The sequence below is a fragment of the Spirosoma jeollabukense genome, from assembly GCF_054777855.1.
In genome coordinates this window covers 1-115,343 of the sequence record NZ_BAAHAD010000002.1, presented here as the reverse complement: position 1 = coordinate 115,343, position 115,343 = coordinate 1, and the positions used below count along the sequence as shown (strand labels likewise).

The following is a 115,343-nucleotide window of genomic DNA, read 5'->3' as shown; positions in this document are numbered from 1 at the left end:
TTAACGATTTGCAGCAATTTATTGATACACAGTCCGATAAACGGGGAAGTACCCCTGCCACCGTAGGCTTGAATGATCCTGTGCTGCTGGGCCAGATCGAGAAACTATCGCAATTGGAACTCCAGCGTGACCAGTTGATGCAGACTACATCGGCAGAGAATCCACTTCTGCAAACCGTTGATAGTCAGATCAGGGCTACGAAAAACAATATCAGTCAGAATATTCGTACCATGAAGGCTATGCTGACGAGTTCGCAACAGCAATACCAGGCTAAGGGCCAGAAACTCGACGATGTTATTCGTACCATTCCAAAACAGGAGCGGGAATTAACGGATATCAAACGCCAGCAGGCTATCAAGAATGAGCTGTATACGTATCTGCTTCAGAAACGGGAAGAAATGGCGGTTACGTTTGCCGCAGCCATTGCCGATAGCCGTACTATTGAAGTAGCCAAGAGCAGCGCAGGTCCGGTCAAACCAGTGGCAATCGTCATTTATGCACTGTTTGGCTTGGTAGGATTACTGATACCGACAGCCGCAATCGCCGGGCGAAGTGCCCTCAACACACGGGTTTTGCTACGAAACGATGTCGAAGACAACACACAGGTCCCTATCCTGGGTGAGATAATGAACAAGCGGCAACGGGATGTACTGGTCGTAGCTCCTCATAATCAGTCGGTACTGGCCGAACAGATTCGAAGCATTCGAACCAATCTTCACCTTGGCAAAGGAGAGGACACCGAAAGTCAGGTGCTGCTGTTTACGTCCAGTATCAGTGGGGAAGGGAAATCGTTCATTTCGCTGAATCTGGGTGCGAGTTTGGCGCTGCTTCGGCAACCAACGGTTATCCTGGAAATGGACATGCGCATGCCCAAACTGCATCCCTTGTTCAACATCAACAACACCGTTGGTCTTAGTACGTATCTGAACGGCGAAGCAACCCTGGATGATGTTCTTCAGCCCATACCGGGGCATCCAAATTACTTTATTATTCCGAGTGGACCTCTTCCTCCAGACCCTTCGGAGTTGTTGAGTAGCCCCATGTTGAAGCAGATGCTCAACTTGTTACGCGAGCGGTTTTCATATGTTATTCTCGATGCCCCCCCAATTGGTATCGTCACAGATGCCCAGGTCGTAGCGCCCTACGCTGATACGACACTGTTTGTTGTTCGTCATGGTGTAACGCCTAAGCACAGCCTCAAAACACTGGATGTGCTTCACCGTGAGCAGCGCTTTAAGAACATGCGTATTATTCTTAATGCGGTGAACGACAGTGAGTCGTACCATTCAAACCACCGATATAAAAATAGCTACTCATACAGATAACGTAGCCAAGAACTCCTGTTTTTACCTCACCCTACATGGGGTAAGTCATCCTTATTGTCTATAAACATTGACTGTTATGGAGGCATCTACCAACGAAAAAACGGTTCAACTATATCTGAACCAGGACGTTCAGGTAAGACCCTATACAATGAGATTACTGATTGCTGGCCTGAAAAAGCGTGCATTTGATCTTACAATTGCCAGTTTAGTGACAGCCTTTATTCTCATTTGGCTTATACCTCTACTTACCCTATTGATCAAATTAAGTTCTCCAGGCCCTGCCCTGTACATTCAGATGCGGACCGGACGCAAAGGGCGGATCTTTCCGTGCCTGAAATTCCGGACCATGACCTATGAAACGAATGTGCCGTTTCGGCAGGCTACTCCAAATGATCGGCGCGTAACCCGAATCGGGAAATTCCTGCGCAAGACTAACTTGGATGAGATGCCGCAGTTTCTGAACGTACTGGCGGGCCATATGAGCGTGGTGGGACCACGACCCCACCCCTTACCACTGGATGCGGAACACTGGAACACAATGCCGGGCTACAAGGAGCGCTACGTTGTTCGACCCGGCATTACGGGTCTGGCTCAGGCACGGGGTGCTCGGGGCGAAACCGCCGAGATTCATAAAATGAAGACTCGGGTTCGTTATGACCACCTATATATCCGCCGTCAATCGACACGACTGGATGCAACGATTTGCTGGTGGACGATTACGGCAGCCGTTCGAGGGAATAAAAATGCCTATTAAGCTCAAAAACGTCCTGCAGGACTTGATTTTCCAATATCCACAAACGTTATAAAATAGACAGTACCAATGACCAAAGTACTAGAAGTTAACCTCTTCGATGCCGGGCTGGATTCGGCTGTGCAAGGGATTCTCTTGCGATGCGACCCTATATGGCCCCGCGAAAATAAATGCATCAGTGCAACCGGTGCGCATGGGTTAGTTACCGCCTTCAAGGAACCCGAGTTTAAATCGGTGCTGGATTCATTTTACTGGAACCTCCCCGATGGGATGCCCGGCGTGTGGATTGGAAAACTGAAAGGCGCCAAACGTATGACGCGCTGTTACGGTCCCGACTTTTTCAGGGAGGTGCTGCGGGAATCGGCTCAGTCGTCCATTAAACACTTTTTTTGTGGCGGGCAGGACGGCGTCGCTGATGAACTCAAAGCGGCCGTTGGCCGGAAGTTCGGTAACTACCAGGTTGTCGGTACGTTCTGCCCCCCCTTTCGGGAGATGGCCGATGACGAATTCCAGTCGCTGGCAAACCGGATCATGGACGCCGGCACGAACATTGTCTGGATTGGCCTGAGCACGCCCAAGCAGGAGCGGTTTGCCCGACGCCTGGCGCAGTATGTGGATGTGAACTTCATCGTAACCGTTGGCGCGGCTTTCGATTTCCACACCGATCGCGTCAGGCAGGCACCCAGCTGGATGCAAAAACTCTCCCTGGAATGGCTCTTTCGGCTGATGGCCGAGCCAAAACGACTCTACAGACGCTATCTGGAAGTCGTTCCCCTATTCATTTTTCTCAACCTGAAAGAAATCTTCTCATCTCTTAAATAATCAAGTATTTATGAAAAAAGCGCTCGTCTGTGGTGGTGGTGGCTTCATTGGTGGCCATCTTATTAACCGACTCAAATCGGAAGGATACTGGGTTCGTGGAGTCGACATCAAAGAGAATGAATACGATAACAACAATGCCGACGAGTTCATCATTGGCGATCTGAGAGATCCCGTCATTGCCGACGAAGTTGTGACGGCCGACCTTGACGAAATCTATCAATTGGCCGCCGACATGGGCGGGGCCGGTTTCGTCTTTACCGGTACAAACGATGCGGCCATCATGCACAATTCGATTCTCTGCAATCTGAACGTACTGGAAGCGGCCAAAAATAAAGGTGTCCGGAAAATATTCTATTCGTCGTCAGCCTGCATGTATCCGGAGTACAATCAGATGGACCCCAATAACCCAAAATGTTCGGAAGAGTCGGCCTATCCGGCGGCACCCGATAGTGAATATGGGTGGGAAAAGCTGTTTTCGGAGCGCCTGTTTTTAGCCTACCAGAAGAACCACGGCATGGAAGTACGTATCGCCCGGTTCCACAACATCTTCGGTCCGCAGGGTACCTGGGATGGCGGACGCGAAAAAGCACCGGCTGCGGTCTGCCGCAAAGTAGCCATGGCTGAAGATGGCGGCTCGATCGAGATCTGGGGCGATGGCCAGCAAACCCGCTCGTTTCTGATTGTGGATGAGTGCGTGGAAGGTATCCGGCGGTTGATGAACTCTGATTTTTCGGGCCCTGTCAACCTGGGTTCGGAAGAGATGATTTCGCTGAATGACTTCGCGAAAATGGTCATCGACATCTCGGGTAAAGATCTGACTATCAATAACATTCCGGGACCATTGGGTGTGCGGGGCCGCAACTCCGACAACCACCTGATTCAGCAGAAATTAGGCTGGGCGCCTTCAACACCCCTTCGCAAAGGTGTTGAGAAAACCTACGACTGGATTTCGGAGCAGATTCAAAAGAAAGTGCCCGCACTAGTCGAAGCCTGATGGAACGAATTACCGCATCACTTGCTGACCTTGAGTGTGAACTTACGGCTCACGCTCAAGGCACCAAGCAGGTATTTCTCCGATATGGTGATACGTCTACCGACTTAACTCAAGTGGCTTACGGCTCCTTTTCCCAAACGGACTACTGCGAACTGCATATGCATCCAACGATGGAAGAGTGCTTCTTTTTTTTGAAGGGAACGGGCTTGTATATAGTTGGCAATCAGAAAATTGCGTTGCAGCAGGGAGTTTTTATCAGGATTCCGGCGGGTATTCTGCATCGGCTCGAAGCGACCAGTGATGTGCCCCTGGAGTATGTTTATTTTGGGGTGGCTACCAAGTAGGTAAGATCGAACGGGTATAACGAAAAATATGGTAAGTGACCAGGTAACCAGTGCTGTAGAAACAGAACCAGAAACAGCTAAAACGCTGTCGAGAGCTACGTTAAAGCGCTTTGCAATTAACGTAGTATCTCTCTTTAGCGTCAACGTGGCGAATATGTTGCTGCCTCTGCTCACGGTGCCCTACGTGGTGCGCATTATCGGGCCGGAGCGTCTGGGGCTGCTTAACTTTTCGCAGGCTTACGTCGCTTATTTCACGCTCCTGATCAACTACGGATTCGAAATGTCTGCCGTTCGAACCATAGCCGCCAACCGGAACGACAAAGCGCTGGTTAATCGGACGTTCAGCGAAGTGATTGCGGGAAAAACCCTGCTCTGGGTACTGTCAACCCTTGTTTTCGCGGGTATTACCTGGTTTACACCTGATTTTCGATCACATATTGTGCTGCACACCTGCACCTACATCACCTGCATCGGTGTGGTGCTGTTCCCGATCTGGATCTACCAGGCGATGGAAGATCTGGGACGGGTTGCGATGTTCAATCTTGGGGTGAAAATTCTGTTTACGCTGTCCGTTTTTCTGCTGATCCGGCAGCCCGACGATTACATCTACCAGAATCTATCGATCAGTGTGGCGCAGGTGGTAGTTAGCGTCGTTGCCTTGTACGTAGCGCTACGTCGATTTGATCTGACATTTACGTGGCCATCGATCGCCCAGTTGATTACCCGATTTCGGGAGGACAGTACGCTGTTCTTCTCGTCGGTCATGATTACGCTCTACGCAGGTTCGACCGTTTTTCTGTTGGGCTTGTTGGGCAATGCCTATGACGTAGGGATTTTTTCGGCCGGTTCGCGGCTGGAAGGCATCGCTCGCTCGTTTGTTTCGCTAGGCCTGAATCAGGCTTTCTTTCCGATTGTCGCGAGTGCCTTTGGTAGTGGTCGGGAAGACGGATTGCGCGTGGTTCGAACAACTTTTTTTCCGCTGGTCGCTTTCATGACCGTCGTGTCACTGGTCTTGTGGGTCATCGCTCCTGTATTTATCACTCTTTTTTACGGCGATAAATTCCATGATGCGATCCTGGTTTTACGCATTGTGTCCCTGTTGCCCATTTTGATCGGTGTCAGCAATCTGCTGGGTTTGCACACCATGCTGAATCTGCGGATGGACAAAGCATTTTTTCGAATTACAGCTATTGGCTCCGTCGTGGGGCTGGTGCTGAACTCCCTGCTGATTCAGAAAATGGGATTTATTGGAGCCGCTTATGCGTGGGTAGCCGCCGAAGCCTATATCGCGCTGTCGATGTATGTCTACCTACGTAGTAAAGGGGTTCAGGTTGTTCAACTGGCGTACATGCGCGAAGCCATTAGCTTCAGCAAGAACCGGTTAACAATCTTATTTAAACAGAAATAAGATTATGGAAACTGTAGCTGCCGTGGTTGTGACTTACAACCGGCTCGCCGACTTGAAGAAATGCCTCGTTAGCCTTCGTGAACAAACACGACCGCTCGATGCCATCATCGTCATAAATAATGGCAGCACCGATGGCACTGGCGAATGGCTGGCCGAGCAAACTGGTCTTCGGGTCGTTACCCAGCCCAACTTAGGCGGAGCAGGTGGCTTTGCAACCGGTATCGACACGGCCTATCAGGCAGGATTCGACTGGTTATGGTGCATGGATGACGACTGTCTGGCCGCTCCTGATGCGCTCGAAGCGCTAATGACGTCACCTAACATTGGGCCTTGCATTAAAAACTGCGTATCGGTCAGCAATAAGGATCATAGCGAACTGGCATTCTATGTCGATCGTCCGAATCGGAGCTACCGAAAAGTGGCGGATATGGCACCCTACGATCTGGTTTACGGCGTCGCTTTCTTTTTCAACGGTACGCTGGTAAGTGCGGAGGTGGTCAAAAACGTTGGTCTACCCGATAAGAAATTGTTTATCTGGGGCGACGAAGTGGAGTACATGACCCGCGTTCAGAAAATGGGTTATCCGGTGGTTACGGTGCCGAACTCCATCTTCTATCACCCGCCGTCCTTCGACCGGAACGGTATTCCCTGGCCCGGTGCCTGGAAGCAGTATTATGCCGTACGGAATCAGCGACGCGTGTTTCAGAACATCCACGGCGACAGTTACGGGTTCATGGTATTCATGAAGTGGTCGGTACGGGCCACGCTGGGGCAGATTGGCGGTACCCATGCCAATCGACTGTACAATTTTCTGCTTTATGGCGAAGCGGCTCTGGACAGTGTGTTCAATAATTTCCGTAAGCAACCGGGGGGTATTCTGACCGTAAAGCTGTATCGACTTTTGAATAAATAAATCGGCGTACCGATTTAGACGAATTAACTATGCGCGTTTTGATTGTTTCATCGACCACGCAAACCTCAAAAACAGGGGTAACGGCGCACTACAACCGGCTGCTGAACCAACTTAATGGTCGGGTCGAATCGGTGCAGCTCATTACGCCGGCCGATACCCCTTTTCTGCCAAAAAAAATCATTGGCTTGTTACGTAAACTAGCGGCTTTATTTGGTCAGAATGGCCGCGTGCTCTGGTTTGAGCTGGAAAACTTCGTGAGCATCTGGGTATCTGTGCGGGCTAAAGGCGCCGATGCCTTCGATCTCGTGCACGCACAGGATGCTACGGCCGGAGCCGGGGCTTCGCTGGGTTTGGCCAAGCGGGTTCCCGTCGTGATGACCTGCCATTTCAACGATGATCCGCTCACCGAATATAAACTGGGCTTTCAGCTAAGTGACTGGACGCATAAGCGCCTGGCCAGCTGGTATCGCTACGTGTTCAACCACAACGATTCGTTCATTACCGTATCGGATTATATAAAACGCACGTCAGCTTTCCTTCGGCCACAGGGGGCTGTCTGCGAAGTCATTCACAATGGGGTTGTCTTCCCGCCCGAACAACCCCGGCAGGAAAGCGACGACTTCACGCTCATTAGTGTGGGAACACTTGAGGAACGGAAAAATCAACGGCTGCTCATTGAGGTCGCCGATGAACTTCGATCACGGGGCCTAACCAGGTTCAGGGTCTGGCTATTGGGCGAAGGCCCCAAGCGTCAGGAATGGGAACAGCTCGTGCAGGAAAAGAACCTACAGAGCTTTGTTCAGTTCCTGGGCTATCAGACAAACGTACCGGATTACCTTCAACAGGCTTCTTTATACGTACACACGGCCCTGAATGAATCCTGGGGCTATAGCATTACGGAGGCTATTGCATCCGGAACGCCGGTGCTTGCTCTGGCCACGGGTGGTATCCCCGAACAATTTAACCGAACGGGTCCAGGATTGCTTCCGGTGTCGATCACCGCTGCCGAACTGGCGGATGTCATTCTTACCTACCAGGACCCCCGAACCCGGGCGGTTTTGGCCGAAGATCAGTTGGCCTTCGCACGTAACCGGTTTAATCTGGATGTCATGATCGACAAACATTTGGCCTTCTATAAGGAGACCATAACAGGGCGCCAATCACTACGTAACACACTCAACCCAGTCGTCGAACTATGAACCTACTATGGCTCGCTGCCGTCCCGCATCCCTTAAAGTCAGGTGGTGGTCATCCCGTACCCTGGGTAACGTCTTTGGCCCATAAACTGGTGGAAAAGGGAGATGCAAACATTACGATACTAAGCTATAACCCCTACGTTGCCCAGGACGAAGAGGTTGTCCATAAAGGCATTAAGTATGTATTCATTAAGGTGCCCGAAGACAAGCGGGATGTCCTCTGGGCTTTTTCCGGACGTATCAAACGGGTTCAGAACTACCTGAAAGACGTAGGAAACGAGTACGATCTCATGCACATCCACGGGGCAGAACAGCAGTACCATGTGATTGGCGCTAACGTAAAAATCCCCAAAGTGCTGTCGGCGCAGGGATTCACCCGGGAGTATTACAAACACCTGCCCAAGCGGCCCGAATACCGGCACCTGGCCTGGCTGGTGGCGGGCTATTATGAGAAACGGTTCATGCCCACCGTGAAGCATTTTATCTGCCGGACTCACTGGGATAAATCGGTAGTACGTACTATGCAGCCCCGTGCTGTGATTCACCATAACTGGGAATTGCTACGGCCGGAGTTTTATACGGCCATTCAGCCGTCGACGGATAGGGAGCCAAACGCTGTTTTGTTTGTGGGGGGCGACAATTACATCAAGGGTATTAGCGAAGCCCTTCAGACAGTCGATCTGCTGCGAAAGAAAATGCCTATTCGACTGATTGTCACGGGGTCGGGCAGTAAGCAATCGCTGCTCAAGCTGGTCGATAAACTGTCATTGCACAACATCAAACCCGACGACATTGAGCATCGGGGTATGCTGTCGGCCGCCCAACTGTGGGATACGTATCACGAAGCCTTTTGCCTGCTCCACCCTTCCTACATCGATAACAGCCCGAATAGCGTTTGCGAAGCTCAGCTGGCTGGATTGCCCGTTGTGGCGTCGGATGTAGGGGGCGTTTCATCGCTGGTCAAGTCCTACGAAACAGGCCTGTTAACTTCGTTGAAAGTAGCTGACATCGCTGAGGCAGTGGAGCAACTGTGGCAGAACACATCACTACGTACTACACTGGCCAGACAAGCACGGGAAATTTCGCTCGAACGGTTTGACCAGCAGCAGATTGTCGGCATAACGGAATCCATTTATCAGGAAGTTTTGGCTAATCCCTGAGAAACTGCATGAAAAACCGCCCCTAAATCCCCTAAAGGGGACTTTATCCAAGCGTATGCAAAGTCCCCTTTAGGGGATTTAGGGGCGGTTTCAGATTGAGCAAAACTTTTTTAGCCAACCCCTGATCACCACTACGTCACTTAAGGAACGTAACACGAAACGAACACTATGATCTGGATCTATCGAATCGCTCTGTATGCCCTCCTGTTTGGAGTTAGCGCCATCGCCTACGGGGGCAATGCGGGTAGTCCGTTCATTGAAAAAGCCGTGAACGGATTGACGCTGGTTGGTATACTGGCCCTGGTCGGGTTCTATTTCAGCTATCCGGTCCTGTACAAAATTGCGGCCTGGCTGCTGTTTCTTGGCGTCATCCTGTTGCTATTGGAGTCAAAGTACGAATACAACCAGTACGTCTACTCCTACTTTGTTATCAAACGTTTTGCCTTCTGTGGGTTGGCGTTGCTGGCTTATTACGTTGTCGAGCGGGCCGAACCCCTGAAATTTAGTTACGTCGTCTACATCATTTTCGGGCTTTACCTCATCAACCAGATTTTGCTAGGTCAGCTTTTCAGTTACGCCCTGACCGCCGAAACCCGAACAACTGCGGCACCCGATGCCCTGTATTTAGTGATTCCGTTTGTGTACTATCTGGTAAACTACCTGAAAGAACACGCCATTTCGGACCTGCTCAAATCGCTGTTCACGTTTGCCTTTATTGTTTTCCTGCTGCATCGCTCGGTTATGTCGGCGGCCGTCGTAGCGGCTGCGGTGGTCATTGGCCTGACGGCGATTGGGAAGCTGGCATCGGCCAATTTGCCCCTTGGCCGTACCCTCATCATGCTGGTGGTTCTGGTCATCGTCGCTATGCCGCTGGCCGGGTCGTTGCCGGGGAAGAAAATGGAAGCTTTTGCGGAAAGTATCGGTGGCATTTTCGATCCCAAGGAAGATGAAACCGGGAGCTGGCGTATTGAGCAGTCAGAATTTTATTTGAGTCAAATTCCGGAGCGGCCGTTGTTTGGCTGGCGGTATGCGGGTTATGACCGGGGTGAGATAATGGGGAACGATGAATTTCCTGATAAGGGCACCTTCATCCACTCCCAGTACGTCGATATGCTCTACAATTATGGCGCTGTTGGTCTGGGTATCAACTTGTTGCTCATCATCGGCACACTCATCACCATCTACCGGCGGAATCGCCAGTTCTCGACCGAGCATGCCGTCCTGTTCAGCTTCATCATCTGCGGAATCGTCTATGGCGTGTCGTATCAACTGCCGCTGTATTACTGGACCGTTGTCGGTATTGGTATGTTCTATGGCCTGAAGCGGCCAGCCGTCGATTTGACGGAGGACGACCCGGATATAGAAACGATAGAGTATTCAGAATCAAAACCATTGGTACTGGTTAAAAATCAGGAAATCGTATGATTAGTATTGTCATTCCCGTTCATAACCGCCTTGGATTTACGCGTCAATGCCTGGCCTGTTTATCAGCACAGACGTATCGTGATTTTCAGGTTATTGTGGTTGATGACGGCTCGACGGACGGAACCAGCGAGATGATTCATCAGGAGTTTCCTGACGTAGTCGTGTTGCGGGGCGACGGGAATTTGTGGTGGGCCGAAGCAACAAACTGGGGGATTCGGTATGCGCAGCAGCACCAGGATAAACGCCAGGCAAATTTTGTGTTGACGCTCAATGACGATACGTACGTAAAGCCTGACTACCTGCAATCGCTGCTGGATACGTATCAGACCCACAAACCCTGCCTGGTCGGGTCGGTTAGTGTGGATAGTGAACAGCCCAACAAACTCGAATATGCGGGTACCACCTTCGATCTGTACGTAGCAAAAGGCAAGCATCTGGCCGAGAATTACAACTGTGATTATCGGGAGCTGATCCGTCAAACCTCGTTCATTGAATCGGACTCCCTGCCGGGTCGGGGTACTTTGATTCCTATGCCTGTTTTTGATAAGATCGGCCTGTTCGATTCCAAGAATTATATTCACTACATGGCCGACATCGAGTTGTCGGTTCGCGCTCGGAAAGCCGGGTATCGACTGATTGTCAGCGCGAAAAGTCCGGTTTCCGAATTTGTCAGTGCGACCAACTCGCTGGTTACGCACAGCGCCAGTTGGAAAGAGTTCTGGAATGGATTTACGTCGTTCAAATCGCCGACCAACCTGAAGATCCGCTACCAGTTTGCGATCACCCATTCCCGGACAAAGATCATTTATTTCCTATTCGACATATCGCGCATTTGTGCGGGCTTCGTACGGCGCAAACTACGACCCGTAAAACCCATCTAGCCATGAGAAACGTATTGTTATCGGCGTATGCCTGCCTGCCAAATGCGGGGTCGGAAGAGGGAAATGGCTGGAATTACGCCACGTTGCTCAGCGAAAATGGCTATCAGATCCATTGCCTGACCAAGCACCAGTGGCAAGCTGCGATTGATCCTGTTTTGGCGAATGGCTTCTTCCCAAACCTGACGGTTCACTACGTTCCCATGCCCGACTGGGCGGATAAATTCTGCGCGAAAGGGTTGATAGGCATGTACTTCCATTATTTATACTGGCAATGGAAGGCCTACAAACTTGGTCGAAAACTGGATAAAATGCACGACTTCGATCTGGTGCATCACGTTACGTATGGCAGCATTCAGTTGGGCAGTTTTCTGTACAAGCTGAAAAAGCCGTTCATCTTCGGGCCAGTCGGTGGCGGGCAGCGGGCACCTCAGGCGTTGAAGCGGTATTTCGGTCAGTACTGGTCGCGGGAATGGATGCGGGATTGGGTGAGTATCCTGCTTCAGTATGCTAATCCCGGCTTTTACCGGACACTTAAAACCGCCAGTCGGGTGATTGTTACCAACGACGATACGTATCAGCTGGCCAGAACTCAACGCGCCAACAAGCCAATCGAGCGAATGCTGGATGCGGGTCTGAGTGCCTCGTTTTTGCCATCTGAACCCATCGAGCGGCAGGCCAATCCTGGCATGAACTTACTTTGGGTGGGTCGCCTGATGCCCCGCAAGGCGCTGGAACTGACCATTCAGGCATTTAGTAAAGTCAATCCAGCCCTACCTATTACGCTGACCATTGTGGGGGGGAAAGGCGAAATGGCTGACCAAGTGCCGGGCTACATAAGTCGTTACGGCGTTCAGGATCGGGTCAAGTGGGCTGGGCATGTGTCGTATGATGAGGTGAAAGAATTTTACCGACAGTCGGACGTCTTCGTTTTCACGAGCCTGCGCGACTCCTGCCCCATGCAGCTACTGGAAGCGATGGCGTATTCGTTGCCCGTCGTAACGCTCGAATTACACGGTCAGGCGGAGCTGGTCAATCCCGAAACGGGGCTAAAAGTTACGGTAACGGATGAAGAACAGGTGACCGCCGAGTTAGCCAAAGCCATTGAGTGGATGTATGCCCATCCCGACCAGCGATTGGCTATGGGACGGGCCGCTTATACGTTTGCGCAATCGCAGGTATGGGATGCTAAAATCAGAACCTTCGTTGACGATCTATATCCCGCCGTGATGGCGCAGAAAGCACCTGCCGAAAGAGCCGACGTAATTCCAGCGAATCCCCTGAACAGACACCGGTCTTAGTGTGACAGCCTTAACAGGAATTTTAGTTAAAATAGATTTACTATATACTAGTTAAAAAATAACGATAGCACTATTAACCAATAAAGCGATGAAAAAAGTGCTGAAAACAATCAAGGAAAGTGCTAAGGAAGTTTACCTAGACGCTACGCAGCTTTATTACAACGTAGCGGGCAACGACGTTGAATGCAATATCTGTCATTATAAAGCCAACAAACTGAGTGATGACCCCTGGCATTTAAACTGTATCTGTCCGAAGTGTTATTCTACCGTGCGGCATAGATTGCTGTTAGCTTCACTTTCGTTATTAGATGAATTCGATTTAAAAAAAATAATTAAGGACAAAAAGGTTTTACATTTTGCCCCTGAAAAATTCCTCGAAAAAATAATACGAAAAAATGCCGGTTCCTACCAGACGGCCGACTTTTTTACGGATGGTTATTCATACAAGAATATTGATTATAATATCGATATTTCTGATATGAAAGCCATTGCTGATGAGTCATTTGATTGTGTCATTGCCTGCGATGTGCTGGAACACGTACCCAACCATCGGGCGGGTATTGATGAGGTATTTCGGGTGCTTAAGCCCGGCGGCTACTGCATTTTCACGGTGCCGCAAAAAGATCATTTAAAACACACTATCGAAGATTTATCGATTACAAGTCCGAAGGAACGGGAGCGGGTATTTGGTCAGTACGATCATCTGCGAATATACGGTGATGATTTCGTCGATATGCTAACCAATAGTGGCTTTGACGTTACGTCTATCAACGAGAAAAATTTTGATAAAGAAACGGCAGAACGGTTTGTTCTATTTCCACCCGTTTTATCAAATAAACCTATGGCTACTAATTTCAGAAAGGTGTTTTTCGGTCGAAAAAAACCACCACTTTCTGGTCCATTGGCAACGGCTAATTCCATAGGCGTAATGCAGCAAACTAATTCCTGAAAATTCATTTATAGCGTTCATCTTTTGTGATGTTCCGGACCTGCCATTTGGTCTGATCCAGCTATCATTTATCGGATATTGATCATGATATTATTAGAGCAACTTTCTCGGTTAGGTATTGGAACCAGTCGGGCTGGTTCGCTGGGAAGCCGCTTGTCGACAGACCAATTCGGTGATATTATCCGGCTTGCCGCCGACAACTGTATCAACCTGATTGACACGGCCGATACGTATGGTTCGGGTGATTCAGAACGGCTTATCAATAAGTGTATCGCCAATAATCGGTCGTCGTTTTTTGTGATGACCAAGGCAGGCATTCCCATGTTTCATACGCCCGAATGGTTATCGCCACTCAATCAGATCGGTAAAAAGATAAAAATTAAAGCCGGTGTCAAAAAGAATTATACCGCTAATTATCTGCTTAACAGCATCCGGCAAAGCAACAAACGCCTTGGCGTAGAATCTGCCAACGCCTTTATGCTGCATGAACCCGTCTGGGATGAACTGGTTGGCACCAACGCCTGGGAAGGACTGGAGCTGATCAGGCAGGCAGGGCTGGCCGACTACACGGGCGTTTCAACGAACGACTATCGCGTAGTGGAAGAAGGTATCCGTAGTGGACAGGTTCAGTTGGTGCAAACGGCCGTTTCCTGGCAGGATAACAGTGCCAACGCCATTATCGACCTGTGTCGGGCGCATCAGATTCCGGTCGTGGCGAACCAGGTGCTACGTCCTTATAAATCGTTGGTAGACCGTTTTGCGGCCACCGCATTGGAACGTAGTAAGATGGATGGCTTGGAAAGTATGTCGCTGATTCAGTTTCTGATTGCGGCCGTATTAACGGAGAAAAAAGTAGATGCTGTTTTGTTTGGCACCAGCGATCTGGCGCATTTAAAGCACAACATCGCTTCGCTGGACTACACAAAGGTCTTACCGCGCTATTTGCCCACCCTTAACCAACTTCTCGCATGATCCGCACAAAAAACGACATCCAGAACGGGCAGGTCCTCCAGGCCGACATTTGCCTGATCGGCGGTGGTCCGGCGGCTATTTCGATAGCGCTACAGTTGTCGAAACTGCCGATAAATGTGGTTATGCTAACGGGTGGTGGATGGTCGGAAACAAGTGCCAATCAGGATCTGCACCGGGGTGTCGTTTCACCGACCAAGCCACATGAACCGCTGGAAGAAAATCGTCGTCGGCAGTTTGGGGGAGCCTCAGCCGTGTGGGGTGGACGGTGTATTCCATTTGAACCGATTGATTTCAACCCGCGTACCTGGGTGCCGGATAGTGGCTGGCCTTTTAGCTACGAAACACTGTTGCCTTATTATCGTCAGGCCGCTCAACTGTGTCAGATCGGCGATTTTTCGTTTAGTGCGCACGATACGTTTCCCACGGCGAAACAGGAAATTATCAACGGACTGGATACGGAGGCTATCGTATCGTATCCGCTGGAGCGCTGGAGTCCGCCCATCAATTTTGCGAAAGCCTACAAGACTGAGTTAGAACGTAGTGAACGTGTTCAGGTGTTACTGGATGCGCACGTACTGGCTTTGCAGATGCAGGAGTCCAGCGAACGCATTTCGCATGTGGACGTGACTATGGGTGGCGTTAGTTTCACGGTGAAGGCCGGTTCGTTTGTGCTGGCAACGGGTGGAATCGAGAATCCACGCTTGCTGCTGGCATCGGCAAATCACTATTTCCCAACGGGCATCGGCAATCAGCACGATAACGTAGGGCGATATTACATGGCGCATCTGGACGGCACGTACGCCGAACTCAACCCCAAAAATCGGGAGGAACTACTGGTCGATTTTGAACGGGATGCGGGCGTGTATTGCCGTCGGCGGTGGTGGATTCCAGAAGCTACCCAGACGTCCCGGAAATTGCTGAACACGATCTTTTTTCTGTATCATCCCAACACCACCAACGGGCATCGGGACGTACTGTTTTCATCGCGCTACGTTGTCAAATCATTGCTGTCGATTGTTAGCCAGAAATCGGTGGGCAAAGCCTTGCGTAAGTGGCAGGAATTGTCACCTTCCATCAGGGACCATGCAGGCATAATTGCCCGGGATGGACTGACCCAGATTCCGGATTTGATTCAACTGGGGCTCAAGCGCATGGCCAAACGGCGGTTGCCATTTATTCTGCCAGCGAAAAATACGACGTATTGGGGCTTGTATTTTCAGGCGGAGCAACGCCCAAACCGAGCGAGTCGGGTGTCTTTGTCATCGTCGGCCAGGGATGCATTTGGTATGCCACGGGCTGAGGTAAGTATTGCATTTACAGAAGCTGATGTAGAATCGGTTGTTGACGCTCATAATTTGTTCGTTGACAACTTCAGAAAAAAGAACCTGGGGGAAGTACGGTATTCGGAGCAGGGATTACGTGAGTATCTGACCAAACAGATAAAAACGTTTAATTCAGCCGCCCACCACATCGGTACAACCCGCATGTCGGACGATCCTCAAACGGGAGTTGTGGATGGCAATTCGAAAGTGTACGGACTGGATAATCTCTACGTAGCGGGTTCTTCGGTGTTCCCGACGGGTGGACATGCCAACCCAACCCTGACCCTTGTGGCGCAGGCGCTACGGCTGGCCGATCATCTGCGTGAGCCATTTACGCCCAGCAAAAAGTTCGCTGGCACCCCGGAATACAGGAACGGTGTCATTCAAATAACAGATTAGAAAATACCCATTTTTCGCGTAAGCGATTGTTAAAATAAACTGCGTATGGCTCTGATAAACCGTTGGTTAAATGAAGCTCGTGATAGTCTGAAAAAACAGTCGACGATCCTGGCGAAACCATTTGGCCTTGACTTGCTGACCAAGGCGCAGACGGAAGACTACCTGCGCCCGTACCAGCTGGCTTCGAGCCCGGTGCATCATATTACGCTACCCAAAGTTGCCGACGTGACGGAACGTAGCAAGTTGATATTCAATCAAACGGAAGTGGCCACTGGTCATACCCACGTTTGGCGGCTTGATAATCTCCGTCCCGACGCTACGCAATTACGGTCGGGGGGCCTGAAGCTTGGCCGTAAAGTGCTCGATACCGATTTCGGCACAAACGCTTTGTTTAAAGATCTGCTGAACCGAAAGCAACGGCCTGCTTATGAAACGACAACGCTAATTGCGCCCTGGAGTCATTATTGGGGCCGTTATTATGACTACCTGTTTTTTGTTGCGGCCAAACTATGCCGTATCAAAGACACGCTGCCTGACTCTGTCTTTGCCGAAGCAACAGTAGCGTATCCGCTGCTGCACACAACCTTCGAGCGTGAGTTGCTGGCCATACTGGGTATCAGACAGGAGAATTTAATTGATAGCCGAACCCATACGGTTCGCTTCTCCACAGCCATACTGGGCGACAACAACAGCTGGTTTTATCCAAATCCGGCTGATGTGTTGTCGCTTAGACGCTACGTGTGTTCCGTTATGCCTGAGCCAACGGGTCCGGGCAGGCGTATATACATCCGGCGTTCCGGCCGACGCCGTGTGCTGAATGAGGATGCATTAGTGGCTTTATTGATGACGTATGGCTTCGATATTATCGAGGATCAACCAAGAAGCATCGCTGAGCAAGTCGCGCTCTATGCCGGTGCGTCGTTCATCATCGGGCCACACGGGGCTTCGTTTGCCAATATACTCTGGTGCAGGCCGGGCACGCATCTGCTCGAGCTGTTCGCCGATAACTACGTACCAGAGTATTTCCGGTACCTGGCTGAGTTGCTGGGACTACGTTATTCAGGCTATTGTGCAGGTCTGGTTGGAGGGAGTCGGCATAGTCATGTCGATGACGATATCACTGTCTCGATCGATCAGATCGAACGGGGTCTAAATGACTTATTCAGGTATGAAGTCGCCTAGTCGAAAACTCGTGTAGATGATAGACTGCCTGTAAAATACGATTAACAACAAATTCTCGATGACTATGAAAAATTACAAGCAACTTTTATTCGCCCTGCTCGTGCTATTGAGCAGTACGGTAGTTTTCACGGCCTGTAAACACGACAGCGACACGGATACCAGCAATCCGCAGCCACAGGCCAAAACCACGATCACGGGCATTGACCCGGCCAGCGCACCCGTCGGCAGTACCATTACGGTCAGCGGTACCAATTTCAGTACAGACCCCGCCAGCAATACGATCACCATAGGGGGCGTTCAGGCAACCATTGTGTCGGCTACCTCGACAAGCTTAGTGGTGGTGGTACCTGCCGGAGCGGCAAGTGGCCCTGTTTCGGTATCGGCGGGTGGCCAAACCGCGCAGAGTCCGGCTACGTTTACGGTCTCTATTCCAGCCCTCAAACCTGTGAAAGAGATATCCGGAACGCTCTACGCCAATTTAACCTGGAGAAAAGATACCATTTACCTGTTGCGGGGCCTGGTCTATATCCCGGCCGATTATACACTGACGATCCAGCCCGGAACGGTTATCAAAGGCGCGGGACCGGATCGGGACCCGAATGGCAAAAATCAGTCTGGAACGCTCATCGTGGAGCGACGGGGCAAATTAATTGCTCAGGGAACAGCTACTCAACCGATTGTCTTTACGTCGGCCAAAGCCGCCGGGCAGCGCGGCTATGGCGATTGGGGCGGAATTGTGCTGGTTGGGAAAGCGGCTCTGAACCGGCCGGGCGAAACGCTCCTTGCCGGTGGGGTGCGCGGCACCGTCGAAACCTACAACGAATTCGATGACAATTCGGGTATCCTTCAATACGTTAGGATTGAATTTGCGGGAACATCGCAACCCACCATAGCCAATGACAGGCTGAATGGCCTGACTCTTTACGGCGTTGGCTACGGCACTACCATTGACCATGTTCAGGTTTCGTACAGTAGCGGGGATGCCTTTGGTTGGTTCGGCGGAACGGTGAACGCCAAAAATCTCGTTGCCTACCGCAGTTTCGATGACAACTGGAGTTCCGACTGGGGCTACTCCGGTAAGGTACAGTTTGGCGTCGCACTACGTGACCCGGCGGTTGGATCGCCAGCGGGATCAAACGGGTTTGAGTCGCAGAATTTCGATCCGGGCGAGAACACGGGGGCACCATTAACCCGACAAAATGGGTTGCCGCAAACGGCCCCAATCTTTGCCAACATAAGTGACTTTGCCTTTAACAGCACACCGACTACAGGCCTTTATCAGTCCGGGATATTTTTACGCCGAAATACAGCGACAAGCATCTACAATTCAGTAATTTACGGATATCCGGAAGGCGTTCGTCTGGATGGAACCGCTACGGGTACGCTGGCAAACATAACTAGCAACGCCCTTGATTTGAAAGGTGTTCTGCTGGCAAACGTGCTGACACCAGTTGTAGGTGGTGGTGCGATCACCAATGCACAGGCGACGACGTATTTTACCACAACCGCCCAGTCAAATCAGGTTATCCAGTCATCGGATCTGGCGTCTTTGTTATTGAACGGATCGACGTTCAATCTCTCCGCCCCAAACTTTCTGCCACAGTCGGGTTCACCGCTGCTAACGGGTGCTGTCTCTGGTGGAAAATTAGCGGATTCGTTTTTCACTGCGGTACCGTATCGGGGTGCTTTTGGCACAGATAACTGGCTGTCGGGCTGGACCAGCTTTACACCTCAAACGACCGATTACGATCGATAGATTGGTAGACCAGCGTTGGGATATACAGGGTTTACGGACCACATCCTAACGCTGGATCATACACTTTGCGGCCTGAAAGGCCATTGTATTTACGCGATTCGGTTAGTTAATTTCTAATCAGGCTATCCTGTAAAATATGCTGTTTTACGGGAAAATAATTATAGGGAAATGTCTCTGCTGGCATTTAAACGGGTGTATTTAGTTTGTGATTAACGTATTTGAGTAACTACCGATGCGTTGGCTAAATCGACAGGCAACACCATACAATCGTATAATTCCCAGGGTGGCGACTGCCAGCTTATATTTATAGTCATGTCAAGCGGGTAAGAAACGCCTTACCGTAGCTAGTTACCTTCTCAAAAATCGTTCTGACGTACTATCCGATGGGTATGAGAACGTAGCACCAGTATGATTATCTACTGTGATCAACGTTTGGTGAATGAGGCATTTGTACACCTAATCAACTACAGTTTTGACAACGGAATTGATCGACACAAAGACACTTCAGGGCCAGCTTAGACTAAACCTGTTAAGCCTCTACCATCAGGCCCATGCCGGACACATCGGTTGTTCGCTTAGCTGTATCGACCTGATGCTGGCAACGCTCATTCTGCGTAAACGGGAACAGGATACCTTCCTGCTCTCCAAAGGCCATGCGGCTGCCGCCCTCTATACCTGCCTGAATCACCTGGGCGACATTCCGGACGACGAACTGGCCACGTACTACCAAAATGGCACCACCCTCCCCGCCCACCCGGCGCCAAATCATCATAAAGGCATTCCATTTGCTACCGGATCGCTGGGGCACGGACTACCTATCAGTACGGGTATGGCGCAGGCGGGCAAATTACTGGGTGACGACTCCCGCGTATTTGTGCTCATGTCGGATGGGGAAACCAACGAAGGCACCACCTGGGAAGCGGCTCATTACGCCGTGCAGAAGGGGCTGGATAATTTGATTGTTTTGATCGACAAAAACGGATTACAGGGTTTCAACACAACCGCCAACGTATTGGGCGATACGGCCAGTCCTGATACCTGGTCTGCTATAGGTTTTGATATTGCCGAAGCCGATGGCCATAACGTAGCGGAATTAGTGGAGCAGATAGACCGGCTGACGGCCATACCGAATGGAAAACCTAAAATACTGATTGCTAAAACAGAAAAGGGCAAAGGGGTTTCGTACATGGAAAATCGGCTCGAGTGGCACTATTTACCCATGACACCCGACCAATATGAACAGGCGCGCGCCGATGTCCAGGCGCGTTATTTTACTACGTCGGTGGCCTAGACCCAATTACAAGGTCAACGTATTGACCGGTTTTCTCCCAGCCCTTATTTGGGACTTGTTTCACTTAATCTACACCTATTTTGCCAGCCGCTTCTATAACTCAACTGAATGGTCCGATTGTGGTTTTTGGGGCCAGCGGCTTCATTGGCGCCAACCTGGTTGAGCAACTCTTCCGCCTACGCCAGGATGTCTACGCCCTCACCCACGACGCTACCAAAGCCTGGCGACTCAAGCTGCTAGACCTGCCCCCTGAGAATGTCCTTCACTGCGACATCCTCTCCCCCACCTCCGTCCAGGATGTATTCGCCAGGATCAAGCCCAAGACCATCTTCAACCTGGCCGCCTACGGCGCCTACAGCAAGCAGAAAAACGTCAGCCTCACCTACGAGACCAACGTCCTGGGCACGGTCAACATCCTCGAAACCTGCACTCCCGACATGGTCTACATCCATGCCGGCAGCAGCTCCGAGTATGGCTTCAACTGCACCGCCCCCAAAGAAACTGACCCCGTCGAACCCAACAGCCACTACGCTGTCTCGAAGGTGTCAGGGGCCTATACCCTCGAGTACTACGCCCGGGTGCACCAGCTCAATACACTCAACCTGCGGCTCTACTCCATCTACGGGGGCTGGGAAGAACCCGACCGGCTCATTCCCCGCCTGGTCGAAGAGACCCGCAAAGGTCAATTGCCCCCCCTGGTTTCGCCCGACATCAGCCGCGACTTTGTCTACGTCGATGACTGCGTGGAGGCCTTTGTCAAAGCCGCCCTGCGGGTCAACGCCACCATTCGGGGCCGTTCTTATAACATCGCCACGGGGCGCAAGACGACCATGCGTGAGCTGGTGGAGGTCGCCCGCCAAACCTTCGGCCTGCAACAGGAACCCGTCTGGGGCAGCATGTCCAATCGGAACTGGGACCTCTCCGACTGGTATGGCGATGCCAGGGCCGCCCAGGCCGATCTGGGCTGGCAAGCCACTACCTCCCTCTCGGATGGCCTACGCCAAACCGCTGACTGGCAGATCAGTCACCAGTACGAAAGTCGGGTCATTCCCGCCTTCCAGACCCCAACGCTCAATCCGGTTATCTCCCCCATCATCGCCTGTTACAAGGACGCCCAGGCCATCCCCCACATGTATGAGCGGCTGGTCAACACCTTCAACCAGTTGAAGGTCCGCTATGAGATCATCTTTGTCAATGACAACTCACCCGATAACACCGAGGAGGTGCTCAATGCAATCTGCGCCAACGATCCCAATGTGATTGCCATTAAGCATTCCCGCAACTTCGGCTCCCAGGCGGCTTTTTTGAGTGGGATGGAGATTGCCACGGGGGATGCGGTGGTGCTCATGGATGGGGATCTGCAGGACCCCCCCGAAGTGATTCCGGACTTCTACGCCAAGTGGCAGCAGGGCTTCGAGGTGGTCTATGGGGTGCGGGTACAGCGGGAGATGGCCCCCCACGTGCACTTCTTCTACAAGCAGTTCTACCGGCTCTTCAAGCGGACGGCCTACATCGACATCCCGGTCGATGCAGGGGACTTCTCACTGATCGACCGCAAGGTGGTGCGGGAGCTGGTGAACCTGCCCGAGACCGAGCAGTTCCTGCGGGGGCTGCGGGCCTGGGTGGGCTTCAAACAGACGGGGGTAGACTACGTGCGGCCGGAACGGCTGTTTGGGGTGTCGACCAACAACTGGACCAAGAACATCTGGTGGGCCAAGAAGGCCATTTTCTCGTTTAGTTTTGCGCCCCTGGAGTTGATGACCTACGCGGGTTTTGTCCTGACGGGTTTGTCGATGCTGGGCATCGGCTGGCAGATTCTCTCGCGGCTGTTGAACTTGGATCCCCACACGCCGTATGGCTTGTCGACGGTGATCGTGCTGGTGATGTTCTTTGGGGGCATCAACCTGCTGGGCATTTCGTTTCTGGGTGAGTACATCAGCAAGATCTTCGAGGAGACGAAAAAGCGGCCCAAGTTCATTCGTACAAAGGTTCAAAAGGGAGAACGTACGTATCGTACTGCCGCTGAGATCAATGTACTGATCGAGCAGCGAAAAGCAAAATAAACCATACGGGCTCAACACCCTATGAATTTTATAACCGGTAACAGGCTATGCGAAAAGAATTTTCAAGCGCGATCGAGCGCATTGGGCGACAGGATGACAAGGTCGTATTCCTTACCGGCGATCTGGGCTATAACGCCTTAGAGAACGTAGTAGATGCCCTGGGGCCTCGTTTCATCAATGCGGGCGTTGCCGAACAGAATATGGTGGGTATGGCGGCTGGTTTGGCCTATCGTGGCTACAAAGTGTTCTGTTACAGCATTGCCCCTTTTGTGGTATACCGGTGTCTGGAGCAGTTCCGCAATGACGTCTGTCTGCATAAGATGCCGGTTTTTCTGGTGGGTAACGGGGGCGGCTATGGCTACGGCATCATGGGCAGCAGCCACCATGCCATCGAAGACCTGGCCTGTCTAAGCAGCCTGCAGAACGTGAATACATACATCCCGGCTTTTGCCGATGAGGTGGACCCGATGCTCGATCAGATCATAACCGAAGGGCGACCAGCCTACCTACGATTGGGGGCGGGGACGCAAACGCCCGATGGCGCAAGCACCTATGGTACGTTTAAGCATATCGTTCGTCATCCAACTTCGCGGGGCACCGTCGTGGCCCTTGGCCCCGTTGTGGCCAACGTACTGAAGGCTCTGGAAGACGAATCTTTAGCTGGTCAGTTCGATGTCTACACGGTCACCAACCTGCCGCTCGATTTACCAGCCGATCTGGCACACCGCTGGGCGGGCAAGCCGTTGCTGGTGGTGGAAGAACATGTATCGGTTGGCGGGCTGGCCCAGCAGCTATCGGTAAAGTTGCTGACCGAAGGGGCCGCGCCGAGCCATTTCGTCAGTCTGACGGCCCAGGGCTATCCCAACGGTCTGTACGGTGATCAGCAATACCATCAGCAATTGTCGGGCCTCGATCCAGCCAATATTGCTCGGCACCTGACGACATTTACTCGGTAGACGTCATCAGGTAAGGCTCTCCCTTTCTTGTCAAGAAATGATCACTAAATAGATGATTATCAGAGCAATTCTAGTCGAAATGCTTCAGTAAACGGACTCAGATAACCTGGGCCATCTCACGTCATGAAACAACTACATATGGGCTCAGTATCAAAACTTGTTTATTCAGCAGCCTTAATTTATCTGTTGTTGCCGTTTCTTTTATTTACGCTGTTTTGGCTCAGATTACCCTATTCACTACTGCTGGGTGCCATTTTAAGCTACTGCCTGGTTGTATCGTTTCAGCGGTTTACACGCTCGTCGCTCCGGATTGAGCTACAGGCCATCCAGAAGAAACAACTCTGGATAAGTGCCGCTATTCTGGCCGTTTGGCTGGTGTTTTCCGGCATTGGTGGTTTTTCCTATCAGAATTCCGACTTTGAAGTGCGGAATGCTATTTTTCGGGATTTGATTGAGCAACCATGGCCCGTTGTGTACAACGCGGATATTTACCCGTCAACCCATCACATAGCCAATGAGCATTTATTGCTTGTTTATTACTTTGGCTACTGGTTACCTGCCGCCCTGATTGGTAAGCTGCTGGGCTGGACAGTTGGGAATATCTTTCTGTATCTCTGGTCGTTTCTTGGCTTGCTGCTAACGTTCGCGCTGCTGTGTCAATATGTCAAAAAAGTCTCCTACAAAATTGCGCTGCTGCTTGTCTTCTGGAGCGGGCTTGACATTGTTGGGTCACTAATTGCCCTTTATGCCGGTAGCTCGGTGCCAGAGTTGGGCATTATTGCCCATATCGAACGATGGGCAAATTCAATCAACGTACCCGCCCAGTTTTCGTCCAACACGACCCTGCTTTACTGGGTCTTCAATCAGACCATTCCGATCTGGTTAACAATCTTACTGTTGATCAACAACACCGGCAAAAAAGCGATGTTCTTTGTCATCGCTCTTTCGCTCTTTCAAGCTCCGCTCGGAACCATTGGCCTGGTGCCTTTTGTATTATTCCAATTGATCCGCCGACTAGCTGAAGTTGGCTTTAAATCCCTGGTAGACGAGTATTTAAGTATCCCCAATACGGTAGGCGCGCTGGTGGTGGTTGGGGTCACAGGTTTGTATTTCACCATGAACCAGGCCGGTTCGCTCAGGAGTATTGTTTCCTACGATCCGCTCAACTACGCCACTTTTTTTCTGCTGGAAGCGGGCATTCTGGGTTTGTGGCTTTATTCGCAGCAACGTAGCGATCTTTTGTTACTGAGTATTTGTGTGCTTCTCGTTGTTCCATTCGTTAAAATAGGCCTGAATAGTGACTTCTCGATGCGGGCTTCCATCCCTGCGTTGTTTATTCTGATGGCGCTCACGCTCAAGTTTCTCTTCGATAACACACACAGCTTAGCCAGCAAATTACCCATAGCCGTATTTTTGTTGATTGGCAGCGTTACGCCTGCGTTAGAAATGGCCCGATCGCTGTTCTTTACAAGCAGTCATGTGGTGTATACGCTCAATAACCGCTTTAAGTTTAGTGATAGTCCGCTAGTTCCATCATCGGTTAAGGGCAAGATAAAAGATCGCACATTTTTGTATGACCAGATTAAGACGCTGAATAAGTATAACAAAGGGATACTTATTGATCAGTTTGTGGGTAGGGTTGGTAATCAGCCTTTCTGCCGCTATCTCCTGAATACCAATAGCGACGCGTTTGAACAGCCAGCGAGGCAACCGGCCATGCCAGTGGTACGGGCAGAAAAGGCTCCCTGAAATAGACTTACGAACACTGGCTTATACGATAATAAACACACAGCCAATTTTCTTACCCGCGGTTAGACTAATTCCCTGGCCAGTTTTTCATGTCCCGACGAAAGTAGCTCGCCTGATTTTAGCGCAGACGCTATCTGAAATTACTCATGCTCATTAAATGATCAGTACTTATACTTACTAAAAAATAAGGCACCTACCTTTTAATAAATTAATTTTGATATGTGCGTGTTATTTTATGTAACGATATTGATTTACATTTGTATAATTATTATTATTTTTATTAAAATTATGCATGTTTAGCGATACGTAAATGGAAATTTGTTAATAAGGGTTTATATTTCGAATGATCAGTATATAGCCTGGTGGATTATACCTGATTATCGACGTAACTCATTTATAACTCATCCATTGTACGTAGCCTAATGAAATCTATTTATCTAGCAACGGTAAAGCGAATTTGGTATGTCCCTACTATTTTTTTACTGATCCTTTCTATTCTGTCAACCAGCTTTGGACAAACAACGTACTACGTTGCTAATGTGGGGAATGACAGTAACGATGGCCGCTCAATGAGCGCCCCTTTTCAATCAATAGCGAAAATCAATAGTCTGTCATTACAGCCCGGAGATCAGGTATTGTTCCGGCGGAGTGATACCTTTAGAGGCAATCTGCAACTCCGGCAGTCGGGCTCACCGAATAACCCCATCGTAATTGACGCGTACGGTTCCGGGAACAAACCGTCTCTGGCGGGGTCCGTGCCGGTCAGCAACTGGACAAATCTGGGTAATAATATCTGGCAGGCCGACTGCCCTTCCTGTGGGGATCGGGTAACGGGGCTGTATCGTGACAATTCGGCTCTGCCCCTGGGTCGGTATCCGAATCCTGACGCATCCAATAAAGGGTATCTCACCGTGCAATCACACGCGGGTAAATCCCAGCTCACCAGCCAGCAATCGCTGTCGACCAACTGGACGGGTGGAGAAGCCGTATTCCGACCCGTTCAATGGATACTGAACCGCGCTGCCATTACGGGCCAGAACGGAAATACCCTGTCGCTAGACGGTTCGGGTACCTACGACCTAAGTGACAACTGGGGGTATTTTATCCAGAACCACCCGGCTACCCTCGATCAGGCAGGGGAATGGTATTACAACCCAGCCACCAAAAAGATCCAGGTGTATGACACCCAGTCGAGCCCTAACGGTCATACCATTACGGCCACCGTTTTCAGTGAAGCGGTAAATTTATCGAATGTGTCGAACGTGACCATCCGTAATGTACAGATCACGCAGGCAGTAGCGTGCGACCTGCTGATTACGAACGGATCTAATCTGGTTATCACCAATAGCGACATCACGCAATCGGGCGAGGACGGTATCCTATTGAAAGGAAGCGGTAGTCAGGTGTTATTCGAGAATAACCTTATTGAGGACATCAATAACAACGGTGTTGACATTTCGCCCTACCAGAACGTTACGTTCAGGGGAAATACCATTCGGCGCATTGGTCTTTTTGCAGGCCGGGGTAAAAGCGGTGACGGAACGTACGTCGGGTTTCAGTCGGCCACTACCGCCAACACCCTGATTGAAAACAATGTGCTGGATAACATCGGGTACAATGCGCTCAATTTCTCGAACAGCACGACCGTTCAGCGGAATCAGATCAGCAACTTCTGTCTGACCAAAAGTGATGGAAGCGGTTTGTATATCTGGAATGGCAACCAACAGGCTATGTCAGATATTCGGCTGCTGTCGAACGTAGTATATAATGGCGTAGGGTCTCCGGAGGGAACGCCGGGTGGCGCTTATTCCGGCGCTAACGGCATTTACCTCGACGATTGCACTACGAATATCGAGGTCACAGGTAATTCGGTCTATAACTGTCGGGGGCTGGGTTTCTACCTGCATGGCTCGTCCAACATTAAAATGACGGGTAATACGTCGTACAACAATGGTGAAGGGCAGTTTGCAATCACCAGTGCCGGCGGTTGCCAGCCACGTAATAACCTGGTCCAGGCGAATATTTTTGTCAGCCGTCTGGCAACCCAGTTCAATGTAAAATATGAGTCGAGCCAGAATGATTTAGCCAGCTTTGGTCAGTTTGATAACAATGTGTATGCGCGCCCTTTTGAAGATGTCTATACAATCAGAGCGGTTTACAATAGCACGACTGGGGCGGACATTTCGCTCTCGGACTGGCAAAACCGGTATGGAAAAGATCCCTCAACACGCAACAGTCCCGTCACCTATTCATCTGGCAACCCGGATGATTACCTCAAATTCACGGCGAATCCAACGGCAAACGCGATCCAGGTTTCGCTCGATGGTATCTATCGGGATGCCCGTAATAACGTAGTAACGGGCCAGATAACCATTCCTGCCTTTTCATCGATCATCCTGTTTAAAGATATTACCGCCCAGACGCCGTTGCGTAATGCCGACAATCCGGCCAACGCCGTAGCCGGGCTAGATTACAGCTACTACGAGAGCTACTGGACCAGCCTGCCTAATTTCAATACGTTAACGCCGGTCAAGACGGGCGTCAGCAGCACCCCAACGATTGCGGTGCGTAACCGTGACGATAGCTTCGGCCTTCGCTTTAGCGGCTATGTCAACGTGCCAACCGATGGGGTATACACCTTCTACACCAACTCCGACGACGGTAGCAAACTCCTGATCGGTACGACCGAAGTGGTGAACAATGATGGGGGGCATGCTACCCAGGAGCGGTCGGGTACGATTGGCCTGAAAGCGGGGTTGCACGCGCTGAGTGTGCTTTATTTTGAGGGGGGTGGCGATCAGACTCTATCGGTGAGTTACAGTGGTCCGGGTATAAACAAGCAGGAGATTCCGGCCTCATCCCTATGGCGGGTGGCCACCAATCAGGCTCCTCAGCCACCTGTGGTGGCGCTACGGGATGCCGACAACCCAGCCAACGCCGTAGCCGGGCTGGACTATGGCTACTATGAAGGTAACTGGAGTAATCTGCCTGACTTCAATACGCTAACTTCTGTTAAAACAGGAATTAGTAGTACACCCGCGCTGGGGCTACGTAACCGTGACAATAACTACGGGATTCGCTTTGTCGGCTACGTCAGTGTACCTACCGATGGGGTATACACCTTCTACAGTAGCTCGGATGATGGCACTAAGCTACTCATTGGCTCTACCGAAGTGGTGAACAATGACGGCGGACATGGCGATCAGGAACGGTCAGGAACAATTGGGCTAAAAGCTGGCCTGCATGCGCTGAGCGTGCTTTATTTACAAATTGATGGTGGTCAGGCGTTGAAAGTGAGCTATAGTGGTCCGGGGGCAAACAAGAAGGAGATTCCGGCCTCATCCCTGTGGCGCGTGGCTACCAGTCAAGCTCCTCAGCCACCTGCCGTGACGCTACGTGATGCGGACAACCCAGCCAACGCTGTAACGGGCCTGGATTACAGTTACTACGAAAGCTACTGGACCAGCCTGCCTAATTTCAATACGCTAACCCCAGTCAAGACGGGCGTCAGCAGCACCCCAACAATTGCGGTGCGTAACCGGGAGGATAGCTTCGGCCTTCGCTTTAGCGGCTATGTCAGCGTGCCAACCGATGGGGTATATACCTTCTACACTTCTTCCGATGATGGGACCAAGCTACTCATTGGCTCTACCGAAGTGGTGAACAATGATGGAGTTCATGGTGATCAGGAACGATCAGGAACAATTGGCTTGAAAGCAGGGTTACATGCGCTGACAATCGTCTACTTCAATGGGGGTGGCGGTCAGGCATTGACGGTAAATTACAGTGGCCCTGGCCTGTCAAAACAAGTTATTCCAGCTTCGGCATTTTGGCGCGTGGCTACTAGCCAGCCTACCCCAGCCCCCCCAACCCTAGTTCCCCCTTCCGTTGCATCCAATAGTGGGACAGGGTTACGAGCAGAATACTTCAATAATAATACGCTGACAGCGCCCTATACACTAACCCGCACGGACGCTACGGTAGATTTTTTCTGGGGCGACGGCACACCAGCGGCTGGAGTTATTAATACCGATAACTTTTCTGCCCGGTGGACGGGCCAGGTGGAAGCACCTGTAACTGGTACGTACATTTTTAGTACTGACACCGATGATGGAGTGCGCCTTTGGGTAAACAGAAAGCTTCTTATCAATGACTGGAATGGCCACCCGTCAGTATTGAATAACGGTACGGCAATAGACCTGGTTGCAGGGCAGCGGTATGATATTCAGATGGACTATTTCGATTATACAGGTGGGGCTACTGCCCGGCTGGGGTGGGCTTATCCTGGTCAATCGCTGACTATAATTCCAAAGGAACGATTATATCCTACAACGATATCCCTGGCCAGCGCACGAGTAGCCGCTACCGAAGAGAAGGGCATTGAGGTGTCGTATATGCAGGCCTATCCTGTACCAGCCAGGGAAAGTATATGGGTTCGCTACAACGCAGCGGCTGCCGGAGAAGCCACGCTACAGTTGATCAATGCGGCAGCGCAGCCGGTACACCAAACGATCCATCAGATTATCCCCGGCGAAAATATCATCAAAGTAATGGTGGATCAATTGGGCCGTGGAACGTATGTATTAATACTAACCCAGGGTTCCAAGCGCTTAAGTCGGAAAGTTATCCTTACGGATTAATTGGCTACCCATAGAATTTTTTCTTTGTTACACTAGATCGAATCCTGTTCGGGTCTGGTGTAACAAAGAAAAACACCCTAATCAACTCATGACCAGCGCGTTGGCTATCAGATTGATTAGGGCGAATTTGTTAGGAAGTGACCGATACGGGAATCGAACCCGTGTTACCGCCGTGAAAGGGCGATGTCCTAACCGCTAGACGAATCGGCCGTCTTGTTAAAAAGACCCAACCTTTTGGCTTATTGCCGCTGTGTTGGCGAAACGTGGTGCAAAGGTAAGGCTATGTTTTAATAATGCAACACTGCCCGTCAAAATTTTTCCAAAAAAAGGGTTCCTGAGCGATTTACTGCTATTTTTGAGGAAGTTAGCATTTCCATTTTTTCATCACATTCATGAAACACCTCTTGCTGCTGGCGGGCCTACTGGTCGCGTCATTGTCAGTGCATGCGCAAACACCCACTCCTGCCTCAGGCATCGCCCAATCACCCGATCAATTTCTGGGCTACAAGATCGGCGAACGCTTTACTCCTCACTACCGGGTACTGGCCTATGTTGAACAGGTAGCCCGCCAACTTCCCAACCGTGTTAAGCTCCTCCCCTATGGCACTACATATGAAGGCCGCCAATTGATGGTGGTGGCTGTTGGCTCGGAAGCCAATATGACCCGGCTGGAAGAAATTCGGACCAATAATTTGAAACGTATTGGCTTGCTGGATGGAACACCAACGGCTACTCCCCAGCCCCCCATAGCCTGGCTTAGCTACAACATTCATGGGAATGAGGCCGTTAGCTCCGAAGCTTTTATGGAGGTGTTGTATCGGTTATTGAACACTACGGATGCCGTGTCTCAGAAAATCATGAATTCAACCGTGGTGATCCTCGATCCCGGCCTGAATCCCGACGGCCACGACCGCTACGTGAACTGGTACAATCAAATGCTGGGCCGGGCGGCCAATCCCACGCCTGCGGCCCGCGAACACAACGAACCCTGGCCGGGCGGGCGCTATACGCATTACCTTTTCGATCCAAACCGCGACTGGGCTTGGCAAACGCAGGAAGTTACACAGCAGCGCATGGCGCTCTACCAGCAATGGATGCCACAACTGCATGGCGACTTTCACGAAATGGGCGTCGAAAGCCCCTATTATTTTGCGCCATCGGCCAAACCATATCACGAAGACATCACGCCTTTCCAGCGGAAATTTCAGCAAACGATCGGCGAGTATTGCAGCCGCTACTTCGACCGCAATGGCTGGCTCTACTACACGCGCGAACGTTTCGATTTGTTCTATCCCAGTTATGGCGATACGTATCCTACGTACAACGGCGCGATCGGCATGACCTATGAGCAGGGCGGCAGCGGCCGGGCTGGGCTGGCTATCGAAAAAAACGACGGGGACACCCTCACACTCCGGCAACGGATTGATCACCATTACACGGCCAGCATCGCGACACTGGAATCGGTAGCCGATCGACCCGCCGAAGTTGTTAAAGAATTTGGTCAGTTTTTCGACAAGTCCAGAAATACACCCATTGGTATCTACAAGAGCTACGTCATCAAATCGAATGGCGACGCTGGCCGACTGAAAGCGTTGCAGCAATTGCTGGAACGCAACAAAATTACGTTTGGCTATGCCGGTAAGGCCAGCACAGCACCAGCCTTCAACTACACCAGCCAGAAGAACGATAAGAGTGTAGCCATTGATGCGGACGATATCGTGATCAGTGCTTATCAGCCAAAATCAACGCTGTTAAAAATCCTGTTCGAGCAGAATTCCGCGCTGGAAGATTCGGCCACGTACGACATCACGGCCTGGTCATTACCTTATGCGTTTGGGTTGCAGACCTATGGTTTGACGACGCGAATTAACCCGTCTAGCACCGCTACGGCAACGACGCCCAAATCAACGACGGCGAATTCGTCCAAAGCCTATGCTTACCTTATTCGCTGGCAGTCGATGCCAGCCGTTCAGACACTGGCGGGCCTGCTAAAGCAAAAAGTTAGGGTACGAGCCGCAGAAAAACCGTTTGAACTGGAAGGAAAAACGTATCCATCGGGCACACTTATCGTAGCTCGAACCGGCAATGAGCGTTTTGGGGATCGACTTGGTGCGGTTGTCCTGGCAGAAGCGAATCGAACCGGTGCCGACGTAACGCCGGTGCAAACGGGATTCGTGACCAAAGGCTCTGATTTTGGTTCCGATTTTGTATCGGGCCTAAAAGCGCCCCGTGTAGGCGTGGTTATCGGTGACGGCACCCCGCCCCCATCGGCGGGCGAGGTCTGGCATTTTTTCGACCAGGAACTCAATTACCCCGCTACGTTGCTCGACATTAATTCGCTGAGTAATGTCGACTGGAGCAAATTTGACGTGTTGATTCTCCCGACAAACTATAGCTATGGCCGTTTCCTGAACGAAAAAGTATTGACGGGCATCAAAGAGTGGATTCGGGCGGGGGGGAAACTCATTGCCATGGAACGCGCTACGTCCTTTCTGGCGGGGAAAGATGGCTTTGACTTGAAGGAAAAAGAAGTCAAGCCCAAAGACAAAGGGAAAGGCAATTCAGCCGATTCACTCAAACTGTATGTCGATCGTGAGCGGACAGCCATTTCGGATGATATACCGGGCAGCATTTACCGTGTCAATATGGATACGTCGCACCCGCTGGGTTTTGGTCTCACAAATGGCTATTATTCGCTGGTGCAAAACGCCTATAATTTCGATTTCCTGAAGGATGGCTGGAATGTGGGCTACCTGAAAACGGACAATTATGTAGCTGGTTTTTCGGGAAGGAATGCCAAGGAAAAATTGAAAAATACGCTATTGATGGGCGTGCAAACGTTAGGACGGGGAAGCATTGTGTACCTGGCCGATGATCCTCTCTTCCGGGGTTTCTGGTACAATGGCAAGCTTTTGTTTGGCAATGCCGTATTTATGGTTGGGAATTAATTTTTGTTATTCCTTTTGGTGTCAGAATGACAAAAACAAAAAAGCCGCAATGGGTATTCGTTGCGGCTTTTTTGTGTCCTGGCGGGGTAAATCAGCAGTCTGATTCCCTTTGTTTATTAATCATCCCTAAACGTATTTATTCGGTGCGCTCATTACCGATTCTTCTTATCGGCTTGCTATTCGTGAGTAGTTCTTCGCTGCTGGCCCAGAAGAAAAATGAATCCTATCAGCTTCATATCAGCCACGCTACATCCCAGATCGTGATCGACGGAGCCGTTGACGAACCCGCCTGGCAGGATGCGGAAGTGGCGTCAGATTTCTGGATGGTGTTACCGATGGACACCAGTCGCGCCCACGTCCGCACCGACGTTCGGATGGCGTATGATGACCACAATGTTTACCTGAGCGCCGTTTGCTATCATGGCAACGTAGCAGGGCCTTATATTGTCGAATCGCTCCGTCGCGACTGGGCGTTTGGCAAAAATGACAATTTCATTTTTTTCATGGATACCTTCGACGACCAGACCAATGGCTTTACCTTTGGCACCAACGCGGCCGGGGCACAGTGGGATGGGTTGCTCTACGAAGGTGGCAAAGCCAACCTGAGTTGGGACAATAAATGGACGTCATCGGTGCGCAATTATCCCGATCGCTACGTGCTCGAACTGGCGATTCCGTTCAAAACGATACGGTATAAGCGAGGCATCACCCGCTGGGGAATCAACTTTAGTCGGCAAGACCTGAAAACCACCGAAAAATCATCCTGGACACCCATTCAGCGGCAGTTCCCAACGGCGTCGCTGGCCTTAACGGGGGTGTTGGTCTGGGATCAGCCACCACCACAGCCCGGTCCAAACATCTCGCTTATTCCTTATGCCCTGACCGGATTGACCCGTGACTACCAGAACAACGTACCAACCCAGGACCGCTTTAATGCCGGACTCGATGCAAAAGTGGCTGTTACGTCGTCCCTAAATCTTGATCTGACAGTCAACCCCGATTTTTCGCAAGTCGATGTCGATCAGCAGGTTACCAACCTCGATCGTTACGAATTGTTCTTCCCTGAAAAGCGGCAGTTTTTTCTGGAGAACGGCGACCAGTTTACCAACTTTGGCTACGCTACGATTCGCCCATTTTTCAGCCGACGGATTGGTCTCGGGGGCGTACCCATCCGGTTTGGCGCGCGACTGAGTGGTAAACTCAACAAAGACTGGCGGATAGGTGTGATGGATATGCAAACCGGGCGCGTTGACGCTACGGGACTTCCGGCCCAGAACTTTGCCGTTATGGCCTTGCAACGGCGCGTGTCGGCCCGCTCCAATATTGGCTTTATGTTTGTCAATAAAGAATCGCTTTCCTACGAATCTGTCGCCGACAAAACGCTGTATTCGCGCTATAACCGCAATCTGGGGCTGGAATATAATCTGGCCTCAGCCAACAATCTCTGGTCAGGAAAGGCCCTGTATGTGAAATCATTCAGCCCGGACCAGCCGGGAGACGATGCGGTTTATGCCGCCAATTTGCAGTATTTCAGCCGTAAGTGGCTGATCAGCGGGCAAGTTGAGTCCGTAGGCAAAAATTACACAGCTGAAGCGGGCTACGTTCCGCGCCGGGGATACGAACGCGGAACGGCCTCCATTGGGTACACATTTTTACCGACAGGGAGCAGTGTCTTAAATCATGGACCAACCCTGACGTCCACTTACTTTTTCGACCCAGCCTGGCGGCAAAGCGATAACGAAAGTGTGTTAACCTACGCCGTTACGTTCCGCAGCCGAAGCGTCTTTACGGCCTGGGTCGCCACCGACTACGTTCGTCTCCTGCAACCCTTCGATCCGACCAATACGGGCCGTGAGACACTCGCGACGGGTACAGAACACAACTGGACGGCCTGGGGAACCGACTTCGACTCTAAACCACAAAGTATATTCACGTATGGTTTCTCGTCGCGTTATGGTGGCTATTACGCCAACGGAACACGCCTGAACCTGACGGCCGATCTGGGTTTCCGGTTTCAGCCCTACGTTAGCCTGGCCGCCAGCGCAAGCTACAACGACATTCGACTGCCCCAACCCTGGGGTCAGACCACGTTCTGGCTAGTGGGTCCGCGCTTCGACCTGACACTTACGAACAAGCTGTATCTGACTACGTTTGTGCAGTACAACGAACAGCAAAAAAACATGAACGTGAACGCGCGCATCCAATGGCGTTATAAGCCCGCATCAGATTTTTTTCTAGTATATACCGACAATTACTTACCCAATTCGGCGCAGATTGGGCAGGACGTACCGGGCTTCTTTTCGGTTAAAAACCGAGCGCTGGTCCTGAAATGGACGTATTGGTGGAATCTCTGAGCCAGCGCGTTTAAACAAACTGTGTTTGTGTCTGTTAATTGTGAAATCCGTTCAACGCAGGGCGGCTCAATGACTACACTAAAACCAGTCAACGTCTATGAAATCTCTGTTCCGTTTTTTCCCAACAGCCTTTGTGGCTTTGTTTTTAACGCTGTTCATGACCAGTTGTGCAGCAATTGGTGATATTTTTAAGGCAGGTGCCTACACGGGCATTATTGGCGTCATTGTTGTCATTGGCGTCATCATCTGGGTGGTATCAAAATTGTTTGGTGGGGGCGGTAGCAGAAACTCCTGATATATAGAGTAGGGTAAACATTACGAAGTCGATCTCTCATCAGAGGTCGACTTTTTTTATGCCTTAGAAGAGATTAATGACTTTTTAATTACGGCCGGTAAACCACTACTTTTGTTTGCTATACCTACGTACCGTACTTGATGAATAAATTTTACTTGCTCCTCTTTTTAGTACCCCTCTGGAGTCAGGCTCAGGACTCCCTGACAACCAGGCCTACTCAAAACGTACCGACCAGTGCGGCTGATACCATTAGCCAGCAACGTAGCGTTCCTAAAACTTACCTGAGAAAAGACGTCTGGCGTATTGACTTTCTAGGACCGGGCTTCCTCAACGAACATCGGCTAGGGAAGCAAACAACGCTGGTTTCTCAATTCCGACTGGTGGGTTCATTTCGTTCTGAGGATAAATACGAGAGAAATGGCTATAGCTATACCGTCAAAAAAGCACTCGCATTCAGTATTAATCCAGAGTTATCAGTAGCCTTGCGCCGTTTTTACAATTTAGCTAAGCGGAAAGAGACAGGTAAATCTATCAGGTATAACTCGGGTAGTTATTTTGCCTTGAAAACTAACTTTGTCGGACCAGCCCTTTTTAACAACTCCAGCATTGATATTCAGGGTTTAGGCGCCAGCGCTTTTTGGGGTGTTCAACACACAGCGCCCAAGCACTTTTATGTGAATCTGGAATTGGGAATCGGTGTAGCTCAGTATTATGAGAACACGGTATCACCAACCGGTAATTTCATGTTGGGCTATACATTCTAAAAACGATGGCTCCTCAACGTAGTGATACGTTGAGGAGCCATCAATATAAATTTAAATCTGTGATTAAGCGACCAGTTCAAGCAGTCCATCGCGCTGAAGGACAGCCCGTTGGCGTTCGACTAAATCGTCGGAAGCTTTCATGAGCGGCAACCGGACTTCGGATGAAATCAGACCAAGGATCTCCAGAATACTTTTAACGCCTACAGGGTTACCTTCTTCATATAATAATGGATCGATACGTAGGAAGTGGCCAAGTTCGGTACGGGCGAACGCAAAATCACCTTTCAACGCAGCGTCGATGAGACCGCTGAATTTAGCGGGGAACGCGTTGGCAATCACGGACATAACACCCACACCGCCGATGCTGATAATGGGGACGCCCTGCACGTCATCGCCGGAGATCAGCAGAAAATCATCGGGTTTGTCGCGGGCAATTTCCATGCATTGCTCAATGACGCAGGAGGCTTCCTTAACACCGATGATATTTGGGTGTTGCGCTAATTCGCAAATCGTCTCGGCAGACATATTGATACCTGTCCGGAAGGGAATGTTATAGAGAATAACCGGCACCGGACTCGCATCAGCCACGCGCGTAAAATGCTCAATGACACCCCGCTTCCCAGGTTTATTGTAATAGGGACAAACCGACAGAATAGCATCGACGCCCTCAAAATCAATCGACTTCATCCCCGACACGACATCGGCCGTTACGTTACCGCCAACGCCAAAAACGATAGGCAAATTCTTCGGGTTATTTTCCTTGAGGTATTGCAGCAACTGGGCTTTTTCCTGTTTAGTCACGGTAGGCGATTCGCCGGTTGTGCCCTGCAGGACGATGTAGCGCACACCTCCATCGGATATGTGCTGAACGATGCGGCCGAAGCCGTCGAAGTCAATAGATTGGTCGGCATTGAAGGGCGTCACAATGGCGACACCTACACCGTGGAATTTAGTATCCATTAGCGGAAACAGGAATGTATTACCGCAAAGTTACGGGAATTTCGCCGGGAGTTATGTGTTTCATTTCTCTGTGGAAAAGTCTTTTGGCGAAAAACCTTGTAAGGTTAACAGGTCAAAAAGCTCATCATGAATTCGTGCTACGTATAAGCCAGCTCTTTCAGCTTCTTTAATGACATTGTCTGACGCATCAACAAAGGCCAAAATGCCGTACAATTTCTTACCTTTTTGCTCGGGAAAAAATCTGTAAAGCGATTCAGAATTCTCAACATTTGGTCAATATCCCGGTGTTTCAAATGGCTTTTCACTTCCACTACAACTACTGTATTAATATCTCCATTGGCGATTCCCAGCACATCAATCTCAATGGTATCACTACCTCGCCGGGTTTTATATCGAGTGGTAACTGTCGTCATACCGAAACGTTCCCGCAATACTTTCTCCATTGAAGGAAACGCCATGCCTTCAGTAAACGAGCCAAATTTATTCCCCAGGTCACCGATGAGCTTAGCATTGCGTTCAGTGATCTCGGCAGTTCGGGCAAGTATTTTTTTTATGTCATCAAAACTGGTTTCCTGTTCCATTTCCGGTGGTCTGTAAGTAGACTAATATAGTAAATTCGGTTCCTTTTCCTATTCACCCAGCATGGCTAGAAATTCGTCCTCACTAATCATGGGTACGTTCAGCTTTTGGGCTTTGTCAACTTTTGAAGGACCGGCGTTTTCGCCTACGATCAGGTAATTCAGTTTTTTAGATATCCCACTTAAAACGCGTCCGCCATGGGCAGCAATTCGATTTTCGAGTTCTTCGCGGCTAAAATTGACAAACGTGCCCGTATACAGAAATGTCTTTCCGGCGAGCGAGTCACCTTCCTGTTCCACCACTTTTTTCTCACCAACAAGTTGCAAACCAGTTGCCCGAAGTTGCTCGACAAAATCGCGGTTATCAGGATCAGCGAACCAGGCAATTACACTTTCGGCTATACGGGGTCCCGTGTCGGGTACGGCCAGCAACGCTTCCGGACTGGCATTCATAATGGCGTCCATCGATCCGAAATAATCGACGAGCTTTTCGGCGGTCGTATTCCCAACGTAGCGAATCCCTAACGCGAACAATACGTTGGCAAATGGCTGTGCCTTCGAGCGTTCAATCGCCGTCAGAATATTGTCGACGGTCTTCTCACGGAAGCTGACGATACGTTTCTTGCCTGACTCTTCATCGAGAAAGATTTTCTCGATACCCAATAAATCACTCGATGTGAGCTTATAAAGATCAGCGGGTGTTTGAACCAAGCCGCGATCAATGAGAAGTTCGATTTTACCTTCGCCCAGGCTTTCGATGTTCATGGCCCGGCGCTGAATAAAATGCTCAAACCGCGCCTGCCGCTGCGGTGGGCAGCCCTGCTCATTCGGGCAATAGAAATTCGCTTCTCCCTCCTTGCGAATGAGTGGCGTTCCGCAGGCCGGGCAGACCGTTGGATAACTAATTGGCTGGCTTTTCTCCGTGCGCCGGGTCAGGTCTACACCCGTAATTTTCGGAATAATTTCACCTCCCTTCTCTACGAACACCGTATCATGCATCATGACGCCCAGGCGCTCGATCTCATTGGCATTATGGAGCGATGCCCGCTTCACGATGGTTCCGGCCAGCAGTACGGGCGTCAGCAAGGCAACGGGTGTTACGGCTCCGGTCCGGCCAACCTGGTACCTGATCCCATTCAGCGTTGTACTGGCCGCCTGAGCTTTGTATTTAAACGCAATAGCCCAGCGCGGACTCTTGGCCGTATAGCCCAACTCGCGTTGCTGATCATACCGGTTGACTTTAATAACAATGCCATCGGTGCCCAGCGGCAAGTCGAATCGTTTGGTTTCCCACTCGCTGATGTACATCATTACGTCCCGAATAGTGGCACACTTGCGCCAGGTCTGCGACACGTTGAAGCCCCAGTTTTTCATGGCCACCAAACTTTCTTCGTGGGTCTGAAATACGTCGGGTTCCGACAGAAACGAATAGAGATAACAATCGAGCCGTCGTTTGGCCACGGCGGCCGAATCCTGCTGTTTGAACGTGCCCGAAGCCGCGTTCCGGGGATTCGCCAGTAACGGTTCGCCAATGTCCTCACGCTCTTTATTGATCCGTTCGAACTCCGCCAATGGCAAAAACCCTTCCCCCCGAACTTCGAAAAGGGCAGGGAGCGTGGGGCGTAGAGCGTGGGGCAAGGAGCTTGGGGCAGGGGGTACGGAGGGATTTCCGAAGTCAATAGATGTTTGCCCCATCCGTTGCTCCTCACTCCTTGCCCCATGCCCCTCGCTCGAAATACGTAGTGGTACCGTGCGTATTGTGCGAATATTGTGCGTTATGTCATCCCCCCGAACGCCATCGCCACGGGTGGCGCCCTGCACCAGCACTCCATTTTCGTAGGTCATACTGAGGGCCACACCATCGAATTTGAGTTCGCAGATATATTCGTAAGGTTCCTCGCGCAACCCTTTTCGGACGCGATTATCAAACTCAACAAGGTCTTCCTCTGAATACGTGTTTCCTAACGATAGCATAGGGAAGCGATGGTAGACAGTCGAAAATTCCTTGCTGATGGTTCCACCAACGCGCGCCGTCGGGGTATCGGGCAATCGAAATTCAGGGTATTGTTTTTCGAGATCGGCAAGTTCGGCCAGTAGCTGATCAAATGTGAAGTCATCTACCTCCGAAATGCTGTTCTGGTAATATTGATGCGTATAATAATTCAGGCGCTGGGTCAGTTCGGCAATACGTTCCTGGGGTGTCATAGGTAAGTTTCAGCGGGCGGTTAACAAAAACACATACAAAAGGTATCATATCTAACAATAATACCAGGTACTTAAAATAAAAATCAGCCTATTGGTTAACGGTCAATATTGGGTTTGTTTCCTCGATCAAACAAAAAAATGTTAGTTTTACAGGATAAAAAAGTAAGTAATTAACGCCAACTAACGGACAAGCCTTTCTTTTTCAATTAATTACTTGTCCAACAATTCAACTCTGTCATGATTCGACCCCTTATCGCTCCTTCTCTACTTGCAGCCAACTTCGCCAACCTGCAACATGATCTGGAGATGATCAACGATAGTGAGGCCGATTACCTTCATTTTGACGTGATGGACGGCGTTTTTGTTCCAAATATTTCCTTTGGGTTTCCTGTTCTGGATGTTGCCCGAAAACGTTGCAAAAAGCCGCTCGATGTCCATCTGATGATCACCGATCCGGACCGCTACGTCGACGCTTTTGCCGAAGGAGGAGCCGGCACGATTCACGTTCATTACGAAGCCTGTACGCACCTTCATCGAACGCTTACCCACATTCGGGAAATGGGCTGCCGGGCGGGTGTAGCGCTCAACCCACATACACCCGTTGATGGGCTTGAAGACGTACTGGAGCAGCTGGACGTTGTGCTGATCATGTCGGTCAACCCTGGTTTTGGCGGGCAATCGTTCATTCCTCATACCCTCCGGAAAGTGGCGAAATTAAAACAATTACTGACGGATAATCGCGCGTCTACCCTAATTGAAATTGATGGGGGGATTAGTATAAAAAATGCGTCGGCACTACTCAGTGCCGGTGCCGATATCCTGGTGGCAGGCAGTTCAGTTTTTGCGGCGCAGGACCCACTGGAAGCCATCCGTCAGTTGAAAAATAGCCACCAGCCGATGGTAGCCTAATGCAATTCGTAGCTTGTCAAATTGAATTAGTAGGAATCAATTCATGAAGAAATCATACCTGGCTGTTTTATTCAGCGCGCTTGTGCTACTTGGCGCACTTGTGCTACTGAAAGCCTGTCGCAATACTTCCCAAAATCAAAGTGAAACCTCGGCTCCTACCGATACTGACACTACCGTGGCTGGCGCCATTCCAGCACCCGACTGGGCTAAGTTTGCCACTATTTATGAAGTAAACACCCGCCAGTTTTCCGCTCAGGGTACGTTCAAGGCGGTTGAAGCACAGTTACCCCGCCTGAAAGAAATGGGGGTTGACATTGTCTGGCTGATGCCCATCTACCCCATCAGTCAGAAAAACAAAAAAGGCGAATTGGGAAGCCCCTACGCCGTTGCCGATTATAAAGCCGTAAATCCTGCCTATGGCACTCCTGCTGACTTTAAGACACTGGTTACCCGAGCCCACGCGCTGGGTTTGCGCGTGATTCTGGACTGGGTACCTAACCACACCGGCTGGGATCATGTGTGGGTCAAAGAACACCCTGACTGGTACACGAAAATTAAGGGGCACATGACCACGCCCGTCGATCCTACCACTGGCAAGCCCACCGATTGGACCGACGTTGTTGATCTTGACTACAACAATCCGGACATGCGGCAGGGTATGATTGAGGCCATGCAATACTGGCTGAAAGAATATGATATTGATGGATATCGCTGCGATGTAGCGGGGTTCGTTCCAAACGATTTCTGGGCCGAGTTGCGTCCTCAATTGGATAAGATCAAGACGGTTTTTATGCTGGCCGAATGGGAAGACGAGCCCAACCAATTTAAAAGCTGCTTCAACATGAACTATGGCTGGAGTATGCACACCATGCTGAAAGCGATAGCCAAAGGCGCCCGCACAGCCGATAAAATTGACTCGTTGCGTCAGGCCAATCAGAAGCGTTTCCCAGCCTGGTACTATCAAATGATGTTTACCCAGAATCATGATGAAAACACCAACAACGGTACGTTGGCTGAATCCTTCGGACCGGGAGCCGATGCTTTTGTGGTGCTGAGCAGTACGCTGGAAGGTATGCCCTTAGTCTACAATGGCATGGAGTCGAACCTGAACAAACGGCTGGCGTTTTTCGAGAAAGATACCATCTCCTGGGGCAATTATGCCAAAAGTGATTTTTTCGAAGCCTTATTGACACTTAAACATCGCAACCGTGCGCTCTGGAACGGACTGGCGGGCGGTAAGGCGATAAAAATACCGACCGACCATGACGATAAAGTATATGCCTTCTATCGGCAGCGCGACAGCGATCGGGTAGCCGTCATGGTAAACCTGAGTGGAGAGCCTCAAACGATTCGCCTGGAAGGAAACGGCTTTGTCGGTACGTATACCGATGTGTTTAGCCACCAATCGATGGAATTAAAGTCTGCAATGACTGTGACGCTCAAACCATGGGAGTACCGCGTGCTAACGAATTAATTTTTTCCTTAAATTACCTGACACAAAAGACGTTTATATAATACGCTGCCGACGTTCTAAAAACTGAACAAGTCGTTTGCACGTAAGGATAAATGACGGTTCTTATGTAAACTGTTAATCCCATAAACCGCTCCCCGTTTCATCGTTTATGCGAGTTTGGAGAATCTTGGCAATCATGTTGGTTGTAGTGGTCAGTTTTTCAACTGGTCAGGCACAAACCATACAGTGGGCCAGTCGTGTCGTTGGTGCATCATCGGAGAAAAAAGGAGACACCTACGGAGAGCAGTACAAAGCGTCTCAGGCATTAGGGCGTCCCAGCAAAGTGCCCGAACTGGGTGAAAGTCCCTGCGCCTGGGCACCCCAGTCTCCGGATGGCGCTGCCGATGAATGGATTCAGGTTGGCTTTGCCAAACCCATGCATGCCCGGCAGATCGTAGTAGCCGAAAATGTAAATCCGGGCGCCGTGGTGCGTATCATTGCTATTGACGAAAAAGGCGCGGAGCATCCGGTCTTTCAAACGCCTGGCATTCAGGATAGAGTAGACCCCTTACTGAGAGTTTTCCCCAAAGAGGCCGATTTTCTATGCCAGCAACTCAAGGTTATTATAAACGGGGCTGCTATAAAGGGGATCAACCAGATTGATGCGATCGGAATTTCAGAAGATACCAAGCCTGTTTCGGTAGGCATCAACGTATCAAAGGACACGCCCAAAGATATCCAGAAAGAAAATCTTGGCAAAACGGTCAACTCGTCGGGTCAGGAAGTGGCGCCGGTCATTGCGCCCGATGGGAAGACACTCTTCTTTACTCGTAATTTTAACAAAGCGAACATGGGTGCTGCCGACCGGCAGGATGTATGGTATTCAACACTTGGACCCAGTGCTGGGGGCACTACGCCTGGTTGGAATGAAGCAGTTAACATAGGCTCGCCCATCAACAACGGGGGCGACAACGCCATTAGCAGCATGGCTACCGATGGTCGAACAGCCTACCTCATCAACGTATATCGACCCGATGGTGGGCTTTCTTTCGGTATTTCCAAATCCATCCGAACCAAAACGGGCTGGTCGCAACCGGTAGAATGCAAGATTGCCAACAACTATAACCTGCACGAAAAAAATCAGCTGGAGTTCTGCGTGTCACCCGACGGGCGGTCCATCATTCTGGCGGTGCAACGTAAAGACTCCCGGGGTAATCGCGACCTGTATATATCGCACCAAAAGCCCGACAATACGTGGTCAGAGCCCGTCTCGTTAGGCAACGTCATCAATACGGCTGACTTTGAGAGCTCTCCCTTTTTAGCCGCTGATAGCCGCACACTCTACTTTACCTCAGCTGGCCATCCAGGTTACGGCAATGGGGATATTTTTGTCAGCCGTCGGCTCGACGATTCCTGGAATAACTGGAGCGAACCCGAAAATCTGGGGCCATCCATCAATACGAATGAATGGGACGGCTATTTCACCATTCCGGCCTCCGGCGAGTACGCGTACCTGAGTTCCCGAGCTGGCTCGCTTGGTGAAGACGACATTTTCCGACTCAAGCTATTCCCGGCCATCAAGCCCGATCCGGTAGCCATTGTAGCCGGGCAGGTACTTGATGCAAAGACCCAGAAACCTGTAGCCGCAACGGTAGTATCGAAGCTATTTGGCGATTCCAAAGAGGTTGCGACGGTAGATTACAGTCCGGAAATGGGTGAATATAAACTGATTTTACCGACGCAGAAGGTTTATACCATGACGGCCAGTAAGGAGGGCTATTTCCCTACGACCGAAACCCTGGACCTTAGCAAAGACAAACGATTCCGGGACATTCGGCGGAATCTGTATCTGGTCAAAATTGAGAGCGGTCAGAAAATTACCATGCGGGAAGTGCTGTTTCAGCAAAGCCAGTTTGCGCTACAACCAAGCGCCAATGAGGAGTTGGACCGGGTTGTTGGGATGCTGGAAAAATACCCATCCATGGACTTGCTGGTTGAAGGCCATACCGACAATCAGGGGGATTGGGAGCCGAACATGAAACTGGCCCAGGACCGTGTTCGAGTCGTCAAAGACTATCTGATCGGTAAAGGAATTGATGAGAAACGTATCCAAACCAAGGCGTGGGGACCCAGCAAACCCGTTGCCAGTAACGAAACCGAAGAGAAGCGTAAACTGAACCGGCGGGTCGAATTCACGATCCTAAAACTATGAGAACCCGGATTTTGCGCGTAGTTTTGAGCCAATGTCTGCCCCTTTATCCCGTAATACGCTGTTTTTGCTGAGTGCCTTACTGGTGCTTGCTCTCGGCCTCCGACTGTATCGTGTTGGCACCTATGCCATTTATTTCGACGAAAAATCGACGCTGCTGGTCAGCCAGAGCGTTTGTCTGGAAGGATTCAACCAGCGAGATGTTTTCGACAAGAAGTACTTCACGCCCGCTGAGTTCTGGAAGCCCAAAACCATTGAGGATTTCATTCAGGCCGACATTCGGGGTGACATCGGAAACAGTCCCTCCTATTACGCTGTCCTGTGGCTTTGGCTAAAGGTATTTGGCCTAAGTGATACGTCCCTTCGAATGCCGTCGGTCATTTTTAGCATCCTGATTGTCTGGATGTTATTTACCTTTGTCCGACGACATTTCCGGTCCGGGACCCGTTCGGTTCTCTCATCTACGCTTACCGATTCTTCTGTCGATGCCCTGGCCTTAACAAGTGCTGCCATTGCCACTATCGAGCCAATTTTTGTGGCATACAGCCACATTGCGCGCAACTATTCCATGACGATCTTTCTGACGTTACTGGCCACGCACTTGTTTTTATTGATTCTGGAACGGGTTCGTTCGCAATCGTCTCTAGCTGGCTCAACATCATCAAAATCGGTCTCACTGCCACTCCTCTACGTCGCGTATGGAGCTGTCTTTGTGGTAGCTGTTTTATCACATTATCTGGCCATTACGGTCTATATGTGTCATGGGCTATATGCCCTGATCTACCTACGTAACAGTCGGGCGTGGGTCACGCTGGCCATAACGGGTGCAATTAGCCTGGGGCTGGTTTCGTTGTGGTTCTTTTTCGGGGGCGGCTCCTACACGTTTTTCACCCTCGAACATCAAAAGAATTTTTATCGGAACATTGCCCTGACGAATCCGATGGGCAGTCCGTTTGGCATTATTCTGCCCGCTACGGTGCCCAATATTGCCGTGCGGGGTATACCTATTTTTGCTGATTTATTCCTGATCACCAATGGTCTGGGTGCTGCATTGGCCGGGATTCGAAATTCGGTCCCGGCGCTGGGACTGGGCGTTGTAGCTACGTTTGTCATACACCGCTATCTAAACGTAGCAAAACCTCCCACCTGGGTCTATGCCGCCGTGCCGCTGGTCCTGTTGGCTGGCCTACCGATTTATAGCGTAACGCCTTTGCGGTTACTGGTCCTGTCGATCGCTATACCCTTTATTTATCTCATTTACCGATACGTAGTGGACCGCACCAACGCCGATCAGAAACGGGTAGTTGTCATCCTGTTGCTCCTGGCTGTTCTTCCGACGCTATTTCTGTTATTTATGGCCTTGCGGTCGGGTCATACATTTGGCATTACCCAGCGTTATTCGGCGTTTTCGTTTCCATACGTCTGCATTCTGGTTGCGATGGGTTTGCTTCAACTGCCAAGCCTGCACAGATGGTTCAGCTTACCCATTGCGGCTGTGCTTTTACTTCAGGCCTGGCACATTATCCAGCTTCTGGGAGCCATTTACGCCGATAAAGCGCCCAAATACACGTATTTCGAAAAACCACGTATCGCCAACCCGTACTGGTCTGCTGCCCAGCAGCTTAAGCAGCTTTACGCACCCGGTGACACGATTCTGTACCCGAATAAAAAGCGAATTATTTACTCGGAGAAAATCGATAAAACCTATTCCAACGTAACGCTGTTGGATGCTCAGCTAGTCAACGTGTATCTGCCAAAAGATGCCCAATACATCCAACGCGTTGACCCCAACGAGCCCGACCGGATTGTGCTGGTGAAAGGGAATTCAGACAAAAAAATTACTATTTTTGATTTTAAAGGCAACACCTATCGTTACGGCGATTAGCGCCCACCAACACCATGACATCAACCATCGACACTAGCGATCTGAAAATCCTACAGGGTACGCTACGCCTTAAACTCCTGAGTTTGTACAACAAAGCTCATGCCGGGCACATCGGTTGTTCGCTGAGTTGCATAGATTTGATGATTGCTGCTCTTATCTCGCGCAAACGGGAACAGGACACCTTCCTGCTCTCCAAAGGCCATGCGGCTGCCGCGCTCTACACCTGTCTGAATCACCTGGGCGACATTCCGGACGACGAACTGGCCACGTACTACCACAATGGCACCACCCTCCCCGCCCACCCGGCGCCAAATCATCATAAAGGCATTCCGTTCGCTACCGGATCGCTGGGTCATGGTCTGCCTATCAGTACGGGTATGGCCCAGGCGGGCAAACTACTGGGCGACGACTCCCGCGTATTTGTGCTCATGTCGGATGGCGAAACCAATGAAGGCACTACCTGGGAAGCGGCTCATTACGCTGTTCAGAATGGACTGGATAATTTAATTGTTTTGATCGACAAAAACGGATTACAGGGGTTCAACACAACCGCCAACGTGCTGGGGGATACGGCCGATGTGAATACCTGGAAAGCCATGGGTTTCGAGACGGTTGAAGTCGACGGTCATAACATTGACGACTTGCTGGCCACCATTGATCAATTGACGACCTCCAACTCGGGTAAACCTAAAGTAATCATTGCCCACACGGTGAAAGGAAAGGGCGTTTCATATATGGAAAATCGGCTCGAATGGCACTACTTACCCATGACACCCGACCAGTATGAACAAGCTTGTGCCGATGTCAACGAACGTTATTTGCAGCCTCATGAGGCTCAGGTATAGACGTTTACCTATTGCCGTTGGCTATAAAACGAGCTATCGGTAGGGCATATCCGTCCTTTTCCCGTAATATTGTGGCCTGAATAAATCAGTCCGCATTCAATTTGCTACCTTCTGATATTACCCGACTCAACGGTCCCATAGTCGTTTTTGGGGCCAGCGGCTTCATTGGCGCCAACCTGGTTGAGCAACTCTTCCGCCTACGCCAGGATGTCTACGCCCTCACCCACGACGCCACCAAAGCCTGGCGACTCAAGCTGCTAGACCTACCCCCTGAGAATGTCCTTCACTGCGACATCCTCTCCCCCACCTCCGTCCAGGATGTATTCGCCAGGATCAAGCCCAAGACCATTTTCAATCTGGCCGCCTACGGCGCTTATAGCAAACAAAACAACGTCAGCCTCACCTACGAGACCAACGTCCTGGGCACGGTCAACATCCTCGAAACCTGCACCCCCGACATGGTCTACATCCATGCCGGCAGCAGCTCCGAGTATGGCTTCAACTGCACCGCCCCCAAAGAAACCGACCCCGTCGAACCCAACAGCCACTACGCCGTCTCCAAAGTGTCGGGGGCCTATACCCTCGAGTACTACGCCCGGGTGCACCAGCTCAACACGCTCAACCTTAGACTCTACTCTATCTACGGGGGCTGGGAAGAACCCGACCGGCTCATCCCCCGACTGGTCGAAGAGACTCGTAAAGCACAATTGCCCCCCCTGGTCTCCCCCGACATCAGCCGCGACTTTGTCTACGTCGATGACTGCGTGGAGGCCTTTGTCAAAGCCGCCCTGCGGGTCAACGCCACCATTCGGGGGCGATCCTATAACATTGCCACGGGCCAGAAAACGACCATGCGTGAACTGGTGGAGGTCGCCCGCCAAACCTTCGGCCTGCAACAGGAACCCGTCTGGGGCAGCATGAGTAACCGGAACTGGGACCTCGCCGACTGGTATGGCGATGCCAGGGCCGCCCAGGCCGATCTGGGCTGGCAAGCCACTACCTCCCTCTCGGATGGCTTACGCCAAACGGCCGACTGGCAGATTCGTCACCACTACGAGAGCCGGGTCATTCCCGCCTTCCAGACCCCAACGCTCAATCCCGTCATTTCGCCCATCATCGCCTGTTACAAGGACGCCCAGGCCATCCCCCACATGTATGAGCGGCTGGTCAACACCTTCAACCAGCTGAAGGTCCGCTATGAGATCATCTTTGTCAATGACAACTCACCCGATAATACGGAAGACGTGCTGAACGAAATCTGTGCCAAAGACCCCAATGTGATTGCCATTAAGCATTCCCGCAACTTCGGCTCCCAGGCCGCCTTTCTGAGTGGGATGGAGATTGCCACGGGGGATGCGGTGGTGCTCATGGATGGGGATCTGCAGGACCCCCCCGAAGTGATTCCGGACTTCTACGCCAAGTGGCAGCAGGGCTTCGAGGTGGTCTATGGGGTGCGGGTGCAGCGGGAGATGGCCCCCCACGTGCACTTCTTCTACAAGCAGTTCTACCGGCTCTTCAAGCGGACGGCCTACATCGACATCCCGGTCGATGCAGGGGACTTCTCACTGATCGACCGCAAGGTGGTGCGGGAGCTGGTGAACCTGCCCGAGACCGAGCAGTTCCTGCGGGGGCTGCGGGCCTGGGTGGGCTTCAAACAGACGGGGGTGGACTACGTGCGGCCCGAGCGGCTGTTCGGGGTGTCGACCAACAACTGGACCAAGAACATCTGGTGGGCCAAGAAGGCCATTTTCTCGTTTAGTTTTGCGCCCCTGGAGCTGATGACCTACGCGGGTTTTGTCCTGACGGGTTTGTCGATGCTGGGCATCGGCTGGCAGATTCTCTCGCGGCTGTTGAACCTGGATCCCCACACGCCGTATGGGTTGTCGACGGTGATCGTGCTGGTGATGTTCTTTGGGGGCATCAACCTGCTGGGCATCTCGTTTCTGGGTGAGTACATCAGCAAGATCTTCGAGGAAACCAAAAAACGTCCGAAATTTATCCGAACGATGGTCCGCAAAGGCCAGCGGGTTTATAAAACAGCTGCCGAAATCAATACGTTGATCGAGCAGCGACGGAGTAAATGAACTAATGCGGACTTCGGTCCATTTCATCAGCAAAAAACGGACGTCAGTCTGTATACGCTATGCGCAAAGAATTTTCAGCCGCTATCGAAAAAATCGCGCGGGAAGACGATAAAGTAGTTTTCATTACGGGTGACCTGGGCTATGCCGCCCTCGAAAACGTAGTGGAAGCAATAGGGCCCCGCTTCATCAATGCGGGCGTTGCCGAACAGAACATGGTGGGGATGGCGGCTGGTATGGCCTATCGTGGCTACAAGGTGTTCTGTTACAGCATCGCTCCTTTTGTGGTGTACCGGTGTCTGGAGCAGTTCCGCAATGACGTCTGTCTGCATAAGATGCCGGTTTTTCTGGTGGGTAACGGGGGGGGTTATGGCTACGGCATCATGGGCAGCAGCCACCATGCCATCGAAGACCTGGCCTGCCTGAGTAGCCTTCAGAATGTGAACACCTACATTCCGGCTTTTGCCGACGAAGTAGCGCCCATGCTGGAACAGATTGTAGCGGAAGGTCGGCCAACGTACCTGCGACTGGGCGCGGGGCCCAACACGCCCGACGGTGCCCAAACGCAGGGTTCGTTCAGGCATATTGTGCGCAGCCCAGCCCCAATCGGTACGGTTGTGGCCCTGGGTCCTGTGGCGGCCAACGTCCTGACGGCCCTTCAGGATGAGCTACTTACAAATCAATTCGACGTTTTCACCGCAACGAATTTACCACTCGATTTGCCTTCCGATCTGGCGCACCGGTGGGCGGGAAAACCGTTGCTGGTGGTGGAAGAGCACGTATCGGTGGGTGGGCTGGCCCAGCAGCTATCGGTAAAGTTGCTGACCGAAGGGGCCGCGCCGAGCCATTTCGTCAGTCTGACGGCCCAGGGTTATCCGAACGGTCTGTACGGTGATCAGAAATACCACCAGCAGCTATCCGGGCTTGATCCGGCTAATATTGCCCGGCAATTAGCCTCGTTTACAAACTAGTTTTTTTGTCCATTGCCAGTTTTATACGACATACAACCAACTCGCCAGACTCGCCACGGGCTGGTCGGTCTTTCGATAGCAGGCATCCTGTTACTGATTCCAATCATCGTGTTCTGGTCGGTCTGGTCAACATATGCGGTGGACGTACCGAAATGGGACGATCAGGCGCTTAAAGCTTTTTTGTTTTATCTCGATTCCGAAACGACGATTTCTGGTAAACTGTACCAGTTTTTCAAGCAGCATAACGAACACCGCATCGTTTATGACCGCTTAATAACGTGGCTGGATTTCAGCTTGTTCGGTAAACTCAATTACCGTCATCTGATGATTGTCGGGAACCTGAGTCTAGTGGGCTTACTCGCTATTTTCGGGTTGGTATTTGGCCGCACACTGTCAGCCCAGTCAAAAAATTTATCAAATCAACCCTCATTCAGCCTTACCGACTGCCTGATTTATTTACCGCCCGTTGCATTCCTGTTGCTGAATCTGTCGCAGTGGGAAAATATGTTCTGGGGGATGGCGGCTCTGCAAAATTTCACGGTTGTGCTGTGGATCGTTGGGGCCATTTATGCGCTCTGTTTTACGCAAAACCTCCCCCTTGCGCTGCTGCTGGCCATTGCTGCTACGTTGACCAGTGGAAATGGCATCCTCATCTGGCCCATTGGTTTTGCCATTCTGTTTCATCAACGTATGCTGAACATTCGCGCTGGCTGGCGTTCGTTGCTAATCTGGGGCATAGCCGCGGTTGGCACAATTACGTTGTATTTTGTTGGCTACGAAAAACCGGCCGGGAACCCGCCCGTTCGAGGGACGGTGTTTGACTTACTGAAAGGGTGGTTCGCCTTCAATGGGGCAGCGGCTGAAGCATTTCCGGTAGGACCTGTCTTTGTCAGGTGTGTGCTGGTTGGCGGCATAGGCACACTGCTTATTCTGGGAATCTGGGGTTTTATTTTGAAGAAATGGTTGAGCCATAAAAAGCTTTCGCCATTCGATTATTTTTTTGTTGGTGTAACGGCCTTTTTGCTGGGTACGGCGGCCATTGTAGCTTGGTCGCGGGTGGGATTCGGCCTTAATACGCTTATTACCAGCCGTTATAAAGCGTATTCGCTCGTTCTGCTGGCTATTTTCTACAGTGCAGCTGTTGTTTACACACAAGCTTCCTTCCGAAAGTGGGTACTGCGTATCGGACTGCTGTTCAGCATTATTCTGATGGCAGGCTCGTACCGAGCTTATCAGGACGAAACGATCTGGTGGCGGCAATGGCTACTGACGAATCAATTTAACTGGTCATATGGAAAAAATCAGCCAGTCCTGGCTCTTGATCCTATAACCACTCATTACATCACGAACTCTCCGGCTTTTTATGACCGGGTGCTGCCGGATTTATACAGGCTGCCAACCGGACCGCTTAAACCACTTTCGTCGATGGAAAAGACCAACCATGCGTTCATGTTAATCGACACGGCAGCCATTAATCCAGTTGGGCCCGACGCCGGTACTTATATCTTATTACGTTCAGTCAAGCGGCTGTATTTATACCAGACCTCGCCCTACGTCAATCCTTCTCTGAAGGCCAGCCTGGGCCTTGCCAACTTGTTTGTCAACGGGTTCTCAAGCTCCATTGCCGAAGTGGAGCTGGAACCGGGAACGTATCAGATTGAGCGCTTACTCGTAAAACCTGACGGAGCGATTGAACGTTACCCAACCGCCCAATCGCTCACGGCGACCCCACAGGCCCGTCGGGATATTGAGAAAAACTGGTAACTTTCGCTATGGCCTTGTCTGCACCATCTATCCTGCATCGCCCTAAACAAATAGCTACGTGGGATCGTTTTTTGCCGCTGTTACTTATAGCATTGCCCATTGTTCTGGTAAGTTGGGCCGTGCTGATGTATGCCCTGAATTTGCCTTTCTGGGATGATTTTCAGGTACAGGATCATCTACTGCTCTTAAAAAACAGTCCGGGTAGCCAAAAGCTGATCCATTTGTTCGACCAGCATTGGGAGCACCGTATCGTATGGATGCGCCTGGTTTTTGCTTTTTATGCCCTGGTCAATGGCTCATTGAATTACTACTGGCTGTCAGTCATTGGTATTATTGGCTTGTTGATAGCGCTTGGTATTCTCTTTGCTATATTCCGACAACTCTCGCTTCCGCTACTCTATTTCGTTCCCGTTCCGTTTTTGCTGTTCACGCTACAGTCGTACGAGAGCATGATCTGGGCAATGGCCTCTGTTCAGAATTTCTGGTTTCTGGCCTTTGCGCTGCTTGTATTTTATTGGCTGGCTCAAAATACTACCCGTATACGACTATTGGCTTTAGGCATGGGCACACTGGTCACGTTTTCGGGCGGGAATGGCCCACTAGTTATGGTTGCAGGTTTGCTGGTGCTGACCTATCAGCGTCAGTGGCGTTTTGTTGGCTACTGGGCTCTCGCAACAGTAGTCTGCATTACTGGATATTTCTATTCGTATCAGCGTATATCTTTTTTCCCCTCACCATTCAAGTACCCAATCACTGACTGGATCAAAGCTTTTTTTGTTTTTCTGGGCTCTCTAGCAAATCCATGGCCTAACGCGGGCACAGGCTTAATGAGTTATGAAAGCACCTTGTGGGTCACAACGGCAATGGGTGTATTAGTGACTATAGTGACCGGGCGTTTTGTCTTTTCATTATTTCGATCTTTTAAGAAAGAGCAAGTTGACATATCCAGTAGTTTCTTCCTTGGCTGTATCCTGTTCATCGGGGCAACCGTTGCCATTACCGTCTATTCGCGTGTCGGTTTTGGTGGACCAGGTTATTTATTACATGGCCGCTACAAAGTCTACTCGGCACTGGCTTTATGCATTGTTTATTTGATCAGTCTGTATACCTGGCCAAACAGAAAATCTCTACCTCAATACGGAGTAAGCATTAGTATACTGTGTATCAGTCTAAGTCTGCTCTCCGATTACCTTTGTCTCGAAGGTATGATCAACCAGCATCGGCGAGTTGTTGCTGAATATGTTAACTATCTGGCAAACACACCGGCAGACCGCCAACAGGCCGCCAGAGAAGTTTTTGTCTCAACCAATCCAAGTTTCCTCAGCAACCAGATCAATCAGCTAACTGACAAGTCCTGGTGGACAGCCCCTACAACGACCAGTATCGACAAAATCGATGATCAGCCATTCATGTATACTATCGTTAAATCTGACGCAGCTAACCCTACCCTTCGGCAACCCGATGATGGATCGTACATTTTCTTCAAAAGCGTAACGCACACCTATCTTTTTGCCGCCCAACCTTTACGGCCCACATCACCAATACTGACCGGATTTTCTGATTATTTTATGGCTAATGGATTCCAGGCGCAGGCTTTAAAAGAAAAATTAGAACACGGGCGCTATCGAATTGGCATACTTACTCATCAGAATAACCGGATTCACCTTGCCATGACTGATCGATACGTTACTTTTACATCTTTATAAACAGAGTATATTCTTTGCTCTATCAGGATTTTCGTCAGAGGCCGTGGCACCTTTTCACCTGTTGTCAGGCGCTTAGGTACGTTTCCGAAAAAAATCTGATACTCTATTCTGACTACCTGTTAGTCGTAGGAATCTCACAAGCGTCGCATGCAACCTGTTCCGAAAGAAACCATACGAGAAATCCAGAAAGATAAAAATCACATCATCCAGTTGGATGGGGTCCGATTCCTTGCCGTCGCTTTGGTTTTATTTGATCACTGGACAGTCACCCACATCGAATTGCCGGTGGGCGCGTTGGGTGCGTTAGGGGTTACGATCTTCTTCGTGCTAAGCGGTTTTCTGATCACGCGTATTCTTCTTTCCAGCAAAGACAAACTCAGCAATCAACCCAACGGTGGTCTGTCGAAGTACTTAAAAACGTTCTACATCCGCCGAACCATCCGGATTTTCCCGGTTTATTATCTGACCCTGTTCATCCTGGCGCTTGTTAACGAACCGCCCGTTCGGCAAAAGTTCGCCTGGCTGGCGCTGTATGGCACGAACATCTACATTGCCATTTACCATACCTGGATGGGCACTGTCGACCATCTGTGGTCCCTGGCCGTTGAAGAGCAGGTCTATCTTATTCTGCCGCTTTTGTTCTTTTTCGTACCCCGCCGGTATGTGCCCCTAACGGGTCTCTGCATGATTATTGGCAGCGTCGGCCTCCGGTACATATTATATCATGCCCATATGCCCTGGTTTACCGGGTATGTGTCGACGCCTACCTGTCTGGATGCATTCGGGTTGGGCACCCTAATGGCCTATGGCTGGTTATATCAGCGCGACCTCTTTGTGCGGGTTTTTCAATCGTCAATCTGGGTTTGGTTCTTTTTACTAGTGTTTATTCTCCTGGGTGTTCTAAACAACTGGATTGCGCTTGACTCGCCCCGAGGCTATCATAATATCGTCTCGGACGTATGGGAACGGCTGGCAGCTTCTGTGTTTGGCTTTTTTCTGATCGGTCGGGCGGTGCTGGGTTTTGGCGGTGCCATGAAATGGATACTCGAAAATCCCGTTAGCCAGTATCTGGGACGTATTAGCTATGGTCTATATTTATACCATAACTTCGTGTTTAATGTATACCACACCCAGCAAACGCATTTCACCGTGCGGGCCTGGCGTCGGATTTCAGACGTTTTACCTTTTCTCAATAGCTCCTATTTTTTTCAATTTTCGTTCTACCTTTCCCTGACTATCCTGGTAGCCACAGTTTCCTGGTTTTTGATTGAAAAGCCAATTAATTCACTGAAAGACCGCTATTCATACTGATCGAGCCACAGCTGGCGGCCTCTTATACAAATAGAATCTGGCATTCCGCTTAATAATGTCCTATTCAGCGGGGACGGTTAGCCACTAACAATTTCCTATATTTGTGGTATTAATAGGAACCAACAATTCGGATTGGCTCTATTATCTGGTCCAACTTAGTTTAACCTGTTGACTGACGAATAACTGACGTACCGTTAACTCCTAAAGTACACTGAATGAGCCTCCTGCTGTCAATTGTAATGCCGGCTTACAACGAAGAAGAAGTAATTGAGACTGTTGTAAAGCAATGGACCGATTTGTTGACCCGTCAGTTTCCCGCCGAAAATACCCGCCTGATTGTCGTAAATGATGGTTCTCGCGACAAAACTGGTGATATACTAGATCAAATTAAAGACCGCTATCCCAAATTAATGGTGGTGCATCAGCCCAACGGTGGGCATGGTAACGCCGTCGTAAATGGCTACCGGCAAGCGGTCGCGCTGGACTCTGAATACGTATTCCAGACGGATAGCGACGACCAGTTCATTTCTGATGATTTTGGGAAACTCTGGGCCAAACGTAACGAATCGCCGTTTATCCTGGGCTACCGCGAAGAACGATATGATGCCCCTGCCCGGCTGGTTATTACACGGATATTGCGGTTGAGCATTGCCTTCATCTACGGAACGTATATCATGGATAGCAATATTCCGTTCCGGCTTATCCGCGGCACTTTCCTTCGGAAACTGCTGGCACAATTGCCAACGCCAACGCCATTTGCACCCAATATTTTCCTGGCTGTTATGTCGAAAAAGGCGGGATTCAACACGTTCGATATTCCTATTACGCACAAAGAACGGGTTACGGGTACGGTCTCAATCCTAAAATGGAAACTGCTGAAAGTATGTATCCAGAGCTTTAAAGAGCTGGCCCAGTTCCGTTTTGAACTTAGCGACAAAGTCAAAGCGCTTAAAAAGCCAGACCCCGTGATCGCATAAATTGGTATCGGGGGTAGGCTATACTACGTATGATATATCGTTTCTCATCGCTACAGTAGAGATCAACTAGTCTACGCCATATAGCTAATTCAACGTAACTCATGAATTATAAATATGTCATTATTGGCTCCGGGCCAACGGGGCTTGGCGCGGCTTATCGCCTGAAGGAGTTAGGGATTACTGACTTCATCGTTTTAGAGAAAGAAAACCGCATTGGGGGCCTGTCCAAGAGCTTTGTCGACGAGAAAGGATTTACCTGGGACGTAGGCGGTCACGTGCAGTTTTCTCACTATAAATACTTCGATGAGCTGATGCTTAAAGCGTTGGGCGCTGATGGCTGGCTCACGCATCAGCGCGAATCGTGGGTCTGGATCGAAAATCGATTCGTGCCCTATCCGTTTCAGAACAACATTAAATACCTGACGCCCGAAACGATGTGGAAATGCCTCGAAGGCATTATTCATAACTACAAATTTCCTACCAATCAGAAGCCCGCTAACTTCCGCGAGTGGATTCTGGCAACGTTCGGTCCGGGTCTGGCCGAAACGTTCATGTTCCCCTACAACTTCAAAGTGTGGGCCTACCCACCAGAAGACATGAATGCCGTTTGGGTAGGCGAACGCGTAGCCGTCACTGATTTGCAACGGGTTACAAAAAATATAATCTTCGATCAGGACGACTTTTCCTGGGGCCCCAACAGTACGTTCCAGTTTCCTAAGAAGGGAGGCACGGGTGGTATCTGGGAATCGGTTGGCGATCTGGTCGGCCGTGAAAAGGTAAAACTTAACGCGACCGTTGAGAAAGTGATTGGTCCGGAGAAGAAAATCATTCTGGCCGACGGCGAAGAAATTCACTATGAATACCTGATGAATACCATGCCACTCGATTTGTTTACGCAGCGGGTGGAAGGGCTTGATTCGGAAACCGTCCAGTTGGCGCAGGGTCTGAAACACTCATCCACCAACGTAGTGGGGGTTGGGTTGAAAGGCAAACCAAAAGAAAGCCTGGAAACGATGTGCTGGATGTATTTCCCGGAATACAACAGCCCTTATTATCGCGTGACGGTGTTCTCTAACTACAGCCCCAACAACGTACCGGATATCAGCCAGAACTGGTCGCTCATGACCGAAACAAGCGAGTCGCTGGCCAAGCCAGTTAACCGCGAAACGCTGATTGATGACACTATTCGTGCTTTGATCGAAGATAAACTGATTGAATCGGCCGACGATGTGATTTCAACCTTTCACATGGCTTTCGACTATGGCTATCCAACCCCATCGGTTGAACGCGATGGCATTCTGAAAGCCGTACTGCCCAAACTGGAGCCCTTTGGCATCTATTCGCGGGGTCGGTTTGGCGCCTGGAAATACGAAGTGAGTAACCAGGATCACTCGCTCATGCAAGGGGTTGAATGGGCTAACCGCGTAGCGGCCAATATTCCCGAAGTAACGATGCCTTTCCCAGAAACCGCCAATGCGATGTGGGGGAAATAAGTATGCCAGTTAATAGTCGATACTCATCCGTTGATAGCCGTCAGTGAAATACTAATGACTATCAACGGATGAGTATCGACTATTAACTATTTTTAAACTATGAACAAGCGTCTCTGGATTGGTGTCGGTGCTGTAATGCTGCTGATTGGTGGCTGGTTCGGCTATCGACAAGTGTTTCCCACCGTTCGTACTGTCGGGTCACTCATACCACCAGGTGCCCTGTTGGTCTTGGCAAGCGACCGGCTTCAGGACACAGTTTCGGCACGCGCACTGCGCAATGAAATGTCGTTACGACAGATTCCGGTCTTCGATGAAGCCCGCCAGCGCGTCGATCGGTTTCTTTACGCAACGGCCGATTCGGCTACGGTTTTGAAGTTTGTTAAAAGCCGTACTATCCGGTACTCGCTCCATTCCATTTCCAAAACAACGCTTGATTTCATCTTTTACATCCCGATTAGCGATGCCGATCAACCGTTTCTGAATTTAGTAACCAAGCCCGATCCGCGCCAGTATCGAGTATTAAACCACACGTTTTCGGGCGAAAAAATTCTGGATCTGGTTACGCGCACGAATGATCCTGTCGGTTCATTTATTCTTACCGATGGGTTTCTGATTGGCAGCGTATCGGGTATTCTCATTGAAAATGTTGCCAAACGGATGCACCAGTCACTGAAACTGGCCCAGGCGGAGCCCAATTTTCGGGTTAATTCAGATAATCTGGCGGCTGTTTCCGTTCGGCCCGACGTTCTTCAATCACTATTCAGCAACGTAGGGTCACTGGTTCGGCTTTTCCTACCCGAGGAACTAAATCTGCAATTTCGGCAATCGGCCTCCCCTTCTCATATCATTGGCTACGCCGTTGACCAGATCGGTGGTCGGCGCGACGTAGCAGCCTTGTTTGCCGGACAAGCCCCCCGGCGAATTCAACATGCCTACCTGATTCCGCAAACAACGGCCACTCTCTACCACATTGGCGTCAGCGATGCCCGGCGTTTTGGTCGCTCGCTCAGTCAATTGCTGGGATCGGCTTCCAGCGATTTCCTACGCGATCGCTTTGACCAGATTAAGCCCGTAACGAGGGCTCTCTATCAGTCATTGGGCACCGACATTATGCTTTGCCGTATGGAATCTCCCACTGGTGACCTGCGGCAAGTAATGATCATTACAGCCCAAAACGGCAAGCAGCTTGCCAATCTCTACCAGCAAGTGGCCTACAAAGCAGGTGCTAAAGCACCAGGTGCTCCAAAGTCATTCCTGGGCCATAAACTGTTGTTACTAAACGTATCAGAATTACCCGCGTCACTATTCAGTAGTCTTTTCTCGGGCTTTTCGCAAAGCTGGATCACGCAGCATGGCACGTCGTTACTCGTCGCAAACAGTGAAGAAACCATGCAGGATTACCTGCAACAAATACAACGAGGAGCCATTTGGACCGCCGATCAACGGCAAGCCGAATTACTGAATATGACGTTACGGCCCGCTAATTTCACAGCCTTCGTCCGCCTGAATCGGGCTCATACCGCCGTACCTACTACCTGGCCGCTAGCCTGGCAAAACCTGCTCGATAAAGTTGATCCCGCTACCGGCAGCGCAGCCCTGACGAACTTAGAAAATATGGCGTATCAGGCCAGTTACGGCAATGAGAATATCCAGTCAACGGTTGTCTTGGGACGTACTACCCGTAGGGCCAGCCAGGCAGTACTCAACAAATTACTACTGCAAAAGAAAACGGTTTTCAATGCACCACTGATCTCAGCCCCTATCGTAACCGGAAGCCTTAGCGATAGCTTATCCCAGTTTTATGCGCAGAGCAATGCGGGTGAGTTTGTACTGGTGACACCTGAAGGCGATAAAATCGTCCAAAGCAGAACGGATGGGCCGATTCGCAGCAATGCATTGGGGGTTGATTTTCTCAACAATGGTCGGTTGCAATACCTGTTTATGACCGACCGGACGCTCTACATTGCTGATCCGGCACGTAGCAAAAAAAGAGTTAACCTCCAATCAATCCCGTTACCGAAAGGGCTCGATGTAACGTATCTGGCTCGCCCACACGGTAGCCAGCAACGGAATCTGGTAGCCTTGTTCGCTCATGAGGATGGACACATTTATGCGCTGGATCGTCAACGACGAATGTTTATTCAGTTGATGATGGCTCCTCGAAAAGGGCCATTGCAATTACCCTTTCAGGTTATAACGACGCCAACAGGCATGGACGTCCTGGCCATACAGGCGGATGGCACACTGAATCACTGGCACGAAAACGGCAGGCAGTATCCGCATTTTCCCGCCCGAATCGAACGTACCAATGAAGAAGAACCCGAGGTTCATTTCACCGGTACAGCCTTGCTACCGCCCGGTCAGACAACCATCCAAACTATTACCGAGGAAGGCCAGTTGATCGTCTTAAACAGCAACGGACTGATTGCCAAACGGACGCAGTTATATCGACCTGTCCGCAGGGCTTCGTTCCGATTGTTTCCCGATGAAGACCAGACAAACTGGCTGATTCTTCGTGCAAGCGACACGGAATTAACCGTACTTGATCAGCAGGGGCAACGCCGTTTTGACGTACGGGCACTTCAATCGGGACGTAATAACATTCGCTACCACCGGCTCGGCGCGGGTGTTGAATTAATCAGCGTGAAATCAGGCGGCTACACTACGCTATACGATATGAACGGACGGATTATTGGTGACCGGCCCATTCCAAGCGATTTTCCGGTAGCCCTGCAATTCGACGAGCGTTCAAATGAGGTTTATATTCTGAGTGGAGCCAAACAAGCCGTACAATTATTTAGCATCCGATTAAGATAGCACGGAGCGTGGGGCATGGAGCAATCTCTTATCCCCATGCTCCACACCCCACGCCACATGCGTATATTTCGATATATACTTTTACTGGTTGCCCTGGTGCTTTGGGGAGCTGGTTTGTCCAGCACCGTATCCCACTGGCTCTATAAAACTGGTTTGATCGTCGATGATTACCGGTTTGGTGATTTATATCGGCTTTCGGCGTTGCCTCAGTTTAAGCAGAAGCAACCTAGTTGTCCGCCCTCCAATCGGTCGAGCGACACAGCATCAACCCATCTTTATCTTATTGGCGACAGTTTCTCGGAACCACAACGCCTGAGCAGATCTGATTTTCGGGTGAGTCATTTTCAGCGCGTTGCCTGGGAGCATCCGCAACGTATACAACTTGATCCTAACAAACGCAACGTATTGCTGATTGAATCAGTGGAGCGACATTTCCGGGAACATTTCGCGATTCCAGTCAATGAATTAATCGTTGAGAACGATACCAGTCAGACACCGATTCAGCCACCCTCGTTGAGTCAGCAATGGAACACAGAATTTCATCGTAAAGATGTAGATGAGCGGCTGGAATCAGCGCTATTCAGCCACGACTGGGCTTTCTGGATCAAGGAGTTCAAAGCCGCACTGACGCTAAACTGGTTCGATCGGGCCTACACGAGCGTCAGCCTTTCGAAGGACAAAAAAAATGTGTTTCTGCATTCCGATACTGACACGAGTAAAGTTCTGAACTCGTCGTTCTCAGTATTGACTGACCGCGAGGTGAATGCGCTGGTCGACAGTGTCAATGCAACCGCTGAGCGATACCAGAAGCTGGGATTTGATGACGTGTATCTATCCCTTATTCCGAACAAAGCCAGCATCCTGGAACCAAGTCGGGGCGACTACAACCACCTGATCGAGCGAATTCAGAATAACCCCCGCTTGAAGGTTCCAGTGGTTGATGCGTATGGCCCTTTCCAGAAAAACGCTACGTCGGTGTATTTAAAAAGCGATACCCACTGGAGTTGCAATGGGCGCGCCATATGGCTCACTCAGGTACAACAGACGTTGGGTATTTAACACTAAATACCTTTGCAACTAAAGTCAGGAATTTACGTCTATCTAAACCGATAGGTAAGGCAGATAAGGCTCTAATTTGCCCGTGTCCCGAAACGCCGAAACCTGGTTAAGCTGGCTGTTATAGGCGTTGTACTTGAGCTCGACGTAGAAATCGCGAAGATTGTACAGCAGAAAAATGTTCTCGTCTTCGTATCGATTGGCGAGGATATCGCCCGCGAAATAAAGAGTATCAAGTTGCTGGTCGGCGGGGAGCTGGGTAAAATCGGCGGGCTGCATGGACGTTTGGGGATGACAGGCGAAATAAGCAAAAGTCGGGCGACTCACCAAATGAGTCGCCCGACTTTATATACTACACTAAAACACTAGTAGAATACAACTAAAACAGTATACAGCTAAATCATTACAATACAGCTCATTTCTACAAGCTAATTTTATTTAACTGCTCATAGTATTTTTCAGAATAACTTCTTTGTATAGGCTACTCAATACCCAGAAAAGGTAAATTCACGTATTCAGTTGTTGAAGCGCAAACTTCTACAAACTGTACCATGTGATAGAAGTAGAATGCGTTTATTAGCAGCATCCATTATAATTGCATTTCACTGCCTCTTAAGTACATCCATGAACTACGACCGTATTTACCAATATCGCTTTCAGCAAGTTTCCCATGAGAAAAAGAAAGTTATATGGTCTATTATTGCCCATTACTTCTATGACCTACTTGATAAGCCTAAGCGGATTCTTGACTCAGCGGGCGGTATGTGTGAGTTTATTAATGCAGTACCTAGTGAAGAACGATGGACGGTTGATATAGTTGATGCCATCCGAAAATTTGCTGCACCCGAAGTTAACCTTATAATTGGTGATGTGTTGACAGTAGAGTTACCTAAAAACTACTTCGATGCGGTATTTATTTCTAATTTTCTTGAACATCTCCGTAGCCAGGAAGAAGTTGCCTTCTTTCTTGAGCGCATGTATGGTTGCTTAAAACCAGGAGGGAAAATCGGTATCATTGGCCCCAATTTCAAATATTGCTATCGTGAATATTTTGACTTTGCAGACCATACCGTTGTTTTATCGGAACTGGGTGTTGCCGAACACCTGTATGGCGCTGGCTTCACAATTGAGAAGTCTTATTCCCGTTTTTTACCCTTATCCTTCCGGGGAGGTTTACCCATTCACCCAACGCTGGTAAAGTTATACATGTACATACCATTTGTGTGGAAAATTTTAGGCAAACAATTTTTGTTCATTGCCCGAAAACCGTCCTCTGATCAGTAGCGACTTAGTTATTTATGGGCACAATTTGCGGGCTAAATGCCTATTGCCAGCCACTTAGTCCACAAATCATACACCATTTTCACTAAAAACCATCAAGCCTAACTCTGTAGCTAAATCGCTCGATCAGCCTTCAACTATAAATTCTTTAACTGATCTTCAGTTCTTTGCCCGATTTAGCTGCGGCATAAATAGCCTCTACGATTTTGATGTCGCGTAGCCCTTCTTCGCCCGGCGCCATCATTGGTTTTTTGTTCATAATAGCCAATGCATCGTCGTCCATTTGCAGGGTCTGCTGCATGGGCACTTCATATGGATGCTCGATTTTTCCACCGCCACTCCAAATCCCTTTTTGACCGTTGTAGGCTGAGTACGGTTCCATACGCAGGCTCCCTTTCGATCCTGTTACGTCCAGAAAATTCATATTCATACCATAGCTGGTCTGAACGGCGGCCCGCGCTCCACTCGGAAAGATGAGCTGCGCCATGGACGTTTCATCAAGGCCGTTTTTATAAACATCGGGACGGCTTGTATATTGCTGCGCCGTAACCGCAATCGGCTCCTCACCCGTTGCCAGCCGGGCTCCCTGCAATACGTAGACACCCATGTCATACATGACGCCCCCGCCCATTTCTTTCTTCTGCTTCCAGTGATTAGTACGTGCGTCGTAATAGCCAGCAGAACAGCTCACCATCAGTATTTTGCCAATTTTCCCGTCGCGTAATCCTTTGACATATTCCTGGGTATTAGGCTCATGATGCAGTCGATAGCCAACCGCCAGCGACACCTTGTTTTTAGCACAGGCGTCAATCATGTTCTGGCACTCTTTTGCCGTAACGGCCATTGGTTTTTCAACCCAAACGTGCTTACCCATTTTAGCCGCCCGCACTACGTATTCTTCATGCATGGAAGGTGGCAGCACTACGTATATAACGTCGATATCGGGGTTATTGGCAATCTGATCGAACGTCTGGTAGGAGTAAATGTTCTTGTCGGGGATATTGTACTGCTTTTTCCACTTCTCCGCCTTTTCCGGCGTGCCCGTTACGATTCCGGCGAGATAACAATTCTTCGTTTTTTGCAGCGCGGGGGCTAGCAGATCAGTACTGTAATAACCCAGCCCAACAAGGGCAACCCCGAGTTTATCTTTAGCAGGCCGGGTGGCAGACCAGAGGGTGCTGGGCGAGATCGTTGTAGCTAACCCAGCGAGCGCAGTCGTATGCAGGAAGGTTCTGCGGGATGTCATGATTTAGGATTTAAGGTTTCAGGTACTCAAACTACGAACTTCAAACGGTAACTCAAAAACTTCGCTGTCGAACTGGCTTACTAAGCTTTTTTGTTATCAGTAGGCGTTCTAACTAAGGAACACCCTATTTTTGCCCCATGTCTAAGAACGTCAACATCGGTTTAGTTCAGATGAGTTGCTCGGCGGATGTCGAAGCCAATATTCAGAAAGCCATCAGCGGTATTCGTGAAGCGGCCCAAAAAGGGGCTCAAATTGTCTGTTTGCAGGAATTATTTACATCACTGTATTTCTGTGACGTTGAGGATCACCATAATTTCAGTCTGGCAGAAGCGATACCTGGCCCAACAACCAACCGCTTGGGCGACCTGGCAGGTGAGTTGGGCGTGGTCATTGTTGCGTCGCTGTTCGAGAAACGGGCACAAGGGCTATATCATAACACAACGGCGGTTCTTGACGCCGACGGAACGTATCTGGGGAAGTATCGGAAGATGCACATTCCCGACGATCCTGGCTATTACGAAAAGTTTTATTTTACACCTGGCGATCTGGGCTACAAAGTTTTCGATACAAAATTTGCCCGCATAGGCGTACTCATCTGCTGGGATCAGTGGTATCCCGAAGCGGCCCGCATTACGTCACTGATGGGTGCCGAAATCCTGTTTTACCCGACAGCCATCGGTTGGGATACTAACGAACCCGACCCAAAACAGAATGAGGAGCAATATAATGCCTGGCAAACGATCCAACGGAGTCATGCCATTGCCAATGGTGTTCACGTAGTGGCCGTAAACCGGGTAGGTCGTGAAGCCGATCAGCAATTCTGGGGTGGTTCGTTCGTCAGCAATCCGTTCGGTTCGTTGCTTTACCTGGCTCCACATGACCAGGAACTGGTTCACGTCCAGCCGGTTGACCTGGCTGCGTCAGAAAAATACCGGACTACCTGGCCGTATTTCCGCGACCGGCGAATTGATTCCTACCAGCCTATTACAAAGCGGTATATCGACGAATAATGGCGGTTACTTTCCATTTCTCTCTCTATCTGTAAGCTGTTTATGAAACTAATGGCCGTGCTGCTGTGGGCAGTTTGGCTGGTGCAGGCTATTGGTTTTCATACGCTACGTTACCCGATCCTATAAGCGTCGAACGTAGAGTGGCCGACAGTTGCGTTTGGGCAGAAAGTCGGCCACTCCGCGTTCGATGTTTATACACAACACCCAAAAAGCATACTATACCATCGACATAGAGGGTGGTTTCTCAGTACCCGAGCCAAAAATTTATCTCTGCGGGCCAGGCCAAATCTCTATGTCAACCAAGATCGGACAAAATTTTCCGAGGAGGGTTCACGACCATCCACACCACATCATAGGCTGTAATAGTCGCCTTTCAGTAGTGTTGCCAGATGCCGTCGCTGATATGCATTTGTTAGGTAAATTAATTATGATTCATGTCAAACCACTATCCTGTCAGAGGTACCCGTTCCGACCGTTAATTAAATTTGGCGTGTCAACTAGCGTTTGATTTTGATATATTTGACAATTATACCAAAGCCTATGTACCCTATTTATACATCGGTCATCATTCCCTGCTATAACGAGCAACAAGTTGTCGAGGAATCTTATCTGCGATTAACGAAGGTGATGCAGGCTAATTTCCACCGTTATGAGCTGGTCTTTATCAATGATGGCAGTAAGGATAATACGTTACCCATTCTCAGCGAGTTAGCAAAGAAAGATGCCAATCTGAAAATATTGTCGTTCTCCCGTAACTTCGGTCACCAGCCGGCCGTTTCAGCTGGCCTCGCACAATGTTCAGGTGAATTAGCCATTATTATTGATGCCGATTTACAAGATCCCCCTGAGCTGATCCCGGCTATGGTGGCGCTCCAGATTAAAGAAGCCTGTAATGTCGTGTACGCTGTTCGTCAGAGCCGGCAGGGCGAAACAGTGTTTAAAAAAATAACGGCCAAACTATTTTATCGGACGATAAATTACCTGTCGGAAGTACCATTGCCGCTCGACACAGGCGATTTCCGCCTGATTGATCGCAAAGTGATCGACGCATTCAATCGACTGCCCGAACGTAATAAATACATTCGGGGCCTTATTACCTGGGTGGGTTTTAAGCAGGTACCTATCTCCTACGAACGTAGCGAACGGTTTGCTGGTGAGACCAAGTACTCTCTCGTGAAAATGCTACGGTTCGCCCGAACGAGTCTGCTTTATTTCAGTAATAAACCACTACGTATCGCTTCTTCCCTGGGTGTCGCAGCGGTTTTGATTGGTCTGGTCCTGACACTGTGGGTTTTTTATGTCAAGATTTTTAAACCCAACGAGCTTGTGCATGGCTGGTCGTCTATACTGATCATCGTCATATTTTTCGGGGGGGTACAAATGCTGACGATTGGCATCCTGGGCGAGTACCTGAGCAGTATTTTTAATGAAATTAAAGGGCGACCTGAGTTTATTATTGATGATGTTATCAATCTCACGCCCGACTCATCTACGAAGACGGATAAATTGGAATCACCGAACTCGCACGTGTCCTCCAAAGCCATTCCGTCATCGCTACTCTCCAATTCATGAACCTTGGTATTGAAATTGGCGGAACGAAATTGCAATTGGTAACGGACGACATGACCGGCCGTATTACCCAACGATTCCGATACGCCGTTGACCCTTCAAAAGGCGCCGATGGTATTTTGGCCCAGATAGCGGCTACTATTGAGCAACTTCCCGAACCTCCTCAGGCCGTTGGCGTAGGGTTTGGTGGTCCATTAGACTGGAAAACCGGACGTATTGCGACGTCCCATCAGATTGGTGGATGGGCCGGTTTTGAACTTGCCAACTGGCTTCGGACACAGATTCCAGGGGCCTTGGTTCGGGTAGAAAATGATGCTAATGTAGCCGCCCTTGGTGAGGCTACACAAGGTGTCGCTACAGGTTTTCAGCAGGTGTTTTATATAACGCTGGGTAGTGGCGTTGGCGGTGGAATCGTTGTAGACCGGAAGCTTTATCATGGGGTGTCGCCGGGAGAAGCTGAAATTGGTCATGTATGGCTGGTGCCGCCGGGTGATTCCAGCAAGGGGCAAACGCTTGAGCAAACCATATCTGGCTGGGCCGTTGATCAGCAAGTGAGGGATTTGATTCCGCAACTACCAGACGACTCTGCCTTGAAAATAGCGGTGCAAAAAGCGCATGCGGCTGGGTCTGTCGGGAAGGAGGCCCAATTTCTGCACTCAGCCTACGAAGCGGGTGACCCAGTCGCTAAAATGCTGATTGAACAGATTGGGTCAGTGCTGGCTCTGGGTCTTTCGCACGTTGTCCATCTGTTTCATCCGGAAGCCATTGTACTGGGCGGTGGTTTGTCGCTCATTGGTGAACCGTTGCGGGCGGCTGTCCGGCAGGCACTCCCTCGTTTTGTCATCAAGGCCTTTCATCCGGCTCCCATCGTCCTGTTGGCCAAACTTGGCGAAGACGCCGTACCCATTGGCGCATTGGAATTAGTAAAGAACGGGTAATGCGCCCTGTTAAGAACCACGTAACGCTCTATATTACCCATTAAATATTTCTCCTACCCTTATATGAATCAGGCTTATTTCAAAACTTACCTCGACCGGCAGAAAGCCGCGTATGATGCCATTCCCATCGCTCAGGTTGAGCATATTATCAATCTCATCAAAAAATGCTGGGAAGAGGATCGGCAGTTATTTGCCTTCGGAAACGGAGGTAGCGCATCGAACGTATCGCACTTCATTACCGATCTTGGTAAAAGTGCCTCCGATAAAATGGGAAAGCGTTTCCGGTGCCTGTCGCTGAACGAAAATTTATCGTGGATTACCGCCATTGGCAATGATTATGCCTACGAAGACATATACCTTCGTCAACTTCAAAATTATGCCCGCCCCGGCGATCTGGTTCTGACACTCAGTGTTAGTGGCAACTCCCCTAACGTAGTAAAAGCTGTGCAGTGGGCAAATGACAACGGACTAACAACCATTGCCTTCGTGGGCGGCAAACGCGGTCAGTTAGCCGATCTCGCCCACGAATCCATCGTTATTCAGGATGAACATTACGGTCGCGTTGAAGACGCTCAAATGACCATTTGCCATCTGCTGTGTTATGGGTTTATCGAAAGTTAGTTAACAGTCGATAGTCGTGAGTAGCGAAATGTCGTATCACTTATGACTCACGACTATCGACTGTTGACTTATGAATAGCGATCATTTCGCCAGGGATAAGCGGTGTTAGAATAACCGCGTTCCTCCCAGAAACCGAGTTGATTCTTTGTCAAAAACTCAATCCGCTTGATCCATTTCGACCCTTTCCAGGCGTACAACTGGGGCGTAATCATACGTAGTGGTCCACCATGTTCAAGGGAAAGCGGTTGTCCATCAGCAGTATGCACAAGCAGAACATCGGGTTTGAGCGCTTCTTCGAGCGAAACATTGGTTGAGTAACCATCGTACCCGTAGCACATGATGTGGGTGGCGGTCTCTTTAGGATCAACCAAAGCCGCCAGGTCCATAAACCGAACACCCACCCAGGGGATATTCAAGCGTGACCAGGTCGTTACACAGTGAAAATCACTAATATCTTCCACCTGCGGCAATGCCATCAAATCATCCCATTTGAGCCGAACTGGGTGATTCACCTCCCCATCAATATTCAATTGCCACTTGTCGAGTGGAATGTTTGGCTGGTAGCCCAAATCCAGCACCGGCCACTTCGCCGTAACAGTTTGCCCAACAGGAACTGTTGGCATGCCATGCCGATTTGTTGGGCCGGAACCCCGCGGGTTATCGTCAACCATGGAAGGGGTCTGCGTCATTTTTTCCTCAAACCGACGCTTGAGTTTCATGCGGGCATCGACAATTCGATCCGTCTTTTCGTTCGATTCCATATCTACATTCTCCATTCCATCAACTCTAAATAATGTTTTGTAGTTTTGGACGCTACAAGATAATCTATATGTATAAATTCTTATTGGGGATTCTCATTTCTCTAACTGTCAGCCTGACAACTCATGCCCAGACGAAAAAACAGGAAGATATTCGTCAACTTATGGACTTGATGGGAACAACTTCCCTGATGAAACAAACAATGAGCCTTTCTATAGAACAGCAAAAAAAGGTAAATACAAGCCTGCCTGAAGAGTTTTGGAAAATACTCGACAAAGAAGCTGACTATGAAGATTTGTTTAATCAATTAATCCCCGTTTACGACAAGCACTATACCCACGACGAAATCAAAGAGTTGCTCGCCTTTTATAAATCTCCTCTGGGGCAAAAAACAATCAAAGAACTACCCACTATTATGCAGGAGTCATCAGCTGTAGGCCGGGTTTGGGGTGAACAACTTGGCCGACGAGCAGCAGAAAAGATGAAACAAACACAATCCGCCCCAAAGAATTAAGGCACATTAACTTACCCGAACGTAGCTTCCCAATAATTTTACTTCCGCAGAGTGATGATTCAGTATTTCGTGTAAATCAGGATCATTAGCGTGGCCTTCGCACTCGAGCAGAAACCAATAGCGGAACGTAGCACCTTCCCGCAAGGGTCGGCTTTCGATCTTGGTCAGGTTGATATTCCGGGTATTGAACTCCTGTAAGAACTCTGCCAATACCCCAGGTGACTGGGTATTGGGTAAGCGGGCAATGAGCGTGGTTTTATCATGGCCGCTGGGCTGATTTACAAAATCTTTCGCCAGGATCAGGAAACGCGTACGGTTCAGATCACTGTCTTCAATATTATCGAACAACACCGGCACGTCGAACAGTTTGGCTGCAATATGCGAGCAGACAGCCGCAGCATATGGCTGTTGGGCAGCCAGTTTAGCGGCTTTAGAAGTCGATTCCACAGGCACCAATTCAGCCTTTAGCTCATCGAAGTAATCATCCAAAAACCGGCTACACTGTCGAAACGCAATGTCCTTTGAATAAATATGGGTAATGTCGGCTAGACTTTCCGCTTTTGTGGCAAACGTAAAATGAACTGGAATCTGAACTTCAGCCGCAATTCGCAGGTCTTTTTCGAGCAGTAAATCAATGGCTTCTTCAACAACGCCCTCCTGGTTATTCTCAATTGGCACCACGCCGAAACGTACCCGCCCTGTTTCAACGCTCTCAAACACAGACCGGATCGTCGGTAAGGCCATGTAATTGCTCATGGCGCCAAACCGGCTCTCGGCGGCCTGATGGGTAAAGCTGCCTTCTGGCCCAAGATACGCGACTCGTTCGGGCAGTTCGAGATTGCGTGATACCGCAAAGATTTCCAGGAAAATAGCCTCAATGGCCGACCGATTCAATAAACCAACATTTTGCGCGGTAAGCCGATCCAGAATCTGCAGTTCGCGTTCGGGTCGGTAAATAACCGTGTTGGTCGAGCGTTTTAGTTCGCCTACCTGGCGAACCAGCTCCATCCGCTTATTTAACAGAATAAGGAGTTGGTCATCGAGAGAATCAATGTCGTTACGAAGGGATTCAAGGGTCATAAAAAAGTCGTCAGTCGCAAGTTGTAGAAGTCGTAAGTAGTTGTTCACTACCCACGACTGACAAACTTACGACTTACGACTTATGACTGCTACGACTTGTGTCTAAAACTTATACCAGAGCCGCTTCTTCCACATCTTTTTCGATGCGCAGGTTATCAATGATGAATCGCTGGCGATCGGGCGTATTCTTGCCCATGTAGTAGCTGAGCAATTTAGAAACAGAGGTTTCTTTTTCCATAATTACGGGTTCAAGGCGCATGTTTTCGCCAATGAACAGGCCAAATTCGTCAGGCGAAATCTCGCCCAATCCTTTGAACCGCGTGATTTCAACTTTTTTTCCCCCTTTCATCAAGCCATTAATGGCCGACTGCTTCTCTTCATCGGAGTAGCAATAAGTCGTTTCCTTGTGGTTTTTGGGATTACGCACCCGGAACAAAGGCGTTTCGAGAATATATAAATGGCCGTTACGTACCAGATCCGGGAAAAATTGCAGAAAGAACGTCAGCATCAGCAATCGAATGTGCATCCCATCCACATCGGCATCGGTTGCAATAACGATCCGGTTATAACGCAGTCCGTCCAGCCCGTCTTCAATATCTAAAGCGTGTTGAAGCAGGTTGAACTCTTCATTTTCATAAACCACTTTTTTGGTCAGCCCGAAACAGTTGAGGGGCTTACCGCGCAGGCTAAACACAGCCTGTAGCTGTACATTGCGTGATTTGGTAATAGAACCGCTGGCCGAGTCCCCCTCGGTTATGAACAGGGTCGACTGGTAGCGATCTTCGGTTTTTAGGTCGGACAGGTGATTGCGGCAATCGCGCAATTTTTTATTATGCAGGCTCGCTTTTTTGGCCCGGTCGTTGGCTAGCTTCTTGATACCCGCGAGTTCTTTCCGTTCCCGCTCCGACTGCTCAATCCGTTTCTTCAGGGCATCGCGTACGGAAGGATTAATGTGCAAAAAGTCATCAAGCCGCTCTTTCACAAAATCGAGCACAAACGAGCGCACCGACTGACTTTCGGAATCGGGAGCCATGTTGATCGATCCTAATTTTGTTTTCGTCTGCGATTCGAACACGGGCTCCTGCACCCGAATACTAATGGCTGCAATGATCGAGCCCCGAATGTCGGACGGATCATAATCTTTCCCAAAGTGTTCACGTACGGTTTTGACGACGGCTTCGCGAAAAGCGGCCAGGTGCGTTCCACCCTGCGTCGTATATTGCCCGTTTACAAACGAATAATATTCTTCGCCATATTGATTACCGTGCGTGAGCGCAATTTCAATATCGTTCCCTTTTAAGTGGATGATTGGGTAACGTAGTGAATCTTCGTCTTTTTTGGTTTTATCCCGTAGCAGGTCGAGTAGCCCATTCTGCGAAAGATATTTCTGCTTGTTAAAGGAGATGGTAAGGCCTGCGTTCAGGTAGCAGTAATTCCAGATCATGTTTTCCAGAAACTGCGGAATAAAATGATAATTCTTGAATATGGTATCGTCGGGCTCGAAGCTGATTAACGTACCATTCCGCTCATTGGTAACACTTTCGCCCTGCTGTTTAAGGACACCCCGTTCAAATTCTGCCCAAACAGTGCGACCCTCCCGAAACGACTGAACCTTAAAATACGTAGAAAGAGCGTTAACCGCTTTCGTTCCGACACCGTTAAGGCCAACCGATTTCTGGAAAGCCCCGGAATCATATTTACCGCCCGTGTTAATCTTGGAAACGACTTCAACGACCTTTCCAAGTGGGATGCCCCGCCCAAAGTCACGCACCTCGACCCGATGCTCACTCACGCGTACATCAATGGACTTTCCAAAGCCCATTACGTACTCGTCGATACAGTTATCAATGGTTTCTTTGATCAGGACATAGATACCATCATCGGCAGCCGACCCGTCGCCAAGCTTGCCAATGTACATCCCCGGTCTTAGGCGAATGTGCTCGCGCCAATCAAGCGAGCGGATACTATCTTCGTTATATTGAACAGGCTGATTTGGCAATTCTACCATATATATTTGTAAACAAGTAAACTGAATTTGGCTGTAACCTAGCACAACCACATCGAACAAACATTAGAAAAGTTATACCTGTAGTATCGAAAGATAAAAATACCGTTGGTACAGAAAATATTTAATATCCAGCAAAAGTTCACTTACTTTGCCGACTGAACTGTACTGTGTACTATACAGCCCGGTAGATCGTTAGATACAGAACTTAATCTTTATGCATTCTCGATCCGTTCGACATCTTAAAAATATGCAAAATCTGCGAAATATTCACATCCTGCCATTAAAAACTTTTCTTTTTATCATATCTTTTCTTCAACGTCGGCTCACTACACGTATTGCTCTTGTACTGCTATCCGCCGGAGGCCTAACCGCCCAGGCTCAAATTGTTCCATCTGCAGGAAGTAGCTCCCCTGCTGCACCCAGCAGTTCACCCGCAACAGCACCCAGCATGACACCAGGTCGTGGTAACGCATTACCCGCCGGTGTAAATGCAAATAACTTACCCGCAAATGTTCAGCAGATGAACAATCGGGCCGGACAAACTGGAAACACAGGAAGAACGGGAACAACGGGTACAACTGGAGCCGGCCGTGGCGCATCAGCCAACAACGGAACCTCAACGACAAACAATCCCACTAATCCAAACAATCCAAACCAGGTTATCCGGGATCAGGCAGCGACTGACCAGGCGGACAATAATAATCAGGACGTTGTTGAGAATAGCATAAAAAGTGCCCAACAGCGCGAACAGGAAGAAAATCGACAGAAACTATTTGGGTATTCGCTTTTTAACGATCCAGCGATGGCCACTACGTTTCAGCCAAACCTTAACATTGCTACGCCCCGTAACTACATCGTCGGTCCTGGTGACGAGCTGAACATCCGGCTCTATGGCTTTTCTGAAGGCGATTATACCCAGAAAGTATCGCCGGAAGGATTTGTCTACATAGCGGGCTCTACGGGTATTGGTCCTATTCAGGTATCGGGCCTCTCCATCGAACAGGCAAAAGCGCGTTTGGAAAGTCGTATGGCTGCCAAATTTGCGGGCCTTCGTAACTCCTCATACGGACCAAAGAATACGTACCTAGAACTTTCACTGGGTGAAATTCGCAGTATTCGCGTCACTGTAACGGGCGACGCCATGCGCCCCGGTACCTATACGATGTCATCGTTGTCGACAGCCATGAACGCTATTTATCAGGCGGGCGGTCCAAACGACATTGGCTCTTTTCGTAAAGTACTCCTCATCCGCAACAATCGTGTCGTGGCAACCCTCGATCTGTATGATTACCTACTGAATGGCATCCAGAATAACGATCTGCGTTTGCAGGATAATGACAACATTCGCTTCACGACCTTTATCGAACGGGTTGAAATTGGCGGCACAGTTAAGCGGAACAACATTTTCGAAATGCTACCCGGCGAAACGCTCGACCGGCTCTTATTTTATGCAGGTAATTTTTCGGCGAATGCCTACAAAGGCCGGTTGAAAGTCAGACGCCTGACTAACCTCGAAATGAAGGTGATCGACGTAACGCTGCCCGAATTCAAGACGTTTGTGATGCAGGATGGTGACCTTGTTACGGCTGAGCGCGTTCTTGACCGGTTTGAAAACAAGATCACGATTGAGGGGGCTATTTACCGGCCCGGAGAATATTCGCTCGATAATAACAAAACGCTCAAACAGCTTATCACCAACGCCGAGGGATTAAAGGGTGATGCCTTTACAGGACGTATCAACATTGTCCGGACTCGGGAGGACCTGGCCATTGAAAATATACCGGTTAACCTGGCGGCTATTTTGGCCGGTACCGAACCCGATTTGCCGCTTCAGCGTGAGGACCAGGTTATTATAACCTCCCGTTTCGAGCTAGCTGAAGTGTCTACGGTTTCCGTGCGTGGCGAAGTAAATCACCCCATTGAGGAAATGCCATTTATGGCCAATATGACCCTGAATGATGCCTTGTTAAAAACAGGTGGGTTGCGGGAAGCAGCGGCTGTTTCGCAGGTAGAAGTCGTACGCCGGAAAAAAGATGCCGATCCTACCTCAAAAAACGCCGTAACAGCCGAGGTTTTCCATTTTAGCGTTAACCGTGATTTATCACTTAGTGCCGACGACAATAAGTTTCTGCTAGCCCCTTACGATCAGGTCGTCGTACGTCGATCGCCCAACTACCTTATTCAAACGTTTGCTGGTGTAGAAGGTGAAGTGATTACGCCGGGCCTCTACCCCATCCGGAGCAAAGACCAGAAAGTATCCGACTTGCTGGCTGCAGCTGGCGGGCTTTCGCCACAGGCGTATGTAGAAGGGGCTACGTTGCTTCGGGCGGTAAAATTGAGCGATGATGAGTTGGAGCGTAAGCAAAGAATAATTGCGGAAGTAGGTAACAATTCGAGTAAATCGCTGGTCGATACAGCCGCCATGGCACCCAATAAACTGGAGCCAATTGACATTAACCTAAAGAAAATCCTGGCAAATCCCGGGTCATCTGAAGATATTCTAGTGTTGGAAAACGATATCCTTCGGATTCCCAAATTACTGGAAACCGTGCGCATCCAGGGCGAAGTTCAATTGCCCAAAACCGTTAAATTCCGTTCGAGCAATAACTTCCAGGATTACATTAGTGAAACGGGTGGATTCACGACCAAATCTCAACGCAGACGTTCCTTTATCGTGTACGCAAACGGTTCTGTTGACCGCACCCGGAAGTTTATGTTCTTCAATATTTATCCACGTGTAGAGCCAGGCGCAGAGATTATTATTCCGAGACGAACCGCCAATCCGTTGACGGCCCAGCAAATACTGGGTTCCACCGTGGGTATTGCAGGTTCGTTATTAACTCTGGTTACTACAATTCTCTTAATTAGCCGCGTTCAATAATAGTCATTTCTCATAGTATGGCTTCTCAAAACTTGACTGATATAAATAACCCCACGCCTTTGGTAACGGCTCAGCCATTACCGCCCGATCAGATTTCGCCTAAATCCGTAGTGCTACGTATTTTCGAGTTGAAGTACGTGGCTAAGCGCAACTGGAAACTGCTGATCGTGCTGACACTCATTGGTGGGGCTATTGGCTTTATCTATGATTTAACGCATAAAAAGCCCCCGATATACAACGCGTCTATTTTGTTTAACCTCGGCGGGGGTAGTTCGTCGGGGGGCGGCTTAGGCGATCTCGGGGCGCTGGCGGGTGCCTTTGGTTTAGGTGGTGGCGCTCCAGATGCCAATATTTTTACCGGCGATAACTTTATCATTTATGCTACGTCGCGGCCAGTGGTTGAAAAAACCCTCATGCAGACAGATACAATCAATGGCAAAGACACGCTGCTGGTGAACTACTACATCCGGCACAGTGGCATACGTGACAAAGAATGGGAAGACAACGACGTATTGAGGTCCTTTTATTTTCAACGGGCGAAGGTTCCATCGGAATATACCAAACTGGAACAAAATGCAATGGCGTCTATTTATACGCGTATCTACAGCGAAATTGCCATTAAACAGCCTGAACGCAAATCCTCGTTTATCGAAATGAGCAGTTTCATGGAGGACGAGAAGCTTGCGGCTACGTTCATTACCAAGCACTTGCAGACCATTGAGCAGGATTACCAGAAGAAGCAGACAAAAAAGACCCGCGAGATGTATGAAATGGTCACCGATAGAGCCGATTCGCTCGCCCGCATTGTGTCGGGGAATGAGAATCAGTTAGCGCAATATATGGACCAGAACCAGCAGCTTGTGGTAGCTCAGGCTCGTATCAAGGAAAGTAAGCTTACGCGTAACTCAAGCTTTTTAACGGGCTTGTATTATCAGGCGATGCAGAGTGCCGACAACATGCGCCTGTCTCTTATCCGGGAGACCCCCCTGTTTACGATCATTAAACCGATTTATTATCCGCTGTATAGAGAAGTAAAAGCAACAGTAGGTATGCAGGCGGGTATTGCCATTGGTCTCATTCTATCAATTATTGTTATTTTCCTTCGTGAGACTTTCCGGTCCATTATGAAGGAAAACTAGAAAAGACAGGTAACCCATTAGTCACTATCAATCCGTTGAGAAGTTAAGGCGTTCGACAAACGTTCGTTAGCTTCCCAACGGATTAACTCCTTGAACGGACGATCCCGTACCTAACCGATCGTATTGATTTTGAAGACACACGAAGTAATTATTCAACCTGGTCGCTCAGAACGCCACTACTGGCGAGACCTATGGCGTAACCGTGAACTGATGTACATCCTATCGATGCGTGATGTGTCAGTTCGCTACAAGCAAACGGCGCTCGGCACAGCCTGGGGGCTTATTCGCCCGCTGACAACCATGATGATTATGGTGTTTGTGTTCAGTAAGATTGCCCGGCTTCCTCCAGATCCTGGCATTCCGTATCCGTTAATGGTTCTCGGTGGAATTACCGTCTGGACGTTTTTTTCAACCGCTTTCACCCAGATTAGTAACAGCGTGACAATGAACTCCAACCTTGTCACTAAGGTATATTTCCCCAGACTGATTATGCCAATCAGTTCGATAGCCGTCAGTTTTATTGACTTCCTGGTCTCATTGGGTTTGTTCATCGTACTAGCAATATGGTATCGATTCATGCCGGACTGGCACCTGTTATTATTACCCGTTTTCATTATCCTGGCTCTGCTGGCCTCATTCGCCTTTGGGCTTTTCTTTGCCGCTGTCAATGTGCGATTTCGAGATATTGGTCAGCTTATTCCCTTTATTGTTCAGGTTGGCTTTTACGCTTGCCCAATTGCGTATAGCAGTCGACTTGTTGCCGACAAAGGTGATGTTTGGTGGGCTCCTTTCTACTGGCTGAACCCTATGGTCGGTATTATTGACGGCTTCCGCTGGTCGTTGCTCGGTGAAAAAGCGTTTTTCAATCCACAGAGTTTATTACTGTCCGTGAGTATTGTGGGCGTCAGTTTAGCCTTATCGCTCTATTTTTTCCGTAAACGGGAGAATACGTTTGTGGATGATATATAAAACAGTGGTAAGTTGTACATAAAAAGCGCATCTACCTGAAAAGTAGGTAGTACCACTCACTACATGGGCGGGCTTAGTACAATTTGCCCATTTACTACGTTTGTTATGTCTGTTATTACGGTCGAAAATATAAGTAAGCAATACATTATTGACCACCAAAAAGGCAAAGGAGGGACTACATTACGTGATGTCATCGCGGAAAATGTCCGGTCAATCTTTGGGGGTAAAAAAGAACAGAACGGGCTCACTCATGAGGAGTTCTGGGCGCTGCGTGATGTGAGCTTCTCCATTGAACAGGGCGACCGCGTAGGCATCGTTGGCCACAACGGTGCGGGAAAATCGACGATGCTCAAAATTTTGAGCAAAATCATTGAACCCACCACCGGAACAGTACGTATCCGTGGACGCGTAGCCAGCCTGCTGGAAGTTGGCACGGGTTTCCACCCCGAACTGACCGGCCGCGAAAACATTTTCCTGAATGGGTCGCTGCTGGGTATGACCCGTAGTGAGATTCGGAAGCAGTTCGACGAAATTGTGGCTTTTGCCGGGGTTGAAAAGTTCCTGGATACACCCGTCAAGCGGTATTCTTCCGGGATGTATGTCCGGCTAGGGTTTGCCATTTCGGCTCACCTAGATCCCGAAATCATGATTGTGGATGAGGTACTGGCTGTGGGAGATGCTGAGTTCCAAAAAAAGAGTCTGGGCAAAATGCGGGATAATTCGGCCAGTGGCCGAACAATTATCTTCGTGAGCCACAACCTGACGGCGGTGCAGGCGCTTTGCAACAAGACGTTGTATTTTGAAAAAGGCCAGCTTATTGAGCAGGGGGAAACCAATCAGGTTATTGCCTCCTATCTAAGCAAGGTCTCGAAAACCCGCCTGACTCGTGAATGGGAAACACCCGAAGAAGCACCCGGCAACGATCTGGTACGGGTTCGTCGGTTTGAGTTAACGCCGGAATATCAGGATGACCTGACCCACATCGATGTGCGGACACCGATGAAGCTTCGGTTCGAGTTCTGGAATATGATGGAACGGGCCAACCTGAACCTGAGTCTTCACCTTAACTCACTGACCGGCGAGTGTATATTTAATATTGGCACAAAGTCGCAATCCTATGGAAAAGGACTCATTGCCGGTGAATGCACCATTCCGGGTTATTTCCTGAACGATGGTTCCTATACGATCTCCATTATGATTGTAAAGGATACCGTTACGCCCCTGTATGTTATGGAGGAAGGCATTACCTTTGATGTAGAAGACTACCGCGAAGGCATTGCCTGGTATGGCAAATGGCCGGGTTTTGTACGTCCGCAGTTCCCTTTCACGACAGAAGTACTGGAGGAGGACGTATCCGTCAAGTAAACAAGTCTATGCCCGACCGCCCAAGCGGTTTGTAGTTTTTACTCAACGTCTATTCAACGACAAGCCATAGACGACAAACTCAATTATGATTAACGTTACTAAATCATATTTACCCGACCTAGAAGAATATACCGCCTATCTGAAAGGCATCTGGGATCGCGTATACCTGACCAACGATGGACCGCTATTGCGTGAACTGGAAAGCCAGTTGAAAGAAGTGCTGGGCGTAAAACACCTGAAATTCTGTACCAATGGCACCATCGTGCTTCAAATGGCCCTAAAGGCACTGGATATTACCAAAGAGGTTATAACAACGCCTTTTTCGTACGTAGCCACAACGAATGCATTGCTCTGGGAAGGCTGTACGCCCATTTTTGCTGACATACGGCCCGACGATTATAACATTGACCCCGATAAAATCGAAGCCCTCATTACCGAAAACACGCAGGCCATTATGGCTACGCACGTGTACGGAAATGCCTGCCAGATTGAACAGATTCAAGCCATTGCCGAAAAATATAAGCTGAAAGTTATTTACGACGCAGCGCACACGTTTGGCGCTACCTACAAAGGTCAATCCATTCTGAGCTATGGCGATCTGAGCACCTGTAGTTTCCACGCTACCAAGGTTTTTCACACTGTTGAGGGCGGTTGCATCGTGACCGATAGCGACGAACTAGCGGAGAAACTTCACTTCTATCGTTCCTTTGGCCACCGTAACGATGATTACTTCAGCATTGGCATCAACGCCAAAAACTCGGAATTGCACGCGGCCATGGGGTTGTGTGTTTTACCAAAAGTACCGGAACTGATTGCCAACCGCAAAAAAGTGTTCGGCTATTATAACGAACGGCTCGACTTTAGCCGAATTACGCGCCCAACTCTCACGCCCGGCGTCGAATACAACTACGCTTATTACCCTGTTGTATTCGATTCAGAGGAAACGCTGCTACGTGTCGTCGATTCGCTTAAGGCGCAGGACATCATTCCCCGTCGGTATTTTTACCCTTCCCTTAACACGTTACCCTTCACCATCACTGCCGGGGCTAGTGAATGGCAACCCTGTCCTATCTCAGAAGACATATCCCTTCGGGTGTTGTGTCTCCCGCTCTATCCAAGTTTAGCGGAAGAGGATGTTGACCGGATTGCCACGATTGTCAATGAGACGGTTGCCGTTGTAAACGAAAATGTATAACCTACTGTGTGGAGCACGTTGAATGAGTTAACGCTCATGGGTCGTTCGTCCATACGGTCATTTTTCATTCGGGCTACCCCCGCGCGGTGAATTGTTCAGTATGACCATTTTATATCTTTCTGCTCTTTTTCTGTTCCTCATTTACGTTGGACGGCTCGCGACGCAGATTTGCCGCCCGTCGCTGACAGAATGGTGGCTTACTACGTTTCTGTTAGGTGCCGGGAGCGTTATTCTGACGGGTTTTATTTTATCGGCGCTTTACCAGACAGCCAACACGCCGGTATGGGCCGGTTCGGTATTTGTGACGGCAACGATACTTAGCACCATCCTCAAACGACTGATTCCCAATCGAGAGTCGTTTGCGCTCTTGCCGCTCATTCGACAACGGACACAAACATTTAGTAGTTGGTTTGGGCAACTGTCCGGTTACTCGCGCTTTCTTTTCTCAGTTCTGTTTGCGACGCTGGCTGTCATTGCCATCACGAACGTACTACTCGTGCTGTTTACCGTCCCGAATGAGTGGGACAGTATGACCGGGCATCTAAATCGGGTGATGCAATACATACAGCGGGACTCCATGCGCCACTTCGGTGGCACAAACTGGAATATCGATACGTATCCGAAGAGTGTTTGTACCCTCCAGATCTATTCATTTCTGATGACAGGCCACTTTGAAAATGGCTTTAAGTTTATTCACCACCTGAGTTACTGGACAGCGATTGTCGCAGTATTTGGGATTGTTCAGCGTATCGGTCAGAATAAACTTTCTGCCAGCTTTTTCTGTGCACTAGCCTATGCCCTGCTTCCCGATTTTCTGATGCAGGCCATCACTACCGAAACCGACATTGTGCTGACGGCCTACCTTAGTGTGCTGCTCTACATGCTATTTACGTATCAAACAACGAGCCCTCGCGATAGTCGTTATCTGTATTTGGCAGGCATGGCGTTTGGGATTGCGTTCGGGCATAAAATCACGTTTGCGCTATTGCTTCCATCGGTATTTGTCATCATGATGTACACCGTTTTCCTATCGCCATCCTGGACTATTACGTTTGGGCGCACCTGGCGATTAGCAGGAGCGATTGGTGTAGGTGTGTGTCTGTGGACATTGCCAACGGGCTATTTAAAGAATATCGAAGTATTTGGCCACCCGATTGGACCACCAACGGCCCTTAAACACCAGTCTGTTGAGCGGGCCGGTTCATTACACAATCTGCTCGAACAGGGAAGCCGCAATGTTGTGCGCTATGGCTATGACCATATTAATTTAGATGGCCTCCGCAATCTCAAAGTTGGTGCCGAGCTGAATCATACCATGCGGCAACCGCTGGTAGTGCTGGAAGATAAACTGCACATGCGGCTAGACGAAGAAACTGATTTTTCCATCCAGCCCTTCGCCTTCGACCGGAAGTTTGTTTTCTACAATGCGAATCCCTACTGGGGTATCTTCGGCTTCGGCCTGATTTTTCCTTTGCTGTTTCTGGTATTAATTGGCTACGTTCGCTCAACGCCCCATCTATTCCTCGGATTGGCATTAGGACTGCATTTTGCAGCGCTCTCCTATTCAGCGCCTTACGATCCGTTCAAAGGGCGTTACTTCATTGAAACAGGCCTGTTCGGTGTTACGTTTCTCGCCCTTTTATTCCTGCATCCCCGCACAACCGTCGATGTACCGAAACGAACGGTCTGGAAAGGGTATATTGCATTAGTAACGGTGTTGGGATGTGTATCGGCGCTGCTAAGCGTATTTCTGAATACACGGGCGCTGCCCTTTGCCTGGACGGCGCTGGACGGCAAACCATACCCATCGGCGTTTGAATCGGATCGGATAAAGCAAATGACCCTCGGCCGACCTGATGTGTATGTTCCCTACAAACGCTTCGATGAACTGGTGCCAGACACGGCAACGGTTGCCCTGGCGACCATCAACGACGATTATGAATATCCTCTTTATGGACCCCATTTGTCTCGTCGGCTTATTGCCATTAACCCATTCGAGCAAGGGCTGAAGCCTGTTCCGAAGAAGGCGAATTACTTATTTTTTGACAAAAGCGTTATGTCACCCCAACCCGGCGATATACGCTTAGGTACCGACACAACCATGCGTAAAGCCGTCATTGTGCCGGGAGAAGATTACTATTTACGAAAACTGAAATAAATAGTCGCTAGTCATCAGTCGCTAGTCATGAGTAATAACTGATGACTAGCGACTGATGACTGACGGCTAACCACGCCTATGACTCTTGCTATCATGCAGCCTTATTTCCTGCCCTACATTGGCTACATGCAGCTGATGAGCGCGGTTGATACGTTCGTATTGTACGACGATGTGGCGTTTATTAACCGGGGCTGGATCAATCGTAACCGCCTGTTGATCAATGGGCAGGAGTATCTTTTCACCGTGCCGCTCAAAGATGCCAGCCAGAATAAGCGAATTAATGAGGTCTACCTGGCCGATGACCCGAAGTGGCGTGGTAAGTTGCTGAAAACGATTGAGCAAGGATACAGAAAAGCACCTTATTATGGAACGGTTATGCCCCTGACCGAAAAAATCGTCAACTTTGAAACCGATTCCATTGCCGATCTGGTGTATTTTAGCCTCGTCGAGTTGAATCAATACCTCGGACTGACAACGCGATTGGTGCAGTCATCGTCGATGTATGCAAACGTAGCGTTGAAAGCGCAGGAACGGATTCTGGACATTTGTCGGCAGGAAAACGCAACCCGCTATATAAATCCCATTGGCGGCACCGAACTGTACGACAAGCCAACGTTTGACCAGGCGGGCATTCAATTGAATTTTATTAAAGCAAACCGGGTCGAGTATCCTCAGTTTAAGAACGACTTTATACCCTGGCTGTCCATAATCGATGCGCTGATGTTCAATGACGTAGCTGCGGTTAAGGTACTCTTAGGGGAGTATGAATTGGTGTAAATATTGAATGATGAATGATGAACGATGAATGAGCTTTCCGGCCTATTCATCATTCATCATTCATCATTCATCATTCAAAGAAGCATGGCAAAAGTTATTATTTTCGGGGTGATGGATACGGCTGAGCTGGCTCATTTCTACCTCACACACGATTCTGAACACGATGTAGCCGCTTTCACGGTTAATCGTGAGTACATGGGTGGAACTGAGTTTCAGGGGCTGCCCCTTGTCGCGTTTGAAGATGTCGAAACGCTGTTTCCACCGCAGGAGTACAAGTTTTTCGCCCCCATGACAGGCAAAAACATGAACCGTAACCGCGAGCGCATCTACCTCGAAGCCAAAGCGAAAGGCTACGAATTCATCTCGTATGTCAGCTCCAAAGCGACCCTGTTCGGTAATCAGATTGGCGAAAACTGCTTCATTCTGGAAGACAATACCATACAGCCCTTTACAACGATCGGCAACAACGTAGTACTTTGGAGCGGTAACCACATTGGTCACCACGGGCAAATCAAAGATCACGTTTTCTTTACCTCACACGTGGTTATGTCGGGGCACTGCGTCATTGAACCGTACTGCTTTTTCGGCGTCAACAGCACCATCCGCGATTACATGCACATTGCCACAGGTACCTTCGTCGCTATGGCTTCAGCCATTTACAAAGACACCGAAGAATGGGGGTTATACCTCGGTAATCCCGCCAAAAAGCTCCCGAAACCAAGTTACGAAGCATATTGAAATTTTCGGTTTTCAGTATTCAGTATTCGGTTATTTACTACGTAGCCAAAGCTGTATGCTGGGGCCAAACTCCGTAAACCGTTCACTGAAAACTGAAAACGATACTATTAATCGGCCACGACGCCAACCGCGCCGGTGCGCAACTCGTTCTGCTCAACCTAATGCGCTTGCTGAAGGCTGAAGGTATTCAGATGCGCTTGCTTTTAGGCGATGGCGGCCCCCTGCTAAACGACTACCAAACCATCTGCCCCGTTGTGATCTGGCCCGCGCCCAACCGCTACGTAGTGGATGCGTTGACAGACAAAGTGCTCTGGAAACTAGGCGTCTGGCAACAACTCCATGACCGACAGACAAAAGCGCACCAACAAAAAGTGCGGGCGCAGTTGGGGCTGGATTCCGTCGATCTTGTCTTGGTCAATACGGTAACGAGCAGCCGCTGGTTTGGTCAGTTGGGTATTCCCGACAATATACCGGTCATAACGTTCGTACATGAACTGGATATGTCCGTTCGGATGTATACCCAACCCGACCAGTTGAAATACCTTCTCGGCAGGACTACCCAGTTGCTGTCTGTCTCTAAAGCCACGGCCCGCTATTACGAGCAACAGCACGGCTTCGATCCGGCTCGTATCACCTTATACACGCTCATTGATACGCCGTCGCTGAAGCGAAACGTACAGCAGGCTCGCCAGCAACCCAGCATCTATGAATCCCTTGGTTTACCGGCTAATGCCCAGATTGTGGGCGGCTGTGGGAACGCGGAATGGCGTAAGGGCAATGATCTCTTTGTAACATTGGCTCGGCAGGTGATTGGTCGAACTGCGGCTCAGGATACACCCGTTCATTTTGTCTGGGTGGGCGTACCACCCGGATCACTACGTGACGATTTGTTGCTGGATATTCGGAAAGCGGGGCTGGCTGATCGGGTTCACCTGATTCCACCGACGCCCGATGTACTGCGGTACATGAGCCGCTTCGATGTATTTGTGCTTTGCTCCCGCGAAGACCCCTATCCGCTTGTGGTGTTTGAAGCGGGGTTGTGCGGTGTGCCAGTGGTCTGTTTTGCCGACGCTGGTGGTTCGCCCGAACTTGTTGAAACTGACGGTGGTTTTATAGTCCCATACCTTGATCTCGATGCTATGAGTGATCGCGTCCTTGAATTGCTTCGCCAGCCGGGGTTACGCAAACAAATGGGAGAACGGCTCGGACAAAAAATCCTCGAACGTCACCCTGCCCACCAAAGTGTCGAAACTCTTGTAACTTTGTTTAACAAATTGACCGCTTGAATGCCCCTTCGACCTTCCGGCTACATGCCGCAGTTAAACTCCCTTCGAACGTTTGCCGTCCTGTTGGTGATTGTTTTCCACTGGTTTCCAACGGGTGTAGGTATCAATAGCTTACCCAACGGAACCATCGGCGTGTTAATTTTTTTTGTGCTTAGTGGCTTTCTCATCACGCAAATTCTGCTCAACAATCGGGACGCGGTTAGCATTGGCCACCATTCATTAGGTCATGTATATCGTAACTTCCTGGCTCGACGTATCCTCCGGATTTTCCCGCTCTATTTTCTGGTCATTACGTTCGTGTTCCTCAAATTACCGCAAGAGTCTGATATTGAAGAACATCCATTGTATTATTATTTGTACAGTTCTAATATTCTCCTCCACAAGACGGGCAACTGGGCCGATGTACTCTCCCCTTTCTGGACGCTGGCGGTAGAAGAGCAGTTGTACCTTGTCTGGCCGTGGATCGTGCTGTTAACGCCCAAAAATTCCTTTCTCTGGGTCATCAGCTTTATGATTGCCTGTGGAATTGTCTTTAGAGGGTATGCCTACACGCAGGGCGATCTTGATGGCGTTCTGACGCCTGCCTGTCTGGATACATTCGGCATAGGCGCGCTCTGGGCCTATGTTAGTATAGACTGGCCCTCGGCAATACCTATCTTTCTGAAGCGGTTATCCGTTTCGGCCATACTAGCTCTTGGCGGTTTTTTAGCCCTGCTTCTGTTGCCCAGCGATCATATTGTTGTCGTTCTGTTTCAGCGATTCCTCATTTCAGTGCTGGCACTTTTCATCGTCGCCCGGGCAAGTATGGGCATACATGGCTGGGCAGGGCGACTTCTCAACAACAAAATATTGCAGTACATTGGCCGTATAAGCTATGGCATTTACGTATTTCATATGCTAATTCCGAGTTATGGCATTCAGTTTTTCGTAAAAATTGTTCATCATTTTGGTCTGATAATAACGTTCGATTACTGGTCACATCGCCTGTTTAGTCTGGTTATGCTGATAACAGTAGCGTCAGTATCCTGGTATGCTTTTGAAAAACCCATCAACGAATTGAAACGATACTTTCCATACAAACGAGTTGGTCAGGCGCTAAGTCAGTGAATCAGTTTATCGTAACTGAATTATCAATCCATTTTCCGACTGCCTTATGACCCTTGCTTTTACCATCTGTTCCATCAATTATTTAGCGCAGGCCCGCACCCTGGGCGACTCACTTCGGCAAACGAACCCCGCCTATCAGTACGTCATTGGGCTGGTTGATAAGTTGAGTGCGGCTAATCTACCCTCAGAACTGGTGCCGGATTATCCCATGATCGAGGTCGATCAGATTGGGATTCCTGATTTTGCGGCTATGTGCGACCGCTACGACATTACGGAGCTGAATACGGCCGTTAAGCCGTTTTTCATCGACTATTTTTATAACACATCGCCCGACGCTACCGAGGTCATTTATTTTGACCCTGATATTATTGTTTTCCAGCCGCTGAGGGAACTGAACGACGCTCTGACGACATACAGCCTGGTGCTAACACCACATACCTGCTCGCCCACTCCCGACTGGGAACGTCCGAACGAGCAACACCACCTGAATACGGGCATTTTCAACCTAGGCTTTATTGGTCTACGTAATGATAAAACGGCCCGACAATTCGTTAACTGGTGGAAAGATCGACTTGTCTACGAATGCCGGATTGATTTGTGCGCTGGTCTTTTTGTGGATCAACAATGGGTTAATTTCGCACCCGTTTATCATGACAACGTATTGATCGATCATCACGTAGGGTATAATGCGGCCTATTGGAATTTGCACGAACGCTATTTTTCGCAGAACGATGCGGGCGAATGGATCATAACAGGACCAGGCTATTTGCCGACTGACCCCGGAAAAAATATAAGCACAACGGAACCGACTCAGCCGCTGTTATTTTTCCATTTCAGTGGGTATAACCCTGATCGCCCGGATGAAATTTCCAAATACCAAACGCGTTATGGGTTTGCTGACCAGAACGTAGCAAAAGCCAGTAAATCAGGACGCTACGTTGATCGGCCCGAGCAGCAACGGCCCGACGTTCGGCCCTTGTTTGATTTGTATCGGGAACGGTTGCTGGCCAACTACAATGAACAATACCGGCCCTATCCCTGTGTGTACATAAAGCCGCCAGTAGTTCTGCGGTATCAACGCGTGCGTAAATTGCTGAAAACTCCCTTTAATCGAGTTATTGCGCTATTAGAATCCCGTTAACTATGACTGGCATCAACATAAATGGCTCTCCCAAAGAACCTGACAAAGGGCCTACGTTTCGGGAAGTATGGAGCTATCGTTACGCTAAAATCAACCACATTCTTGAGCGGTATCGCTCATTTGCCGTCAAATACCGGCAATTAAAACGGATCAAAAAAAGCATCGGCAATCGGCCATTAGTGGCGATTATTTTGTCGGAGCAAATGGGCGACATTATCGCCTGTGAACCGGTCGCCCGCGAAGTTCGTCAGCGGCATCCCGACGGCTACATCATCTGGGTTGTGCGAGAGGCTTTTGTCGATCTGGTAAAATATAACCCAAATCTGGATGGATATTTGATCGAAAAATGCCCCGGCGAACGGGTTCAGTTGCTTCAGTCTGGCATTTACGACAAGGTGTATAACCTGCATATTTCGCACCGGAAATGTAAATACTGCCCCGATGATCCGATCAACCCAACGGCCGATCAGATTGGTCTGACCTTCGATAACTATTATCATCGGGGCGATCTGCTCTACATATTTTCGCAGGCGGCTGGCCTTCCCGCGCTGACCGCCGACCCGAAAATGTATATTCCGGACAGTGTTCGGGAACGCGTTCAATCGCTGGCCATCCCCACTGGACCGATTGTTATTCACTGCCAGTCCAGCCACGTGCTTCGCGATTGGCCCGCCAACAACTGGAACCGACTTGTGAATTGGCTGATTGCTACGTATCCCTATCCGATTATTGAAGTGGGACTGACGCCAACCGTCACCGACCAGCATCCGCAATTCCGCAGTTTATGCGGCCAGTTGAGCCTGCTCGAAACCGCCGACGTCATTCGGCAGGCCCGGCTGTTCATTGGCATTGACAGCGGTCCCGCCCACATGGCCAATGCGATGCATACCGACGCCATTCTTTTGTTGGGTAAGTTGTATGACTTTGTGGACTATCTGCCCTATTCCGGTCGTTACAAACGGGGAGAAGGCATTACCATCCTGAACGATTACGGTCACCCATGCGCCGAGTTGCCCTACGAATGGGTGCAGGAAGCGGTACAAAAGCAATTAGGCACGCCCAAACTTGTATGAATCAGTCTGTAAGCGTAAACGTAGTACTTCCGGTTTATAAGCCACAACTGACCGAGTATGAGCGCATTTCATTGACGCAATGCGTTCGGGTATTAGGCAGCTATCCGCTTCTGTTAGCGGCTCCGCATTCGCTCGATATTGCAGCCTACCGCGAAATCGCTCCAACCATACAGGTTCGAACCTTCGACGATAGCTACTTCACCGATGTTCAGGGCTACAATCGCCTGATGATGTCGGAAGACTTTTATGAAGCTTTTGATGATCAGGAATACGTCCTGATCTATCAATTGGATGCCTTTGTTTTTCAGGATGATCTACCCTACTGGTGTCAGCAGCGTTACGACTACATTGGCGCACCCTGGCTGCGCGACCGCGATTTTACGAGTTGGGGCGATGAGTTCATTTTTGGCCTTAAACGACATATTGCCACCTGGCTTAATTTGAAAAAGCCAGATGGCATCACCCCGCGCGAGATCATCACGCTGAATGCCGTTGGCAACGGCGGCCTGACGCTTCGCCGAATTCCGTCCATGCTACGTTGGCTGAAGGTGTTCAAACGGGAAATTGCGGCCTACGAACGTATTCCCATGTACCAGTACCACGAAGACGTTTTCTGGAGCATTGAAGTCAATCGGTACTGGCCTCGTTTACGAATTCCCGACTTCCGAAAAGCGATGCATTTTTCGGTCGAATTTTACCCGAAGCGGGCTATCGAAGACTATAACAAAGGGAAATTACCGTTTGGTTGCCATGCCTGGAACATCCACGGAACGGACTACTGGCGCCCCATTTTCGCCCGGTACGGCTACCAAATATGATCGCCTGTATGACTACGACACGACCTACGATCTCTCTTGCGCTTTGCACCTACAATGGCATGGATTTTCTGCCTGCGCAATGGCAAAGCTTACTCGATCAGCAACAGCGGCCCGACGAAATCGTCATTTCCGACGATTTGTCGACCGACGGTACACCCGAGTTGATACGTCGGTTAGCCGCCGAAGCGCCATTTCCGGTACGTATTCTGGAAAATTCGGTGCGGCTGGGCTCTAACAAAAATTTTGAACGTGCTTTAACTGCCTGTACGGGCGACCTGATTTTCATCTGCGATCAGGATGATTTCTGGCTACCCGAAAAAATCCGTATCATGACGGAGTACATGGTTCAAAACCCGGAAACACAGATTTCCTTTTGCGACGCCTGGGTGACAGACGAGCATCTGGAAGGACGCCAGGGCCGATTCTGGGAAGTGGTCCGGTTCGACAAACGTGCCCAGACTCGCTGGCGATCAGGCGAAGCAATGGAAGTCTTACTCGACGGAAACCGCGTCATGGGCTGTGCCATGGTAATCCGGCGTTCATTCCTTTCGCTGGCATTGCCTGTTCCAACCAACATACCAGACTATATTTACGATGGCTGGATGGCCTTGGTCGCTGCGACACGCAACGCGATTCAGTTTATTGATCAGCCGTTGCAACTCTACCGAACCCATGTTCAGCAACAGATCGGGGTGCGCGAACAGGAAGCGGGCGAACTTGTCGAGCTGAAAGATCGCTTTGCACGACGACGAGCGGGAAAACTGGCGCCACTACGTGCCAAACAAACTAAATTGACCACTATCAGCCAGTTACTAAGCGAACGTATTCCGGCCGATGCGCCCGGTTTTCCGCAGTTGCGTCGGCGGTTAGCGCATTTCACAATGCGAGGTAATTTACCAACGGGGAGGTTATCCCGCGTGATTCCTGTGCTGACCAGTTTGAGCAAGGGCAACTACAATCGCTACGCCGACGCATCGGCCAATTGGTACGCTCCTTATCTAGCGGTTTTGGGCGATATACTCGAATGACGTAGTTTTGCGCCCTGTGTTAGTAACTATCTGTACAATTCGCCAACTGCCCCAGGCCCTCGCACTGGGTGACAGTTTTAGTCAATATGCGGCCAATGGCACTGCAGCTTCTGTTGTAATTGGCTTAGCCGACGACCCAGCGCACTTGCCGACTGGCTTTGTTTTTCCTTATCCGCTGGTACCCATCGGAGCGTTGTTATCGACTGAGCAGCTCACTACGTTATCATCTGTTTATACGCCTACGGAATTTGCGGCTGCCTGCAAGCCATTGTTTATCAAGGAGATATTTCGACGCTATCCGCAAACAGACAGGTTGCTCTACGCCGATCCTAACATCCAGTTTGTGGGATCTTTAACGCCCATTTGGGAACAACTGGCCACCGCTAATGCATTGCTGACGCCTTTTATCACCCGCCATCCAGGTCAGGCTGGGGCTTCAGACACGCAATGGCCCGACGAAAAATTCTTTCAGAATGTCGGGTTGTACAACGCCGATTTTCTGGCGTTCCGGCGATCAGCTGAAACCGACCGGCTGCTGACCTGGTGGGATGATCGGGTGCGGGAACGGGCATATATTGATTTTTGCGCGGGCCTTTGTCTCGATCAATTATGGCTCATGCATGTACCCGTCTTTTTCCGGGACGTCGTGGTTGTACGGAATCCGGGCTGGCACGTAGCAATCTGGAATTTACCCGAACGAACGCTTCGTCAGCAAGGAACGAATTGGTTCGCCGATGGTCCCGCCGGACAAAACCAGCCGGTACCGTTTGTTAATTTTAAGGGATTACTGAATCCCGACGAAGGCTTTTTCCCACATCAGAATCGAGTTCGCGCGTCGGAGCATCCTGGTGTTGTCGCGCTGTTAACTACGTATCGTCAGGCTCTTTCAACGTATAAATCACTGATGGTTGAGGGTATCATACCTGCCTACGGGCAGAAACCCGAACCCGTCGTGCTACGCGGCTGGCGGCATACTACCGCCAAATCACTACGGTCTATTACGCGCTTTCTTGATCAAGTGAAACTGTAATAATCCTTTCAGTCGATCACAAGACCAATACCGATGCCACCCCAGGGCATTATACGGTCGGCGATGAGCGGCATGGCCTGGATTTTCAGGAACCCCGTAGCCCGCTCATTGTACATAAAATAATGACGAAGGCCAATAACTGGTCCACCCACATAATTGATTTTCGACTTATTTTCAATTAAATAAGCCCCGCCTGCGCCAATTTCCAGAAAAAGCGCTTTCTCTGGTACGCTCAATGGGCAGCCTCTTTCTTTCCCATTCAATAAAACAGCCCACGTTATGGCGTGCGGAATAGCCGCCTTACTATACCGTTCCGACAGATATCCAATACCCGCCCGAAGCACGACAAAGCTCTTTTTAAATTGAACGGGTGAGTATTCAGCATTGAGTGAATAGCCAGGACTAACGCTTCCTACCTCGGCCGTTGCCGCCCATTTCCAGGACGAACTATAGGGCTTATAGCGCTGGGCATATAGTGAAATCGGCAAGAGAAAAAACAACACGCAAGGAAGCCTACCGGTATGCATTAATAAATCAGACTGAATTGTAATCTGGGGTGCTGCCTTTGAGAGCAGATAAACCCGTTCGGAAACAATATGAACCCGTATCGTCAAATTAAGCTTTCGCTCACATCACAGACTACGCAGTGCATCTGAACGAACGGGCAAATTTATACGAAAAACTACCTGCACAGGTGATTAAACGCCAGGTATTACCTGGTTCTTTCTCCCCTATCCGCTCGAAATAAATCGTTGGGAAGCCTAAAATGCAGCCCAAAGCAAAGCTTTGTCAGTGATGGGGCAAAGCTACATCCATAACATTTAGTATTTGCTGCCGGTTAATCAAGTGTGCATCTTAACCAATCACGCCCAAGACCCAATGAGCAGTAATTCCGAGAACCTGAAAGTTATTTTTTATGAGCCCGAAGCCGATAATAAAGCAGCCTCTATTGTGGCTGACGGCTACTTTAGCTTCGTACCAACGTTTGCCGAAGGCGACGAGATCAATATTACACTCTCGCGCAAAGAGGCCACGAACGCAACTGTTCATGATCCCATCGGCCACAAAACGCACCGGGTTATCAAGACCGATTGGGTAATCATGATTGATGAGCGCACTAAAGAGGCCCTGGCAACACTGGTTGTATCGGTCTCAAAAATTGCCGCTGTCGATACGGCCGAAGGGTTCCCATCCCTTGTTGCTACGCACTAGTAAAGAGACACTACGTTGTATAGAATTGCCCGTCCCATCCTGGCCGGGCTTTTTTATGCCGGTCGATACGGCATCGAATGCTACAAGATGATGGGCATATCGGTTCTATTTCTACAGATTATGAAACGCGTATGATGCACCCTTTAGCGAAAGTATCTTTTAGTAGATTATTGATAATAAGCACCTTATTTGCCCTGCTTAATATAGCTGGGTATAGTCAGAATAGGGTACTGGATCATAATGCCATTGGCTGGTATGTTTACACCGGCGATCATAAACTAAGCAAACGCTGGGCATTGCACACCGAATACCAGTGGCGACGTATCGACCTGATCCGTAGCTGGCAGCAGTCACTAGCGCGACTGGGACTGGTCCGAAAAGTGAACGACCGCGTTAGACTAGGCGCTGGTTATACCTATTTCACTACGTATCCCTACGGCCGCTACCCGCAGGCCGATGCGGGCGTGCCTTACCCTGAGCATCGCCTGTATGAAGATATGGAACTCAACGATACGTATGGACGACTAAAACTGACGCACCGGTTTCGGTTGGAGCAGCGGTGGTTGGGCACGTTAGCCGATCAAAATCCGCGCGAGGTAGCCCAGTGGGATTTCCAGCATCGAGTTCGTTACCAGATTTCCGGTGAATTTCCGTTGCAGGGCAATGCTGTCGATGATGGCGAGTTTTACGTAAACTTTTTCGATGAATTGTTTATTGGTTTCGGTCGAAACGTAGAGCAGAACATCTTCAATCAGAATCGATTGTCGGGGGGAATAGGTTATCAGTTTAAAGATAATTTCAAACTCGAACTAAATTTTCTCAATCAGGTACTTCAACATGCCGAAGTCGATCCGGTAACGGGTAACCCAATTTTTGAAATTAATAATGGGTTCCGCCTGAACCTGAATTATGACCTTGATTTCAGTAAAGCCCGCTAGCCATTTAGACGTACTCCCTTACTACTACTACGTTACGCTGACATTTCCATCCAGCATTGAGTCTTATGGATGAGAGGGTGTCAGGTTCAAAAAACGTGCTGGATTGGTCTGGGCGATCTGATAAAAAGCAGCTTCGCCCAGCGCAGCCCGCAGGTCAGTCCAGAGTACTTTTTCGGTTTTTTTCTGGCGCACCACGAAGAAGTCGGTACCAAACAGAATTTTGTCGGCAATTTCCGGTGTTTGCATGATCTGTTTCAGCAGATTCATGATTCGTTCATCGTAGAGAATAAAACTCAGGTCAGCGTAGACATTCGGGTATTTCAGGAGCATATTGTAGACGATGGAAAACCAGGAAACCGATTCCCAGTAGGGCTCCATTTTGCCCTTGTCCAGCGTATAGGTTTTTAATGGTTCATGCAGAGCGATTTCAAAGTCGCCTTTATCCCGATCTAAAAATCGCTCCCATTCATCTTCCCCGCCGAAGTGAGCCAGACAGATTTTGAGATTAGTCAGGGTTTTGCCTGGTACTGCGTTCGGATTACTGGCGTCAAAGTTGTAGAGTTGGTTGAGGGTGGGGTCGTTATGATACCGCAATACGTCGGCTAACAAAACCGGGTCCAGCAAACATTCATAATTGAGTGGGTGGGTGAAATTATAGCTGAATTCGCTGTTCTTATAACTACGTAGCGCGATAGGTTTCCCTGTGTTATCTTTAAATATCGGGTGAAAATCCCAATCGCGCTGCTTGAGTCCCCGATAATAGATGATTCCCCGAAGGCAATGTGTCGTTATCGGAACACCATTTTTACAAGCCCAAAGCAGGGTTTCAAGCAAGTGTTTGTCGAAAGGGTAATATCCCATTGGCGGGTAAAGTTTTATGCCACAGAAACCATCCTGACCGATGAGTTCCGTTATAAACTGGTGGGTGAATTGATTGGCAGGATCGGCAATCCGTCGTGGATCGACGGCCACAAAGGGCAGGGCGTATTTCTTGAAAAATGAGTTTTGCGATTTGAGCATTCCCCGCAGATCGGCCAGTTGATGGGTGTAATTTTCCTGGGGTTTACCGGCTGCCATATAATCCATATCCATAGGAAGCACCACAAAGCGGGTGCTATCGGGATACAGATTTGTTAGATTCCTGAATACATCACCCTGAGTAAATTTATCAGCGTAATACGCCATGGCAATGTAGCGCTTGAGCAACGCTATGGTTTGAGGCCCCGTCAGGCTTTTCAGAAAACCGAATATATGTTGAAGCACCCACCAGAACATTCGCCGGACAGGCGCAAACAACAAGGCCGAGAAAACAACAAATAGAATTCGTCCTAAAATAGAGAGGGTCAATATTTGGTTGATGACTGAATTAAAAAAGCCCCACTTCTTCTGCCAGCCTCCGTAATAGATTGGAAACGAGATGACGAAAAGTATATTCAGCAGCCGGATAGCCACATCCAGCACCGACACCAGCAAGCGGGTTATCAGATTATGTTGCGTGTAACGGTTAATAAGGAATTTCAACTGCGTAAACCCATCCCGTATCTGAAAGGGTAGCTTGTCGCCCTGCTTATGGGTGAAATAATGGACGAGCCGAATCAGCAGCGGAATGTTGAGAAGGAAATAAAACGGGAAGGGAACCAGCGTTTTAGCGATATACGGCGGTACATTTTTGTGAGTGAAGATGTGCGTATGCGCGTTGATGAATGGCCGGGGTTGTGGGTTTTCGGACATAATAGACGTAGTGAAAAAGGCAACTAGACGAGACAATGTCGTGCCACCACAAAAATCTTCAATTTGACAATGGGTAAGCTCTCCTGGCCGCTATTTATTCCTGGTGAGCCAATGATGAAAATCCGACGTGTTTGGGCTGGCTTCATGTTTCGAAGTTATGAAATTCAACCAGCCAAATCAGCACTTAATGGCGATAGACATCCTTCGTTCGAATGACCTGGGATTGGGTGACACCACAGCGGAGTCAATCCGCCGTACAGTTGAGGCTACCGGCCTGACAATTGAGACGCTTATCCACTCAATTCATCCGGCTATACCTTGGTGCACGGTCGGCTCGTCCGCAATTTTGACTGTCCGTGATGAAGCCTTGAAGGCGGCAACTCATTTACTACGTCAGATTTCAGGCAATTTAGTACGAACCGATCATGCGCTTAGCTTTTGGGCTTTATGTATTGTTCATAGGCCTTCTGGCCTTACCAGAGGCCCAGGCTCAATTAACCCCTACCGTCCTTACCCTGCCTTTAGATGAAGCATTACCGGATGAATTCTGGCGGTTTCAGGCTGGTCACAACCCGGCCTGGGCCAGTCCAGTGTATGAGGATAAACACTGGATCAATAGCGCACCAACTACGTCTCTTCTTCAGAATAAACCCCTTTGGCAAGCCGGGCAGGGCTGGTTTCGCTTGCCTATTCGCATCAGTGCCCAGCAGGTAGGCCAGACACTGCGGCTCTCTGTCGAACAATTTGGCTCTACTGAATGGTACCTGGATGGCCGTCGGTTAGCCATCCTGAAGCCATCAACCACCCAACGGTCGATTCAGTCGCTTTCCCTTCAGATAGCGGATACCAATCAGCATCTGCTGGCGATCCATTACAGTTTTCAGCCCGAACCCATCTATTATGCGGGCACCAGTCAGGCTCCTTTCGACACCAGAGTCTACCTAGCCAGCCAGGCCGATCAGATACTCACCGTCTGGTATCGGTTAATTGCCGGTTTATCCTTTTTCATTGTTAGCGTATTCGCCTTGCTGGGTATGCTGCATTTATTGTTTTACCGGGCGAATCCAACGCAGTTGGTCAATCAATGGCTGGGTGCCGCCATGCTGGCGCTGAGTTTGAGTTCGCTGGTCGATTTACTGGGTGATTTTCCGGTATCCTTAACTACGTATTCCCTGATCAGCCTGATCAGCGTCCTGACCTGCTACCTGGGCTTTGGTCTGTTACTGACGGCCGTGTATCGGTATTTGAATCAACCGCTGGGATGGCCTTACCGGTTGTTGCTCGGCGGAATGTTCATCAGTTTTTTTTACAGCGTCTGGATTGATGATCCATCGAACCTCGTCGTGGGTGGGCTATTTGTTGCCTTTCTGACTGACTACATCCGGGTTAGCTGGTTGGGCAAACGACAGGCCGACACCGACGCCCGACTCCCCTGGAAAGCCCTTAAAGTTGCTTTCTACGCCCTATTAGGTATTCCCGTGATCCTGATCATACTGATAGTTGTGGGCCTAAAAGGAAACGTCGACCTGTTTGTATATATGACGCTATTGCTGGTGGCCGCAGCCATATTGTGCATCCCCCTGGGATTTTCCCTCTTTCTGGTAAGCGACTACGCCCGGACCCATCAGGCATTACGTTTAAACTTGCGGCAAGTGGAGCAGCTATCGGCCAGGACCCTGGCTCAGGAGCAGGAAAAACAGCAGTTATTAGCCCGGCAGAACCAAACGTTGGAACAACAGGTGCAACAGCGCACGGCGGCCCTTAAAGAGTCGCTGGATGAGTTGCATCGAACCCAGGACCAGTTGATCCAACGGGAAAAGTTAGCCAGCCTGGGCGAGCTAACAGCGGGCATTGCGCATGAGATCCAGAACCCGTTAAATTTTGTCAATAACTTTTCTCAGGTATCGGTTGAGCTACTGGAGGAGCTACGTCAGGAAGATGCGAAGGCCAGTCGCGATCTGGACTTAGTGGATGAGCTATTGGACGATCTGGAGCAGAACCTGCACCGCATCAGCCAGCACGGAGGCCGGGCGTCGGCCATTGTCAATGGCATGCTGGAACACTCCCGAATCAGCACTGGTGAACGCCAGCCCACCGACCTGAATGCGCTCTGCGAAGAGTCACTACATCTGGCCTACCACGGCCTGCAGATCAGCGATAAAAGCTTTCAGTGCGAGCTACGAACCAACTTTGCCCCGCACATCGGTAAAGTGCCCGTGGTAGCTCCCGAATTAGGGCGCGTCTTTATCAACCTGTTTAATAACGCTTTTTATGCCGCCCGGCAAAAGCTTCTAAGCCAGGCACATCCAGGTTACCAACCTCAGGTGCAAGTCATCACCAATCAGGAAGCGGACGTCATCACAATTCAGATCTGCGACAATGGCATGGGTATGCCTGAGTCGATACAGCAAAAAGTCTTTCAGCCCTTCTTCACCACCAAGCCCGCTGGACAGGGCACAGGGTTAGGACTTTCCTTAAGCTATGACATTGTTACGAAAGGGCATGGGGGGCATTTATCGGTTAGTAGCCAGGAAGGCAAAGGGACTATTATGGCCGTTCGGCTGCCGATACGTTCGTAAGAACTAGAAAACTACACCTGCGATAAAGTTACCAGCGAACAGGGCCATTCAGCCCATTAGCAGGTCGTCTGTCTCCTGCGCATTAAACGTCAATAGCCGTTACCTCTCCTTCATTTATAAGCTTCTTCTATTGTCCGCAAGTGAACAGACTTTGTCCGCAACTGGACAAAGCCAACGAATGGCACACATCATAACGTATTGATAGTCAATAATAATAGCAATTGGCACGGGCTTTGGATTAAGTGTAGCAACTCAGTAAACAACCAACCATTAAACACGATACGATCATGTTACCACTAATGAGCAAAGTCGCTACCTCCCTTTTGTTGAGTGCCTCTACCCTTTTCAATCCCACCAATCCCAAGGCGCTTTCTTTCGAGGCCAGTGTTTATGTTACCCTCAACAATCAGATCCGGCTGGCCGTCCAGAAAAACGCCGAAGTACCCGTCGTGGTGCTGCTACGTAACAAAAACAATGATGTGCTGTATCGGCAGCACATCAGCAAGAAGGAAGCCAGGTATGCGGTGAAACTGGATGTGAGTGAACTGGCCGATGGGCAGTATGAGCTGGAGATCAAATCGGAGAAAGGCAGCATCCGCAAGCAGTTGACCCTGGCTAATCAGCCCCTTCAGCCTATCACCCGGACGATTGCCATGCAGTAAGTGCAATCAAACAACATCAGGAAAACAGCTCCGGCACTTGTCGGGGCTTTTTTTTGCGTGCCCCTTACAAGAGTCTTTTAAGTTTCTCACGCATTGTTTGACCAATCGGTTGTGATTAAAACTCATCAGCCCGGCAAAAAGGAAACGGGTAAGTAAACAGGGAGCCAGACTTTTGTTAAAACAGCCAGCAATCAAGAGACTGCTGGCTGAGTGAATTACTTGACATAAGACAGAAAAATCTGCCCCATTTCTTAACAGGAAATAAAGGATCATGATTTGATATGAGAAGATTAAATTATGATACGTTTCCATTCCACTTATGAATAAGCTTATCACCATCGGCTTTACCGGCAAACGGCGTTGCTACCTCAACCTAGCAAGAGATGAAGCCATCGCCCGTTATATACAAAGTGAAGCCCTGTTTCAGGCTGACTTCGACGCTATGCTCACTAGTGGGTATGCAGATGTTAAGGAGATCGAGTTTATCGATGAATTTGGCGCCTACGAGGTATATGAGATTTAAAAAATTATGCTACAGTAGAGGTTGCTTAATTAAACAATTGGGCCTACTCTTTGCGTTGTACTACTATATCCAGACAAACTATTTATGGAAGATCAACCAGGCAAATCCCAATCCTTTGACGAACAAGCGGCTGAGTCCGGTTCAGATATTCAGGAAATTGATCGTACGCCAGACGAAGGCATTGTAAAGAATATCGATGAGTTGAAAGAGCTGATTGATGAAAATCACCCTGACGTGAAACCTGAAGATCTGCTTTGAACAATGGCATGACACTATCAATGTTCCGGTTAAGCTCTGTCCGGTTAAATTGTGTAAGTCAAGGCCTATAGGATACTTCATATTTTTTAGGTCAAGTCTTGACTTATGCGGTTCATCTTTTATGAACCCCTGTCAACCCCAGCATGCCTGGCAACGCGATTACGGTTTCGCTCCTGAAACCGTTCGCCCGCGCTTTTCCGCTACTAAAAACCGTATTGTTATCAGCCGCTTTCCCCTCCATAAATCAGGGTTGCCAGCTAACGAATAAGAGCCATCTACATTCAGCGTAGTAGCTCGTAGCCTAATAATAGCCCCTTTTTTGTCGATAGCGGCTTTATCCCTCAGCACTTCATAAGTTGGTCCGTCGTAGCCGCAGTCGGGCATGACATCCTTGTTTTGACAAGCCGTCAATAGGAATAGTGAAAGAAGAATGTGTGATGTGTTTTCATTTAGATCAGCTTATGAGCCGACTAGAAACGCACAGGCGATTTGATGTCGGCGAGACGTTTCGTCTATTAAATAAACACAAACTTTCCTTATTGCAAACACTACGTTAGATTCACGCAAGTCTGATAATCAAGCATTTATTAACTGTATTCAGGCTGTACTTTTAGCTGATTCTGATTTTTAACAATTAATCCCAACTTATATTACGTTTACCTATTACCCTTAAAAACGGGTCACTCACCCAAAAAGATCTACCATTCACCCAGGCATAATGGCATGTGAATCAGCTAATTCGGACATTTATCTGCTTCCTTACCATACCTGTTTAATTCAATGGATGTCTCCTCCAGGTACTACAACATTTTAAAAAGTAGAGATCGAAATTTCCTTAGGCACCTTTGGGGCTTTTTGGTGTCTATTTATCGAGTCGGCCGAAATGAGGTAAGGCGGGTAACATCATCAGTAAACCCCAGCAGTCTTTTATACATTTCCATAACGTATTACAATACAGAGAATAGTCAACTGCATACGCATCAGTTGTATTCGCTGAAATAGCTACGTGAATACGATTCGACACTCACCCAGACATTGAATTACTATTTCAACAACACTTTGCTTTTTTCAGTTAGCCTACACGCCCAAGAGTTCTATCCATCTGGCACCCTTAAATCGAAGCTATTGTCATGGAACAACCGGTACGGATTGCTTATTTAATCTTCGCCCACAAAAATCCAGATCAATTAGGACGATTACTGGGAAAGTTATACTACCCAGGGTGTATGTTTTACATACACGTCGATGCAAAATCAACCGCAAAACCCTTCGCATTAGCCGCCACCCAGGTACCATCAGCGAGCGTAACATGGCTGACCAAACGAACAACTGTTTCATGGGGTGATTTTTCGTTATCAGCCGCTTATCTAAACGGGTTTCAGACAATTTTACAAAACAGCCCGGAACCAGACTTTATCATTACGCTTAGTGGCCAGGATTATCCAATCGTACCAAACCAGGTCTTACACAAGTGGCTGGCCAATCATATAGACCAGACAATCCTGGATTATGATGTTGTTACGGAGGACAGTCCTCACCTGATTGAGCGCGTAAATCGATATTATTTATCCATTAAACCGCACCGCACGATTGTTTATCCGTATCCCAATCCTCAGGATTTTAAGAAAAAGCTATTCAATGCAACGCTACGTCTGAGTGGTCTATTTAGTTTTCCCCGACAGTTTCCGATGGGCCACCAAATGTATTTCGGCACGAACTGGTTTCAGGCAAAACCTGCCACAGCCCGCTACCTGGTAGAGTTCGCCCGGTCAAACCCATCCTACGTAAAGTTCGCACGCACTACGTTTGTACCCGAAGAATTTTTCTTTCAGACTATTCTCCTGAATGCACCTGACACTATCCGGAGCACCCTTTACAATCATCGCATGACATTCATGCAATGGGACAGACCGGAGGGCAGCTATACCAAACCGATTTCGGTCAATGAGCTACCAGCTATGCTACACTCGGGCAAGTTTTTCGCCCGGAAATTCGATGAAACGGTAGACAGTTAAGTCCTCGATCGCCTGGATCAATGGTTGACAGGTATCACCCCATTGAAAAGACCAGGTGAATAATCATCGTAATCTATCTACCACGCCTTGAAACACATCTCCCTATTGATGACCATGTACATTAATTAAACCCATTCACCTTTCTGAAGCTGCCCTTATAAACAACTACTACCAAGGAGGTAGCTGTTTGATTTAACAACTTCAAAATAAAGACATGGCACAACGAGTGGAGATTAAGTGCATTAACAAAACAGACCGTTATAGTGCACACGAAAGAATTCACACTATTGGGGGGACAAACGGAGACGGAAGTCGCTGGAAAATGAGTGTTGCAGCCGCTATTACAGCGATTGAAAACGGAACCTATGCTTTCTATGTAAATAGGGGTGGCAACTCAGTTGATGTAATAGTTGCTACAAATAACGCAACTAAGTACTTGAAGACGAAAAATGACGGACTACAACCCGACAATCTATTAAGTTTGCCTGAATGCCCCGCTTAATAGGCTGAAAGTATTTGTCGAAGAAGTAATGGTCTTCATGAGCATACAAAAATTTATGCTCATGAAGACCTCTTCCATTATAGTTTGTATTTCCTTTTATTACTACATAGCTGCTGAGTAAAATAAGATATTATCAGGTTTTATCTTCGTTCACACTCCAGTCTTATGATAACCCGCACCTTACCTGTTTACGCAACGGATCATGATTTTTACGATGCACTAAAACGTCGTGATGAAAGCGCATATCAGCTATTTTATGCCGATGTTTTCCCTAAGTTTCAGTACTGGATACTTAGAAATAATGGTACAGATATGGATGCGGAAGATGCTTTTCAGAAAGGATTGATGAATTTTCTACTTAATCTTGAATCAGGAAAATATGAGTTTCAAGAAAGTACACGTGTTACTACGGTGGCATTCGAGTATTGCAAAAAAGTCTGGTTTACGGAATTAGGCTCTGCTCGATTGAAATACCGCGGAGTTATGCCTGATCATATAGATACAGCAGATACCAGGGACGTAATCAAGGATTTGGAGCGAAAGGATACTATCAATTCCGTTCAGCTAGCGCTACGACAGCTTAAAGAAGATTGCCGAAAATTACTCGAATGGTTTTACGTAGACGACGTATCCTTACGAGAAATTGCAGATCGACTTGGAATGAAAGAAGAGTCGATTAAATCAAAACGATACCAATGCGCCGAAAAGTTGAAAGGTTTCTTACCTGCAAACCGCTAAGCAATCAGAACTATGAGATTGACGGAAGAACAATATGAATTAATTGAGGCTTATCTAAAAAACGAACTATCACCAACGGATCGGACTTCATTTGAGGTCGACATACGGGCTGATGAAGCACTTCAGATGGAGGTTGATCGTCAGCGCGACATTCGGATGGGCTTACAAGCTTTAGGCATCCAGCGAGCGCTTCAACGAGCAAAAACGCAGTATGAAGCATCACTTCCAACAGCTACGTCAGCCACCCCGAAACTAACCGTTGTGCGGTCAGTATCTTCGTGGCGGTATTGGGCTGCGGCAGCTTCGGTGGTAGTCGTTTTGGGCATTGGCTATTACGCGTATCAGCAAACCGAAAGCCGACAAACCGATCTGGCCTATACCGAAACGGCTATTTCTGGCACTAACGATGAGCTTATAAAAAGCTTCCCTTCTGAGCATATTGCACCTGAAACGCGTACCCAATTTTTAGCCGCGTTTAAAAACTATGAGGCCGGAAAGTATGATCAGGTCATTGAGCAACTCAAAACGCTGCCCGACGACAAACAGACGATTCATTATAAGGACTACTTTTTAGGCTTAAGCTACCTGGCCAATAAACAACCAAATCAGGCAATTCCTCTGTTGATAGAAGCGCAGGAAACTCCTTTGCCCGAACTCCGACAGAAAGTAGAATGGTTTTTAGCATTGGCTTACGTCAAGAATAACCAAAAAAGGTTGGCCTTTCCCATCCTGAAACGAATCAGTACGGAAAAAGCCAACCCTTTTAAAGCCCTAGCACAAAAAGTACTGAACAGGATTCACTAGTCTGATTTTATTGATTGAACAACGTTTGTACTTCGCTATCTGTCAATACCCGACGATACATACGAATATCGTCTAGCGCTCCATAAAAATAATTAGTATCACTTTTTCCTTGTGCTCCAAATTTCAACTCCCCACCAGGGCAATAATCTATACCATTAGCAGAGAAATCGGTTTTTGTGTACAATAATTGTCCGTTTATGTACATGCGCCCAACTGTTCCACTGTATGTAAATACAATGTGATACCATTTATTAAGTTCAATTCCACTAGCGACCGTAAGTGTCTGCCATTTACCACTTTGACATTGACTTCCTTGTTTGATGTCAGTGTTTATTGTAATACCTGGAGCACCTATCGTAGGTCGAATTAGCGCACTGTACATTTCTGAAGTGCCGTTAACGAAATTTGATTTATTATAAATCTGCATCCATCCGGTCGGATCAAGCGAAAGTGAAATAGGCTTAATCCATATACTAATAGATATAGCATTGGTCTGATTTAGTGTAGGGCTGTCATTCATGTATAAATAATCGCCTAGGCCATTTAATAGAATAGCCGCGTTTGACTTTCCTTTACGATCACTAGTAAATGTAGGGTTGCCAACTGGGTTTACATTGTTGTTATTCCCGCTGATGTCAGAGCGCGAACCATCAGTGAATGACACTGAAGCAATTAAATCTTGAACTAATGTGTCTACTTGCGTCGTAAGAGACTGTACTGAGCTATATTTATAAGTCCCATCTGGAAGCTTAGCATAAGCACAGTAATAATACCGAGTGTTTGGAGTCAAGTTGGCCAAATCCACGTTTATATTAGCTCCAGCTGCAGGATTGGCTATAGCTTTGGTCATTGAATTCTCTGCTCTTGGCGTAGTATTGCTCGATGAATAGCAAATGCCGTATTCAATGGCAGCCGGATTGCCTACATTGAGTATTACCATACCAACCGTACTCGTCGTAACCCCTAACGTTGGTGAACCTGCAACACTGACCGAAGGCTCGGACCCAGTTTTGAACGTTTGTACTGGATCAGAGTACCCCATCTTGGAAGAAGAATTAACTGCAAAACTGCGAACGTAGTAAGTTGTATTCGGCTGAAGGTTAGGCAGTGCGAATTGAACAGGTGTATTTATATCTATATCCCCTGGCTTATCAACTACATATACACTGTCCTTGCCCAATTCTGGGTTCATATTAATCCTTGAATAACAGATACCATATCGAGAAATATTGGCATTTCCTTTGGACGTTACAGTCATACCAAACACTGCGGAATTAAGTGAAATACTAGTAGCTGTTTGTAAACTTACTGTCGGTGAAGAGGCATCAGCTACTGAAACAGGAAACGATGCTATTGTTTCTTGCCCACAGGAATTGGACAGAGTAGCTTTGGCCGTGTAGGTTCCTGACGTTGGATATGTATAGGTGGCTGTTAATCCAGTAGTTGCAGTAGTGCTTCCATTGCCAAAATCCCAGGTTACTTTATCAATCGTTCCAGTACTATTTGTAATTGAAAAATCAACCTTACGTTGCTGTGGTTGCGCCGTTAGTGTACCCGACGGTTTCACACAGTTACGTTGAGTTTTACGCGTGGGTAACTCCCATTTGTCGCAGCTTAAAAGTAGACTCGAAATAAGGCAGGCGAACGCAACGCTTGCTAAAAAAGTGAATATCGTCTTCATTATTAATCGGAAAGGTCGCCTTGTGTGGATAAAATCAGAATGTATAACGGACAGCTAAGCCCCACGACTGGGAGGATGGATGGATGTTTAAAGCGGTCTTGCGAGGTTTCGGCTTATGAACCAGCAAGTACACTTCGGCAATAGTGGCTACCGCAGCAACGCCAATACAGGCTGTAAATAAACCGTTCTTCTGTTTGGCAGATTCGGCAGCATTATAGGCGTCGTTATACTGACGGAAGGTATCAGGATTGTCTATAATACCAGTACCACTAGGATCGGCCGACTTACTAATCTGATTGAGCGCGTCTATTTTAGTCTGATAATCACTACGTAGCAATACGGCAAACGCACCTGCGCCAACAGCAACGATTCCCGTAAATACTTTTAAGCCAATATGTTTGGAGTACTTAGGCCGCAGAAGGTCGTCAATAGTCCGAACTTGAATTAGTAGCGTTTCCTTTTTAGTCGTGTTGGCAAACTTGATGGCTTCTGTATAATTATTCCTGGCGTCCTGATACCGTTTCTGATTGAATAGCTGATTCCCTTCACGCTCGTAATAATCGGCAAACTGATTTTTAGTGATAGCATCGTCGGGGTTGAGATTCAGCAGTTGACTCAACAGGTCAACTACCTGTGTGTTTTTGCCCTGCCGTGTTGCATCCTCAACCTTTTGACGTAGTGCTAATCCGGTTGCACATTCTTCAATCTGCTCTTTAGCATACTTATCATTTTCAAAACCGGGCACTTCCAGACAGTTCTGATATTGCCGTTTGGCCTCGAAATACTTGCCTTCTCTAAAAAAATCGTCACCTCGTTTTTTGTATCGGTCGTATTCATCATCGACAGTAACAGACGATGTTGACGTACCACCCAATACGTTAATGGACGGTGAAAAAACAAATGACAGGAAGAGGAATAGAATGAACTGGTGTAGTGGTTTATTCATAAAATTGGATTACTAATTGGTGCATTGTTTGATTTTTCGGCGAACTTCTTCGGTGTCTTTCAGCGCCTGCGCTACCTGATACCAGCCTTTTGCTCCTTCTAATTCATCACGATCAAAAATTCTATTCGCGATTGTCATATAGGAGGCATAGGCAGCATCGGCCTTCGCTGTGTTCAGGTCTTGCTCTTTTGCCAGCGAACGAGCATTTGTAAAGTTGTCTATAGCTTTTCCCTTATTATTTCCCTTCGAAATTGCCTGCTGTCCATCTTCAATAAGTTGGTCATATTTATTCTGGGCTTCCAGTTTAGCATTCGTCAGATTTTCTTTGAGAATTGGCTCAGCAGGTTTTAATTTTTCTGTTTCTGGAGTTGGGGCAACTACTTTTGGTAGTACTGGTGCTAGCGTAACATTTTCGGCCGCTTTCTTCTGGATTTCTTTTAATGCTGCCGTATGCAATGCCGATACATCCTGGCGTGTAGGATCAAGTTTCATTGCTCCTTCAGTTAGGATTAAAACTTTTTCGAAATCTTTTATTCGATAAGCTCGTCTTGCCTTGTCGAGTTTTTCGTTAACATGTTTATCTATTTCACCTTTTGTCTCACCGTGGGGTTCTATAATGGTTTTCCCTGTAGTTGGTGGAGAGACAGGTTTAGTATCAATGGGGGGAATAACAGTTGCGGTTAATACTTGCTCAGGCTTCTGCTTCTCCCCTGTTTCTGCTGTACCCCTCAAATTAATATACAGCGCAAACCCACTTATTGCTACCGCCACAGGAACCACAATTCGCCAAGGGAAAGTCCGACTCGTCGGATTAACTATTGGTGGGGCAACAATAGCCTTAGGCGATGCTGCACTTTGAAAAGTCGGATTTGTATTTTTTATTACAGGAGTAACAGTTTCAAAACCTGAAGTTGATTTTGTGGCTGTTTTAACAATAATTGGTGCACTTGGCGCTACGTAGACATCCGTGCGTTCTTCCTGATAGGCATCCGTTAATTCTGACTCCGCAACGACAGGCTTGGGGCGAAGTTTCTCTATGCAAAAAGCTAAGCCACGAGCGGCTGTTTCCTGAGTAGGAGTAAGCTGTAGCACCTGCTCATAGCGGATCTTTGCATCTTCAAACTGTTGGTGCGCAATTAGAACATCAGCCTCGGTTAATAAACTCTCTATATGCTGCCGGTCAAGAGCAGCTTTACATTCAGCGATTCCTTTTTCAGCTTCCGGATGCTGCTCTCGCTTTCCAAGCACTTGCTCATATAACGAAATAGCCTGATTGTAATCATGGTGATTAACTAGCTTTTGGGCCTCCTCCATTAGTTGTGGAATACCGTCCAGCAAATCCAGCAACTCTGTTTCTTTACGAGCCCGCTTATGAATATCACGGACTAAACAGCGCCGAATCATAGACTGGTAGGGTTCGCTAACCTGATGTAGGCGAGCAGGCAACTCAACCGTTATGATTTTCTTTTCTATCTCGCGCCGAACAGATTGTTCACTAGCGTTCCTTAAGTCAGATCGAAAGGGTTTCTCGCCCGTAAGCATTTCGTACAGGATAATGCCAAAAGCCCACAGGTCAAGGTTGAAACTAACCTTGCTGCCTTCAATCTGTTCTGGAGCCTTATACGATGGCGTACCACGGCCGTCGCTCAGATCGAAATCTGAACTATCCAGTTCGTCATCACTTACCAATTTACTTAGGCCAAAATCAGCGATTTTAGGGATAAAGCGCCCAGCATTATCGCGGGAAATTAGAATGTTAGCCGGTTTAAAATCGCGGTGAACGATGCGATGACGATGTAAATGTTGCAGTCCCAATAGGATACCCCGCGTAATATCATAAATCTGATTAGCTGTCAACTTCACGTGCCGGAGCAAATCAGCCAGATTACCATCCGGGTAGTACTTCATGATGGCAAAGTCACTGACACTCGTATCGGTTTCAAGTCGATGGCAGGCATCATACCGGGCAATATTAGTCTGACGGGGAACGCTTTGGGCTAGTTCAACTTCAGCTTTTAGCGACCTTATGTCATTCCCTTTGAATTCACTGATTTTAATGGCAACCCACTCGGTATCAACCTGATCTTCAACTTTAATGACACGGCCATAAGAACCACTACCCAATAAAGCCCCTTGATCGTTTGGGCGGATTGGATAGCGTCGTTTAAATTCTTGAAATGAAGTAAACGTTTGAGCCATAGTTTACAATTATATTATACTATCTATGTAAAAAGTTATAATTCAAAGATAAGATAAAGCCAGGCTATCTGGAAACCGACCATAGAATACCGGAGCCTGACGCCCCCGCGTTGTTTGCCGGACATAAGGAGACACGTAGCGATGAAGCTCGCGTATGGTTACAATTTTATCGTGATCAAGATCAGCTTTCCCGTAGAGACCTTTCAATAAATAGTGGGTGAACGCTCCCCCCGCCAACTGACTAGTCTCAATCGCGTACTGGGTCGACCGACTGGCCAGTAACATAGCTACATTACTAGTGGAGCCAGTTTCTTTCGTGATCACCTGTGCTACGTTACGTTGCTTTGTCTGCTGAGTCATACTACCCGACAGGCAAGCATCGGCAATACACAATTTGGTCGTTGCCTTTGACGCATGAAAAGCGGATTTAATGTCGCGATGCGTCAATAATTTATTTGTACATCCGGGCACGACATCATAAGGCACAAAACTATCTGGTAAGCCATGACCTGAGAAATAGAGAATAATACGGTCACCTGCGTCAGCATCGCGAAACAAGGTTAATGCCAGTCGAATATTTGTCCAGGTTGCCTGTTGGTTTGTTAGAAGCCGAATATGAGAAGCCGCTACGTTACCCCCCGATTTGCTTCGCAGAAATTGAACGACCTGTCGGGCATCTCTATCCGCGAAATGTAGATCCCCTGTTGCATAAGAAAGAGCCTTATAATCAGAAATCCCCACGACCACTGCATAGGTCCGTCCAATGGCCATTGTCTGGACATTGAACCATAAGCATAAACCCAGTAGCCAATACGTTAGCATAAATATTGGGAAGTACTAACCGTTTCCGTTAGTTCTGACTGTAAAACACTGTTGATACTTATCAAATAGCCTGAATAGTTATCCTTTGTCTGCCCATCACATAGCGCGACTAACGACGCCATTTTCGCCTGATCGGGCATACTGCCAGCTACTATGGTTTCCAAGGCATATTCGTCTACTTGTTCTAATACGCCATCGGTACACATAAAGAAGTAGTCTCCTGGCCGGATATCGGTTATACTAGTTACGTCCGGTATTACGCGAGTTGATAAACTCGGGCTTTCGCCGGAATTTAACACTACAGCCCGACTAAGTCGATTGCGCCAGGGATGTGTTTGCGCCTGTATGGCTGTAATAACCCCCGCTTCCACCATATCATTTACCTGCTTGTGGTCTTTCGTCTGAAAAATCACCTTCCCCGCTCGTAGCTGATAAATCCGACTATCGCCAATATGCGCTACTGTAACGCCGTAGTGATGAAATTGAAGTAAGGCTAGTGTTGATCCCATTCGATTGATCAGCGAATGCTGTCGCAAATAGTCATGATAGGCCCTATAAACCTGATCGAGAGCGGCCTGCAAATGCACCAGATCAAAAACAGGATATCCCATTGACTCCGCATAGTTTGCTACACCCTGACACAGCAATTGACTAGCGACCTCTCCTCTATCGGCACCACCCATTCCGTCACAAACGACGAATAACTGTGTCTGCTCGTCGGCGGTGTTCCCATCAGGAAATAATGTATCCTGATTAATGGACCGTTGTCCAATGTGGGAAAAAGCAAAGGGTAAATTTGACTTAATAAGCATAAGTTACTCAGTACGATCGGGATTAAATGCCAGGTCAACTTTATACGTTTCAAGCATAGCAGCAGGAATTACAAAATGAGTCAGGCGAAAACTGTCAATTCCACCTAAGGTTATAATGCCTTCATTTTCAACATCAATGTTCTCTGTTTTCTGTAGTTGGATGCCGTTTAAAAACGTACCATTGAGACTGTACTTCATTTCCTGTTGATTGCCATCCATGGCCCCATCCTGAAGCTGATAACGTAATTGACCGCTCCACTTATCGAACGTAACGGTTAATGTGCAATGTCGACGGCTAATAAAACATCGCCCGTTGTGTACAAGACGTTCTACCTGAATAGTACATGAGTCCGCTGTACCAATAATGTTACAGCCCCATTGCAGCGGATATATTTTTTCGGGCTTGCCCATATAAGTCAACTGACCAAAATCCGGCAACCCCTGTGCAATGGCGTCATCATACTGAAACGCCGTTCGTAGGTCATTAATCGCACCACACCCAACATGTGAGCAAGTAATCGATCCCCGCTCCGCATCGGCAGCCCGAACCATAATCCGTCGACCACATTTCTTGCAATCAATAAGTGTTATTTTGAATCCGCTCATATGCATTATTCATCCATATCGTGTACATCGCCATTATTGACATACGTATCATCGTCTGGTTGATGTGCATCAGCCATGTAGATAGTATCCTCATCATCGGCTTCGTGCGACTCCTCAATAGTATCTATTACTGGGATTGGGGTAGATGCATCCTGTGTTGAGACATCCGGTGTGAGGATTGAATCGACCACTTCTTTTGACATGCTTTCTTCCAGGCTCTGACTAAACTGATCATTAGAAAGCACAAATGCGTGATCAACTTGGACTACTCCAGTCAATTCACCATCTAGTGAGTCATAGCGGTAGACGGTATCTAAACCCTGATCACCAGTCGCATCCACGACCCGGTAGGTGTGCCCATCAGCTCCATCCATGACCAACGTATCAATAATGCCATCCTGATCGAAATCAAGCCCCATTACGCGCTGGCCATTCAAATAGCCTTCAATAATGGTAGGTTCCGGTGCTGGTACTGTTTGAGTTGGAACGTCGCTCTTAATGATAGTAGTCGGGTCGTATGACTTAACTGGTAGTTGCTCATGCGTAACTAGTTCGGTAAAATCCAGCCGCTGCTGTATGGACAATTCATTCCATTCGTCCTTCAGAAACGTATTATACCAGTGACCATGCCAGCCAAACACGCCAAACATACCGACTTCACTACGAGCTGCGGCAAAGGCTTCCTCAAACGACATCGTGTCCGTTACTTTTCCCGCTACATCAATTTCACGTGGCAGTTGTATAAAAGACTCCTTTAGTACATCGGGCATTTCAAAAGGTATTCCGTCTTTGGAGCTATGTTCCTTAATCTTTTGTACGACTGCCCAGGCGGCTCCTCCTAATAGCATAGCAGCCGCTGATATTCCCAATCGTTTCTTTTGTACAGTATTCAGACCACTTTTGGTTGACGTAGTGGATTGGGCTAATGGATACGTATCGGTTTGTAAGTCAGTTTGGTCAGAAAGTTGTGCCATGGTAGCTTGAAACAGGTAAAGGTGAATGATGTCTATTTATCTGACTTATCTGGAAAAGGTGAATGAGAATAGCGAAGTTTTTTATTTGACCCAAATAGCCTGACAACGCCGACAGGTTTTCTGCTGAGCCAGTAATTCCCATTCTCGCCTTATAAAGGGATCACGGCAGGTTGGATTAGGGCACCGATACTTCTCTTTATACTCCTTGTCAATGATTTCTAACTTTTCGTCTATTGACAAAAAGGTCGAGCATAGGGTTGGTATTAACATGCTTAACCCAGCACCTGACATTATCTGAATAAAAGGTAAAGCGCCACCACCTGTTGTCAATACAGCACTTACTCCAATAAGAGAGGATAGAATAACGCTACCCGTTCGAATCATTTTTTCTCGGTTTCGACAATCCTTCCGAAGTTTTGGATACTGATTATATACTTGCTGAAGCTCGGCAAACTCACTTGTAAAATCTAGCGGGGCTTTTTCCTCAGTTGGATTAGGGTTACTAACCGCCTGAGCTGATTGGCCTAACGCTACCTGTTTAGCTGGGTTGATAGTTAAGAAATCAAGTAGTTGATCAACTGTATAATTTGTGTCAGCTAACCGTATTATATCTTTCCTGTCAATGACTTTGCGAGTAATTCGCATGTGGTTGACGAACGTACCATTTTTACTCGCGAGGTCCTCTAGTACAAAGCTGGTATCTGTACACTTAATTAAACGCGCATGCTGTCCACTTACCTTTCCATTGGTGATTATAATTGCATTATCCATCTTTCGCCCAATAGTAAAAATGGGTAGTTGGCTCAAATTATCAATCAGATGTTCAATTTGCTCTTCGCCAGAACTTACTATCGAAGCCATAGAGACGTATATTAATTAATGGACAATCCCTTGATCAGCTTTAAAGATTGTTACTTCCCAGGTACATCAGTAAAAGCTGGAAAATATATTAGCCCATAAGCTTTTAGTAACGAATCACTATCCTTTGGCGTAAAATACGATCATCGGCGGTTTGTACCTCGGCTACATACGTACCACTCTCCAGGTTATCCAGCCCAATTGAAAAACTATTCCTTGCCACTCCGCTCCAGCTCTTGACCGCCTTACCCAGAATATCTCGAATTATGATACCTGTAAAGGTGATTTTGTCGGCAGTGAAATGTAGCAGCCGATCTGTCAGCAGTGGGTTAGGATACATTTGTACAGCAGGTTCGCTTGGTTCCACACCTAATATCAATGGTCGAGCGCTCGCAATATTACTATAGGGCGATTCTGATGCATTTGTATACAGGCGAAGTCGATAATAATACGTCCCTAAAGGGTCGGGCAAAGTAGCATCATTATAAATTGCAGTTGTCCCATTCAGTGAGGCAATCTTTATAAAATTAGTCGGTGCACCATTGGCCCGTTCCAGAATCTGATTTTGATCGGCAGATGGACTTGTCCAGGTTAACTGAACTTGTTTATCCGATAGAGCCTTCGCCGATAGGGATGTCACTGGCGCTAGCGCGTCGGCAATTGGTACCTCATCAAATGAAAAAGCTCTCATACCACGTGTATTCCGAAGGGTTGGCCCATCATAAAAAGCGGAGAAGTTGTCAGAGAAAAAAGCAGGTAAATAACGAATGGTCTTAGCCCTAGCAGAGGCAAAAAGACTCAATATAATACGATTACCACTAGCCGATCCATTAGTAACCCACCATGGATTACCATCGAGCGAAAAGTAATCTTTTTGGTAGCGTGTAACTACTTTTGCGCCCGTCTTTGTATTGTAAAGTGTCGTATCACCTTGCCAGACCATTTGCATCTGGTCGTCAAAAACCAGCGTAATCGTATCCTTTCGGGCATTGTAGAATGCTTTCTTAATATCGGGCGAATTGATTTGAATCGTATCTTTTGAACCATATACATCACGGGCTATCTGCCGGAACTGCTCAAATGCTAATCGCTGATAGCTAGCAGGAGTGTAATGTATACCGTCGTAACCGGGTGTTCCTACAGTTGCAATAGTTTCTACATTTTTAAACAAAAATTTTGTTCGTCGTTGAAAATCACGCAAGGCGGCAGAACCATTCTGTGGATTAGCCAAAATGTTAATTTGGCCTACATAGAGACGAACATCACCGTAGTCTTCCCTGAATTGATTATACAACACTTTGAATTTCTCATCATATCCGGCTGGATTTCCTCCTGTCTCTGCTTCCCCCTGCCGCCAGATAATAGCTTTAGCTTGCTTAGCTACGTTGGCCCACTGCGCTCGGTAGAGTAATTGTCCATAAGCGGAAAAAGTATTTGCATGGTTATTAGGGTCACGGGCTATCAAATCGTCAATATTCGCACCGCCCACCGCTCCATTCAGCACACAAGTTGGAATACCATAGGTCTGAAGAATTAACTTCTGCAAAGTAAGTCCTATTGCTCCTACACTACGATAAGGCTGTTTAGCTGGATACCAGGCCATTTCAGCGGGTATATTTTTCGATGAGTCAGGATAGGTACAGGTACGTAAGTAGGTATCATCAAAATTAGTAGAATACGTAGTGTCAAGACCTGCCCAGCCTAAAGCATTAGATTGACCATGTATGATATATACATCTCCACAAACAATCCGCTTACGCTCGGCGACAAGGGTCGAATCAGATCCTTTATACAGATAAATCCGGAACGAATATTCAACTGGCTCAGCCTTAATGACTGTGCTTAATCTAAACACGGTATTACTAGATGCTGGCACAATAGACTGACTAACTACTTTAGACACAGTTTTATCACGCAATACTTGCATGGCAATTTTTGCATAGCCAGTACTATTTACGGTACCACTTACAGTAACTTCGGCTTGACTATTAGCATCACGTGGATATAATTGCAGATCGCGGGGTATTTGATTAAAGGTTACTTGAGCACTCGCGCAGAAACAGTATAAAGAGAAAAAAAGGCTCGTACACAGTTTATTCATAGGCTTTCTTTTGGCACAAAGTTATTAGATGGTTAATTAGTGTATACTGAGCTGAACAAGTCGGCAATAGAAGAAAACAAAAAAGTATAATGAAGGCGAAGTAGGTAAAGGGATGTTCATGGGTGTGGTATTTCTAACAAAGAAGGCGCATCCTTTCAGTTATTCTTACTGAATTTATTAATCGGTCATAAAAATGGGGCGAATTGACAAGAATTCAGGGTGAATGGTAAATACGCTTTACCTAATTAGTAGAAGTAGAAGCAATAGCTCGGGCGAAAGCATACTATATGATTACATATTATGACTGAAACGGGGCGGGTCAAAAGCGACTGTTAGATATTGACCCGTTTAATACTCTTATACTCCTTTGAATAAACTGCCCTATATGTTTCAACCGCCGTGCAAACCGGCATAAACATAAAAAAGCCAGTCAATCTTTCGACTAACTGGCTGATTATCTGGGATTATGAATGTCGGGGTGGCAGGATTCGAACCTACGACCTCCTGCTCCCAAAGCGTGATATTTAGGTTAATTATCGTTTATTTCTCTTTGTTAAATACCTAAAAATCAGCCATTTAATTAATATTAACTTATTATCCTTTATTGTAGGTACAACACCATTTATTATATTTGTTGTACCTAACGTTGTACCTAAAAGCGTTGGGTACAACAATGGGACGGACAACGGAATCTAAAGAAGGAAAGGCAACCGTAAAGGTAATTTACCGTAACGTTAAAACCCTTGCTGATGGGTCTCATCCGTTTTGGCTTCGTATTACCAAAAGCCGAAAAACAACCTATGTGGCTACCGGATTCAGTTTGCATCCGAAGTATTGGAATGACAATTATAGTAGCTATCGAGATGCTATACGTAAGAGCTACCCAGAACCATACCGGAACGACCTAATTATTGATCTGTGAGTAGGCTTGTAAAGATTGCCTCTTTGGTTCTGTATGGCAGCATACAAACCATCTGACTACGAATTGTTACGTCGGCGATGTGCCGAATTGAAAGGCCAAGGCTGGAAGCAGTCTAAAATTGCTCAAGCATTGGGACTTACTGAGGGCTGGGTCAGTCGAACCCTGACCAAATATCGCCAGCAGGGCCAGGCTGGTTTAGCTTGGCGAAGGCCCAGTGGACCCGACTGTCGTTTAACCGATCAACAAGTCGTCCAACTGCTTGCTGAACTCAACAAAGGAACTGAGCATCATGGGTTTTCGGGAGCGGTTTGGACTCGACCTCGGGTGAATGACGTGATCAAGAATCGGACCG

93 protein-coding genes and 1 tRNA gene (1 of these 94 running past the window's edge) are annotated in these 115,343 nt (G+C 48.7%); 73 read left to right on the top strand and 21 right to left on the bottom strand.

Translation table 11 applies throughout. The features are described 5' to 3' along the window. The 22 genes from ACYVEA_RS08880 to ACYVEA_RS08775 all read left to right on the top strand — a co-directional run. Positions 1–1,325 carry the 3' portion of a GumC family protein gene (locus ACYVEA_RS08880; protein ID WP_461113074.1) on the top strand. 973 nt of this gene lie to the left of the window's left edge, so 1,325 of the gene's 2,298 nt are visible here — the last part of the coding sequence; its start codon lies off the left edge, out of view; the stop codon is at positions 1,323–1,325. Between the two features lie 76 nt (positions 1,326–1,401). Then, positions 1,402–2,079: a sugar transferase gene (locus ACYVEA_RS08875; RefSeq protein ID WP_461113073.1), complete on the top strand. Its 678-nt coding sequence runs from the start codon at positions 1,402–1,404 to the stop codon at positions 2,077–2,079. 66 nt (positions 2,080–2,145) lie between these two features. Then, complete coding sequence (locus ACYVEA_RS08870; protein WP_461113072.1) at positions 2,146–2,898, top strand: WecB/TagA/CpsF family glycosyltransferase; 753 nt, start codon at positions 2,146–2,148, stop codon at positions 2,896–2,898. A gap of 10 nt (positions 2,899–2,908) precedes the next feature. Further along, positions 2,909–3,892 carry an NAD-dependent epimerase/dehydratase family protein gene (locus tag ACYVEA_RS08865; RefSeq protein WP_461113071.1) on the top strand — a complete coding sequence of 328 codons (984 nt, stop codon included), beginning with the start codon at positions 2,909–2,911 and terminating at the stop codon, positions 3,890–3,892. Continuing rightward, complete coding sequence (locus tag ACYVEA_RS08860; RefSeq protein ID WP_461113070.1) at positions 3,892–4,236, top strand: cupin domain-containing protein; 345 nt, start codon at positions 3,892–3,894, stop codon at positions 4,234–4,236. The genes ACYVEA_RS08865 and ACYVEA_RS08860 overlap by 1 nt, the downstream gene beginning before the upstream one ends. 28 nt (positions 4,237–4,264) lie before the next feature. Beyond that, positions 4,265–5,644, top strand: coding sequence for an oligosaccharide flippase family protein (locus ACYVEA_RS08855; protein ID WP_461113069.1), 1,380 nt, complete (start codon positions 4,265–4,267; stop codon positions 5,642–5,644). Between the two features lie 4 nt (positions 5,645–5,648). After that, a complete protein-coding gene (locus tag ACYVEA_RS08850; protein ID WP_461113068.1) occupies positions 5,649–6,557 on the top strand; it encodes a glycosyltransferase family 2 protein in 909 nt (302 codons plus the stop codon). Between the two features lie 29 nt (positions 6,558–6,586). Further along, positions 6,587–7,756 carry a glycosyltransferase family 4 protein gene (locus tag ACYVEA_RS08845; protein WP_461113067.1) on the top strand — a complete coding sequence of 390 codons (1,170 nt, stop codon included), beginning with the start codon at positions 6,587–6,589 and terminating at the stop codon, positions 7,754–7,756. Continuing rightward, complete coding sequence (locus ACYVEA_RS08840) at positions 7,753–8,913, top strand: glycosyltransferase family 4 protein (RefSeq protein WP_461113066.1); 1,161 nt, start codon at positions 7,753–7,755, stop codon at positions 8,911–8,913. The genes ACYVEA_RS08845 and ACYVEA_RS08840 overlap by 4 nt, the downstream gene beginning before the upstream one ends. Before the next feature lie 168 nt (positions 8,914–9,081). After that, complete coding sequence (locus ACYVEA_RS08835; RefSeq protein WP_461113065.1) at positions 9,082–10,338, top strand: O-antigen ligase family protein; 1,257 nt, start codon at positions 9,082–9,084, stop codon at positions 10,336–10,338. Then, entirely contained in the window at positions 10,335–11,219 is an 885-nt protein-coding gene (locus ACYVEA_RS08830) for a glycosyltransferase family 2 protein (RefSeq protein ID WP_461113064.1), read from the top strand. The genes ACYVEA_RS08835 and ACYVEA_RS08830 overlap by 4 nt, the downstream gene beginning before the upstream one ends. A gap of 2 nt (positions 11,220–11,221) precedes the next feature. Then, positions 11,222–12,517: a glycosyltransferase family 4 protein gene (locus ACYVEA_RS08825; protein ID WP_461113063.1), complete on the top strand. Its 1,296-nt coding sequence runs from the start codon at positions 11,222–11,224 to the stop codon at positions 12,515–12,517. A gap of 88 nt (positions 12,518–12,605) precedes the next feature. Continuing rightward, positions 12,606–13,466: a methyltransferase domain-containing protein gene (locus ACYVEA_RS08820; protein ID WP_461113062.1), complete on the top strand. Its 861-nt coding sequence runs from the start codon at positions 12,606–12,608 to the stop codon at positions 13,464–13,466. An 84-nt stretch (positions 13,467–13,550) separates the two neighbouring features. Further along, positions 13,551–14,438 carry an aldo/keto reductase gene (locus ACYVEA_RS08815; RefSeq protein WP_461113061.1) on the top strand — a complete coding sequence of 296 codons (888 nt, stop codon included), beginning with the start codon at positions 13,551–13,553 and terminating at the stop codon, positions 14,436–14,438. Then, entirely contained in the window at positions 14,435–16,159 is a 1,725-nt protein-coding gene (locus tag ACYVEA_RS08810; RefSeq protein ID WP_461113060.1) for a GMC oxidoreductase, read from the top strand. The genes ACYVEA_RS08815 and ACYVEA_RS08810 overlap by 4 nt, the downstream gene beginning before the upstream one ends. 45 nt (positions 16,160–16,204) lie before the next feature. Next, on the top strand, positions 16,205–17,341 hold the full coding sequence (locus ACYVEA_RS08805) for a glycosyltransferase family 61 protein (RefSeq protein WP_461113059.1): 1,137 nt from the start codon (positions 16,205–16,207) through the stop codon (positions 17,339–17,341). Between the two features lie 64 nt (positions 17,342–17,405). Next, a complete protein-coding gene (locus ACYVEA_RS08800) occupies positions 17,406–19,097 on the top strand; it encodes an IPT/TIG domain-containing protein (RefSeq protein ID WP_461113058.1) in 1,692 nt (563 codons plus the stop codon). A gap of 472 nt (positions 19,098–19,569) precedes the next feature. Then, positions 19,570–20,388 carry a transketolase gene (locus tag ACYVEA_RS08795; protein WP_461113057.1) on the top strand — a complete coding sequence of 273 codons (819 nt, stop codon included), beginning with the start codon at positions 19,570–19,572 and terminating at the stop codon, positions 20,386–20,388. A gap of 80 nt (positions 20,389–20,468) precedes the next feature. Continuing rightward, positions 20,469–22,451, top strand: coding sequence for an NAD-dependent epimerase/dehydratase family protein (locus ACYVEA_RS08790; protein ID WP_461113056.1), 1,983 nt, complete (start codon positions 20,469–20,471; stop codon positions 22,449–22,451). Between the two features lie 47 nt (positions 22,452–22,498). Continuing rightward, a complete protein-coding gene (locus ACYVEA_RS08785) occupies positions 22,499–23,407 on the top strand; it encodes a transketolase family protein (protein WP_461113055.1) in 909 nt (302 codons plus the stop codon). 123 nt (positions 23,408–23,530) lie between these two features. After that, complete coding sequence (locus ACYVEA_RS08780) at positions 23,531–25,156, top strand: hypothetical protein (RefSeq protein ID WP_461113054.1); 1,626 nt, start codon at positions 23,531–23,533, stop codon at positions 25,154–25,156. A 422-nt stretch (positions 25,157–25,578) separates the two neighbouring features. Then, complete coding sequence (locus ACYVEA_RS08775; RefSeq protein ID WP_461113053.1) at positions 25,579–29,796, top strand: PA14 domain-containing protein; 4,218 nt, start codon at positions 25,579–25,581, stop codon at positions 29,794–29,796. 138 nt (positions 29,797–29,934) lie between these two features. On the opposite strand, the gene ACYVEA_RS08770 is transcribed toward ACYVEA_RS08775, so the two are convergent. Continuing rightward, positions 29,935–30,006 (bottom strand) — tRNA-Glu (locus tag ACYVEA_RS08770). A gap of 182 nt (positions 30,007–30,188) precedes the next feature. On the opposite strand from ACYVEA_RS08770, the gene ACYVEA_RS08765 reads away from it, so the two are divergent. The 4 genes from ACYVEA_RS08765 (at position 30,189) to ACYVEA_RS08750 (ending at position 36,157) form a co-directional block, all read left to right on the top strand. Then, on the top strand, positions 30,189–32,744 hold the full coding sequence (locus ACYVEA_RS08765; protein ID WP_461113052.1) for a M14 family metallopeptidase: 2,556 nt from the start codon (positions 30,189–30,191) through the stop codon (positions 32,742–32,744). A gap of 26 nt (positions 32,745–32,770) precedes the next feature. After that, positions 32,771–35,098 (top strand): carbohydrate binding family 9 domain-containing protein, encoded by a 2,328-nt coding sequence (locus ACYVEA_RS08760; protein ID WP_461113051.1) that lies wholly within the window; start codon positions 32,771–32,773, stop codon positions 35,096–35,098. Positions 35,099–35,195: 97 nt separating this feature from the next. Continuing rightward, a complete protein-coding gene (locus tag ACYVEA_RS08755; protein WP_461113050.1) occupies positions 35,196–35,393 on the top strand; it encodes a hypothetical protein in 198 nt (65 codons plus the stop codon). A gap of 140 nt (positions 35,394–35,533) precedes the next feature. Beyond that, complete coding sequence (locus ACYVEA_RS08750; protein WP_461113049.1) at positions 35,534–36,157, top strand: hypothetical protein; 624 nt, start codon at positions 35,534–35,536, stop codon at positions 36,155–36,157. Between the two features lie 63 nt (positions 36,158–36,220). Here ACYVEA_RS08750 and dapA read toward each other — a convergent pair whose 3' ends face one another. The 3 genes from dapA to ligA form a co-directional block, all read right to left on the bottom strand. After that, entirely contained in the window at positions 36,221–37,117 is an 897-nt protein-coding gene (dapA, locus tag ACYVEA_RS08745; RefSeq protein ID WP_461113048.1) for a 4-hydroxy-tetrahydrodipicolinate synthase, read from the bottom strand. Positions 37,118–37,254: 137 nt separating this feature from the next. After that, positions 37,255–37,698 carry a hypothetical protein gene (locus ACYVEA_RS08740; RefSeq protein ID WP_461113047.1) on the bottom strand — a complete coding sequence of 148 codons (444 nt, stop codon included), beginning with the start codon at positions 37,696–37,698 and terminating at the stop codon, positions 37,255–37,257. 48 nt (positions 37,699–37,746) lie between these two features. Next, on the bottom strand, positions 37,747–39,900 hold the full coding sequence (gene ligA / locus ACYVEA_RS08735) for an NAD-dependent DNA ligase LigA (protein ID WP_461113046.1): 2,154 nt from the start codon (positions 39,898–39,900) through the stop codon (positions 37,747–37,749). A gap of 237 nt (positions 39,901–40,137) precedes the next feature. Between ligA and rpe the strand changes: the two genes are divergently transcribed. From rpe to ACYVEA_RS08665, 14 genes are all read left to right on the top strand, one after another. Further along, positions 40,138–40,809 carry a ribulose-phosphate 3-epimerase gene (gene rpe, locus ACYVEA_RS08730; RefSeq protein ID WP_461113045.1) on the top strand — a complete coding sequence of 224 codons (672 nt, stop codon included), beginning with the start codon at positions 40,138–40,140 and terminating at the stop codon, positions 40,807–40,809. A 43-nt stretch (positions 40,810–40,852) separates the two neighbouring features. Continuing rightward, the gene (locus ACYVEA_RS08725; protein WP_461113044.1) at positions 40,853–42,283 is read left to right on the top strand and encodes an alpha-amylase family glycosyl hydrolase; all 1,431 of its coding nucleotides are present in this window, start codon (positions 40,853–40,855) and stop codon (positions 42,281–42,283) included. Between the two features lie 148 nt (positions 42,284–42,431). Then, positions 42,432–44,474 (top strand): OmpA family protein, encoded by a 2,043-nt coding sequence (locus ACYVEA_RS08720; protein ID WP_461113043.1) that lies wholly within the window; start codon positions 42,432–42,434, stop codon positions 44,472–44,474. A 31-nt stretch (positions 44,475–44,505) separates the two neighbouring features. Beyond that, the gene (locus ACYVEA_RS08715) at positions 44,506–46,356 is read left to right on the top strand and encodes a glycosyltransferase family 39 protein (protein ID WP_461113042.1); all 1,851 of its coding nucleotides are present in this window, start codon (positions 44,506–44,508) and stop codon (positions 46,354–46,356) included. Between the two features lie 14 nt (positions 46,357–46,370). Continuing rightward, positions 46,371–47,201, top strand: coding sequence for a transketolase (locus ACYVEA_RS08710; RefSeq protein ID WP_461113041.1), 831 nt, complete (start codon positions 46,371–46,373; stop codon positions 47,199–47,201). A 101-nt stretch (positions 47,202–47,302) separates the two neighbouring features. Beyond that, complete coding sequence (locus ACYVEA_RS08705) at positions 47,303–49,285, top strand: NAD-dependent epimerase/dehydratase family protein (protein ID WP_461113040.1); 1,983 nt, start codon at positions 47,303–47,305, stop codon at positions 49,283–49,285. Between the two features lie 59 nt (positions 49,286–49,344). Then, the gene (locus ACYVEA_RS08700) at positions 49,345–50,253 is read left to right on the top strand and encodes a transketolase family protein (protein ID WP_461113039.1); all 909 of its coding nucleotides are present in this window, start codon (positions 49,345–49,347) and stop codon (positions 50,251–50,253) included. 12 nt (positions 50,254–50,265) lie between these two features. Then, positions 50,266–52,017, top strand: a complete 1,752-nt coding sequence (locus tag ACYVEA_RS08695) for a hypothetical protein (RefSeq protein WP_461113038.1) — start codon at positions 50,266–50,268, stop codon at positions 52,015–52,017. An 8-nt stretch (positions 52,018–52,025) separates the two neighbouring features. Then, positions 52,026–53,723 (top strand): hypothetical protein, encoded by a 1,698-nt coding sequence (locus tag ACYVEA_RS08690; protein WP_461113037.1) that lies wholly within the window; start codon positions 52,026–52,028, stop codon positions 53,721–53,723. A 147-nt stretch (positions 53,724–53,870) separates the two neighbouring features. Further along, positions 53,871–55,034, top strand: a complete 1,164-nt coding sequence (locus ACYVEA_RS08685; RefSeq protein ID WP_461113036.1) for an acyltransferase family protein — start codon at positions 53,871–53,873, stop codon at positions 55,032–55,034. A 215-nt stretch (positions 55,035–55,249) separates the two neighbouring features. After that, positions 55,250–56,011, top strand: a complete 762-nt coding sequence (locus ACYVEA_RS08680; RefSeq protein ID WP_461113035.1) for a glycosyltransferase family 2 protein — start codon at positions 55,250–55,252, stop codon at positions 56,009–56,011. A gap of 101 nt (positions 56,012–56,112) precedes the next feature. After that, on the top strand, positions 56,113–57,504 hold the full coding sequence (locus ACYVEA_RS08675; protein WP_461113034.1) for a protoporphyrinogen/coproporphyrinogen oxidase: 1,392 nt from the start codon (positions 56,113–56,115) through the stop codon (positions 57,502–57,504). Between the two features lie 99 nt (positions 57,505–57,603). Next, positions 57,604–60,321 (top strand): hypothetical protein, encoded by a 2,718-nt coding sequence (locus ACYVEA_RS08670; protein ID WP_461113033.1) that lies wholly within the window; start codon positions 57,604–57,606, stop codon positions 60,319–60,321. 57 nt (positions 60,322–60,378) lie between these two features. After that, entirely contained in the window at positions 60,379–61,380 is a 1,002-nt protein-coding gene (locus ACYVEA_RS08665; protein ID WP_461113032.1) for a hypothetical protein, read from the top strand. 42 nt (positions 61,381–61,422) lie between these two features. On the opposite strand, the gene ACYVEA_RS08660 is transcribed toward ACYVEA_RS08665, so the two are convergent. Beyond that, a complete protein-coding gene (locus tag ACYVEA_RS08660; protein ID WP_093831762.1) occupies positions 61,423–61,656 on the bottom strand; it encodes a hypothetical protein in 234 nt (77 codons plus the stop codon). Positions 61,657–62,001: 345 nt separating this feature from the next. Here ACYVEA_RS08660 and ACYVEA_RS08655 point away from each other — a divergent pair, with 345 nt between their 5' ends. Beyond that, positions 62,002–62,661, top strand: coding sequence for a class I SAM-dependent methyltransferase (locus tag ACYVEA_RS08655; protein ID WP_461113031.1), 660 nt, complete (start codon positions 62,002–62,004; stop codon positions 62,659–62,661). 145 nt (positions 62,662–62,806) lie between these two features. Here the strand turns inward: ACYVEA_RS08655 and ACYVEA_RS08650 are convergent, their stop codons facing one another. Beyond that, entirely contained in the window at positions 62,807–63,904 is a 1,098-nt protein-coding gene (locus tag ACYVEA_RS08650) for a Gfo/Idh/MocA family protein (RefSeq protein WP_461113030.1), read from the bottom strand. A 137-nt stretch (positions 63,905–64,041) separates the two neighbouring features. Between ACYVEA_RS08650 and ACYVEA_RS08645 the strand changes: the two genes are divergently transcribed. From ACYVEA_RS08645 to ACYVEA_RS08630, 4 genes are all read left to right on the top strand, one after another. Then, complete coding sequence (locus ACYVEA_RS08645) at positions 64,042–64,914, top strand: carbon-nitrogen hydrolase (RefSeq protein ID WP_461113029.1); 873 nt, start codon at positions 64,042–64,044, stop codon at positions 64,912–64,914. Positions 64,915–65,454: 540 nt separating this feature from the next. Beyond that, positions 65,455–66,486, top strand: a complete 1,032-nt coding sequence (locus ACYVEA_RS08640) for a glycosyltransferase family 2 protein (protein WP_461113028.1) — start codon at positions 65,455–65,457, stop codon at positions 66,484–66,486. Next, entirely contained in the window at positions 66,483–67,421 is a 939-nt protein-coding gene (locus ACYVEA_RS08635) for an ROK family protein (RefSeq protein WP_461113027.1), read from the top strand. Before ACYVEA_RS08640 ends, ACYVEA_RS08635 begins: the two co-directional genes overlap by 4 nt. A 63-nt stretch (positions 67,422–67,484) precedes the next feature. Further along, a complete protein-coding gene (locus ACYVEA_RS08630; RefSeq protein ID WP_461113026.1) occupies positions 67,485–68,042 on the top strand; it encodes a D-sedoheptulose-7-phosphate isomerase in 558 nt (185 codons plus the stop codon). 68 nt (positions 68,043–68,110) lie between these two features. Here ACYVEA_RS08630 and ACYVEA_RS08625 read toward each other — a convergent pair whose 3' ends face one another. Beyond that, positions 68,111–68,803: a molybdopterin-dependent oxidoreductase gene (locus ACYVEA_RS08625; RefSeq protein ID WP_461114061.1), complete on the bottom strand. Its 693-nt coding sequence runs from the start codon at positions 68,801–68,803 to the stop codon at positions 68,111–68,113. A 68-nt stretch (positions 68,804–68,871) separates the two neighbouring features. Between ACYVEA_RS08625 and ACYVEA_RS08620 the strand changes: the two genes are divergently transcribed. Next, the gene (locus tag ACYVEA_RS08620; RefSeq protein ID WP_461113025.1) at positions 68,872–69,315 is read left to right on the top strand and encodes a DUF2059 domain-containing protein; all 444 of its coding nucleotides are present in this window, start codon (positions 68,872–68,874) and stop codon (positions 69,313–69,315) included. A 6-nt stretch (positions 69,316–69,321) separates the two neighbouring features. Here ACYVEA_RS08620 and pheA read toward each other — a convergent pair whose 3' ends face one another. Together pheA and ACYVEA_RS08610 are read right to left on the bottom strand one after the other, a co-directional pair. Beyond that, positions 69,322–70,395 (bottom strand): prephenate dehydratase, encoded by a 1,074-nt coding sequence (gene pheA / locus ACYVEA_RS08615; protein ID WP_461113024.1) that lies wholly within the window; start codon positions 70,393–70,395, stop codon positions 69,322–69,324. A 109-nt stretch (positions 70,396–70,504) separates the two neighbouring features. Further along, the gene (locus ACYVEA_RS08610; RefSeq protein ID WP_461113023.1) at positions 70,505–72,403 is read right to left on the bottom strand and encodes a DNA topoisomerase IV subunit B; all 1,899 of its coding nucleotides are present in this window, start codon (positions 72,401–72,403) and stop codon (positions 70,505–70,507) included. A 247-nt stretch (positions 72,404–72,650) separates the two neighbouring features. On the opposite strand from ACYVEA_RS08610, the gene ACYVEA_RS08605 reads away from it, so the two are divergent. From ACYVEA_RS08605 to ACYVEA_RS08535, 15 genes are all read left to right on the top strand, one after another. After that, positions 72,651–75,284, top strand: coding sequence for a polysaccharide biosynthesis/export family protein (locus tag ACYVEA_RS08605; protein WP_461113022.1), 2,634 nt, complete (start codon positions 72,651–72,653; stop codon positions 75,282–75,284). Positions 75,285–75,301: 17 nt separating this feature from the next. Further along, on the top strand, positions 75,302–76,423 hold the full coding sequence (locus tag ACYVEA_RS08600) for a hypothetical protein (protein ID WP_461113021.1): 1,122 nt from the start codon (positions 75,302–75,304) through the stop codon (positions 76,421–76,423). Between the two features lie 129 nt (positions 76,424–76,552). Beyond that, positions 76,553–77,392: an ABC transporter permease gene (locus ACYVEA_RS08595; protein ID WP_461113020.1), complete on the top strand. Its 840-nt coding sequence runs from the start codon at positions 76,553–76,555 to the stop codon at positions 77,390–77,392. A gap of 105 nt (positions 77,393–77,497) precedes the next feature. Next, a complete protein-coding gene (locus tag ACYVEA_RS08590; protein ID WP_461113019.1) occupies positions 77,498–78,757 on the top strand; it encodes an ABC transporter ATP-binding protein in 1,260 nt (419 codons plus the stop codon). Positions 78,758–78,842: 85 nt separating this feature from the next. Beyond that, positions 78,843–79,952, top strand: coding sequence for a DegT/DnrJ/EryC1/StrS family aminotransferase (locus tag ACYVEA_RS08585; protein WP_461113018.1), 1,110 nt, complete (start codon positions 78,843–78,845; stop codon positions 79,950–79,952). Between the two features lie 100 nt (positions 79,953–80,052). After that, a complete protein-coding gene (locus ACYVEA_RS08580; protein ID WP_461113017.1) occupies positions 80,053–82,110 on the top strand; it encodes an ArnT family glycosyltransferase in 2,058 nt (685 codons plus the stop codon). Positions 82,111–82,188: 78 nt separating this feature from the next. Beyond that, complete coding sequence (locus ACYVEA_RS08575) at positions 82,189–82,887, top strand: WbqC family protein (protein ID WP_461113016.1); 699 nt, start codon at positions 82,189–82,191, stop codon at positions 82,885–82,887. 84 nt (positions 82,888–82,971) lie between these two features. Then, positions 82,972–83,625: an acetyltransferase gene (locus ACYVEA_RS08570; protein ID WP_461113015.1), complete on the top strand. Its 654-nt coding sequence runs from the start codon at positions 82,972–82,974 to the stop codon at positions 83,623–83,625. 92 nt (positions 83,626–83,717) lie between these two features. Continuing rightward, positions 83,718–84,911 carry a glycosyltransferase family 4 protein gene (locus ACYVEA_RS08565; protein WP_461114060.1) on the top strand — a complete coding sequence of 398 codons (1,194 nt, stop codon included), beginning with the start codon at positions 83,718–83,720 and terminating at the stop codon, positions 84,909–84,911. Beyond that, positions 84,912–86,018, top strand: coding sequence for an acyltransferase family protein (locus ACYVEA_RS08560; protein WP_461113014.1), 1,107 nt, complete (start codon positions 84,912–84,914; stop codon positions 86,016–86,018). A gap of 46 nt (positions 86,019–86,064) precedes the next feature. Then, the gene (locus ACYVEA_RS08555; protein ID WP_461113013.1) at positions 86,065–87,159 is read left to right on the top strand and encodes a glycosyltransferase family protein; all 1,095 of its coding nucleotides are present in this window, start codon (positions 86,065–86,067) and stop codon (positions 87,157–87,159) included. Positions 87,160–87,161: 2 nt separating this feature from the next. After that, a complete protein-coding gene (locus tag ACYVEA_RS08550; protein WP_461113012.1) occupies positions 87,162–88,232 on the top strand; it encodes a glycosyltransferase family 9 protein in 1,071 nt (356 codons plus the stop codon). Beyond that, on the top strand, positions 88,229–89,050 hold the full coding sequence (locus tag ACYVEA_RS08545) for a DUF5672 family protein (protein ID WP_461113011.1): 822 nt from the start codon (positions 88,229–88,231) through the stop codon (positions 89,048–89,050). Before ACYVEA_RS08550 ends, ACYVEA_RS08545 begins: the two co-directional genes overlap by 4 nt. Positions 89,051–89,058: 8 nt before the next feature. Further along, positions 89,059–90,078 (top strand): glycosyltransferase family 2 protein, encoded by a 1,020-nt coding sequence (locus tag ACYVEA_RS08540; RefSeq protein WP_461113010.1) that lies wholly within the window; start codon positions 89,059–89,061, stop codon positions 90,076–90,078. A gap of 16 nt (positions 90,079–90,094) precedes the next feature. Further along, a complete protein-coding gene (locus ACYVEA_RS08535; RefSeq protein WP_461113009.1) occupies positions 90,095–91,108 on the top strand; it encodes a hypothetical protein in 1,014 nt (337 codons plus the stop codon). Between the two features lie 8 nt (positions 91,109–91,116). Here ACYVEA_RS08535 and ACYVEA_RS08530 read toward each other — a convergent pair whose 3' ends face one another. Then, complete coding sequence (locus ACYVEA_RS08530; protein WP_461113008.1) at positions 91,117–91,596, bottom strand: hypothetical protein; 480 nt, start codon at positions 91,594–91,596, stop codon at positions 91,117–91,119. A 391-nt stretch (positions 91,597–91,987) separates the two neighbouring features. Between ACYVEA_RS08530 and ACYVEA_RS08525 the strand changes: the two genes are divergently transcribed. Both ACYVEA_RS08525 and ACYVEA_RS08520 read left to right on the top strand, forming a co-directional pair. After that, positions 91,988–92,320 (top strand): hypothetical protein, encoded by a 333-nt coding sequence (locus ACYVEA_RS08525; RefSeq protein WP_461113007.1) that lies wholly within the window; start codon positions 91,988–91,990, stop codon positions 92,318–92,320. A gap of 77 nt (positions 92,321–92,397) precedes the next feature. After that, positions 92,398–93,258, top strand: coding sequence for a DUF2490 domain-containing protein (locus ACYVEA_RS08520; RefSeq protein ID WP_461113006.1), 861 nt, complete (start codon positions 92,398–92,400; stop codon positions 93,256–93,258). 63 nt (positions 93,259–93,321) lie between these two features. Here ACYVEA_RS08520 and ACYVEA_RS08515 read toward each other — a convergent pair whose 3' ends face one another. Continuing rightward, positions 93,322–94,989 (bottom strand): amidohydrolase family protein, encoded by a 1,668-nt coding sequence (locus ACYVEA_RS08515; RefSeq protein ID WP_461113005.1) that lies wholly within the window; start codon positions 94,987–94,989, stop codon positions 93,322–93,324. Positions 94,990–95,414: 425 nt separating this feature from the next. Here ACYVEA_RS08515 and ACYVEA_RS08510 point away from each other — a divergent pair, with 425 nt between their 5' ends. The 4 genes from ACYVEA_RS08510 to ACYVEA_RS08495 all read left to right on the top strand — a co-directional run bounded on the left by ACYVEA_RS08510 (position 95,415) and on the right by ACYVEA_RS08495 (position 99,011). Continuing rightward, the gene (locus ACYVEA_RS08510) at positions 95,415–97,568 is read left to right on the top strand and encodes a sensor histidine kinase (RefSeq protein WP_461113004.1); all 2,154 of its coding nucleotides are present in this window, start codon (positions 95,415–95,417) and stop codon (positions 97,566–97,568) included. Between the two features lie 287 nt (positions 97,569–97,855). Beyond that, entirely contained in the window at positions 97,856–98,230 is a 375-nt protein-coding gene (locus ACYVEA_RS08505) for a DUF3244 domain-containing protein (protein ID WP_461113003.1), read from the top strand. Between the two features lie 319 nt (positions 98,231–98,549). Then, complete coding sequence (locus ACYVEA_RS08500; protein ID WP_461113002.1) at positions 98,550–98,753, top strand: hypothetical protein; 204 nt, start codon at positions 98,550–98,552, stop codon at positions 98,751–98,753. 84 nt (positions 98,754–98,837) lie between these two features. Further along, positions 98,838–99,011, top strand: coding sequence for a hypothetical protein (locus tag ACYVEA_RS08495; protein ID WP_461113001.1), 174 nt, complete (start codon positions 98,838–98,840; stop codon positions 99,009–99,011). Between the two features lie 159 nt (positions 99,012–99,170). Here the strand turns inward: ACYVEA_RS08495 and ACYVEA_RS08490 are convergent, their stop codons facing one another. Beyond that, positions 99,171–99,422: a hypothetical protein gene (locus ACYVEA_RS08490; protein ID WP_461113000.1), complete on the bottom strand. Its 252-nt coding sequence runs from the start codon at positions 99,420–99,422 to the stop codon at positions 99,171–99,173. Positions 99,423–100,141: 719 nt separating this feature from the next. Here ACYVEA_RS08490 and ACYVEA_RS08485 point away from each other — a divergent pair. The 4 genes from ACYVEA_RS08485 (at position 100,142) to ACYVEA_RS08470 (ending at position 103,070) form a co-directional block, all read left to right on the top strand. Further along, a complete protein-coding gene (locus tag ACYVEA_RS08485) occupies positions 100,142–101,026 on the top strand; it encodes a beta-1,6-N-acetylglucosaminyltransferase (protein ID WP_461112999.1) in 885 nt (294 codons plus the stop codon). A gap of 214 nt (positions 101,027–101,240) precedes the next feature. Next, the gene (locus ACYVEA_RS08480) at positions 101,241–101,528 is read left to right on the top strand and encodes a DUF3892 domain-containing protein (protein WP_461112998.1); all 288 of its coding nucleotides are present in this window, start codon (positions 101,241–101,243) and stop codon (positions 101,526–101,528) included. Positions 101,529–101,693: 165 nt separating this feature from the next. Continuing rightward, entirely contained in the window at positions 101,694–102,266 is a 573-nt protein-coding gene (locus ACYVEA_RS08475) for an RNA polymerase sigma factor (RefSeq protein ID WP_461112997.1), read from the top strand. A 12-nt stretch (positions 102,267–102,278) separates the two neighbouring features. Next, complete coding sequence (locus tag ACYVEA_RS08470) at positions 102,279–103,070, top strand: tetratricopeptide repeat protein (protein WP_461112996.1); 792 nt, start codon at positions 102,279–102,281, stop codon at positions 103,068–103,070. A 7-nt stretch (positions 103,071–103,077) separates the two neighbouring features. Here ACYVEA_RS08470 and ACYVEA_RS08465 read toward each other — a convergent pair whose 3' ends face one another. The 9 genes from ACYVEA_RS08465 to ACYVEA_RS08425 all read right to left on the bottom strand — a co-directional run bounded on the left by ACYVEA_RS08465 (position 103,078) and on the right by ACYVEA_RS08425 (position 114,069). Continuing rightward, positions 103,078–104,637, bottom strand: coding sequence for a LamG-like jellyroll fold domain-containing protein (locus tag ACYVEA_RS08465; RefSeq protein ID WP_461112995.1), 1,560 nt, complete (start codon positions 104,635–104,637; stop codon positions 103,078–103,080). A 148-nt stretch (positions 104,638–104,785) separates the two neighbouring features. Further along, entirely contained in the window at positions 104,786–105,697 is a 912-nt protein-coding gene (locus ACYVEA_RS08460; RefSeq protein WP_461112994.1) for a tetratricopeptide repeat protein, read from the bottom strand. 12 nt (positions 105,698–105,709) lie between these two features. Further along, a complete protein-coding gene (locus ACYVEA_RS08455; protein WP_461112993.1) occupies positions 105,710–107,896 on the bottom strand; it encodes a protein kinase domain-containing protein in 2,187 nt (728 codons plus the stop codon). Between the two features lie 42 nt (positions 107,897–107,938). After that, positions 107,939–108,718 (bottom strand): caspase family protein, encoded by a 780-nt coding sequence (locus ACYVEA_RS08450; protein WP_461112992.1) that lies wholly within the window; start codon positions 108,716–108,718, stop codon positions 107,939–107,941. Beyond that, a complete protein-coding gene (locus ACYVEA_RS08445; protein ID WP_461112991.1) occupies positions 108,712–109,530 on the bottom strand; it encodes a PP2C family protein-serine/threonine phosphatase in 819 nt (272 codons plus the stop codon). Before ACYVEA_RS08445 ends, ACYVEA_RS08450 begins: the two co-directional genes overlap by 7 nt. Before the next feature lie 3 nt (positions 109,531–109,533). Beyond that, positions 109,534–110,136, bottom strand: coding sequence for an FHA domain-containing protein (locus ACYVEA_RS08440; RefSeq protein WP_461112990.1), 603 nt, complete (start codon positions 110,134–110,136; stop codon positions 109,534–109,536). A 5-nt stretch (positions 110,137–110,141) separates the two neighbouring features. Beyond that, positions 110,142–111,110 carry a hypothetical protein gene (locus ACYVEA_RS08435; RefSeq protein WP_461112989.1) on the bottom strand — a complete coding sequence of 323 codons (969 nt, stop codon included), beginning with the start codon at positions 111,108–111,110 and terminating at the stop codon, positions 110,142–110,144. 81 nt (positions 111,111–111,191) lie between these two features. Then, a complete protein-coding gene (locus tag ACYVEA_RS08430; protein WP_461112988.1) occupies positions 111,192–111,971 on the bottom strand; it encodes an FHA domain-containing protein in 780 nt (259 codons plus the stop codon). Positions 111,972–112,074: 103 nt separating this feature from the next. Next, entirely contained in the window at positions 112,075–114,069 is a 1,995-nt protein-coding gene (locus tag ACYVEA_RS08425; protein ID WP_461112987.1) for a sialate O-acetylesterase, read from the bottom strand. 673 nt (positions 114,070–114,742) lie between these two features. On the opposite strand from ACYVEA_RS08425, the gene ACYVEA_RS08420 reads away from it, so the two are divergent. Together ACYVEA_RS08420 and ACYVEA_RS08415 are read left to right on the top strand one after the other, a co-directional pair. Beyond that, positions 114,743–114,991, top strand: a complete 249-nt coding sequence (locus tag ACYVEA_RS08420; RefSeq protein ID WP_461112986.1) for an Arm DNA-binding domain-containing protein — start codon at positions 114,743–114,745, stop codon at positions 114,989–114,991. Between the two features lie 33 nt (positions 114,992–115,024). Beyond that, positions 115,025–115,343: helix-turn-helix domain-containing protein (locus tag ACYVEA_RS08415; protein WP_461112985.1), on the top strand; the 319-nt coding region annotated here is incomplete at its 3' end.

Coding starts and splice junctions, on each gene's coding strand:
- ACYVEA_RS08475 (WP_461112997.1), top strand. CDS start 101,694: ATGATAACCCGCACCTTACCTGTTTACGCAACGGATCATGATTTTTAC.
- ACYVEA_RS08455 (WP_461112993.1), bottom strand. CDS start 107,896: ATGGCTCAAACGTTTACTTCATTTCAAGAATTTAAACGACGCTATCCA.
- ACYVEA_RS08470 (WP_461112996.1), top strand. CDS start 102,279: ATGAGATTGACGGAAGAACAATATGAATTAATTGAGGCTTATCTAAAA.
- ACYVEA_RS08865 (WP_461113071.1), top strand. CDS start 2,909: ATGAAAAAAGCGCTCGTCTGTGGTGGTGGTGGCTTCATTGGTGGCCAT.
- ACYVEA_RS08690 (WP_461113037.1), top strand. CDS start 52,026: ATGGCCTTGTCTGCACCATCTATCCTGCATCGCCCTAAACAAATAGCT.
- ACYVEA_RS08805 (WP_461113059.1), top strand. CDS start 16,205: ATGGCTCTGATAAACCGTTGGTTAAATGAAGCTCGTGATAGTCTGAAA.
- ACYVEA_RS08800 (WP_461113058.1), top strand. CDS start 17,406: ATGAAAAATTACAAGCAACTTTTATTCGCCCTGCTCGTGCTATTGAGC.
- ACYVEA_RS08635 (WP_461113027.1), top strand. CDS start 66,483: ATGAACCTTGGTATTGAAATTGGCGGAACGAAATTGCAATTGGTAACG.
- ACYVEA_RS08620 (WP_461113025.1), top strand. CDS start 68,872: ATGTATAAATTCTTATTGGGGATTCTCATTTCTCTAACTGTCAGCCTG.
- ACYVEA_RS08750 (WP_461113049.1), top strand. CDS start 35,534: ATGAATAAATTTTACTTGCTCCTCTTTTTAGTACCCCTCTGGAGTCAG.
- ACYVEA_RS08505 (WP_461113003.1), top strand. CDS start 97,856: ATGTTACCACTAATGAGCAAAGTCGCTACCTCCCTTTTGTTGAGTGCC.
- ACYVEA_RS08440 (WP_461112990.1), bottom strand. CDS start 110,136: ATGAGCGGATTCAAAATAACACTTATTGATTGCAAGAAATGTGGTCGA.
- ACYVEA_RS08830 (WP_461113064.1), top strand. CDS start 10,335: ATGATTAGTATTGTCATTCCCGTTCATAACCGCCTTGGATTTACGCGT.
- ACYVEA_RS08575 (WP_461113016.1), top strand. CDS start 82,189: ATGACTCTTGCTATCATGCAGCCTTATTTCCTGCCCTACATTGGCTAC.
- ACYVEA_RS08820 (WP_461113062.1), top strand. CDS start 12,606: ATGAAAAAAGTGCTGAAAACAATCAAGGAAAGTGCTAAGGAAGTTTAC.
- ACYVEA_RS08495 (WP_461113001.1), top strand. CDS start 98,838: ATGGAAGATCAACCAGGCAAATCCCAATCCTTTGACGAACAAGCGGCT.
- ACYVEA_RS08675 (WP_461113034.1), top strand. CDS start 56,113: ATGAATTATAAATATGTCATTATTGGCTCCGGGCCAACGGGGCTTGGC.
- ACYVEA_RS08485 (WP_461112999.1), top strand. CDS start 100,142: ATGGAACAACCGGTACGGATTGCTTATTTAATCTTCGCCCACAAAAAT.
- ACYVEA_RS08625 (WP_461114061.1), bottom strand. CDS start 68,803: ATGGAATCGAACGAAAAGACGGATCGAATTGTCGATGCCCGCATGAAA.
- ACYVEA_RS08650 (WP_461113030.1), bottom strand. CDS start 63,904: ATGACATCCCGCAGAACCTTCCTGCATACGACTGCGCTCGCTGGGTTA.
- ACYVEA_RS08870 (WP_461113072.1), top strand. CDS start 2,146: ATGACCAAAGTACTAGAAGTTAACCTCTTCGATGCCGGGCTGGATTCG.
- ACYVEA_RS08515 (WP_461113005.1), bottom strand. CDS start 94,989: ATGTCCGAAAACCCACAACCCCGGCCATTCATCAACGCGCATACGCAC.
- ACYVEA_RS08720 (WP_461113043.1), top strand. CDS start 42,432: ATGCGAGTTTGGAGAATCTTGGCAATCATGTTGGTTGTAGTGGTCAGT.
- ACYVEA_RS08610 (WP_461113023.1), bottom strand. CDS start 72,403: ATGGTAGAATTGCCAAATCAGCCTGTTCAATATAACGAAGATAGTATC.
- ACYVEA_RS08600 (WP_461113021.1), top strand. CDS start 75,302: ATGGCTTCTCAAAACTTGACTGATATAAATAACCCCACGCCTTTGGTA.
- ACYVEA_RS08855 (WP_461113069.1), top strand. CDS start 4,265: ATGGTAAGTGACCAGGTAACCAGTGCTGTAGAAACAGAACCAGAAACA.
- ACYVEA_RS08605 (WP_461113022.1), top strand. CDS start 72,651: ATGCAAAATCTGCGAAATATTCACATCCTGCCATTAAAAACTTTTCTT.
- ACYVEA_RS08550 (WP_461113012.1), top strand. CDS start 87,162: ATGACTGGCATCAACATAAATGGCTCTCCCAAAGAACCTGACAAAGGG.
- ACYVEA_RS08500 (WP_461113002.1), top strand. CDS start 98,550: ATGAATAAGCTTATCACCATCGGCTTTACCGGCAAACGGCGTTGCTAC.
- ACYVEA_RS08555 (WP_461113013.1), top strand. CDS start 86,065: ATGACCCTTGCTTTTACCATCTGTTCCATCAATTATTTAGCGCAGGCC.
- ACYVEA_RS08825 (WP_461113063.1), top strand. CDS start 11,222: ATGAGAAACGTATTGTTATCGGCGTATGCCTGCCTGCCAAATGCGGGG.
- ACYVEA_RS08680 (WP_461113035.1), top strand. CDS start 55,250: ATGAGCCTCCTGCTGTCAATTGTAATGCCGGCTTACAACGAAGAAGAA.
- ligA (WP_461113046.1), bottom strand. CDS start 39,900: ATGACACCCCAGGAACGTATTGCCGAACTGACCCAGCGCCTGAATTAT.
- ACYVEA_RS08700 (WP_461113039.1), top strand. CDS start 49,345: ATGCGCAAAGAATTTTCAGCCGCTATCGAAAAAATCGCGCGGGAAGAC.
- ACYVEA_RS08425 (WP_461112987.1), bottom strand. CDS start 114,069: ATGAATAAACTGTGTACGAGCCTTTTTTTCTCTTTATACTGTTTCTGC.
- ACYVEA_RS08775 (WP_461113053.1), top strand. CDS start 25,579: ATGAAATCTATTTATCTAGCAACGGTAAAGCGAATTTGGTATGTCCCT.
- ACYVEA_RS08860 (WP_461113070.1), top strand. CDS start 3,892: ATGGAACGAATTACCGCATCACTTGCTGACCTTGAGTGTGAACTTACG.
- ACYVEA_RS08665 (WP_461113032.1), top strand. CDS start 60,379: ATGCGTATATTTCGATATATACTTTTACTGGTTGCCCTGGTGCTTTGG.
- ACYVEA_RS08590 (WP_461113019.1), top strand. CDS start 77,498: ATGTCTGTTATTACGGTCGAAAATATAAGTAAGCAATACATTATTGAC.
- ACYVEA_RS08845 (WP_461113067.1), top strand. CDS start 6,587: ATGCGCGTTTTGATTGTTTCATCGACCACGCAAACCTCAAAAACAGGG.
- ACYVEA_RS08560 (WP_461113014.1), top strand. CDS start 84,912: ATGCCCCTTCGACCTTCCGGCTACATGCCGCAGTTAAACTCCCTTCGA.
- ACYVEA_RS08540 (WP_461113010.1), top strand. CDS start 89,059: ATGACTACGACACGACCTACGATCTCTCTTGCGCTTTGCACCTACAAT.
- ACYVEA_RS08780 (WP_461113054.1), top strand. CDS start 23,531: ATGAAACAACTACATATGGGCTCAGTATCAAAACTTGTTTATTCAGCA.
- ACYVEA_RS08510 (WP_461113004.1), top strand. CDS start 95,415: ATGCGCTTAGCTTTTGGGCTTTATGTATTGTTCATAGGCCTTCTGGCC.
- ACYVEA_RS08430 (WP_461112988.1), bottom strand. CDS start 111,971: ATGGCTTCGATAGTAAGTTCTGGCGAAGAGCAAATTGAACATCTGATT.
- ACYVEA_RS08585 (WP_461113018.1), top strand. CDS start 78,843: ATGATTAACGTTACTAAATCATATTTACCCGACCTAGAAGAATATACC.
- ACYVEA_RS08715 (WP_461113042.1), top strand. CDS start 44,506: ATGTCTGCCCCTTTATCCCGTAATACGCTGTTTTTGCTGAGTGCCTTA.
- ACYVEA_RS08435 (WP_461112989.1), bottom strand. CDS start 111,110: ATGGCACAACTTTCTGACCAAACTGACTTACAAACCGATACGTATCCA.
- ACYVEA_RS08755 (WP_461113050.1), top strand. CDS start 35,196: ATGAAATCTCTGTTCCGTTTTTTCCCAACAGCCTTTGTGGCTTTGTTT.
- ACYVEA_RS08685 (WP_461113036.1), top strand. CDS start 53,871: ATGCAACCTGTTCCGAAAGAAACCATACGAGAAATCCAGAAAGATAAA.
- ACYVEA_RS08725 (WP_461113044.1), top strand. CDS start 40,853: ATGAAGAAATCATACCTGGCTGTTTTATTCAGCGCGCTTGTGCTACTT.
- ACYVEA_RS08570 (WP_461113015.1), top strand. CDS start 82,972: ATGGCAAAAGTTATTATTTTCGGGGTGATGGATACGGCTGAGCTGGCT.
- dapA (WP_461113048.1), bottom strand. CDS start 37,117: ATGGATACTAAATTCCACGGTGTAGGTGTCGCCATTGTGACGCCCTTC.
- ACYVEA_RS08655 (WP_461113031.1), top strand. CDS start 62,002: ATGAACTACGACCGTATTTACCAATATCGCTTTCAGCAAGTTTCCCAT.
- ACYVEA_RS08460 (WP_461112994.1), bottom strand. CDS start 105,697: ATGAATAAACCACTACACCAGTTCATTCTATTCCTCTTCCTGTCATTT.
- ACYVEA_RS08785 (WP_461113055.1), top strand. CDS start 22,499: ATGCGAAAAGAATTTTCAAGCGCGATCGAGCGCATTGGGCGACAGGAT.
- ACYVEA_RS08450 (WP_461112992.1), bottom strand. CDS start 108,718: ATGCTAACGTATTGGCTACTGGGTTTATGCTTATGGTTCAATGTCCAG.
- ACYVEA_RS08760 (WP_461113051.1), top strand. CDS start 32,771: ATGACAAAAACAAAAAAGCCGCAATGGGTATTCGTTGCGGCTTTTTTG.
- ACYVEA_RS08740 (WP_461113047.1), bottom strand. CDS start 37,698: ATGGAACAGGAAACCAGTTTTGATGACATAAAAAAAATACTTGCCCGA.
- ACYVEA_RS08630 (WP_461113026.1), top strand. CDS start 67,485: ATGAATCAGGCTTATTTCAAAACTTACCTCGACCGGCAGAAAGCCGCG.
- ACYVEA_RS08640 (WP_461113028.1), top strand. CDS start 65,455: ATGTACCCTATTTATACATCGGTCATCATTCCCTGCTATAACGAGCAA.
- ACYVEA_RS08545 (WP_461113011.1), top strand. CDS start 88,229: ATGAATCAGTCTGTAAGCGTAAACGTAGTACTTCCGGTTTATAAGCCA.
- ACYVEA_RS08815 (WP_461113061.1), top strand. CDS start 13,551: ATGATATTATTAGAGCAACTTTCTCGGTTAGGTATTGGAACCAGTCGG.
- ACYVEA_RS08765 (WP_461113052.1), top strand. CDS start 30,189: ATGAAACACCTCTTGCTGCTGGCGGGCCTACTGGTCGCGTCATTGTCA.
- ACYVEA_RS08520 (WP_461113006.1), top strand. CDS start 92,398: ATGCTACAAGATGATGGGCATATCGGTTCTATTTCTACAGATTATGAA.
- ACYVEA_RS08645 (WP_461113029.1), top strand. CDS start 64,042: ATGTCTAAGAACGTCAACATCGGTTTAGTTCAGATGAGTTGCTCGGCG.
- ACYVEA_RS08835 (WP_461113065.1), top strand. CDS start 9,082: ATGATCTGGATCTATCGAATCGCTCTGTATGCCCTCCTGTTTGGAGTT.
- ACYVEA_RS08840 (WP_461113066.1), top strand. CDS start 7,753: ATGAACCTACTATGGCTCGCTGCCGTCCCGCATCCCTTAAAGTCAGGT.
- ACYVEA_RS08810 (WP_461113060.1), top strand. CDS start 14,435: ATGATCCGCACAAAAAACGACATCCAGAACGGGCAGGTCCTCCAGGCC.
- ACYVEA_RS08480 (WP_461112998.1), top strand. CDS start 101,241: ATGGCACAACGAGTGGAGATTAAGTGCATTAACAAAACAGACCGTTAT.
- ACYVEA_RS08660 (WP_093831762.1), bottom strand. CDS start 61,656: ATGCAGCCCGCCGATTTTACCCAGCTCCCCGCCGACCAGCAACTTGAT.
- ACYVEA_RS08525 (WP_461113007.1), top strand. CDS start 91,988: ATGAGCAGTAATTCCGAGAACCTGAAAGTTATTTTTTATGAGCCCGAA.
- ACYVEA_RS08420 (WP_461112986.1), top strand. CDS start 114,743: ATGGGACGGACAACGGAATCTAAAGAAGGAAAGGCAACCGTAAAGGTA.
- ACYVEA_RS08850 (WP_461113068.1), top strand. CDS start 5,649: ATGGAAACTGTAGCTGCCGTGGTTGTGACTTACAACCGGCTCGCCGAC.
- rpe (WP_461113045.1), top strand. CDS start 40,138: ATGATTCGACCCCTTATCGCTCCTTCTCTACTTGCAGCCAACTTCGCC.
- ACYVEA_RS08445 (WP_461112991.1), bottom strand. CDS start 109,530: ATGCTTATTAAGTCAAATTTACCCTTTGCTTTTTCCCACATTGGACAA.
- ACYVEA_RS08875 (WP_461113073.1), top strand. CDS start 1,402: ATGGAGGCATCTACCAACGAAAAAACGGTTCAACTATATCTGAACCAG.
- ACYVEA_RS08670 (WP_461113033.1), top strand. CDS start 57,604: ATGAACAAGCGTCTCTGGATTGGTGTCGGTGCTGTAATGCTGCTGATT.
- pheA (WP_461113024.1), bottom strand. CDS start 70,395: ATGACCCTTGAATCCCTTCGTAACGACATTGATTCTCTCGATGACCAA.
- ACYVEA_RS08580 (WP_461113017.1), top strand. CDS start 80,053: ATGACCATTTTATATCTTTCTGCTCTTTTTCTGTTCCTCATTTACGTT.
- ACYVEA_RS08710 (WP_461113041.1), top strand. CDS start 46,371: ATGACATCAACCATCGACACTAGCGATCTGAAAATCCTACAGGGTACG.